Below are 114,921 nucleotides of genomic sequence, written 5' to 3' on the forward strand. Positions count from 1 at the left end.
ACTTTTTTGTAGGTGTAATTTTATAGAATTAAGAGATTCTTCACTTTGCTTCGCGCCGTTCAGAATGACAGAAAATTTTCGAAAAAAAGCATAAAAAAATCCGCGGTTGTAGCCCGCGGATTTAAGAGATAAAAATCGGTTGGTTTGTATCTACTAATAGTAAGTATATCTTCTAACTTTAGCGATATATTTAGCAAGGCGGATAACCTGGTGGCTATAGCCATATTCGTTGTCATACCATACGTAAAGTACTATGTTTCTGCCATCTGCGCTCACAATCGTAGCGTTGCTGTCGTAGATTGAAGGCTGTGCCGTTCCTACGATATCGCTCGATACAAGCTCGTTGTTCATAGAGTATTTAATTTGCTCAACTAGTTCACCCTCAAGGGCGTAGTGCTTCATGATCTCGTTGATTTCCTCTACTGTTGTAGCTCTTTCTACCTCAAGGTTAAGCACTACAAGCGATCCGTTTGGCACCGGTACACGGATAGCGTTAGACGTTAACTTACCTGATAATGAAGGTAATGCCTTAGCTACAGCGCTTCCTGCACCTGTTTCGGTGATAACCATGTTAAGGGCAGCAGCACGTCCGCGGCGGTATTTCTTGTGCATATTGTCAACCAGGTTCTGGTCGTTAGTATAGGCGTGAATGGTCTCCAGGTGGCCTTTTACAACACCTAAAGTGTCCTCAACTGCCTTAAGGATAGGGGTAATAGCGTTAGTAGTACACGACGCAGCAGAGTAGATGTCTACTTCTTCAGGGTTATACTCGTTGTGGTTTACACCGTATACGATGTTTGGAACACCCTTACCAGGAGCCGTAAGTAGCACTTTTTCAACACCTTGTGAGCTCATGTGACGACGTAGCGCCTCTTCTGTAGTGAATGCACCTGTGTTGTCGATAAGCAGGGCATTGTTGATGCCATACTTAGTATAATCGATCTCCTCAGGGTTGCTGGCAGTGATAATATGAACTGTAGTTCCGTTGATTATCAATGCGTTGTTCTCAGGGTCAGCAGTTACCGAGCCTTCAAAATCCCCATGGATCGAATCGTAACGTAGTAACGAAGCACGTTTCTCAAGTAGGGTAGCGTCGGCCTTATCACGAACTACTATCGCTCTAAGCCTTAACTGGTTACCTTTACCAATTTTGTGCATCATCTCACGTGCCAGTAGCCTTCCGATACGTCCGAAACCGTAAAGAACTACGTCTTTAGGCTGGATATTCTTGCTTTCCTTAGCGTCTTTCAGCTTGTCGATAACGAAAGCTGTCGCGTCGTTATATTTGTCATCTTCAAGGTGATACTCATACGTTAGCTTCCCGATGTCTATACGTGAAGGCGGTAAATCAAGGGCCTCGATAGCGCGTGCGATCTCTACAGAATCAAATACGTTGATTGGTTTCTGTACAAACTCACCGGCATACTCGTGCAGGTTGATGATATCGCTTACGTTCCTGTCTATCAGCTGGTTTCTGAAAAGTACAAGCTCGATTGACTTATCGTACCATAGGTCGCTTACGATTTTAATGAATTCTACACCGGCTCTTCGCCTGTCAGCTTGAAAAGAAAGCTCTTTTTCGTATAATACATTGTTGTTCATGAAGATAATGTTTTAAAGGGTGTTGTTTAGTGGTGCAAAAGTATTGATTTCAAACGTTTTCGTAAAAGTTTTTTAGCAAGTTTTTTTCTTTATTTTCAAAATAGCTGTATATCAGTTAAAACAGTGATAATAATAGTACGAGGAAATTAAGATTAGTCGTTTTTATTTATGTTTTTTCTTATTTGATTGGATTATTGAGAGTTATTCAATAAAATGTGGTTTTTATAAGTTTTTAGTTCTAATTTTTTTATTTAATTGATATTCAATTGTTAATATTTCAATAAAAAATAATATCATATTTTTGTCTTTTGTGAAATTTTAAGTCTATTTGTGTGAAAATTTTGTTAAAACAAACAAAAATCAGTGCTTGATATTATTTTTTATGTTAAAAAATCTTTAAGTTTATGACTTGCTAAAACTTAAATCACCTATTACCTATGAAAACACAATTACGCTGTCTTTTAGTGCTGCTCGGCACGTTTTTAATTTCCGTCACGGGGCACGCTCAAATTAATTACACACAAAATTTTAATGTCGATGAAGGAGGGTGGGATGACCTTGACTTCTATGCTGATACCTTTCAGTCATGCGAAGGGCAAAGCTTAGTTGGAGAATTCTTTTATATGGATTTTGGTGATGGTGATCTTTATACCGGAGATGCTGTAACTACTTCACCTTCATTAGGCGTTTCTAATGGTTTACCTGTTACGCTTACTTATAGCTATAAACTTTTTGATTACTGGGACTATATACCGCTTGGTAATTTTGAATGGGGAAGTGTTACTATTGCTTATGCGACTTCATTATCAGGTCCATGGACAACTATTCACACTATTAACTCTGCAAATCATGTTGTATCTGCTGATTGTGCTGTTAAAACGGCAACTTTCACACCTGCAGCGGGTTCTCCGGTATATTTAAAAGTTACGGGTGTTGCTGCTCAAACTTCAGATTTTATTGATGTGCTTTTTTCGATGGACAATGTTAGTCTGGTACAGCAGCTACCTGCATGTACAGGAACACCTGCTGCATCAACTGCAACATTGCTAAATGGCCCTGTTTGTAATCAGCAAAATGCTTCTATTAGTTTATTACCTGCCTATGGTGCTTCGGGACTTACTTATCAATGGCAGGGATCTGCAAACGGAACTACCTATACAAATATTGCTGGCGCTACGAGTGCTACATTAAGTGCGCCCGTTTCGGCCGGACCTTGGTTTAGAGCAGTTGTAACATGTTCAGGAAGCGGACTGTCTACCACCAGTGCCGCTGTTCAGGCTACCAGTAGTGGTACTAACTGTACATCTTGTGCCGTTTCATTTACGAATAATGTTGAGCCTATCACTTCAGTTGTTTTCTCTAACTTAACAAATGTTACCGATGCATCAGCGGTTGGTGCTCCTGCAATGCAGGATTTTACAGCACTTCCACCTGCAAACGTTACAACAGGTCAGGCTTACAGTTTCTCTGCTCAGGGAAATACTGATGGAAGCTTTACAACTTACATTAAGGTATATATTGATTTTAATAAAAACGGTAACCTAAACGACCCAGGTGAATCTTTTAATATTGGAACAGTAACGAATTCAACGGGAACAGATGGTGTAACAGCGACTTCGTCTATCTTTATACCAACCAATGCGGCTACAGGTTTAACCTTAATGAGGGTGTATAAATTGTATGCTGCTTATCCTAGTGGTCCATGCGCAAATGGTGGTTATGGACAGGTTGAAGACTATCTAGTTAATATTACACAATGTACAACAGCGGCTCCTACAGCAGCAGCTACGCAAACTGTTTGCTCTAATGCTACTGTTGCTAATCTTGTTGCTACCGGAACAGCAGTTAAATGGTATAATGTTGCTTCAGGAGGTACTCCACTTGCTTCAACTACTACCTTAACTAACAACACTACTTATTATGCTTCACAAACTAACGTATGTGAAGGTACTGCAAGGGCAGCTGTAATGGTTAACTTTACAGTGGTACCTGTAGATGATCCTGCGGATGTTACTGCATGTGTGTCTTATACACTTCCTGCATTAACAAACGGTGTTTACCGTACAGCTACTGGCGGTGGAGGTACTGTTGTCGCAGCAGGTACTGTAATAAACGCTACAACTACACTATATGTATATAATACCGCAAACGGATGTAGTGCTGAAAACTCATTCCTAATAACTGTGAGTAACCCTGTTGCTGCTGAGCCGGATGATGTAGATGCTTGTGGCTCTTATACGCTTCCTGCGTTACCAAATGGTTCATACCATACAGCTGCCGGTGGAGGGGGTGATACACTTCCTGCAGGTACTGTTATATCGCAGACAACGACTTTATATGCGTTTGTCGGTACTACAACATGTTTTGATGAGAATAGTTTTACAGTTACTATATACAATCCTGTGGCTGATGCTCCGGATGATGTTGTAACATGTACTGATTATGTACTTCCGGCACTTACTAATGGTGCGTATTATACACAACAGGGAGGTCAGGGAGATATGCTTGCTGCAGGTACTTCTGTAAATGCAACTACTACATTATTTGTATATAGTGCAGACGGTGATTGTAGTGCAGAAAATTCATTTACAGTTACTGTTAACCCTTATGAGGTAGATCAGCTTGATGATGTTGTAGTATGTTCTGAATATGCTCTTCCTGCTTTAACAAGTGGTTCTTATTATACTCAGGTTTCGGGAATGGGAGATATGCTTGCTGAGGGAGATGTAATTACAAGTACACAAACAATTTATATTTATGGTGTTTCAGAGGATAATGATGCATGTGTTGCAGAGACATCGTTCACTGTAACAGTACTTAATGCAGTTGCTGATGAATTTGAAGATGTAGTGGTATGTGATTTATATACATTACCTGAACTATCAGCTAATAATACTTATCATACACAAACAGGCGGTGCCGGAACAACGCTACCTGCCGGAAGTGTAATTAACTCATCAATGACAATATATGTATATGCCCAGGATAGTGCCGCTACTGTATCTTGTACAGATGAGACTTCATTTATGGTAACTGTGGAAACTCTTGAAACTCCGGAGGATGTGGTAATAATTCTTGAAAATACTGCAACTTTAGAAGATCTTGAGATCTATACTGATGTTCAGGGAACAGTAACGGTATATGCAACTGAAGATGATGCCGAAGCTGGTACTAATCCGCTTAGCCCATCTACAGAAGTTACTGATGATACTGTTTATTATGCTACTGTAACTGTGGGTGCATGTACATCGGAACCTTTTGAGGTAACAGTTGAAATCATTCTTGACAGAGAGAATTTCAATATGGTTAACTTCAGCTATCATCCAAACCCTGTTAAAGATGTACTTAACTTAAGTTATTCTGAAAACATTACAGGAGTAGAGGTATACAGCCTTGTTGGTCAAAAAGTACTTTCAGGTAATTATAACAGCAATGCAGTGACAGTAAATCTTTCACAATTGGCGTCTGGTACCTACATGGTTAAGGTAAATACTGAAAATGCTTCTAAAACAATAAAAGTAATAAGAGAGTAAATAGTTAATTAATTGATTTGAACAGTAGAGACCCCGGTAGCGCCACTATCGGGGTTTCTCATTTATATATTTAAGTAATAAAGTAAGCACAAAAAAAGAGCGGCATTGCTGCCGCCCTCCATCAATTAATCACCTACAGGATTTTAACAGTCTGTATCCATCACTATGATCTTTGCTGCTAAAACACGAACCCTGTTTGCCTTTATTCTTTAATGAATTTCAGGGTTTTGGTTTTTCCTTCCCTGTTTAGTTTTAAAATATAGATTCCCTGGCTTAATGCTGAAATATCAATATTTAACGCATCTTCAAAAGTTATGTTTTTACTGATAATTGATTGTCCAAGCGTGTTGTAAATCTCATAACTTCCTGTTACGCCTGTTAAATCGGACGTTATGTTAAGAACATCTCTTGCGGGGTTCGGATAGATATTAAGCCCCTGTAATTGGTTGTTGTTCAATCCTGCGGTTGGTGCCTGGCAAGCATCAGATGTTATAAGTGTTCCTCTGCGTTGCGCATTTTGGAGTGTAGCCCACATTCTCTCTTTCTGGTTTTGTGTAAATATGCTTTTACATTCATCTGGCGTATAGTCCATGTAATTCTCAATCATGTCAAAACCGGGATCATCCGGACAGGAATCTACAGGTTCGCAGCTTATATTCATAGCAATAGCAGTAGGGGTGTCTTCACAATAATCAGTGGCTGTACAGTCTTCGCCATCCCCCCAAATATGTCTGAGTCCAAAAAAGTGTCCCATTTCGTGAACTGCTGCACGGCCTTTGTCCATTCCCGGAATGTAAATACCTTCAGGCGCAAGGTCGGATGATCCAAAACACTTGTAGTACATGGTTACACCGTCGTTTTCAGCATACGATTCTGCACCTTCAAGACCTTCAAGACCCGATCCTTCCGGAAAGAATGCATAGCCGCCAACGCCATAAAGATCGCCACCAAAATTACAAACCCATATGTTGATGTATTTTTCAGGGTCCCATTGTGTTTCAGGCTTTAGTTGTGTTTCTATAGCTGTCATTCCCCAGCTGACTTTGTTACGGTATATGCGGTCAATACCATTGGTAGGGTTGCCATCAGGATCGCGTTGGGCGAGGCAGAATTCAATTTCAGTGTCCGTTCCGGCATTGCCTTCTACATATCCCGGGGAGTCTAATAATCTTCTGAAATCGTTGTTGAAAATAGTAATTTGTGATAATACCTGCTCGTCACTGATGTTTTCATTCTCACCAATAGCGTCTCCATCATGAATCACGTGAACTACAATAGGAAGCGTTACTACATTATTGCCTGATTTCTGAAGCGTTTTGTTACGACGCAGGTCTTCAATTTTTGGAGCAAGCCATTGTTCAAATTGGGCTTCGGTTTGTGTTCTTCCTTTAGCTGTTTTTAAATAGCTGTCATACTGTATGGCTGAACATGGATTTTCGATTGTTTTGCCAAAACCTTTAGGTTGCTGTGCATTTGTATAGCCTGTAAGTAGTAAAGCAGTCCCTAAAAGAGTTTGCCTGATAATTGTATTGGTTTTCATTGTCTTATTTTTAAATATTTATAAGACAAATGTATAATAGCCAATCAGCTAAGATGGTTAGCTTATGCTATTGAATGTTATTTTATGTTAACGATCTGATTTATAATTTAAAAACCATGTTTTTTAAGGTCTTTTGGTTTTTTTGAAGATAAAAAGCCAACCATAGGGTAAAGTAGCGCTGCAGTTAAGAAAAGATGGGGTAAAAAAGGCTTGTCTTCAAGATATAGTACATAGGAAGTGATGAGTAGTGCGGGAGCTTCGAGATAATAACATATCTGTCTTGCATTTTTTGGGGAAATATAGAGTGTTTTCCAGAATATGGTAATGATAAGTATGGTAATGGCCAGCCCTAAAATAATGCACCCCGGAAAATACAATCGTCTGCTCATCTCGTCAACGCCTTTGATGATAAGGATGAATACAGTAACAAAGTGTAATACTATTTCCAGTTTTCGGAAAGTCTTTTTCTTCATTTTTAGGGATATTTCTGCAAAAGTAAAGAGCGTACGTTGTTTTACTATTTAATAAAGGTTATGATTAGGTTGTAAAAATAAAACCAAGACCCCTACCCCAAAAAGGGGGAGCCAAGTCGCGATAACCCAAAGATAAATATGTAGAACCATAAAAAAACTCCGAAATATATTCGGAGTTTAGATGTTGTATTCCCCCTTTGGGGGTTAGGGGGCAGTTACATTATAAAACGTACCAACTCGCCATTTTTAGTTATCATCTGTACCCTTACACGGTCGTTAGGGCCTTTGTTGGAAAGCAGCTTAGATACGGTTTCAATGTCTTTAGCTTTTATGTTGCCAATACTCAAAATTACTCCGTCTTTTAACTCGTCGTAGTAAGGCATATATTGCTCATCGGTAATTTCCTTGATCCTGATACCATAAGTAATGTTGAGTTTTTTCTTCTCGGCTGCGCTTAGGTCTTCAAGTTCAAGTCCGCTATAGGTAAAGGTGTTAACCTCATTTTTGGTAAGCTTAACCGGAATGGTAAGCACATCTCCGTCACGGTGTATTTTAACCCTTACCACATCATTAGGACGTTTGGTTATAATGGCAGCATTCAAATCGGCAAAACCATTTACAGGTTTACCATCAATATCTACAATAATATCTCCTTTTTTAATGCCGGCTTTTTTAGCGCCTGAATCGGCAGTTACATCATTTACATAAAAGCCCTGAGTTTCGCTAACACCAAGATCGTTTGCCATAGCGCTGTTAAGTTCACCACCCTGTACACCAAGAATACCTCGTTGTACATTACCATATTCCATAAGATCTTCAATAATCTTGCGTGTAATGTTAGAAGGTACGGCAAAAGAGTAACCTACATACGATCCGGTCATAGATGTAATCATGGTATTGATACCTATTAGTTGACCTTTAGTGTTAACCAATGCACCACCACTATTACCCGGGTTTACTGCTGCATCCGTCTGGATGAACGACTGAATTCCGTCTTTGCTCAGGTTTCTGGCTTTCGCCGAAACGATACCTGCGGTAACAGTACTGGTAAGGTTATAAGGGTTACCTACTGCCAGTACCCATTCGCCTACTTTAATATCGTCTGAGTTGCCAAAAGTGGCAAACGGTAGTTTGTCTTTAGTGTCAACTTTCAGTAGAGCGATATCCATCTTTGAATCGGTTCCAACAAGTTTAGCTTTGTAGGTCTTGTTATTGTTCAGGGTAACTTCAAGCTCCGAAGCATTTTCCACCACGTGGTTGTTGGTAACTATGTAACCGTCTTCGGTAATTATTACTCCCGATCCCGTTCCTACTTGTGGGGTAGGTTCTGCACTACGGTAACCATAAATATATTCCATCATGTTACGGGGCTGGTTCGAATAAGTAACATTCTTCACGTGAACCACCGTGTGCACGGCCTGATCGGCGGCAGCGGTAAAGTCGGCCGGTTCTGCACCGTTAAAACCTACAGTCCTTGAATAATTAGTTGGAGCTATTGATAAGGCAGATGATGGTGTGTCGTTATCAAATACCAGTTTGTAAGCTCCCAGAGTCGTAGCGCCGCTCATTAGCGCCACTAAGAATAAACCAGAAATTCTCTTCATAATTTAAACAGTATTTAATTTTAATTTATCGATTAATGATTTTTATTTTTTGTGCCAAAGCGACCATTTTACGTGTCATTTATATTTGTACTTTTGCGGTAATATAGTAATGATGAAACACACTTTTTACAAATACCAGGGCACAGGAAACGACTTTGTTATGGTAGACAATCGCGATAATTTATTTCCCAAAAATGATACCAAACTTATCGGGCATTTATGCGACCGTAAATTTGGCATCGGTGCAGATGGACTTATATTATTAGAGAACGACAATACTACCGATTTTCGTATGGTCTATTACAATTCTGATGGAAATGAAAGTACCATGTGCGGAAATGGGGGGCGATGCCTTGTGGCATTTGCCAAACAACTTGAAATTATAGACGACGAAACCGAATTTACCGCTATTGACGGACGTCATCATGCTACTGTGGCTCCGGACGGAACCGTATCATTGCACATGAAAGACGTGCATACCGTTTCGGTTTATGAGAACTATGTATTTATGGATACAGGCTCTCCGCACCACGTTGAGATCGTTGAAGACCTTGCAAACTTTGATGTAAAAAATATTGGTGCTAACATCCGTTACAGTGGGCTGTATGGCGATAAGGGTTCTAATGTAAATTTCGTTTCTCAGGTAGGTGCTGACAAATTTTCAGTGCGCACCTACGAACGCGGGGTGGAAGATGAAACTTTATCATGTGGTACAGGTGTAACTGCCGTAGCTATAGCTATGAAAGTGCTTGGCAATACTGATGCCAATGAGGTAAAGCTTGAAACACCGGGCGGCGAACTGAAAGTGTCTTTTAAACAAAATGACAAGCAGTTTACCGAAGTGTATCTTACAGGGCCTGCAAAATATGTTTTCACCGGAGAAATAGAATGGTAACCCTAACCGGAAATACTATTTATTTAAGGGCACTCGAGCCCGACGACCTGGAGTTCATCTACAGGCTGGAAAATAATGAGGCCATCTGGGAGGTAAGCAATACGCAAACCCCTTACAGCCGTTTCCTTATACGCCAGTATTTAGAGAATGCACACCAGGATATCTATGAGGCTAAACAGCTTCGCCTTGCCATCTGTAAAAAGAACTTTTTTGATGCTATTGGCCTTATCGATCTTTTCGATTTTGACCCTGTGAATAACAGGGCAGGTGTGGGCATCATTATACAGGATACTGAAGAAAGAAACAAAGGTATAGGTACAGAAGCTTTGCAGCTTCTTATTGATTACGCTTTCAGTAGGTTACAGCTTCATCAGTTGTATGCGAATATCGATTCGGGTAATGTTGCAAGTGTGAGCCTTTTTACTAATTTTGGCTTTGAATTGATAGGTCAGAAAAAAGACTGGATTAAAAGAAATAATAACTATCACGACGAGGGGCTTTATCAGCTTATCCGTCAGCAATAACAACTAATTACATTGAAACTTAGAAGAATCGTAGGGATAGTTTCCCTTATTGTAGTGATTGGAGGAACTGTTATCGGTTACAGGATGTATCAACAGATATTTTCGCCTAACACAAAGTTTGGAGACGAGAGAGTTGCAGTATTCATTCCAACAGGATCGGATTATGAAGCAGTAAAGAAACTTGTTGCTCCTTATGTTGAGGATATGGACAAGCTTAACTCGGTTGCTGAGAAAAAAGAATACCCTGCCAATGTAAAAGCAGGTAAATTCATTCTGAAAAACGGAATGAACAGCAACGATATCATCAACTCGCTGCGTCAGCCGGTAACGGTTAATGTAGCTTTCAATAATCAGGAAACTATTGAAAGATTAGCTGGACGCCTTTCGCACCAGATTGAGCCGGACAGCCTTTCGCTGCTGGAAGCTTTTACCGATGAGAAATTCCTTGCCGATAACGGTTTTAATAAAGATAACGTACTAAGTATGTTTATCCCGAACAGCTATGAGTTCTTCTGGAACACTACACCTAACAAGGTAAGAGAGAAAATGGCTAAGGAATACAGAAAATTCTGGAATGAGGAAAGGCTGGCAAAAGCCAAAGCGCTTAACCTTACACCGCTACAGGTATCTGCACTGGCTTCTATCGTACACAAAGAGACTGTGAAGACAGATGAGCGTCCGCGCGTGGCAGGTGTATACCTTAACCGCCTTAACAAAGGCATGAAGCTGGAAGCCGATCCAACGGTTATCTATGCCATGAAAAAACAATCGGGTGATTTTGATCAGGTGATTAAACGTGTACTGTTTAAAGACCTGGTAATTGATTCTCCTTATAATATGTATAAATATGAGGGGTTACCCCCAGGACCTATTGCAATGCCTGATATCACGGCTATTGATGCAGTGCTAAACCCTGAAAAACATAACTACATTTACTTCTGCGCAAGCGTAACCAACTTTGGTTACCATGAGTTTGCAGTTACTCCTGCTCAGCACGAGGCGAACCGTCAGAAATATGTGGCGTGGGTAAACAAAATGGGAATAACGAGATAAGACCGTTTCGGGTTCCGGGTTTTGAGTTCCGGGTTACCGTTTAGAATAATATGAAAGCATCCATGAAAGTGGGTGCTTTTTGTTTATAGGAAAGTTTTATCTTAGTCTATTCTTTTATAAGAAACAGTGTAATGAACAGAAACACGAGAGTATATATATTTTTAACTGCAATTGCAATATCTATTCTTGCTGTTGTTGGTTTAGTTATATACATAAATATTAGTTTTGCGCGAGGGTTATTAGGTTTTGGAAAAGCTGTAACTACTGAAGAAAAGCTTCAATTAAAAGATAAGGTTAGAATGCTCAATCGCAATGTAGCTGATTTAAAAGCTTATGTATTGAGATATAAACCTATGGAAATTGATTTCCAAAAATGACAACTAAATACATTTGACTTAAAATATATTTACTCTAAGCATGATAAAGAATCAATTAAGAAGAATGATGAGATTGCAAACATCCTTCTGCTTAAACTTTATTTGTCTCATTTAAAGGATTATAATCAGGGATATGATCTTATATCAATGAGAAGAGGCCAAGTAAAATATATAATTGAGTATTACTTTCAGTCTAATGGAATTGATACAACGGCTGAAATGTATAATACCGGTTCCGTCTATGAAATTGTAAAGGCTAAAAAGAATAGTATTACGGTTAACAAACTGTTGAGAAATATTGAGCGTGAACAAAACAGGATTGAGGCGTATTTTAAAGAGCTTGACAAGGAAAAACTTAATAAACATTAATTCCCTACGGGAAATATGCAACTACCTATAAACGTTGCTACCAACATTAAATCGCTACGCGATACATGACAGAAGTAATTTCCCGTTAGGGAAATAATATTGGTAGCAATGATAAACGTGGGCGGATAAATTTCCTGTAGGGAATCAATACCACATGCATAATTAACCTAAAAGGTTCACACACAATAGCCGGAGGCATCGCCTTCTGGGGAAAGAGTAAATAGTTTCAGTATTTATTTAAAAACAACAGGAATTTTATTTTTTGATCTTATCGTTCCGTTAAATACTTCATAACCATTGTGTTCAATCGTTTTTAGATCTGTCCTGCTGATACATTCTTTATATTTTGCTGAATCACTGTGTACTAAAATTTCTGCATAATATTTTTGTTTAGGATCCAGGTTAACCATATAATTGGCTTCTTCAAGTAAATGGCCAAAAGGTAATACAACAAACCATTCAAAATATAAGGTTTCGTTAGGGTGTATTATAAAGTTTTTGCCATTTTCTAAATATACTCTCATATCATTATAGTCTAGTGATTTCTTGTAGAGTTCTTCAGTTGATAAGCCAATAACTGAGGGTAAGCTAACTCTTGGCTTCTGGTAATTTCCTTTGTTGTCATATATGTCAATATAACCAGAGTTAATCTTTAATATGCTCATATTTGAATGGATCTTTGGATCGGTCAAAATTTAGCTCGGCCAAATTAAAATAATATGTTTTGTCGCTGTTATTCTTTAATTTATAAGTAATGATCGTTCTTGCCGTTTCTATTGGAACACCGTTAGCTTCTATATATTCATTGTGAAATTCTCCTTTCATGTCTTTACACTTTACTTCTTTCGTCAATATTTCAAGTTCGAAAGGACTGTCTTTATCCTGAGAATTGCATCCTGTCAGCAGGATACTAAGAACAATGATTATATTTTTCATATCGGTTTTGAATGATTGTAATCAAATATAATATATTTTTCTTACAAAATATCTCGTTTTATTCTGCATGCATACAAAAATCATCAAAAGTTGACGTTCTAAAAACAAAAATGTATTTATTTTCTTACTTTATTTTGGCGATTTTCTAACGGTTTCGTAAATTTAACATTCGACAAACCGCACATTTTTCCCGTTAAAATACTTCGTAAGGTAATCTTTGTAACTCCCTTTGGTTGCAGTAGTTAGGGGAGATTCTTCTTCTTAAATTGTGACCTTAAGGTTATGTTAAAGTTAGGGGTGTTTATAACTAATTGATTATCAACTATATTTTTTATCGTATATTTGCCTCGGTAATTTCATTAAGGTGACAGCTTATGAGAAAACAAAATACATGATAAAAAAATGGTCATACTTTTTAGGGTTAGCCCTATTCATCACGATTGTAAGCTCGGGCTTTAAAAAGACAGAAGCAAAACAATTTGGAAAGATCGAAGGATTTCACCTTGCTGAAGACGAGATCACGAATTACACAGTACCAACCATCGACGAGACTGCAAAAGTCGATTTTAACTTTCCGTTCACTGGAAAGTCTTACGTAGGATTTAAACAGGCGGTAGCCTTTAAAGAGTCTCAGGGACTCTACAAACTTGTAAACCGTTTCGGTTACATGGGTAAATACCAATTTGGTAAAAGTGCCCTTCGTGCTATAGGCATTAAAGATACCAAGGCTTTTTTAAACAATCCTGCGCTTCAGGAAAAAGCATTTAAAGCCCTTCTTGCTAAAAACAAATGGGAACTTCGTAAAGAGATTCACCGTTTTGATGGTAGGGTTATCAAAGGCGTTAAAATTACTGAATCAGGTTTATTGGCTGCAGCTCACCTTGCAGGAGCAGGTTCGGTTAAAAGTTTTTTGCACAGTAATGGAAACAAAGCTTTTAAAGACGGTTTCGGTACTTCGCTTAAAACATACATCAAAAAATTTGGTGGTTATGATACTTCAAACATAGTAGCGCAACAACAACCAAAGGTGATGTAAAATATAAAGCAACAAACAAACAAATAATGAGAAGGCCGCTTTTATAGCGGCTTTTTTTATGGCTTTTCTTGTACTGAAACCTTTTAATTAGTAAATTGGTAGTATAACCTATTTGTATGACAAAGTTTAGTGAGATCTTTAACCTTCGTGAAGGAGAAGGTAACAGGATAAAGACACTCGAAGAAATAAAAAGCAATATTTCGTTTAAAGGCGCTAATCTCTGGACACTGGCCTGTGCCATTATTATTGCATCGGTTGGTCTTAATGTAAATTCTACCGCGGTAATTATTGGCGCGATGCTTATTTCGCCACTTATGGGGCCTATAGTCGGAGCCGGATTTGCCCTTGGTATCTATGATTTCGATTTGCTGAAAAAATCTCTTAGAAACCTTCTTATTGCTACGGTTGTCAGTCTTGTGGTGTCTTCGCTTTACTTTTACCTTAGTCCGTTTAAAGATGTCCAGTCGGAACTTTTAGCACGTACCTCTCCTAATATTTACGATATACTCATTGCTTTTTTTGGAGGATTGGTTGGTGTTATTGCGGTTACCCGTACTGAAAAAGGAAATCCTATTCCCGGAGTTGCCATAGCAACAGCTTTAATGCCGCCGTTGTGTACTGCAGGCTACGGTATAGCAACAGGGCAGTGGTCGTTTATGCTGGGTGCTTTTTACCTGTATTGCATCAACTGTACCTTTATAGGTATTGCGACTTTTCTGATTGTAAAATACCTAAGGTATCCTGCTAAAGAGCAGGTAGATAAAAGCTGGCAAAAGAGGCTGAGGTTGTCTATTACAACTCTTACGCTTATTATGTTGGTTCCTAGCGCATGGTTAGCTTATTCGCTCTATCGCGAACAACAGTTTAAAAAGAATGCTGAGGCTTTTATAAACAGTGAGTTTACCGAAAAAGGTTATACTGTGGTGTATAAGAAAACAGATTTTAAGTCTGCTCCAAAAAGAATTGAAGTAGCACTTCTTAGTAAACGATTTACAAAAGAAGAGCTCAAATCACTTCAGGCGGATAAGGAAAAGAATAGTTATTTAAAAGGAGTGTATCTTCATATCAGGCAAGATAGCACCGACAGGTTTACAGCTTTGCGCAAGGATATAATGGATCAGATTAAGACAGGCGAGAGCCAGCTTAATGAAAAAGACCTTAAAATCCTGCAGCTTGAAAACAGGTTAAAAGAATACAGGTTGAGCTATGACGGTCTTTTTAAAGAAGCGTCTATCCTGTTTCCGGAAATAACCTCCTTGTCTGTGTCAAGGCAAAGGCTGGAAACCAAAGACAGTATTTTACCTATTAATGTTGCACTGTACAACAGCAATAAGGTGCTGATTCAGGCAGATAACGAACGCCTTAAAAAATGGCTTGAGCAAAGAATAGGCGTAAAGGATGTTAAACTAATAAGAGTAACTGATTAAGCGGCCTGTTTTTTCTTTTTATTGTAGCTGCTTAAAAGTGTATATCCTACAATTCCTGATAGCACTGAAGCGATAAGGATAGCAAACTTTGCTTCCTGCTGTAAAGTAGCATCACTGAAAGATAAAAGAGCTATAAAAATTGACATCGTAAAGCCGATGCCTCCCAATAAACCCAGTCCGGCAATGTGCTTCCAGGTGGTTTCCTCGGGTAATTCCGCAACTTTCAATTTAACGGAAAGCCATGACATGAGGAATATGCCAATTGGTTTTCCTAAGAATAAACCTAGTACTATACCTAATCCAAGATTACTGGTTAAGCCGTTTACCATTCCTTCCTGAAAAGTGATGTTAGTATTTGCTATGGCAAATATGGGCATAATAATATAATTCACTGGATTAGAAAGAGCGTGTTCCAGCTTTTCAAGTGGAGATTCTACATCATCTTCGGTAGTAGGAAGTGTAAGTGCAGTAAGTACACCGGCAATAGTGGCATGTATGCCGGAGTGGTGAATGAAATACCACATAACCATTCCCGGTAGTATATAAAACCAGATGTTTTTAAACCCGAAACGGTTAAAAGCTATTTGTAATGCAAACATTGCTCCGGCGAATGCCAGGTAATTTAAGTGCAATTCGGTAGAGTAGAAGATTGCTATTACAATAATTGCCATGAGGTCATCTACGATGGCTAATGCCGCCAAAAATATTTTTAAGCCTGTTGGAACCCTGCTGCCCAATAAGGATAATATTCCCAGGGCAAAAGCAATATCAGTTGCCATAGGTATGCCCCATCCGTTTGCGGTAGCTGTACCTTCATTGAATAAAGTATAAATTATAGCAGGTACAATAACACCACCTATAGCTGCCAATACCGGCAAAGTAGCATGTTTTATTGAAGAAAGCTCACCTTCAACGATTTCCCTTTTAATTTCAAGCCCTACCAACAGGAAAAATACCGCCATAAGTCCGTCGTTTATCCATGTCAGGATGGAATAATCCAAATGTATGCCTGTAGTAGAGAAGCCAATTTCTGTATTTAGGAAATTTTGAAATCCTGTAGCGAAACTGGTGTTAGCTATTAATAGGGAAATTATAACGCATACTATAAGCAAAATACCTCCAAAAGAAGAAGATTCCGAAAAGCGTTTGAATATTTTAAGGTTGATGAGTTTTGCCATAATTACAAATATACCAAAAATAGGTGTTTCGGCCTAGTTATATTGGTTATAAGTTCTCTATAGCTACCTTGTATGCCGGGTCTTCCGGAGTGTTAATTTCTATAATCGTTTCGGCTGTTTTTAATAGTTGTATACAGTCAGGGCTAAGGTGTTGAAGCCTTAATTTTTTTCCTGCTTTTTGGTACTTGGAAGCCAATGTGTTTAGTGCTTCTATAGCAGACATGTCCGATACACGGCTTTCCTTGAAGTCAATCACCACTTCCTGTGGATCGTTTTCAATGGTAAACTTCTCATTGAATGCCGTAACCGAACCAAAGAACAGCGGGCCGTATATTTCGTAATGTTTTACTCCGTTTTCATCAATATAGTGCCTTGCCCTGATGCGTTTGGCGCTTTCCCAGGCAAATACTAATGCTGATATGATAACGCCAATTAATACCGCCAGTGCAAGATTGTGTAATACGATGGTAATTACAGCTACCAGTATCCCTGTGAAAATATCGGATTTTGGCATTTTGTTGATGATCCTGAAGCTTGCCCACTCAAATGTGCCAAAAGCTACCATGGCCATTACACCAACTAAGGCTGCCATGGGAACCATTCCTATTACCGGAGCACCAACTAGTATGATAAGTAGTATGGTCAGGGCAGCAATTATACCCGAAAGCCTTGCCCTTGACCCCGCCGAAAGGTTAACCAGCGTTTGTGCTATCATAGGGCAGCCACCCATCCCGAAAAAGAATCCATTAGCGATGTTTGCAGTTCCCTGTGCGATGCATTCGCGGTTGCTGTTGCCTCGGGTTCCGGTAATTTCGTCTACAAGGTTAAGGGTAAGCAGCCCTTCGGTTAAACCTACTGCCGCCATAATAAGTGCATAAGGCGCTATAATCTGTAAAGTCTCAAGATTAAACGCAATATCGGGTACATGAAAAGATGGGAAACCTCCCTGTACTGAAGCGATATCAGCAACGGTCTTGGTTTCGATACCAAAGCCAATCACAACCAAAAACACTACTACAATAGCCACCAGCGATGCCGGAACAGCCTTTGTGATTTTAGGGAAACCTACAACAATTGCAATTGTCAGGGCAATGAGGCCGAGCATTATGTATAAAGGTGAACCCGATAACCAACTGCCATCGGCTCCTTTTAACTGCTCTAATTGCGACATGAATATTACAACCGCCAGTCCGTTTACGAAACCATACATTACCGGTTGTGGAACCAGGCGAATGAACTTCCCAAACTTAAATACTCCAACTAATATCTGAATTACTCCTGCTAATGCTACAGCAGCAAAAACATATTCCATGCCGTGCGATTTCATTAGGGCGATAAGAGTAATAACCGTTGCACCGGCACCTCCCGATACGAGTCCCGGTCTTCCACCTAAAACAGCAGTGACCAGTCCCATAATGAAAGCAGCATATAATCCAACTAATGGTGGAAATCCCGCCAGTATCGCAAAAGAAAGCGACTCGGGTATCATTGTCATGGCTACGGTAAGCCCGGCGAGTATTTCGTTTTTATAGTTTACTTTTTGGGAGAAGTCGAATAGTTTCATTTTAGAAGTTGCAAAGTTGCAGAGAAGCTAAGTCTCAAATTTTTTAGAATCGCAAAGTTACAAAGTAGAAGTATGGATATAAAATAAAACCTTGACGTTGTATATATTTGTTACATGCAAATAGTAAATGAAATACTCAGCTTGTTCATTAGACTTGGTTTTACAGCTTTTGGCGGCCCTGCAGCACACATTGCGATGATGCGCCGTGAAGTAGTTGCCAAAAAACAATGGATGGACGATGGCCAGTTCCTGAATCTGGTAGGGCTTACCAATCTGATTCCCGGACCTAACAGTACAGAGCTTGCTATACACATTGGTAAAGAAAAAGGGGGTGCAAAAGGTTTAGTGATTGCGGGTATATGTTTTATATTGCCGGCTGTACTTATTACTATTGCTTTTGCCTGGATGTATAAGGAATATGGGACATTGCCTCAGGCAGAACCTTTTATTTATGGTGTGAGGGCTGTTGTTATTCCTGTGATACTTGTGGCGGTGTATCCATTAGCTAGGGCATCGCTAAAAAGTAACGGACTCATAGTTGTTGGTATTGCAGCTTTAGTACTTGCTTTTATTGGGATTAATGAAGTTTTTGTGATGTTTGGAGTGGGGCTTTTATATCTAATCTACAATTTTATAAAAGCTAAAAAGGCAGTGGTTTCTGTTTTTCCGGTGCTTTTTTTTGCTCCGGTAAAAGCGGCTAGCAATTCAGGACTATTTTGGGTGTTTTTAAAAATAGGAGCGATATTGTATGGTAGCGGCTACGTACTTTTTGCCTTTATAGAAGATGAATTGGTTGCCAAAGGACTTTTGTCACGTGAACAGCTAATGGATGCTATTTCCGTTGGGCAAATTACACCGGGACCTGTATTTTCATCCGTTACCTTTATCGGTTACCAAATAAATGGATTGATGGGGGCAATGTTGTCCACACTTGGTGTATTTATACCTTCCTTTATTTTTGTAAGTCTTATAGGTTACTTCAAAGGTAAGTTGCTGAGATCAATTCTTTTTAAGGCATTTTTAGATGCAATAAATGTGGCATCGGTTGCCATCATAGCTGTAGTTTGTCTTAAAATGGGACAAGAGGCATTAACGGACTGGCGAACAATAGCGATAGCGGTTTTAGGCTTTCTTATTTTGTGGTTTAGGCCATCACTAAACAGTGCTTATATTATATTGTTTGGCAGTATCTTTGGGTATTTATTAATGTATTTTTAGGTACATATAAAACCTTATCACCTTAAAACCTATGCACAATAAAAATACACGGCCTGTTGTGCAGGTCTATCTTTTCCTTTTTCCACTGGGCAATGGTCTTGGTCTTGATGTATTCGGTAGGCAGGGTAATATCTGCAGCAATACACAGGTGGGTGTTCGGCTGAAGCGTGTTCAGTATATCCTCCATCAGCTTGTTGTTGCGGTAAGGTGTTTCAATAAACAATTGCGACTGGCTTTTATCGTGTGAAAGCTTTTCGAAATTCTTCAATGCACTTTTCTTGTCCGACTTATCAATTGGTAGGTAGCCGTTAAAAGCAAAGCTTTGCCCGTTCATTCCGCTGGCCATAATTGCCAATAGGATAGAAGAGGGGCCAACCAGTGGTACCACCTGAATTCCTTTTTCGTGGGCGATCTTAACGATAGCTGCACCGGGATCGGCAACACCGGGACAACCGGCCTCACTCATCAGGCCAACATTCTTTCCTTCTATACAGGGTTGTATGAACGATAAATGGTCTGCGGCATCGGTATGCTTATTAAGGACAGATAATTTTAGATCAGGCTGTTTTTTGGTAGGAAGTATCGCCTTGATGAAACGGCGTGCTGTTTTCTCGTTCTCTACAATATAATGGTCTATGAACTCAATAGATCGTGCTACGGTATCGGGTAAAACCAGTTTCGGGTCGGCATCATCGCCTAGGGGTACGGGTAATAGATATAGCTTGCCTGTTGGGTTCATAATTCTGTAATTTAGCATGAATTAATATGTGTACAAAGGTAGGTTATTCAGTCGGGTTTTTGTCATTCTGAGCGAAGTGCAACGGAGTCGAAGAATCTTAGAGTATGAATGAGATTGCCGCGCTTCATTGCATTGCGCTCGCAATGACAAAAAGTAAGCATTAAGAATACTCCTTCAAAAGTTTACCGGCTACGATCTCACAGGCTTCATCAAGCATATCATATACATTGTCAAAACCTTCAGGGCCACCGTAGTAAGGGTCAGGTACATTAACGTTTTTACCGGGATGCACCTCGTTCATCATCAGTTTTACTTTGGCTTTCGCCGAAGCATTCGGAGCCAGCTTTTGTACATCACTCAGGTTAGAGGTGTCCATTACATAGATATGGTCGAATTCTGTAAAGTCAGAAACTTTTATCTGGCGTGCTTTCTGGCAACTGATGTCGAGTCCGCGGTTCTTTGCGGTAGCAACAGAACGTTTGTCCGGACCTTCCCCGGCGTGCCAGTTGCCTGTTCCGGCAGAATCCACGATAAAATCGCCCGCAGGCAATTTAGACTGCAGGATACCTTCTGCCAATGGAGAACGACAAATGTTTCCCAGGCACACCATTAAAATCTTAACGGGCATTATATCGATAATTTTTTGTTGATGTCGTCAACAAACTTACGGAACTGCTTGTCGGTAGTTACAAGGTTATCAACAGTCTTACAAGCGTGAAGCACGGTGGCGTGGTCACGGTCACCAATTTGCGAACCGATGTTAGCCAATGATGCTTTAGTGAACTTCTTAGCGAAGAACATAGCCAGCTGTCTTGCCTGTACAACGTGGCGCTTTCTTGTTTTGGACTGAAGCGTGTCAACGTCAAGCTGGAAATAATCTGATACTACTTTTTGGATGTAGTCGATAGATATTTCGCGTTTCACATTCTTAACAAATTTCTCTACTACCTGTTTGGCCAGTTCGAGTGTTACCTCACGGTGGTTGAAAGACGACTGTGCGATAAGTGAAATGATAGCACCTTCAAGTTCGCGAACGTTGCTTTTAATATTCTTGGCAACATATTCTACTATTTCATCAGGCATCACTACACCATCACGGTAAAGGATGTTGTTAAGGATAGATATCCTTGTCTCATAGTCCGGTTGGTGAAGCTCGGCAGAAAGACCCCATTTAAAACGGGACAATAGCCTTTGCTCGATATCCTGCATATCTACAGGAGCTTTGTCTGAGGTAAGGATTACCTGCTTGCCATTTTGGTGCAGGTGGTTAAAGATGTGGAAGAACACGTCCTGCGTACCTGTTTTTCCTGATAGGAACTGTACGTCGTCAATGATCAGCACATCGATAAGCTGGTAGAAATGAATAAAGTCATTTCTAGTATTTCTTTTAACCGAGTCGATATACTGCTGCGTGAAAATTTCGGCAGAAATATATAGTACGGTTTTTTCAGGGTATTTGTCTTTAATCTCAACACCAATAGCATGTGCAAGGTGGGTTTTGCCCAAACCTACACCACCGAATATTAATAATGGGTTGAAAGAAGTTCCACCCGGTTTGTTGGCAACAGCCATACCTGCAGAGCGGGCAAGCCTGTTAGAATCACCTTCAAAAAAATTGTCGAAGCTGTAATTTGCATTCAGCTGGGATTCAATTTTAAGGTTACGGATTCCCGGTATAACAAATGGGTTTTTAAGCTCAGGGTTTTTGTTCTGTAGAGGAACGTCAACTTCCTGAGGTTTAACAGGCGCGCGATGGGCACTTGGCAGCTGCTCTGTAAAAGGCTGCTTATTGCCATAAGTGTTTTCCATCTTAATTTTATATAGTAACTTCGCGCTGTTACCAAGTTCTTTTGTAAGAGCAACCTTTAATAATTTTACATAGTGTTCCTCGAGCCATTCGTAAAAGAATTTACTCGGAACCTGTATGTAAAGAGCGTTATCAGTTAACTCAACGGCTCTAATCGGTTCGAACCAGGTTTTGTAAGCCTGATCCTGAATATTGTCTTTTATGAAAACAAGACAGTTCTCCCATACCGATTGCGCAGTTTTAGTCATAAATCCTGAATATTAGATGTTTATTAATTGGTTGTCCAACTATGGAAAGAGTATACAGAATGCTCTTGTTTGGAGGAACAAATATGAACACATTTTTTTGTAAAAAAAAACGGTTTGTATATTGATTTTATAAAAAAAATATTGTAAGCATTAAAGTAAAGATTTAATAAAAAATTAACAAAAATAAAATATGATTTTTCATGAATTTAGAGTAAGAGTTCGATATGCGGAAACCGACCAAATGGGAGTGGTTTATCACGGAAATTACGCACAATACTTCGAAATGGGACGGGTTGAATGGCTTCGTAATCTGGGAGTTAGCTACAAGTCTATGGAAGAAGATGGTGTGATGCTTCCTGTTGTTAGCTTAACAATGAACTACAAAAAACCTGCCCGTTATGATGATTTATTAACAGTAAGGACAATATTCAAAGAACAGCGCTCGGTTAAGATAGAATTTGACTACGAGATATTAAATGAAGCTGGTGAGTTATTAACAACAGGTAACTCAGTTTTAGTATTTGTTGATGGGAAAACCGGTCGTCCAACAGCACCTCCTTCATACATTACAGAACGTTTAAATGCTTTAATTTAGTGTGTTTTTTGTCGTGAAAACTATGCGGATCGTCGTATTTTTCTTTAACAAATTTAGTTGTAAGTTTACTGTTTACAGTTCACTGTAATAGCTTGATTTAAGCTAAAACTGTTAACGGTTAACTGTCAACTTATAACTATTTCATATAAATTAGTAAATGCTTCCAATACCATGGGAGCATTTTTTTTACGCGTTGAAATTACAATCTCGCAATCCATTTCCATTTTTTGAGAAACAATATCAAGATTCTTTTCCTTTATCACGCGCATTACCTTGTTCATATTCTGATACCCAAATTTAAGGGTGTAATGTACGTCGATAGTTTTTTCTACAATTTCCGATGCTTCCAGTGCCATTTGTGCTGAAGTCTTGTAGGCTGTAATGAGTCCGCCAACGCCAAGTTTTACACCGCCAAAATAACGTACCGATACTACTAATACATTGGTTACTCCAAAACTTTGTATCTGACCGTATATGGGCATACCCGCTGAGTTGTTGGGTTCGCCGTCGTCGTTGGCGCGGTAGTATATCTTGTCGGTACCCAATTGAAAAGCGTAACACCAGTGGCGTGCCGAATGATGCTGCTTTCGTAAATCCTCCAGGATAACTTTTACCTCTTCTTCGCTGGTTACCGGATAGGCGTAGCCAAAGAACTTGCTGTTCTTTTCCTTAAAGAGTGTTTCTTCTCCCGGTGCTGCCAGTGTTTTATAAGTGTCGTTTTCCATGAGGGTTGCAAAGGTAAAAAATAGTTTAAAGTTTACAGTTCACGGTTTACAGTTTTATGATGATCTGAAAGGTTCTGATATGGTAGCCGGAGGCATCGCCTTCGGAGGTAAGGGTGAGATTCAAAAAATAAAATCCCCGATAGTAAGATAATTAGTATATTTGAGAGTATATGAAATTAAAAAAAAATCAATCATGAAAAATACAATCATTAAAGGGATGTCGGTTTTAGTGTGCCTTGCATTTATTAGCTGCGGTCAGAATGAGAAAAAGAAAGAGGAGTTTGCTCCTAAAGAGAAATACTGCGGTGTTGAACTTACCGGATTTGAGGTTCTTGATCTTAAGAATGTGATGAAAAACCAGGTACCTGTTTCGGCAGCAGATGAAGCGCTAAACCAAAAACTGGTTAACCATATCGATACGTTGACGGGAGGTACACAGCAGATAGGGATGAGGATTTTTTATAAAGACAAAGATAAAGTAAGCATGTATGTGCAGGGACCGGATGATGCTGCTGTTACCGAAAAAGTGTGCTGCTACTTGTTGGGTTCAGAGCTTGATAGCCAATTGCCTAAACAACGTAATGTTTTATACTATACCGAGAAGAGCGATAACATTGTAGCCGGAATAAAAAGCAAGTAAGTTGTTGGGTTTCCGGTTAAGAGTTTAGGGTTGCCACTCAGCTCTAATAAGAACCTGAAGGGTTGGGATAAATTAGATTGGATACAGCCTTCTGGTGTATGAATGAGAGGGTACAAAGTAGGAGTGTAATCGTAATAAAAAAACAGTATGCTTGTAGTAAGATAATTCTATGAAAACCATTTTTATTTCCATCTTGTTTCTAATTGTATCAATTTCCTCAGCTCAAACAGTATCAGAGATAAATGATTTTATAGGTATTCCCGATTCTTTGGAATATACTAATGAAATACGTATTTATAAAAGATATTCAACTACAAATGGCACTGAAATTTTTAGAATTTACAGTAATGCTGTAGAATTTAAGGCTGAGTTCTATGTGTATTTAGGAGTCATTCCGGGATGTGTGCAAAAGCGCTCTTTTACAAAAACAGATATTAAAGGCAATTTAAGTAATGAAATGGCTTGGATGAAAATTGAGATTTCAGGAATAGAACATTTGCCGGAATGGAAAATGTTTGAATATAAATTTAAAATGCCTGAAATCGTTTTTTCAGAAGGGAGCTATGTTTATCAGACTACTACAATGGCTATTTCTGATGGTGTTGGATATAGTGTGTTTTATAAAAGTGGTAAAATAAAGAATCATATTGAATACGGTAATCCTGAAAGTTATCTAAGAAGATTTCCGGGAGTTGATGAACTAGAGATGTTTTCAAAAATGCTGGACGTTATAAGAAAGGATTTTGGTATATGGATAGAAGAAAACTAATCAAAAAACTAATTATCTATGCGTTAGTACTTGTCCTGCTGGTAATTGGAGTTTTCTTTAGCTACATACGCTATGGAGGGTATTGGTTAACTGATAAAGAAACCCGTAGTGAAATAATTTCAGAAATTAAAGCCGCACCGCAACTACCGGATAACTTCATGAAGGTTTATAATGACCTTTACCCTGAAGTAATGGAAAAGAGCGGATGGCAATATGTTTTTAACAGACTGCCTTTTGGGCAGAGGCATGAATACAGTTCGTCAATGGCTATTGCTTATGAATGTGGAGCGTCAAGATTACATGGCGCCTTCTTTTATATAGAGCAGTTTAATTTTGTTTTAGAGGATAGTTTAACTCCGCAGGAATGTTTGAATAAATATCTACAAATGGTGGATTTTGGGCGTGCAATTGGTGTCGAGGATGCTGCTCAGGTATATTTCAATAAATCATTAAATCAGCTCAATGAAGATCAGATTTTGGAGATATTAGTCAGGCTTAAAAATCCTTCATTATATAATAAAGAAAGAAAAAACAGGCAAAAATTTTTTATGAATAGATTTTATACTCTTAAAGGTAAATTAGAGCAGAATAGGGGTGCTAAATAATCAATTCCCTACGGGAAATGGTGTAAACCAAATTAATTTGCTACCAATATTGTTTCTCTAACGGGAAATTACTCCTGCGATTATCGCGTAGCGATTTAATGTTGGTAGTTAATAAGTATGTGATATGATTTATATTTCCCGTAGGAATTAATATATTTTGAGTTCTGTCAGAAGTAAATGTAATTGTTTAGCTGAAATTATCACAAAGCTGATTCTCTCCATTAGAAAAATAATTATGTAAATTTGGGTCATGAGCAAGCAAACACCTTTTTCGGTATGTGGAGAAACATTAATGTCTCCAATGCATATATGCGGTTTTTTTGATTCGAGAGAACAACAATATGAAGTTATCATTCCTTATATTATGGAGGGTCTGGCAGCCAATGACAAGGTAATTAATATGCTTGAAGGAAACCGCCACGGTGAACATTGCCGTTGCCTGACTGACAATGGGATATCCATAGCCGAAACAATGGCGAGTGGGCAGTTGGAAATATTGGCCTCTGAAGATACCTACATTAAGGGTGGCGAGTTTGCTGCTGACAAAATGTATGACATGCTCGAAAGAACTTTATTATCTGCATCACATGCAGGGTATGAAAGTGTTAGGGCATGCGGAGATATGGTTTGGGCGCTGAAGAATCTTCCCGGTACAGATGAACTTCTGGCTTATGAGGCGAGCTTAAATGTGCTTACGCCGAAACATTCCTGTTCTCTGATCTGTATGTATGATGTCAGTAGTTTTAGCCAGGATACGCTTACTGAAGTATTACTTACCCATCCTTATGTTATCAAAAATGGGAAAATCTCCAAAAATCCACATTATTTAGAGCCATCGGCAGTAATGTCCGGTATTTCAGATTTTGTGTCCAAACCTTTGAAATCGTAAAGCTTCAATTTTATATAATTCATTATAAAACAACAAACCCCATCCGCTATCGAATGGGGTTTATTGTTTTTGAATTAATCCAGAATATCTAAAAATTTAAGTCCGAACATTACACCATCGGTTGCAAAGCCGCTTCCCTGGTAGGCGCGAACGTAGTCTACGCGCAGCATCCTGAAGTTACCCCAACCGATGTTGTCAAATCCGGCTGTGAATTCCTGATACGGTTTGCTATCCGGTGTTGCAGCGGCATGGTAGCCTACTACTAAGTTCCATTGTAGTACATTCAGTAGCGGAATCTTATTCATGATGTAACCTTTAAAGTTATGTTCAATGTGCGATTCAAAATATGCATCATTGGTATACAGGCTGTAGTAGGGCAGCAGGTTAAAGCTGCTTATGTTAGTACCTCCTGAGTTTACGTGAGTCTCATTGGCATTAAAGTGTTTGTAATCGGTAAAGGCAATGCCATCAGCATTAAAGAATTTACCTCCCTTAAGACTAATAGCAAAATCACCCTTATTGCCAAAAGTTGTTCTGTATTGTGCGCCGGCTGCGATAAAATCGTATTCGTATTCTTTTATGCTTCCTGCAAATCCCTTTTCATACTTAATGCCAAGAGTTGGGTACTGGCCGTAATTCATGGCTCTCTTTTCACCTCCCGGATACACCTTGTATTTTAGTCCGAAATTAAAGTTGGCGCCTATACTTGCTTTGTAAAGCGTGTGTTTTTCGAACGGAGCCGATGAATAGTTGTAAGGTTGTAAAGGATCGTTTGATGTATAGCTGTGATTGTCGTCCTTGATGAAAACCCACGGCGCATTATTGTACAATGCCCTGCGGCGTAAATATTCCACACTACCTGTAGCAGTAATACCATCAGCAATCCTGTTGGAATAGGCTATTTTGGCAAAGGTCTTGTCATAAAGTTTCATATAGTTGCGCTCAAAGAAAAGTGTGCTTATCGCATTGACAAAAGGAGAAATGTTAGAAGCGTTGAATTGTTCTACGGTATTACCTCCGCTAAGATAAAAGTTGTAGGCACTTGCAGATCCGCTAAACCTTACCCTGTCTTCAGCGATACCATATTCAGCTTTAACTCCAGTATAAAGTCGCCTCTTTTTAAAATCATACTTTTCTTCAGGATTAAGAGCAAAACTTGCATTCATGCCGGTATTCAGTACCCAGCCCTGTACGGTATTATATGATGGAATATGCAGTATTCCGTCATAATTAAAACGGGTGTCTTTTGAATTTTTATAACTGTAGCCTGTTATAGGATCTTTCCAGTTGAACTTATTATATTTTTTGTTGATGGAATCCTTATAAGCTACCGATTCGTGCAGCGTTTGTATGCTGTCTTTTTTGATATAATCAATAGTTTCTTCTTCGGTAAGCGGAATTGGCCTCATGGTATTCCAGTAAACAGAATCTTTTTTGTTGGCTTCATCTTCGATAATGATCATCTCCTTACCAAAGGTTTTTTTATCAAACTTGTCGTGGAAAACATAATTGGTATATACGTGGGTAAAGGAGCCGCTAAAGGTTATTCCGAAACCTCCTGCGTCAATATCAAATACCTGTGAGTTTTTAGCCCAAATGCCATTCTGGCTGTTGTAAGTGTAGTTTTGTTTCAGGTTCAGGTTATTCAGGAATGGTGTCTGCAATCGGTAGCCTTTCATGTCAAAATCGGTAGCATAGATAGCCCAACTGTTGTCTACAATATAAATGTAGCCCTCAACAACAGCTTCCTTGTCGCGGCGTGGCGTAACCTTTATTTTATTGATCTGGTTGTTGTTCTCATCAAAAAAAGTACCTTCCAGTTTGTATTTATAATAGGTTAAAGCGCCCGAACCGATAGGGGAGATTACCTGAACTTCGCTCATGTCTACATAATTGTCATAAAAGTTATAGTAGGTATTCATGGCGGTATTAAAGCTGAAACCATTGTCGTTTCCGCTTACTTTAGAGGCAATAATGCGTTCTTTCAGATTGTTAGGCTGCTCGAAAGTGATATGCGAAACGGTTTCGGAAAGATAGAGGATGCCGCTTCCTGTTGAATCTACCATGCCATCAGGGACTTCTACGGTTTGTCCCAGGAATTTTTTAGGCAGGTTTTTTATCCTGAATATTCCTTTAGAATAGAAATCCGATTCAAAACGTCCGGTTTTGGCAGAGTTTTCTTTTCGGTGGGCTATCGCCTGTCGGATCACTTCATAGGCAGGATCTTCAGCATTCGATATCACTACTTCATTAAGCTGATAGTTTTCATCGGGCATCATAACGTTAAGTACATGCGGTAGCGATTTTACGTCGACCGATAGTTTTTGGGTCTTAAAGCCTATCGACTGAAAGATAACGGTATATTTTCCCGTTGTTTTTACAGCAAGTTCATACTGGCCCTGCTCATTGGCAGTGGTACCATTATAAGTGTTTTCAATGGTTATGCTCACAAAAGGAATTCCCTGTCCGTCAGCAGAAGTAATTTTTCCTTTTATCTGTGCAAAAGATGCAGCACTAAGCAAAAGGAAACAAGTAGTCAATAATTTGTGCATTGGTTTATGGTTATAGTTAGGCAATCGGGTAATATATAAAGTAAGACGTGTTCCCGGTTATAATGGTTGTATCCCGTGGCTAAATTTTTTTAAAAATATCCTCTTATAACGATTTTGTTTTTATTTTCTTACAATGTTTGATTGAAAAAAACATTAGCAATAAAGATAAGCTTTTGAAAATAACAAATACCGTTTACATTTGTAGTATGAGAGAAAAACGATTCAACCTTGCCAGCAGGCTTCTACATTGGGCTATTGCTTTTACTTTTTTATATATAATGCTAACTGTGCTGCTTCGTATGGGGTGGATGAATAAAGGCAGTATGGGCACAATAATACATGATGGCCTTGCCGAACAAAATGTTGCCATTTCCCAGGATGATGCTATTGGTTTAGCTAAAAAAGTGCGCAGGCCTATGTGGAATACTCATATTATCGCCGGTTATGTTTTGGTTGGGTTATTTGTAGTGCGTATTATCCTTACCTGGGTACAGGGTGCAGGCTTTGTAAGTCCGTTAAAGAAAGGTATTACACAATATGAGAGATTCAAATCATGGGTTTATGTGATTTTCTATATTCTTTTAGGAGCTTCGCTGTTTACAGGGTTGATGATGGAATTTGGTCCCGAAAGCCTTGAGCATACTATGGAAGATATCCATGTACTTTCTCTATATTATTCAGTAACTTTTATAGTGCTTCATACTGCTGGTGTTCTTATTGCTGATGCAGGAAAGGAAAGAGGGATTATCTCTAAAATTATAAGTGGGGATAAGCCATTATAGTTTAAAATTTCAACATGGGACTTGAAGTTATAGTTGAAATTATTGGAGAAACAATTTTTATGCTTGTCGATTTGCCTGGAACATATGTTCATTGGCTTCTGAAAGGAAAGAAAATGCCGTTCAAAGAAATTGAAGAGCGTTATTTTGGTATAAATGTCCTGTTGTCATTGTTGATGTATTTTTTATTAGGATTGATTATTTATATTATTATACAATAAATAACGTCATTCTGTGAGGTTTTGCGCTACCTTTGAGTAAATCTTATCACTTATGAGTAGTACAATACAAGATCTAAGGCTTGCCGTTTTAATTGATGCCGATAATGTTCCCTATGCCAATGTAAAGGAAATGTTTGAGGAAATTGCCAAGTATGGCACACCTACATTCAAACGGATTTATGCCGACTGGACTAAGCCAACTGTATCAGGATGGAAAAAGGTACTGCTCGAAAATGCCATTACGCCCATACAGCAATACAGCTATTCAAGCGGAAAAAATGCTACCGATAGCGCTATGATCATCGATGCGATGGATATACTTTATACGGGTAAGGTTGACGGATTTTGCATTGTTTCTTCCGATAGTGATTTTACACGTCTTGCTACCCGTCTTCGCGAAGCCGGTATGAAGGTAATAGGCATAGGGGAGAAGAAGACGCTTATTCCGTTCATATCAGCCTGTGATAAGTTTATCTATATCGAGATACTTGGGAAAAATGATACTGATGCTGATATTGAAGATGATGCGAAAGAAGAAAAAGCAACTCCTGCAGTTAAACATCCTATAAGTAAGGTAGACAGAGGGCTTATAAAGCTTCTTAGTCAGAGTATAAACGATCTTGCAGATGAAAATGGATGGGCCTTTTTGGGTGATCTGGGTAATTTCATCCTCAAAAAACAGCCTGATTTTGACTCCAGAAATTATGGTTATCCAAAAATGCTGGCGCTTATAAAAAGTATTGATAAATTTGTTGTTGATGAAAGGGATACGGGCAAAAGCAAAATTAAGCACGTATATGTAAGGAATAAATAAAATGAAAGAAATAAAGAAACTTACCGAAGCCATACTGCGAAAAGACAAAAGCGTAAACAAAACGCAGTTTGATAAGGAATGGTTCTATTCAGTAGAAGATCTTGAAGATTACCTGAAAGAAGATCTTACCGGAATAGAGTCGGTTACGCTGCCGTTGGACTTTGATGGTGTAAAATATCCCATTCAGTGTACTACCTGGGAAGACCTTGAACGATTCCTGCACAGAGACCCGGTAGAAAGTTTCAGGGGAAGTGTACTTAAGAACAGAAAAAAAGAATAGGCGGTTTCAGTGTCAATATACTGATGTTATCCGACAACTGACAACTATCAACCGACAACAATTACTCCAATATATCTAAAAAGGTTAGCCCGAAAATTACACCGTCATTTACAAAACCGCTTTCGTATGACCTGATATAGTCTATCCTGAAAAATCGCGCTTTTCCCCATCCTACATTATCAAGCCCAATTGTAAATTCCGAATACGGATTACGTTCCGGTGTAGCAAGTACATGATAACCTGCCACCAAGTGATAATTCAGTTTGTTGAATAACGGAATGGAATTGGTAAGGAATCCCTTGAAATTGTGTTCCAAATGCCCTTCAAAATACTGATCATTTGTACTGTGCGAATAGTATGGAAGGAAGTTAAACACATTAAGATAGCGTTCTGATTTACCTATATGGGTTTCATTACCGTTAAAATGCCTGTAATCAGTAAAGGCTATGTTTTCTGAATTGAAGAATTTCCCAGTTCTGAAGCTAACGCCAAGTTCACCTTTGTTACCAACTGTCAGGTCATAATTCACTTTCGCTGACAGGTGATCAAAATTATAATCGTTAATACTTGAGGCAAACCCTTTCTCATATTTCAGGAAAACGCGTGGGTATTTATCGTTAGCGATGGTTTCCCTGCCGTTAGGTCGCGTCCTGTATTTTTGCCCGAAACTTATACGTGTTGCAAGCGACACCTTATACATATGATGCTTTTCAAAGGCCGGTGTTTCATTATCATAGCGGGTATCATCATCATACAGTAATAATGGATTGTTAGATGTATAAGGCTTGTAAGCATCTTTAAGTGTCGAAAACTTAGTATTGTTGAAAAGCGATTTCTTGCGGGTGTATTCCGCGGTTCCATAAAGATAAAGCCCGTTTATAATCTCTTCCTCATAACTAAGGCGTAAAAAATTATTGTCATACAGTTTCATATAATTGTCCTTGAAGAAAAGTGTGCTGATACTGTTTACAATCCTGTTTATAGGGTTTTCAGGATTAAATTGCTCAATGCTGCTGCCTCCTTTCAGCGTAATTATCCTTTTACTGAAATTATTAAACTTGCGTGAAATCGTACCCGTAGCTCTAAACCGCTGTTCGGCAAAGCCATAGTTCAGGTCGGTGCCTATAGTAGTATATGTTTGTTTGTCGGGATTGTGTTTTGTAAAATAAAATCCGGGTGCAAGGTTATAAGCCTGAACTGTATTAAAACCAAGCCTGCGTACAATTCCGGTATAGCTTATCTGCCAGTTCTTTTCGGTGTTGTAATATACGTAACCTATTGGGGTTGAAAGCCATTTAAAGCGGTTGCGCTGAAGATCAAGAGCATTAATATGCGATTTTCTTCCAGTCGCCTCCTGTAGGCTGTCTTTGCGACGATAATCGGTAATTTCCTCGCTGGTAAGCGGTATCGGGCGGTTTTTATTCCAATAACTATCAGGCAGGTTGTTGGCGCTGTCTTCAAAACGCTGAATTTCCGCAGTGAAAGTTTTGGGTCCGAAAACGGGATTTAAAACATAATTACTATATACTGACGAGAATCTGCCATTAAAGCCCACGCCAAACAATCCTGCATCAAAATCCAGTATTTGTGTGTTTTTAGTCCAAGTTTTTTCTTTGCTGTTATAGCCAAAGTTTTGCTTTATGTTAAGGGTGTTCAGCAGATCCTTTCCAATCTGGCTTCCTTTTATGCTGAGGTCAACGCCATATAACTGCCAGCTGTCTTCTACTATATAGATGTAGCCATTAAAAGCAGGTTCCTTTTCTCTTTTAGAAGTAACTTTTATTTTATTAATGAGATGACGGTCGTTGGTATAAAAAGTACTTTCAAGCTGATATTTGTAGTAATTAAAAGCGTTTTCTGCTATTGGCGAAACCGCATTTACATTAAAGGGCAGGTAGTTGTCATAGAAATCAAATTCGGCAGCCTGAGCATTATTATAGCTCATGCCGTTATCTTCGCCGCTTACTTTTGATGCAATAACGCGTTCATACATCTTTCCCGGCTTTTCATATTTAATATGTGATACCGTTTCAGAAAGGTACAGTATACCATTACCGGATTTGTCGAGCGAGGCCCCCATATCACCAACTTTTTGCCCCAAAATTTTCTCAGGAACATTTTGCAGTCTGAAAATGCCTCGTGAATAAAAGTCAGCTTCAAACGCCTTAGTGCGTTCACTGTTATCTTTTCGGTGCGCAATTGCAAATCGCATTATTTGCTCTCCGGGATTATTTTCATTGGTTATTACAACTTCTTTCAGAATGAATTGCTCTTCTTCAAGAATCACATTCAGGATGACAGGTTGTGATGATGCATCAGTTTCAATTTCCCGCGTCTTATAACCCAATGACTGGAATAAAAGCGTATGATGTCCTTTGGGTATATTAAGCGAATAACTGCCGTCTTCATTGGAAGAAGTGCTGTTGTAAGTTCCTTTTACGGTAATGCCTGCAAAAGAAACAGGCTGACCGTTTTTTTGGGTAATTCGTCCTTTTACCTGGGCAAAAGAAATTGTGCCGTTTAACAGCAATAAAAGTAAAAGGACATTTTTCATAGTGTTTTTTTTTAAGGTAGTAAGGCATGTAAGGCGAGCTCATAGCCTTTAAGTCCAAAGCCTACTATTACTCCTGTTGAAACAGGTGATAAATACGACTGGTGTCTAAATGTCTCACGTGAAAAGGTATTTGATATATGTACCTCTATTACGGGAGATGTAACAGCTTTTACGGCATCAGCAATACCTATTGAAGTATGGGTATAGGCTCCGGCATTTAATATTATTCCATCATGGTTAAATCCTGTTTCCTGTATTTTCGTTATAATTTCGCCTTCAATATTGCTTTGGTAATATTCCAGTTTTATACCCGGAAATTTTTGCTGCAATTCGGCAAGATAATCTTCAAAGGTTCTGCCTCCGTATACCTCAGGTTCGCGTACGCCAAGCAGGTTAAGGTTAGGGCCGTTTATAATAATAATGTTCATCAGTATGTTTTTGTAAATTTAAGTATAAGGCTTGCAGAGTGTATGTGGTTTAATACTATTTTTAACATATTTACTTATAAAAAAGCCGGTCATGTCTAAAAAGACATACCGGCTTTTGAATTATTGTTAATTTTTTTAGAAATAGTAACCTGCAGATAACTGGAATACATTGTTTTTTACTTTTATATCGCTATCGTCATTTACATTGCTAAGACCAATATTATAACGAGCCTGAACAAATACCCCGCCTATAATTTTAAGCTCAGCTCCCAGTGATGCAGCTGTATCGAAAGATTTAGTATCGAAAGCTTCTTTTGCATCATTTACAAGGAATGAAAACTGTGGTCCTGCTGTTAAGCTTAGTTTGCTTGGGATAAGATAAAACTTAGCCAATACCGGAACTGAAATATAGTCAAGGTTAACATCATCTACGCCTTCTACTTTAGCTCCCTGAGAAGAGAATAAACCTTCAACCTGTACTCCAAGGATCGCAAGGTCGAGTTCAAGAGCTGCACCTGCATGCCAGCTTGTTATTCCGTCTGTGTTAACGTCGCCGCTGAAGTTTGAAAAGTTGGCTCCTGCTTTAAAACCAAACTCCAGGCCCTGAGCCTGAACTGTTATACCCGCAGTTAGCATTGCAAATAAAAAAATGATCTTTTTCATGGTTAGTCAATTATAAATCGGTTTATAAAATAGTTATGTAATTGCTCGAAATTGCCAGGCATTTACCCTGCAAAAGTAAGGAAAAGTAGTACTAACAAAACTTTTTTAACCCTATTTTGGCTTTTTTAAAATGTTAAATTTATTTTAATTTATCTGAAAATCAACGTAAAAAATAATAATTATTCAATGGTTTTGTTTTGTTTGTGTTTTTGTATTTAATGTGTTCTTTTACAATATCTTATGGGTTTTGTTTTGGGTATTTTAAACTTTAGCTTAATATTTTCTTGTAAAATTGTTAATAAAATTGCTGATAATACCTATTTATAGGGATTTTTTTTGTTAAAATTTTTAATATTTTTGTCGGACACAATAACTAAAATTTAGACACAAAATGAAAAAACTTTTATTATCAGCTGTAGCTGTTATGGCCTTTGGTTATGCAGCACAAGCGCAAAGCGATGAAATGAAATTTGGTGTTAAAGCGGGTGCTAATTTCACTAATTTTGGTGGAGATGTTGAGGATACCGATGGTAAAACAGGTTTCTATGTTGGAGGTCTTGTAGATTTACCAATATCAGGAAATTTTCATGTTCAACCGGAGTTAATGTATTCTTCTGAAGGTGCAGACGATCTAGGTATCGATTATCTTAGAATTCCTGTTATGGCTAAATATTATGTAATGGAAGGATTAAGCCTTCAGGCAGGTCCGGAAATCGCTTTTAAAGTAAGTGCTGATGATCTTATCGATGAAGGAACAAAATCAATGGATTTTGGTCTTGGAGCAGGAGCTGCTTATGAACTTCCAATGGGTTTGTTTTTTGACGTAAGATATAACCTTGGTCTTTCTGATATAAGCGATGATGGTCCATTCGAAATAAAAAATACAGGTTTCCAGGTTGGAGCCGGATGGAGATTCTAGTAAGAATTTTATTTTATAATATAACCTCTGCACTTGCAGAGGTTTTTTATTTACAAATAATTATAGTTTATTTCTTGTTAATTTTTTTGTATATTGCCTTTTCAAACAGTTACTTAAATTAGGTATGAAAAAACTATTACTATTATTTAGTATCTCTTTAGGCTTTGCTGCCAATGCTCAGTCTGACCGTTTAATAGGGGTGCATTTTGGAGCACCTGTTGGTGATGCGGCTGATATATCTACATTAAATTTTGGTGTTGATTGTGCTGTCTTGTTTTATGTAACGGATGAATTTTATGCTGGTGCTTCCGGAGCATTTACTCGTTTTGTAGGGAAAGAGGTTGCTCATGAATTTGGTTCCTCAAAGATTGAGAGTTTTAATTTTATCTATTTAGCTGGCTCGGCTGAGTATTCTTTTGACAAATTATTTGCTGTTGTTGATTTAGGTTATGCTTTTTGCTCAGGCAATACTGATTTGGGAATGACGGGATTGTATTATCAGCCTAAAATTGGATATCACATTATTGAAGGTTTAGATATACATATTGGTTATAAGAGTTTTTTACTGGGTGGGCAGAATATTGGCGCATTTGGTGGCGGACTTTCTTATAGATACTAGCTTGTTAGTTCGAAATTTAAAGATCGCTGGTGTAAAGAATTCTTTTTTTAATTGTTATTATTTGATAGTGAGGTTACTAAACGGTTAGGAAATAAAAATCCCTATCAAAGGGTATTTTCCTATTAAAAAAAAGGCATAGCTTTGCCGCCAAATAATCAAATCAATTAAAAATGAAAAAATTATTATTATCAGCTGCGGCTGTTATGGCTTTTGCATTTACAAATGCTCAGGAAACTGCAACTACAAAAGGTTTTTCTCAGGGAGATGTATTCATTACAGGTTCTGTAGGATTTGGAAGTGAAAAAACTGGCGATGCTAAAACTAACTCTTTCAACTTTTCTCCAAAAGCAGGTTACTTTGTAACTAGTAATATTGCAGTTGGTCTTCAGGTTGGTCTATCTAGCGAGACTGATAAAGTTGAAACTCCACTTGGAGATGTTGAAGATAAGCAAACTGCTCTTGAAATTGGTGCTTTTGGTAGATACTACTTTACTCCAACAAGAAACTTCTCTTTCTTCGGACAGCTTTCTGCAGGTTATATGTCTAACAAAGTAGAGAATGATGGCGATCCTGAGTACAAAGAGAACGGTGTAAACATCGCTCTTGCTCCTGGTGTTAGCTACTTTGTTTCTGAGCACATCGCTTTTGAAGCTACTTTCGGTATTTTGGGTTACAGAACTCTAAAACCGGATGTTGATGGTGCTGAATCTACAAACACTTTCAACCTTGGCGCTAACTTTAGCGATATCAACTTTGGTATGGTTTACAAATTCTAATATTTGTTCTTAGTTATATTACAAAAGCCTCCGCGTAGCGGAGGCTTTGTTGTTTTAAGCAAAATGGCACGCTTAAAATTTATATCCTACACCTATTTGAAAAACAGAGTTTTTAGCATCACTGTTTTCAAAAATATCGGTTAACCCAAGATTATATCTTCCCGATGCGAATAGTCCCATTTGAGTTTGGAATGTAATACCAGCTGCCAGACCAAATTCAAAGTCTTTCGCTTCGTTTACATCAAAATCTCCAGAATCAGCATCTGCATCCGAATCAAACTCTTCGTTTACTTTAAAGCTGAATTGAGGACCGGCTTCAAGGCTTAATCCTTGAAACACATATGCCTTTACCAATACCGGTACATTAATGTAGTCAAGCTGATATTCTACTTTTTCATCTCCTCCTAAAAGTCCACCCGGAATGTCTGTTTTAAATCCCTGTCCAGAGTACAGTGCTTCTCCCTGAATTGATATCATTTCGTTTAATGGAAGTTCTACCAGAGCACCTACGTGAAAGCTTGTTCTGGAGTCAGGACTGTCAAAATCGTCTCCTGTTACTGTTGCAAAGTTTACACCACCTTTTACACCAAAGCTTGGTGTTGTCCCATTAGGGTTTTGTGCATGCGTTACTGCTCCCGCAAGTAATAGTGCACCTACTGATAACATTTTAAATAGTTTCATCACTTTATAAGTTTTAGTTTTGTATTTCAAAATTATCTCATTAAAATTGGCACTATTCTGAAAGGATTCTTAATTCACATAACTTTAACCGCGTATGAAAAGTTGGATTAAATTTATAAATGACTATAAATCGTACCTGAAAATTGAGCGTGGTTTGGCTGCAAATTCTGTTGAAAATTACGGTTTTGACGTGCAAAAGCTTGTAGATTACCTAATTGCTAACAATATGGATGTATCGCCAATTGCAGTTGATGAAGAAATTATTCAGCAGTTCATTTACCATATTGCAACCGAATTAAATCCTCGTTCTCGTGCAAGGATTATTTCCGGTCTTAAGAGTTTTTTTAACTTTTTGGTGTTTGAAAACTATCGAAAAGAGACTCCAATGGAGTTAATCGAGGTGCCAAAAATTGGCAGGAAACTTCCAGATACACTTTCTGTAGGAGAAATTGATGCTCTGATAGGAGCAATTGAGCTCAATAAAATTGACAGGGAAGGCAAATCACAGGGTGAACGTAACAGGGCTATGCTTGAAACGCTTTACAGTTGCGGATTGAGGGTGTCGGAATTGGTAGAGCTTAAGTTGTCCGACCTTTTTTTTGAGGAAGGATTCATCAAGGTAACCGGTAAAGGTAACAAGCAACGTTTTGTGCCTATTAGTAGTTCTACGCAAAAGTATATTACTATTTATATTGAAACCGACCGGAATAAACTTAATATCCAGAAAGGTTTTGAGGATACGCTTTTTTTAAACAGAAGGGGAAAAGCACTTACCCGTGCCATGGTTTTTACAATTATAAAAGACCTGGCTGTTAAGATAGGCTTACATAAAACAATAAGTCCCCATACTTTTCGTCATTCATTCGCCACACACTTGCTTGAAAACGGTGCCGATTTGCGCTCGATACAGCTAATGTTGGGGCATGAATCTATCACTACAACAGAGATTTACATGCATATTGATAGAAAATTTCTTAATAATATTTTAAATACTTATCATCCACGACGATAAATTAAAGCTGAAAACGCTTTATTAATTGATAAAAGTTACTAATTTTAACACGGAGGCTATAATTTTTAAAGTGAATGAAGATTTTTGATAATCCGGACTTATATGATGGCGAAAGTCCGAATGTTTTTTATAAAAAACTGCTCGATCAGGTGCCGGATCTCATTTTCAAGATAAGATGGGATGTCGAAACCGGGAAGTTCGGTATAATTTTCTTAAGTGAGAGTATTAAAGATCTTTATGAGATTCCACAGGATGTATTTCTGACCGACCCTCATCATTTTTTTTATGACCGGATGTTTCCTGAAGATGCTGCTGCTTTTATAGCCAGCCTGAAAGAATCCAGGGAAAAGCTTGCCAAATGGGATCATATTTATAGATTACAACTGCCTGAAAAAGGCTTGCGCTGGATGCGGGTAACCGCTAATCCTGAACTTACCGCTAAAGGGTCAGTGGTTTTTTACGGCAGGGCTACCGATATTACTGATCATAAAGAAAAGGAAGCAAGGTTGCATATATCCGAGGAACGCTTTAATTATGCACTCAGGGCTGCTTCAGAAGGTATATGGGACTGGGATATGAAAACTAATGTTGTCTATTTTTCTGCCCAGCTCATGAAAATACTGGGTAAGAAAGAAGTTGAGGCTTATTTTCCCAATACTTTTTGGCTGAGCCGCATACATCCTGATGATGCTTACACTTATGATAAGAGTAAAACCGATTATTTTAAAAAGAGAAATGCTTCCTATGAGAGTATTTACCGTATACTTACTGATCAAGGTAAATACCGGTGGGTGCTAAGTCGCGGAAGGGTAGTGAGCTATGATGAGAACGGAAAGCCTGAACGTTCTATAGGGACTTTGAAAGATATCAATCAGCTAAAAGAGAAAGAGGTAGAGCTTGGTAATACGATTAATATTATTGTTAGCCAGAACAACCGACTGAACAACTTTGCACATATTGTATCGCATAACCTGCGATCACACGCAAGCAACCTAAAGATGTTGCTCGATCTTTTTAAAACCGCAGACGAAGCTGAAAGAGAAGAAATGCTTCAGCATCTTGAAGCGATATCAGATGGGCTTAGCATTACTATAAGTCATCTTAAAGAGCTGGTAGAGATACAAACTGAAATTAAAACTGTAAGAGAAAAGCTTAACTTAAGACACTATTTGAAGAACATTCTTAACATTTTACACAACGAAATAAAGAAGCATAATGTTGATATTGAGATAAATATACCTCTTGATGTTACTGTAGATTATAATCCTGCATATCTTGAGAGTATATTGCTTAATTTTACAACAAATGCAATTAAATACTCAAGCCCCGAGAGAAAGCCTATGCTTTCGTATGATTTTGAGATAATTGAAGGGCAAAAGGTACTTTCAATTTCGGATAACGGACTTGGAATTGACCTTAAAAAACATAAGAACTCTCTTTTTGGAATGTATAAAACGTTTCATAAAAACCAGAATGCAAGGGGAATTGGTCTTTTTATTACCAAGAACCAGGTAGAGGCGATGGGAGGAAAGATAGAAGTGAGCAGCGAACTAAATAAAGGAACTACATTTAAAGTGTATTTTGATGAAGAAAATTAGCAACCTTTATGTTATAGATGATGATAAGATATATCATTTTCTTCTGAAAAATCTGTTCAAACAGAATGGAATTGACGTTGCCTCGACATTTTTTGTAAATGGTTCAGATGCGATAGAACATATTAAGAGCAATAATAATGAGGAAACACTTCCTGATTTGATATTACTGGATGTAAATATGCCAATTATGAATGGATGGCAGTTTTTAGAGGAATTTGGTAAAATTTCCTCAGAGCTTATTAAAAAACCTACCATTTATATGATTAGCTCATCGAATAATGAAGTGGATATTAATAAATCTAAAGAGTTTGACGGAGCTGTAAAAGGATATTTTTTAAAGCCTATATGCAAGGAAGACCTTGATTTAATCTTTGTTTAGAAGCAGTATAAGTTTTTATTATGGCTGCTATAAATAAAAATGATAAAGAAAAATTGTAATCGTAAACTATAACATATTACCTTTGCTTAACGCTGTTAAGTAATTTAAAAGCTATAAAATGGGAAGTAAAGAAAGAATATTAAGACAGAAAGAAGAAACCCGTTCGAATATACTTATAGCTGCGAGAGAGATTGTAAAGGAAGAGGGATGGCAAGGCCTTAGTATGCGAAAGATCGCTGATAAGATTGAATATACCGCTCCTATAATTTACGAATATTTTTCTAACAAAGAAGCCATTTTACAGGAGCTTACCTGTAAAGGGTTCGGGATTCTTACCAAAGACCTGGAAGCTGCAAAAGCAGAATCTGATGATCCTGCAGTTCAGTTAGAAGGGATGTGGTTGGCCTACTGGAACTTTGCCTTAAAAAACAAAGAGATGTACCAGCTTATGTATGGGGTAGAAATGACCTGTTGTGCTCAGCGCAACACCGAAACTGATGCTCCCTACACTTTAATTACAAATGTTATTGCAAAACTGATGGATCAGGAAAATCCGAAGCCGGAAGTTATAAAGCAAAAATATTTTACGTTCTTCTCAGTAATCCACGGTCTTATCTCCATCAATATTGTTGGTAATGGGCTTTCTGATGAAATCAACAAGCAAATACTGAAAGACGCGATAAGCGGCATTGTCCGCTATATAAAAGAATAAAAAAATTTAGCATTTCACTTAACATCATTAAATCATTTAATATCTATATATCATGAAAACTCTTTTCTAGCTCAATGGCTTTTTTTTGCGAAACTACTTAACGCTGTTAAATGGTTTAAAAGCATAAAGTAGCATCATCAATCATTATTTTAAATTTTTTTGGACTATCACTTAACATCATTAAATTATTTAACTCTATTATGAAACGTATAATAATAATTGTAGCTATAGTACTTGTTGCCGGTCTTGCCTTTTATGGATTTTCCGGTAGCGGAGAGGGGCAGGCTCCTGCACCTCAGGCTGTTTCGGTTCCGGTTCTTACGATCGGGCAGGGGCAGGCAGTTACCTATCAGGAGTATCCTGTTACTGTTGAAGGAAGGGTAAACGTAGAAATACGCCCTCAGGTTGACGGTTACCTTGATAAGGTATTTGTAGATGAAGGTGCTTTTGTAAAGGCAGGGCAGCCCATCTTCAAAATCAACGAAAACCGATACAGAGAATTACTGAACAATGCTCAGGGTTCGCTAAATGCTGCTGAGGGTGCTCTTATGAACGCTAAACTTGAGGTGGAAAAAATGACGCCGCTTGTTGAAGGCAAAGTAGTATCTGAATACCAGCTAAAAAATGCAAAAGCATCAGTAAAAATAGCTGAGGCTAATAAAAAGCAAGCCGAAGCAGCTGTAGCATCCGCTAAGATAAACCTTGGTTACACGCTTATTACGGCTCCTGTGAACGGATATATTACAAGACTACCTAAAAAACAAGGTAGCCTGGTATCGGCTGCAGACCCTACACCACTTACATTGCTTTCGGATATAGATGAGGTATATGCTTACTTCTCTATAGGAGAGGCTGATTTTATTGCATTCAAAGAGAAGTATGAAGGCAATACACTAAATGATAAGCTTAAAAAACTTCCTCCGGTTACTCTTGTAATGGCTGATAACAGCGAATATGAGCAAAAAGGTAAAATCGATATGGTAGACGGTCAGTTTGACAGGACCACAGGTGCGATTACCCTAAGAGCCAGTTTCCCTAATGCTAAAGGACTTTTACGTTCAGGAAATACAGGAAGGGTTAAGCTGGGTATCAGCCATGCTAATGCTATAGTAGTACCACAGGCAGCTACTGCCGAAATTCAGGATAAAGTATTTGTTTATATTGTTGATAAAGACAACAAAGTAACCAGGACTCCAATAACTATTTCAGGTAAAACAGGTACTGATTATCTTATAAAAGATGGCCTGAAAGCAGGCGACAGAATTGTTTATAAAGGCTTTGAAACACTTGCCGATGGCACAGTTGTAGTTCCTGAGAAAGTACAGGAAGAAGTTGTCTCTAAATAATTACTATATAATCACTTAAGCAAAACGAAACATGTTAAAAAGATTTATAGACCGGCCGGTTTTGGCTACGGTCATATCCATCCTATTGGTAATTTTAGGGGTTCTCGGACTTACAAAATTGCCCCTGCAACAGTTCCCGGACATTGCTCCTCCGGCGGTTCAGGTAACAGCATTATATCCGGGAGCGAATGCCGAAACTGTATTAAGATCAGTAGCGCCATCGCTTGAAGAATCAATAAACGGGGTAGAGAACATGAGCTATATGACTTCTACTGCCAGTAACGACGGTTCGCTTGTAATTACGGTTTACTTTAAATTGGGAACTAATCCCGATCAGGCAGCAGTAAACGTACAAAACAGGGTGTCTCAGGCTACAAGCCAGCTTCCTGCCGAAGTTGTACAGGCCGGGGTAACAACAGCAAAACAGCAAAACAGCCTTATCATGGTGGTATCTATGTATTCGGAGAATCCCGAAGCTTATGATCAGACCTTTTTGGCGAACTACTCACAGATTAACATTATTCCCGATATCAAAAGGATTCCCGGTGTAGGGCAGTCGATGATCTTTGGTGGTAATAAGGATTATTCGATGAGGGTTTGGCTTAAGCCTGCCCAAATGAGTACCTACAACATTTCACCAAGAGAAGTTATGGCGGCTATTCAGGACAAAAACCTTGAAGCAGCTCCCGGTAAATTTGGTGAGAATAGTACCGAATCATTCGAATATGTAATTAAATATAAAGGAAAGCTTAATAAACCTGCCGACTATGAAAACATCATAGTACGCACGAATCCTGATGGTTCTCTTCTTAGACTGAAAGATGTGGCCCGTATAGAGTTTGGTGCTTATACCTACGGAAACTTTACCCGTGTAAATGGTAAACCAGGTGTAAATATCGCGGTTATACAGCTTCCGGGATCTAATGCTAACGATATACAGGTGGAGATAGCGAAGCTAATGGAAAAAGCTTCGAAAAACTTCCCTAAAGATGTAAAATACCTTATCCTTTATAATACGAAGAGAAATCTTGATGCGTCTATCGCACAGGTGGAACACACGCTTTTAGAAGCGTTCATCCTGGTGTTTATTGTAGTTTATCTCTTCCTTCAGGATTTCAGGTCAACACTTATTCCAGCCATTGCGGTTCCGGTGGCCATATTAGGTACATTCTTTTTTATGTCCCTGTTCGGTTTTTCCATCAACCTGCTAACCCTGTTCGCGTTAGTACTGGCTATCGGTATCGTAGTGGATGATGCCATCGTCGTCGTGGAGGCGGTACACGCCAAACTGGAGCGGGGATATCAGCCTAAACAGGCTACAATTTCTGCCATGAGCGAAATTACCGGTGCAATTATTTCCATTACGCTTGTAATGTCGGCGGTATTCCTTCCGGTGGGCTTCATGGAAGGTTCAACAGGAGTATTCTACAGGCAGTTTGCATTAACACTGGCTATCGCGATTGTAATATCGGCTGTAAATGCCTTAACGTTGAGCCCTGCTTTGGCGGCACTATTCCTGAAACCACATGATACACATCACGATCATGGACATGACACCCATGCACCGGTTGAAAAATCTACATTTAAAACGAGATTCTTTAAAGCATTTAACGTAGGTTTTGATAAGGTGACGAACCGTTATATAGGTAGTATCCGATTCCTTATAAAATACAGATGGTGGAGTATGGGAGGTCTGGCAGTTGTTGTACTTGCAACCGCGTGGATGGTAAAAACAACACCTTCAGGATTCATTCCTTCAGAAGACCAGGGCTTTATTGCCATATCGGCATCAATGCCTGCGGGTACATCCCTTGAGCGTACTACGGAAGCATTGGCTGAGGTGGAAAAAGTTCTTGGTGCTGCACCTTACCAGCGTACTATAAATATACTTTCTGGTTTTAATATGCTTACACAATCGTCGAGTCCGTCGTTTGGTGTTGCCTTCATTCTGCTCAAAGAAAACAAGGAGCGTGGTGATGTTAAGAACATCGACGAGATCATGAACGACGTGAGAGGTAGATTGTCTGCCATAAAAGGAGCTAACTTCTTTGTGTTTACCTTCCCAACGGTTCCCGGTTTCAGTAATATCGACGGACTTGACTTTGTATTACAGGATCGTACCGGTGGAAGACTGGATAAATTCAGCGGTATTGGTAACAACTTTATCATGGAATTAATGAAACGCCCTGAAATTGCAGTAGCATTTACACCATTCAGAGCCGATTATCCGCAATATGAAATGGTTGTTGACGATGTTAAGGCCGAACAGCTTGGTGTTAGCGTAAAAGAGTTGCTGGGGACAATACAGGCTTATTATGGTAGTGCCCAAGTGTCTGACTTCAACCGATTTGGTAAATATTACCGTGTAATGGTTCAGGCAGATAAAGATACAAGGGCTAACCCTGAATCGCTTGGAGGAGTATTTGTAAAAAATAAAACCGGCGAAATGGTTCCTGTAAATACACTTGTAAAACTGGAAAGAGTTTACGGTCCTGAAAATGCCTCACGTTATAACCTGTTCAACTCTATGACGGTGAATGCCATTCCTAAACCGGGTTACAGCTCAGGTGCTGCGATTAAAGCAGTAGAAGAAGTTGCTGCCAAACACCTTCCGCCGGGATATTCTTATGAATTCTCAGGTATGACAAGGGAAGAGATTATTTCCGGAGGCCAGTCGGCAGTTGTATTTGTACTGAGCTTATTGTTCGTATACTTCCTGCTTGCGGCACAGTATGAGAGTTATATCCTTCCGATGGCTGTAATCCTTTCAATCCCAACAGGAGTATTTGGAGTATTCGCGGCTATTGGCATGACCAATATATCTAACAATATCTATGTGCAGGTAGCACTTGTAATGCTTATCGGACTTCTTGCCAAGAATGCCATCCTTATCGTTGAGTTTGCCGTACAGCGCAGAAGGGCAGGTAAGTCATTGCTTTCGGCATCGCTCGAGGCTGCCAAGCTAAGGTTAAGGCCTATTATAATGACCTCATTGGCATTCATTGTTGGATTGATTCCAATGATGGGAGCTATAGGACCATCAGCACAAGGTAACCACTCCATCAGTATTGGTGCTGCGGGTGGTATGGTTACCGGTGTTGTACTGGGGTTATTTATTATTCCGGTATTGTTCATACTGTTCCAGTACCTTCATGAAAAAATTAGCGGTGTTCCTGCTAAAGCTCATGGAGCTGAAGCTGTCGAACACCTTAAAGAAGAGTTAGAATTAGCCAAATAAAAAATCAAAAATCCTTTATTGTTTGTTTTATAAAGCTGCCCGCTCCCTCTCACCACTAATGGGAGGGAGCCTGTAGGCAGTGCCAATGAAGGGTAACTTAAAATATACCACCATTTAAAAATGAGAACGTATAATATTTATCTGCTCTTTACAGCATTACTGATACTTACAGGCTGTAAAGTGTCTAAAGATATTGAAACACCGCAGCCTGAGCTTCCGCAGCAATACAGGAATGCGGCGGCAAGTACCGATACTACCAGTATCGCTACGATTGACTGGAAGCAATTCTTTCCTGATGTAACACTTCAGGGACTTATTGACAAAGCCATAAATAACAATTATGATATGCAGAAGGCCCTTAAGAATATTGAGGCAGCCCAACTGCAGTTCAGGCAGACAAAATGGAATAATGTACCACAGCTTAGCCTTGGCGTGACGGCTAATACATCTATTCCGTCACAAAACAGCCTTAACGGTATCAGCCTTAACAACTTTTTGAATACAAGCCATATTGAAGATTATAACGCTGGAGGTAATCTTTCATGGGAAGCTGATATTTGGGGTAAACTAAGGGGCCGTAAAAAAGAAGCACTGAACCAGTACCTGAAATCGGAAGAGGCTAGAAAACTGGTACAGACCAACCTGGTTGCAGGAGTGGCGCAGGGGTATTACAACCTGCTGATGTTAGACCAGCAACTCGCTGTTGCCAAAAAGAACCTTGAATTGAACGAGCATACGCTACGTATCGTAAAAATGCAGTTCGAATCAGGTCAGGTAACATCGCTGGCGGTACAGCAGACAGAAACACAACGCCTGAAAGCAGCACAGATAGTGCCAATGCTTGAAAAAGAGATCATCATTCAGGAAAATGGATTAAGCATACTTACCGGTGCGCTTCCGGCGGAGATTTCGCGAAGCAGCACACTAGATCTTACGCCATTGCTAACAGAACTATCAACAGGAGTTCCATCATCAATCATCAGTCACAGGCCGGATGTGAAAGCATCAGAATATGAACTTGCATCGGCCAACGCAAGAGTAGGTATAACTAAAGCATCAATGTACCCGGCATTGAATATTACAGCTGCGGGTGGGCTAAATTCATTTAAATCAAATAACTGGTTTAATATGCCTGCCTCTTTATTTGGTATGGTGGCCGGTAGCGTTACGCAGCCACTGTTGCAAAGAAAGCAGCTTCGTACACAGTACGAAATAGCCAAAGTAGAGCGTGAAAAAGCCGTGATTGCCTTCAGGCAGTCGGTGCTAAATGCTGTAGGAGAGGTATCTGATGCTTTAGTAAAAGTAGAGAAGCTTAAACAGGAGCAGGAGTTTGCGGCAGATAGAGTGGCCAACCTGCAAAAAGCGACAACAAATGCCGATATGCTGTTTAAAAGCGGCATGGCCAATTATCTGGAAGTGATTACAGCACAGGGAAATGTGCTGCAAAGCGAACTGGATCTGGCAGCATTAAAAAGAGACCAGCTTAACGCTGTGGCCCAGTTATACAGGTCACTTGGCGGAGGCTGGAGATAATGGTGTTATTGTTTTAAGTGGAAGAAACCCTTCTCTGCATTGCAGGGGAGGGTTTTGTTATTTAATTGTCTTTGCGGGTACAGATTGCAAATCCGTGCTATCGGGGTTGCCGGGGTAAAAAACTATTTAGATTTTGTTACTCTGTTAGGTAGTACACTATCAACAAAAAGTTTATATGACTCAATTCTTTTTTCTCTTTTTTTTGTAACTGTCATTAGTTCATTTTCTAAATCAGCCACAGGATCCCAATCGTTATATACTTTCTTTTTAATTTTATATTTTGAAGATAATTTTTCTGCTAATCGATATGCCACTAGCCCAAATTTACAATAATAGAATTTGCGTTCCTCAAACCAGTCTTCAAAATCAGGAGGGATAGATATATTTGATGCAAATTCAATGGCTCTATTTCCAGTTTCAATATCAGAAGGAAAAGAGAGTATTTTATACATCAACTCAGGATTAATACTTTTCCAATCCACGTCCTCTGGGAATATTGGAGGCTCAGGTGTTTTTACTTGCGGCTCTAGAAAACCTTCTTGAGATCTCTGCCCGTAAGATAGACCATCGTCTTTCACTACATTAACGCAATCAATTAAAAACTTATCAAGAATACATACAATACGGATGGCTAAGTATTTAGCATTCCTTTTTTGAGATAACTTATCTGTCCAATAAGTTTGAAACAAAGAAATTATAGAGCCTATGAATACTCCAATAAGACCAAATATTGCTTCTGTCCATTTATGGATTAATTAATGTTTGTAATTGTTTATATATATTGCTGTCTGCCTCCCTAAATAATTAACAGATGTTTTATTCTCTGTTCTTCTTGTTCTTTGGAATGCTTTGTGTTTTCAATTGCTGAGCCTGTTGGCGTGCCATCGCTAAAGTAACAGGCGATTGCTTGGATAGTTGTTCCAAACCTAACTTCGCTCTTTCCTGAAAGGACATTGTTGAGTTCATGTTTCAATTGATTTAGCAATGATAAATATAATGAAAACTTTAAAAGTTAACCACCCCGGCTTTCAGCCACCCCTCCGAAGGAGGGGAAACCTACTCTTGCTAACTTTCCGGCAACAATGATCCACAAAAAAACTCCGAAGTTTCCTCCGGAGTTTTATATTTCTAAAGCATTAGCTTTTTATTTAGCAATATTAACCGCTCTGGTTTCCCTGATAACGGTAATCTTAACCTGACCAGGATACGTCATTTCGGTTTGGATCTTGTGAGAGATCTCGAAAGAAAGATTAGCCGCCATATCGTCGGTTACTTTTTCGCTTTCTACGATCACACGAAGCTCACGTCCTGCCTGGATAGCATAAGCACTCTTAACACCCTGGAATCCGTAAGCGATATCCTCAAGGTCTTTAAGACGCTGTATGTATGAGTCAAGAACCTGTCTTCTTGCACCCGGTCTTGCACCAGAGATGGCATCACACACCTGAACGATAGGCGATAGTAATGATTTCATTTCTATTTCGTCGTGGTGAGCACCAATTGCGTTGCATACCTCTTCTTTCTCACCATATTTCTCAGCCCACTGCATACCAAGTAGTGCGTGTGGAAGGTCACTTTCAGCATCCGGTACTTTACCGATATCGTGTAACAGACCCGCTCTTTTAGCAAGTTTAACGTTAAGTCCAAGTTCAGCAGCCATGATACCACAAAGTTTAGCAACTTCTCTTGAGTGTTGTAGTAAATTTTGTCCGTATGACGAACGGTATTTCATACGGCCAACGATTTTGATAAGCTCAGGGTGTAATCCGTGTATACCAAGATCGATTACGGCACGTTTACCAACTTCGATAATCTCGTCTTCGATCTGTTTTGTAGTTTTAGCAACAACTTCTTCGATACGTGCAGGGTGAATCCTACCGTCTGTTACAAGTTTGTGAAGTGAAAGGCGTGCGATTTCCCTTCTTACAGGGTCAAAGCATGAAAGGATAATTGCCTCCGGAGTATCGTCAACGATGATCTCTACACCTGTAGCAGCTTCAAGCGCACGGATGTTACGTCCTTCACGGCCAATAATACGTCCTTTTACATCATCCGATTCGATGTTGAATACAGATACACAGTTTTCTACTGCTTCTTCAGTACCTACACGCTGAATAGTGCTGATGATGATTTTTTTGGCTTCCTGCTGTGCAGTAAGCTTAGCCTCTTCGATAGTCTCCTGAATGTGAGACATAGCAGCTGTTTTTGCTTCAGCTCTTAAGCTTTCCACAAGTTGGTTTTTAGCTTCGTCAGCAGAAAGGCCAGAGATTACCTCAAGTTGCTCTACCTGGCTTTTATGAAGCTTGTCTATTTCGTGTTGCTTTTTGTCAAGATATTCGATACGCGAGTTATAGTCAGCTATTTTAGCTTCAGCCTCATCGTTTACTTTTTTAGTCTTGGCAAGCTCGTTAGATACCTGCGATTCTTTATCTCTTGTTCTTTTCTCAGCTTCAGCGATTTTTCTGTCTTTGGCTAAGATAACCTGCTCGTGCTCGGCTTTTAGCTCAAGGAATTTTTCCTTAGCCCTAAGCTCTTTGTCTTTTTTTATGTTGTCACCCTCTTTGGTAGCATCTTTTATGATGTTAGAGGCCTCTTTTTTCGCATTTTTTATCAGGGTTGACACATTTTTCTTCTCCAGGAACTTCGCGACCCCAAATCCTGCCGCTACTCCTACAATCCCGATAATTATTATTAAAGCTATATCCATTTAGATTTTGTTTGGTTGTTTTTAAATATAAAAAAAAGCCCACATCAGAAGAATTGTATAAACTCGTATTGACAAGTTTTGGGCTAACAAGCTGTTCTAGGATCTGCTCAAGGCAGCATGCTATAGTAGCGACGATTCACCCATTTTAAAGAATTGGCGTTGAGTTTATCAAATTTGTACTAATGTAGGCAGTATTTTTGACGTATGTAAAGAACGTATTTTATTATTTAGAGAGAAGCTCATCAGCTCTTTCATTCATTTTTTTAAGCCTTTCAAAAGCTTCTTCCAGGTCGGCAGATTTATCGATCTGCTTTTGTTCTGCCTGCGATGCAAATTGTAATGCACACATGGCTAAGACGTCCTGTTTATCGCGAACTGCATAGTTTTCTTCAAACTGCCTGATCATGGCATCAATCTTCTTAGAAGCGCTTCGTAAGCCTTCTTCCTGCGCCGGATCTACATTTAAAGGGTAAACCCTGTCGGCAATTGATATTTTGATCTTCAGCTTATCGTCCATCTTCTGTCTTAATCAGAGAGCTGCGCTATGCAATAATCAATTTCGCGGATCAATGAATTTATTTTGAGTTTTGTTTCTCTTTTATTGTCGTCACTGCCCAGTAATGAGTTGGCCATCCTAAGAGATTCATTTTGCTGTTTAAGCAATGCAATCTCCTCACTTTGCCTGCTTAAGGCCAAAGCTGACCGGGAAACCTCGTTTTCCAACCCCTGATTTTCTGCCTGAAGCTGCTCCAGTTTTTGGGCAAGCTTTTCGAGTTTAACCTCAAGAGCATCAACTATTTCGGATAATCCGTTCATAACAGTCAACTTTCATTACATGATTTTACAAAGTTAATATTACTTTAATTAGAAACAATAGTTTAAGGAAAAATTATGCGAAAAATTTCGTAAAGGTGTAATAAATTGGAGGGGAAAGAGTTATAAGTTTATCTAAAAGCCCGAGGTTATTTTTGTGCTTTTTTATATTTTAGCCCTATGAGATTACTTCTTTTATCCTTACTTATTTCCTTTTCTGTTTGGGCGCAGAACCCTTATCCGCAAGACTATTTCCGTTCGCCAATGGATATACCTATCCATCCGTCGGGAACTTTTGGAGAATTGCGTACGAATCACTTTCATTCCGGACTCGACTTCCGTACCGAACAGCGTGAAGGCCTTTCAGTTTTTGCTGCAGCCGATGGATATGTTTCACGTATAAAAGTTTCCTCTTTTGGCTATGGCACTGTATTGTATATCGATCATCCTAATGGCTACACTACTGTATATGCACATCTTAGTGCTTATGCTGATAAGATAGAGTCTTACGTAAGGGCTAAGCAGTATGAGAAGAAATCTTTTGAAATAGAGTTGTTTCCAAAAAGGGACGAGATTAAGGTGACTAAAGGTGAACTTGTTGGGCTTTCAGGAAATACAGGAGGTTCAGGAGGACCACACCTTCATTTTGAAGTGCGTGATACTAAAACGGAATGGGTTATCAATCCGTTGCTTTTTGGTCTGGATAAAAAAATGGAAGATAAAAAAGCGCCATCTTTTCACGGATTGCTGGCTTATCCTTTGAGCAGCGATGCTGTTGTGGATGAATCGGCAAAGCCGGTAACTGTAAATGTAAAGATGCAGGCCGACGGGACTTATCTTGCCGATAAGATTCTTGCAAAAGGAAAAATTGGAATTGAGATCAGCGCTACAGATAAATCTACAGGTAGCGTTGGGAATAACGGTATTTATAAGATGGAAACATTTTATAACGGCACTCCGGGATTTGGTTATACCTTCAATACTTTTGCTTTTAATGAAGGGCGTTATATTAATAATTTTATCGATTATCCTAAGTACTACTATACGGGTCAGCGTTTCCAGAAATTGTTTTACCGAACGCCTTATCCTTTTTCAATGATAAAAGGTAATACTACCAATGGACAGATTGAAGTTAAACCCGGAGAAACTCAAAATTACAGGATAGTAGTGAGTGATTATCACGGCAATAAGACAACAATAAACGGGAGTATAGAATATTCCGATAAACCTGCAGAGGTAACGGAGGTAAAAAATATTACCCCTTATCTGGTAAAAGCGACTAACGATAATAATTATTCTAAGAACAATATATCGGTATTTGTTCCGGCAAATTCTTTTTATGAGGATTTTTACATGGATCTTGATGTAAAAGATTCTATACTATACATTAACAACGAGTCGGTTCCGGTACATACCCCAATCACGGTTTCGTTTGATGTTAAAGGAATGTCGAAAGAAGTACTCCAAAAAACATTCATTGCCACGTTTAACGAAAAGAAACTGTCGTATAATGCAAGTGTGGTTGAAGACGGCAGAATGTCAGCAAAAGTAAAAACATTAGGTAATTATAAACTGGCGCAGGATTATAATCCTCCAAAAATATACAGTCCGAGTTTTACGCCGGGCAAGTGGCTTACTAAAAATAAGCAATTTAATTTGAAGGTTAGCGACGACCGTTCAGGCATTGCAACAATAGATGCGTGGCTAAATGGTAAATGGATACTTATGCATTATGATTATAAGACCAGGGTTATCTTCCATAATTTCAGTGATGGTGTAGTTGATGAAGGGCGAAATGATTTAAAGGTTACCGTTACTGATAATGTGGGAAATTCTGCTACCTTTGAGACGCATTTTTTCAGAACACAAAACCCAACCTCTGTTGAAAACAATAAATAAACTTTTTGCGCTGTTGTTCTTAGTATTCAGTGCCAATGCTTTTGCACAAAATAAAGCTCTTATATATGGAGTGCTTTTAGATGAAAGCCGTCAGCCTGTGGAAGGTGTTAGTATTTCCTTTGATGACAATGGCGAGAAAGGCCATGCAGTATCGGATAAGACAGGGGCTTATAAGCTTGAGATACCGGCAGGGAGAGAAATCATTATTTCCTATAACCACGTAAGTTTTATACCGGCTTCGGTGCCAATTACATTACCTCCGGGGAAAAAAGGTGAGATTAACGCGATTCTTGAGTCTTCAAGTAAACAACTCCAGGGAGTTACAATTACAGGAGAAACAAGCCGCCAGAGGATCATTGGGCTTACAAGAATATCTCCTGAAGTGATCAGGAATATTCCGGGGGCTAATGCAGGAGTTGAGAATATAGTAAAGTTATTGGGAGGTAACTCAAATAACGAAATGAGTACCCAATATGCTGTTCGTGGGGGTAGTTATGATGAAAACCTTGTATATGTTGAAGATATTGAAATATACCGTCCGTTCCTGATCCGTTCAGGGCAACAGGAAGGGCTTAGTTTTACCAATACATCAATGGTTGAGAATGTAGAGTTTTCAGCAGGAGGTTTTCAGGCGAAGTATGGCGATAAAATGTCATCGGTATTGGATATTAGCTACAGAAGACCAACAAGATTTGGCGTTCAGGCAGAGGCAAGCTTCCTGGGAGGTAGTGTAACAGCTGATGCCATCTCTAAAAACCAAAAATGGAGTGGTATTATTGGTGCCCGTTATCGTGATAACAGTCTGCTGGTTAATAGCCAACAAACAGAATCAAACTACAAGCCAACGTTTACCGATGTGCAGGCTATGGTTAATTTTACACCTTCGTCAAAATGGGAACTTAACTTTTTAGGGAATATCTCCCAAAACAAATACAACTATGAGCCGCTTTATCGCCAAACCAATTTCGGAACTGTAGATGAACCTGTGGCATTGGTTATCTATTATGACGGTAAGGAAAAAGACCAGTATACAACTTACTTTGGAGCATTAAAATCAACTTACACTGTATCTGAAAATTTCCAGTTCAAGGTTATTGGATCCATTTATCATACGATGGAGCAGGAGTATTTCGACATCCTTGCACAGTATAATTTAGGTGAGGTTGATACCAATATTGGTTCAGATACTTTTGGACAAGTAAAAAATGCACGTGGTGTAGGCTCTCAGCTAAACCATGCTCGTAACAATCTTGATGCACTTATAGCTAATGCAGAGATTAAAGGGTACCATGTTATTAATAATAACCGATTGGAGTGGGGTGTAAAATACACTCATGAAGATATCCGTGACAGATTGTTAGAGTGGGAGGTTATTGATTCTGCCGGTTTCTCTATAAGGCCTCCTGTCGCTGATATTAAAAATGATCAGCCTTATGAACCATTCACAGGGCCACTTCTACCTTATCAGGACGTAAGGGCCACTAATTTTACGCAAATAAACCGTTTTTCAGGATTTGCACAATGGAGTCACAGGACGAAAGTAGGTGAGGCCGATCTGTTTATCAATGCGGGAGCAAGAGCGCAATACTGGAAAGTTGGCGGAAATGTAGAAGGTAAAGGCCAGACTACCATCAGTCCAAGAGCGCAGCTAACCTTAAAGCCGGCCTGGGATATGGATATGCTTTTCCGTCTTTCGGGAGGTTTTTACAATCAGCCGCCATTCTATCGCGAATTGCGTGATTCACTGGGTCAGGTAAGACCGGATGTAAAAGCACAGAAATCTATACATATAGTAGCGGGTAATGATTACAGCTTCAGGCTTTGGGAAAGACCATTCAAACTTGTTTCTGAGCTTTGGTATAAAAAAATGGATGATGTAAATACCTATACGCTTGAAAATGTGCGTATGCGTTACCGCGCCAATAATGATGCTGTTGCCTATGCTTACGGACTTGATATGCGAATGAATGGTGAATTCGTTCCCGGTACTGAGTCATGGGTTAGTGTAGGATACATGAAAACGGAAGAAAATCTGAATGACAGAGGGTATATAGCCCGTCCAACGGATCAGAGGCTTAAGTTTGCCATCCTTTTCCAGGATTATGTGCCGAACATACCAAGCCTTAAGGTGTATCTTAATATGGTTTACAATACAGGTCTTCCGGGCGGTTCGCCTTCTTATGCCGATCCTTATCTGTATCAGTCACGCCTTAACGATTACCGTAGGGTAGATGCCGGTTTTGCATATGTTTTTGTTGATTCTAAATCAGATTATCCTAAAGGGCACTGGCTTTCTGTTTTCAGGGATTTGTCACTGGGATTAGAGATATTTAACCTGTTCAATAATCAGAATGCTATTACAAATACATGGGTGCGTGATGTGTATACCAAAAATCAGTATGGAGTGCCTAACTATCTTACGAGTCGTGTATTTAGCCTTAAGCTGAATGTAAGCATTTAATTTATTGAAACATTTTGCTTATTTTTGATATATATCCTTTTAAAATGAGAAAAGTCCTTATAGCAATTATCACCTTATCATCAATGTTTTTTGTTGCCTGTAAAGAGGAACAGCAAAAGCCTAAAGTAATTTATGATGAAGCCGGAGCTAAAGGCCAGGTAAAGAAAATTGACTCAACAGAGATTAAGGTTGCCGATCTTCCGGTACACATGGAAGGAACCAAATATCTTATCCATCCGATAGGAGACATAAGAGTGTATGATGACAGTAACAGGAGTTATGGCTCTAGCCGAACTAACGGTGTTAGTTATGCGATCTCTAATTATAATCGTTTTGAAATAACCGGTTATTTTGAGAATCTTAAATTTCAGCACGTCGATTCAACGGCTTTAAGACCGCTTACCGATAAAAAAATTCAAATTCAGACAGCCACATACCTTAACACGCTAACTGCGCGATATAAAAAGAATGTATTACTGTATACACTTGTGGATGCCGACACCAATCAGGATGGAAAGGTAGATGTGAATGATATTAAATCGCTTTACATTAGTGATGCTTCAGGGAGAGAATTCAAAAAATTATCTCAGGACTCTCAGGAACTGATCGACTGGAACCTGATCGAAGCGCAGGGAAGGATTTATTTCCGAACTATTGAGGATATCAATAAAAATGGTGCCTTCGATAAAAATGATAAGGTACACTATCATTATGTAGATCTTCTTAAGGATAACTGGGAACCGGTGACTTATGAGCCTGTAAATTAGTTTACTTTTTAGAGGCTTTTGCAAAAGGATTAAAATCAAGGCATAACTGTAACCAGTACGCAAGGTCTCTTGCAGTAGTGAATCCTCCTTCATACACATATATGTAACCAATCATAGGTTTGCCAGTAAATTCCATGGGTACTACATAATCTTTTTCAAGAGCTGTTTCATAAGTGTCCGGGCCGATTCTGCACATAAGCATGTCCTCTCCTGTTTTTTTATTAATATGTGTTCCGCAGCACATTTTATCATTTACCATAAAACATACGCCGCTGAACATTTTCTTTTCATAGAAATTGGCTCCTTTATCGAGAAAAAATTCCCTTATCCTAAATACGGTTTCATCATTAAATGGCATGGTGTTTTGTTCATGTTTAAAGAAAAATATCGCTTTCCAGATCTGATTTTTCGATAGTGAAATCAAATCCAAGTTGTTGCATTAGCTGAATTACCAGGTTTTTATACCAGTTCTCAGATTTAGGGTGAATATAAATCTTGTCGATAAGCTTATTAATGTCTACATTGGCCTTTATACCTTCGTTAATGTAAATATTCTGCGAAGACAGATCAGAAATTATCCTTACTTCGCGTTCATACTGAAAACTTTTTCTCTTAAACAAAAACGGGAAAAAGGCATTATCAAGAGGTACATACTCTTTTTTGTAATCAATATAGTTTACAGCCCCTATATACATATCATAACGATTTTCAGGGGCTAATGCCTCCTGCATACGTCCTATTGTTGATTGTATTGCGAGCCCTTCGTTGTTTTTGGTAAATATCTGCCACATGGCAAACGATTCATATTCGTTAATGTGCCAGCTGCTTATTACTACATTTTTGCGATGCGTTTTATGGTAATCAAGGAATTCAGGATTATTTTCTGATAACTTTTTAAGTTCCTCATAGGTTGGCTCACTAAATGTACCTTCATATTGGTCTTCAAACTTATCCGATCTTGACATGAACATTTGCCTACACAACAGCATATCCAAAAATTTGGAAAGATCCATGTATTTCCAGACTATGGTGTCATTATCAGGAAGGCTTATCTGTTCATTGGGTACATACATACGAGGATGGTTTTACTGCAAGGTAATTTAAAATTACGGGTAATCTTCGGGATTTGATTTATGTTTTTGTTATAAATTGTTTTTTGATTTAACAATTTCAGCAAGCTCAGCGAAATGTTTTATTTTGTAATCGGCCTCTTTGGCTTCAAATGCATTTGTTTTATCATATAATACTGTTGGGATACCTAAAGCTTTGGCTGCAGCTATCTCACTTTCAGGGTCGTCGCCAATGACAACAACCTGTTCAGGGAGATAATCAAAACGTCTTAGTATGTCAGCAAAAACCTCTTTTTTGGAAGTTACAACAGGGTTCACAACATGAATTTCTTTAAAGTCTTCCGTAATTCCCAGTTGTCTTATTTTGCTTAACTGCATCGTTCTGAAACCTGTGGTTACCAGAAAACGTTCTGCGCTTATATTTCTTATTTCTGCATAATCTTCAAAAGGGATTATTTCACCCTGATAATCGATGGTATCCTGAATCTCGATGCCTTTTTGGGTAAGTTCATAGCTAAAGCCATTACGTTGGGCAACGATCCTGAAAGGCGTACGCATAATGGCTTTTTTGATGTTTTCAAGATTATCATTGTGCTGACCGCTTTCGGCAATGAGGTCGAATACAGGTTTGAATAGTTTGTCGCCAATAGAACTTACGGGAAAAATAGTATTGTCCAGATCGTAGATAATTGCTTTTATAGGCATATAAGGTTTTTTTTGGAAGTCTAAAGTTACGGCATAAAAAAATAGCTGCAAAACTGCAGCTATTAATGATGTATTGTTTAATGATGTGTAACAATAGAATAATCTATTCAAACGACTGCATCATTACTAATTTCTTGTAGGTGCCGTCAAGAGTGATAAGCTCATCATGTGTACCTTGCTCTACGATGCGGCCTTTTTTCATTACAACGATCCTATCGGCTTTCTGGATGGTAGACAGTCTATGGGCAATAACTACCGACGTCCTGTTCTGCATCATGTTCTCTAATGCTTCCTGTACCAGTCTTTCACTTTCTGTGTCAAGTGCAGAAGTGGCCTCATCAAGAATCATGATAGGAGGGTTTTTAAGCACTGCACGGGCAATGCTAAGGCGTTGTTTTTGTCCGCCTGAAAGCTTGTTTCCGCTATCACCAATGTTGGTGTCAAGCCCATCAGGAAGCCCGATTACAAACTCATAGGCATTGGCAACTTTTAGCGCTGCAATAATCTCATCATCAGAAGCTCCCGGTTTACCCAGAGAAACGTTACTTCTTACAGTATCATTAAACAGGATGCTGTCCTGAGTTACAAGTCCCATAAGTCCACGTAACGATTCCAGTTTCAGGTCGCGAACATCGTTGCTGTCAATTTTAATAGCACCTTCCTGTACATCATAAAAACGTGTAAGCAGGTTGGCGATGGTACTCTTGCCGCTTCCGGATTGTCCTACAAGGGCAACGGTTTTTCCTTTTGGAACAACTAAGGAGAAATCTTTCAATACGTTTTCTTTTTCGTAACGGAAATTGATGTTTTCGAGTGTTATGTTGCTGTCAAAAGTTGTTTTTTCAATTGCATCAGCCTTACTTGTAATTGGGTTTTCCTGTTCCAATACTTCCATAAGTCTGTCTGCGGCTGCATTACCTTTTTTAATGTCATACGATGCTTTAGATATTGCTTTTGCCGGGGTAAGGATTTGATATGCTAATCCCATGTATCCAATAAAAGAAGCACCATTTAAAGTATGCTCAACCAAAACCATGTGCCCGCCATACCATAATAAGATGGCGATAACAGTAATTCCCATGAACTCACTTAAAGGGGAAGCAAGGTTTTGTCTGTTAAGGATTTTATTTGATAAATTGTAGTGCCTGTTAGTTGAGTCGTAGAATTTTTTTGAAAAAAAACCTTCTGCGGTAAAGCTTTTAATAACTTTTAATCCTCCCAGTGTTTCCTCAATGATAGAAAGGAACATACCTTGCTCTGTCTGCGCCCTGCCGGACTTTTTCTTTAATGATTTACCTATTTTAGAAATGATGAATCCTGATACGGGAATAAAGATAAAAACAAACAAAGTCAGTTTCAGACTTATCATTGCCATAACAACGATGGCAAAAATAATACTGAGCGGTTCTTTTACGATCAATTCAAGGATTGACAGATAAGATTGTTGTACTTCATTTACATCCGAAGACATACGCGCTATTACATCTCCTTTGCGCTTTTCGGAATAAAAAGATAAAGGCAACTCGATAACCTTTTTATACATGGCATTACGCAAATCCCTTAATACACCGTTTCGAAGGTAGGTTGCAAAGAACAAAGCCAGATAATTAAAAAGGTTCTTTAAAAGGAATATGCTTATTATTATTGCAACCATAGTGGCCAATGTAAACTCAACACCTTTGGTTTCATTGGTAATAGTCACATAGTAGTTAAGATAATTGCCTAAGTAGTCTTTTAAATCTCCTATTCCGGTATAAACCGGTTCTGTGTATACTTTTTTCGTGTCGTCAAATATTACCGAAATCATCGGTATCAACGCCATAAAAGAAAGTGTACTAAAAACGGCATATAAAACATTAAAAAGAATGTTTAGGTAAGCGTATTTTTTATACGGTAAGGCAAAACGAAAAATTTTCTTGAAATTACTCATTAAATAAGGTTCATCTCCTCGATGATGTTTTTAATCTTGGCATCTAATGATGCTTCAACTTCTTTAAAGTTATTAATGCTATCCAGCGGTTCATTTACGCTGAAGTAAAATTTGATTTTCGGTTCTGTACCACTAGGGCGGGCACATATTTTAGTTCCGTCGGCAAGGTAGTAGATAAGTACATCAGATTTTGGCAGTGTAAGTTCTTCAACCTCGTTGGTAAACATGTTCAACGCAGTAGAGGCTTTGTAGTCCTCAACCATAACAACGCTTTCACCGTTTATTTCTTTAAGCGGATTGTTACGCAGGTCAAGCATCATCTGTTGGATCTCGGCAGCACCATCAATACCTTTTTTAGTTAATGAGATAAGGTATTCTTTGTAGAAACCATATTGCTCATACAGCTTAAGTATTTCCTGGTATAGTGAACTGCCCTTGGCTTTTGCCTGAGCTGCCATTTCGCAAAGCAGCAGGGTAGAGGTAACAGCGTCTTTATCGCGCACTTCGTCGCCTACCATATAGCCAAAACTTTCTTCTCCACCTCCAATGAACTTCTCGTTAGGGAAATCCTTGATCATTTTTGCAATCCATTTAAAGCCGGTAAGTCCTACTTTAAAGCCTACATTGTAAGCTGATGCCAGCTCCATGATCATAGGGGTAGAAACAATTGTTGAGGCAATAAATTCATTCCCTTTAAACAATCCTTTCTGTTTCCATTGCTCTAAAAGGAAATGCGTCATAAGTACCATTGTCTGGTTTCCGTTCAATAGTGTCATTATGCCGTTTCCGTTGCGAACTGCTACACCAAGGCGATCACTATCTGGGTCAGTACCTACAACTATATCAGCACCAATCTCATCGGCAAGCGCAATAGCCATGGCTAGGGCTTCAGGCTCTTCCGGGTTTGGTGATTTAACCGTAGGGAAGTTACCGTCAGGTTTCGCCTGATCGGAGACAATATGTATATTACTATATCCTGCATCTTCAAGAAGGTCAGGGATAAGTGTAACAGATGTTCCGTGAAGCGGTGTGAATACTACTTTCAGCTCATCTTTGGCTTCCTGCGCTGTGTTAAACGTGGCAGCCTGTAGTGATGAACGTATAAAGGCTGTGTCAATATCGTTACTAATGTATTCGATCAGATTTTCATTCGGCTGGAAATTGATCTGATTGTAATCAATGGCTTCAATTACATCAATAAGCTCTTTGTCCTGAGGGGGTACAAGTTGTCCGCCATCCTGCCAGTACACTTTATATCCGTTATATTCCGGTGGATTGTGTGATGCGGTAAGTACAATACCAGCATGGCAATTCAGATGCCTTACGGCAAATGATAATTCCGGGGTAGGGCGAAGCTCTGAGAAAAGATATACTTTAATGCCATTAGCCGAAAATACGTCGGCAACTACTTTTGCCAGCGTGTCGCTATTATGACGGCAGTCATAAGCAATAGCGACTTTAAGCTCTTCACCCGGGAATGATGTTTTCAGGTAATCTGAAAGTCCTTGGGTTGCTTTTCCCAGCGTATATTTATTAATTCGGTTAGTGCCGGGTCCCATTATACCACGCATACCGCCTGTCCCGAATTCCAGATTTTTGTAAAAACACTCTTCAAGTTCTTTTGGAGAAGAGGTCATTATTTCTTTTACTGCATCTTGCGTTGCAGTGTCAAATGCAGGAGTTAACCATATATTTACTTTATCGAGAATGTCTTGTTTGATATCCATTTTATATTAAAAATTAGTTGGTCTAAAGGATTTCAAGTTACAAAATAGAAATTATAAGGTTTTGCTAATTTTATAACGCTCCTCGTTATTTTTTGTGCGAAGGATTATTTCGCCCAAAAATCCGGCTAAAAACAATTGTGTTCCTATAATCATGGTTGCCAAAGCAATATAAAACCACGGATTGTCGGTAATCAGTATGGCTTTTTCGTTTTTAGCAAGATGAATAAGTTTTGCGATACCTATATATAGTGCAGAGCCAAATCCAATCATGAACATCACAGCTCCAAGTGCACCAAACAGGTGCATTGGTCTTTTGCCGAAGCGGGAAAGAAACCAAATGGTGATCAGGTCAAGGAAACCGTTTACAAAACGGCTCATCCCGAATTTTGATGTGCCGTATTTTCTCGCCTGATGGATTACTACCTTCTCGCCAATTTTAGCAAAACCGGCATTCTTGGCCAATACAGGGATATAACGGTGCATTTCGCCCGAAACTTCGATGTTCTTTACAACGATGTTTTTGTAAGCTTTAAGTCCGCAGTTAAAGTCATTAAGGGTAACGCCTGATGTTTTTCGTGCGGCCCAGTTGAAAAGCTTAGATGGAAGGTTTTTTGCCACAACAGAATCATAGCGTTTTTTCTTCCAGCCCGAAACCAGGTCAAAACCACCGCTTGTAACCATGTTGTATAGTTCCGGAATTTCGTCGGGGCTGTCCTGCAGGTCGGCATCCATGGTAATGATAACATCACCCTGTGCTTTAGCAAAGCCTGCGTGTAACGCCTGCGACTTTCCGTAGTTCTTCTGGAAACGGATGCCTTTTATATTTGGGTTTTGAGCAGCCAGCTGCTCTATGATATTCCAGGAATTATCTGTGCTGCCGTCATCAATAAAGATTACCTCATAGCTGAAATTGTTTTCGGCCATGACCTTTACGATCCATTGGTGCAGTTCCTGTAATGATTCCTCCTCATTAAGAAGAGGTATAACTATAGATATATTCATTGATTATTATTCGTTCCCTTCTGAGTTTTCATTAGGTGTATAGTCACCATAAGGGTTTTCTTTTTTAACTATAGCGCCAACTATTAGCGATATGATAAGGCCTACAAAGGCAAATATTAAAACTGTAACAGGGATTGCTATATAAGGAGCCATAAATACTTCAGTCATTTTTATAGCGGCATTAACAGCTTCAGATGTCATTCCGGGTTGAGATGCTAATGAGATTTTTGTCTGTTCAAGTATTTGCGCTTTTGCATCAGGTACAGCCACATAGAAAATTGAAGTTATAACTGATGAAACTAAAGCGGCTACCACCGATACAGCAACACCTGCTTTAATGCTTTGGCTAAAACTGATATATCCTTTGTTTAATTTATTTTTAAAATTGTTGCATGCAAGTAGTATGAAAACAAAAGGTAAAACAAGATAATTCATAAGGCTCATAAGAACACCGATCATCTTATTTTCTGCGGCATTAAGTTGTAATGTGTATGAAACAACGAATTCAAGAACCAGTATAGTTCCAAAAATGATACCGTATGGTAAAGTCGACTTTGCTAATGTAGGTTTCTGAACAACGTTTTTGTTTTCCATGATTTATTGTTTTTAATTGATTGGTTAAAATAATCTACAAATATACTAATTCTACGATAATGAGTCGCTACATTTGCATTTGAGTTACAGCGAAAAAAAATATAATTCTTGTTTGATATTTAAAATATAATTGTAATTTTGCACACTCAAATAAAAAGTTTAAAAAACAAAAAGCTGTAAATCATTTACACCTTTCGTAAAGAAAGCTTCAAAGTGAGGTATAGCCAAAACAATAAAAATTTATCAAGATGAAAAAAGGTATTCACCCGGAAAATTACAGATTAGTTGCTTTTAAAGACATGTCTAACGACGAAGTTTTTATCACTAAATCTACTGCTGACACAAAAGAAACAATCATTCACGAAGGTGTTGAGTACCCTGTAGTGAAAATGGAGATCTCTAGAACTTCTCACCCTTTTTACACTGGTAAATCTAAACTTATCGATACTGCTGGTCGTATCGACAAATTCAAAAACAAATACGCTAAATTCCAAAAGTAATATTTGGATTTCAGATATACAGAAGCCTTCCCGAAACGGAAGGCTTTTTTATTTTCTGCAGTACTTTGTTTTGCGTCGAAACTTTGTAACTTTGAGACTTTGTAAACCGACAATCTATCACGATGAATTATATCCTTTTTGACGGAACCGTGCGCAATGCCCTGCTTCCATTTACCTATACACGTCCTGTAGCTGATATCCGCGTAGGTATTCTTACCATCCGCGAGAAATGGGAAAAATACCTTGGTTACACCACTACAACTCTTACTGAGGAGTATCTGATGGAGAAATTTCCGATGGTAGAAATGGAAGAAAACGTGATGATAAACGCTTCTTTTTTACCTAATGAGGTATTAGCCGAGATGGTTATGGCACTTGAGCCTAATCAGGCAATCTTTAAAGGGGAAGATGTTATCGCTTTTTATTCGCAGGATACACAGGAAGAGGTTGACTTTGATACATATGAGATCATCGATTGTACAGAAGATTGTCTTACAATAGAGAATCCCTGGGATATCTTTAAAAAGAATGATGCTGCAATCCGTGAAGATTTTGAATTGCTGACGGAAGGCCGTGTTTCTCAGCCTATACCGTCAAGTGTTAATGTGATCGCTGCCGAAAATATCTTTATTGAAGAAGGTGCCAAACTTGAATTCGTTACACTGAACGCTTCAACAGGGCCTATCTATATTGGTAAGAATTCAGAGATAATGGAAAATTCGGTTATCCGTGGGCCATTCGCGCTTTGCGAAGAAGCTCAGGTAAAACTGGCAACCAAAGTGTACGGTGCTACTACCGTGGGTCCTCATAGCAGGATTGGGGGAGAGGTAAGCAATTCGGTACTGTTTGGCTATTCTAATAAAGGGCATGATGGTTTCCTTGGAAATTCTGTGCTTGGCGAATGGTGTAACCTTGGTGCCGATACTAATAATTCTAACCTGAAAAATAACTATGAAGAGGTTAAGCTTTGGAGTTATGAAAAAGAAGGTTTCGTTAAAACCGGACTACAATTCTGTGGACTGATGATGGGTGACCATAGTAAATCAGGTATCAATACCATGTTCAATACCGGTACTGTAGTAGGGGTAAGTGCCAATATCTTTGGTAGTGGTTTCCCGCGTAATTTTGTGCCAAGTTTCTCATGGGGTGGAGCTTCAGGCTTCACTACTTATGTTACGAAAAAAGCTTTTGAAACCGCTAAAATTGTAATGTCACGCCGTAATGTTGAATTTACTGAGCAGGATGCTGCTATTATGGAGCATATTTTTGAGGAAAGCAAAAAATGGAGAAAAGAAGATTAATGCATCAATTGTTTAATTTTTTAATGTAGCAATTTCGCAATTGAGAAGACATAGATCAAAATCAAAATATACTATAGGAAGCCTGCTGTTATTGCTGGCTTTCTCTTTTTATATGGCCTGCAATCCTGATAGAAAGCAGGACGGAGAAAGGACAAAAAGGCATAAGGTTGAAAGCCATAAGGCTACCGATTCGCTGACTTCTTTTGAAGGTAAAGTGACCGGAATTAAAGATGGCGATACTTTTGAGGTGTTGCGTAATGGTGAGCCGGAAAGGGTTCGCCTTGTGGATATCGATTCCCCTGAAAGTCAACAAGCCTTTGGGAAGGCTGCCAAGAAATATGCCTCTGATTTATGCTTTGGTAAAACAGTAAGGGTTGAACCGAAGAAAAAGAGGGATCAGTATGGGCGTATATTAGCGACTATTTATGTGGATGATTCGGTTAATATAAATGCCGAGATGATAAAAGCGGGTTATGCTTGGAGATATAAATATTCTAAAAATAAGGAATATGGAGCATGGCAACAGGAAGCGCGTCAACGACATATTGGATTATGGGCCGATGAGAATCCTGTAAACCCGTGGCAATGGAGAAAAGAACAAAAGCAACGACATACAAATTATTAATAAACAAAAGAGGAGCATTTGCTCCTCTTTGTGTTAATCGTCTATTCTTAAAAATTTACCTGCTGTGTCGAATTCAAGTTCGGTTCCGTTTGAAAGTTCAATATCATAACCGGCAATCTTTTTATCTATCTGAACAATATTCTGTCCTTTAAAATTAGCAGCTACATAACTGCTGATTGCTTTTGGTATTACCGATGACGGTAACCCGTTACGGCTTTCAATCTCATCCCAGTTGCCCTTTGAATCAAAATTGATTCGTACTCCATTGGAAAGTGTTGCATCATAATCTGTATCGAACATTTCCTTGTCCAGTTTGGCTGAGGTAACCGTTGCGCCTTTAAAATTTTGCTTAATAAAGTTTTGGGCTGTAGAGGGTAACTGTGCAGTATTTATCTTTTTCTCCTGTGCAAATGATAATAATGTTATGTTTACTGTTATCAGGGTTAGTAGCAGTGTTAATTGTTTTTTCATAATGGATAGTTCCTGGTTAGAACATAAAATTAATCAATTATTCTGTTAAGTATTTCAAAACAAAAACCTTGCCTTTAGTCGTCTACTCTTAAAAATTTACCATTGTTGTCAAATTCCAGTTCAAGGTCATTCATAAACTCTAGTTTGTAGCCCCAACGTTCTTTTTCAAATTTTTCTACCTGTTGTCCTTTGTAGTTTGCTGCAATGTAAGAAGCTATTGGTGCAGGCAGTATGCTAACCGGTAATGCTGTCTTATTACTGTCGGCTTCATAAAAATTTCCTTTTCCGTCAAATTCTATTTCTGCACCACCTGTTAGCACTACTTTATAGTCGGTTTTCATAAGGTCTTTATCTTCTATGATGTAGGATGGTGCCTGATTTGGAAAATGTTTTGCCAGATACGTTTGTGCCGGAGCGGGTAGCTGTTTAATTGTAATGTTACGCTTTTGTGCACATGCCGAAATAGTAAATAATAGGGTAATTGCAATTGTAGGTAATAAGCTGAATTTCGTTTTCATGATAGGTATATTTTAAATTTCTTATACAAACCTATTATCTGAATCTGGAAACAATTGGGAAAATTAAAAATTAACTTTCTTTTACAGGAAATGTTATGGTAAATGTATGAAGTCCATTAAAACTGTAATCGGCTTTAAGTTTATAATTGACAAGAATCGAGTTTACAATGGAAAGTCCCAGGCCGGTTGATTGTTCATTTGTAATATCCCTGTAAAACCTTCTGAAAATGGCATCTTTATCAAGAGCGGTTTCACGACCTGTATTACTTATAATAAGGCTGTCGGGACTTATTATGATATTAACTTTTCCGCCTGTATGATTGTGTACTATAGCATTTTTAAGCAGGTTACCTACTAATGTTGATGCAAGTCCTTTGTTCATGTTAAAGGTAAGCGGTTGTTTTGTATCAATGCTAAGCGTAATGTTTTTATAGTCGGCGAGATCCTGAAAATCTTCAACGAGTTGTTCGGTAAGCTGATTAAAGTTTACAGTTTCTTCGTCGGCATACTGCCTGTTTTCTATTTTGGAGAGCATCAGTAATGATTTGTTCAGGCGAACCAGCCTGTTGAGCGTGTCACTAACACGTCCGATTTCCATCATTTGTTCTTCTGAAAGTTCATTCTTTTCTACGAACAGTTCAAGTTTATTAAGGCTTATCGCTAATGGGGTCTGCAATTCGTGCGATGCATTTTCGATAAAATGTTTCTGGCTTGCATAAATCGCTTCGTTGCGCTTAAGCAGGTCTTCCAGTTCGACTCCCAGGGTTTTGAATTCTGCGATAGGTGAGTGCCGTGCTGTAAACGAATTTCCTGTACCTAACCTAAAATTTTTAAGTCCGTTGAGCATTTCATAAAATGATTTCCATGCCTTTCTTAATATAATTTGGTTTATTAGGGCAATACTAACAACCAGCATGATATATAAGGCAACAAGTGCTGTAAGCAAATCTTCGAGTAGTTCGTCTTCTTCCACCATTGATGCCCGGATAGTAAGTTTGTATGGATTTCCGTTCTTGTCGTTAAAAACGGTTTCCAACAGGCGTACAGGTTCGTTGTCGTCATCGTATTCCATAAACTCAAAGGTGCTGATGAACTTGTCTGAGAAATCATAAAGCTTACCTTTAGCTAGTGGTGCTACCTTGTATTGATTGATGCCAAATTCCCTTACTTCAAGTACTTTTTCATTCGCGTATGCCTCACGGATTATCAGTATTTTGGAGTTCTTTAGTCCGTCGTCAATATTATCATATACCTCTTCCAGAATCACGGCATAGAACAAGCCTGCCCATAATGCTATCACAAACAATAGGGCAATAATAAGATAACGGAGTGTGTAATTACGTAATTTCATCAGCTCATTTTATACCCCATACCATAAACTGCCTGTATGTCGGCTTCAGCCCGGGCATCTTTAAGTTTTTTGCGGAGGTTTTTTATCTGAGAATATACAAAGTCGAGATTATCTGCCTGATCGATATAATCGCCCCAAACGGCTTCAGCTAATGATGTTTTGTTGATTAACCTGTTTGGGTTAATCATGAAATAATACAAAAGGTCGAATTCTTTTCGATTAAGCATCAGCTCATTTCCATTAATACTGACGGTACGCTGTTCAGGGGAAAGCTTCAGGTTATTCCACTTAACAGATGTATCACCATCGTGGTTTTTTCTACGGATAGCAGATTTAATGCGTGCATGAAGCTCGGCCAGGTGAAAAGGTTTGGCAAGATAGTCATCGGCACCAAGATCCAGTCCGGCAACTTTATCGCCTACAGCATCTTTTGCAGAAATAATAATTACCGCTTCCTTTTTTTTAAGTTTCTTGAGCTCCTGAAGTAAGTCGAGACCACTACCATTCGGTAGCATAATGTCTATTAGTATGCAATCATAATCGTATGCGCCTATTTTATCCATTCCGGATAAATAGTCGTTCGCGGTTTCGATAATGTATTTTTCTTTTTCGAGAGATTCCTTAATTACTTCCCTAAGGCCTTGTTCATCTTCAATAATTAAGATTTTCATGCACAAATCGCTTTTGGTATATCAAATATACTGATTAGGCAGCCAAGGTAAAATGTGATTTTGGAAACATTTGGGAATTTTAATTGAGTATTGCACTGCCTTTGGCATCAAGAGCAAAGCTAAATGCGCTTCCGTTACTAAGCATTACTTTGCAGCGCGACTCGGATCGTTCTATGCGGTTAACGATGGTGTTGGCAAAGTTGGTTTTAAAATATTCGGTAAATGTTTTGCCTAAAAATTTATACTGAACCGGTTTTCCTTTGCCATCTATTATAGTCCAGAATCCTTTGTCTGAAAATTGAATCTCCGTATTATCATTCAGCACGATACCATATGTTGTTTTGGTTTCATCATATATTCTCATTGCATGATGTAGCGGACTTTTAAAATGAGTCAGGAATGAACGTACCGATGATGGTAGCTCCGATCTGTAAACTGTTTCCTTTTCCTGTCCTTTGGCAGACAACAATATGAATAACGCGGCGGCAGATAATAATAATTTCATATTTCAGCGTTTTTTGGTATTCCTAAGTTAAATAAAAAAAACGCTACTGTTAACTCTTTATGATTTTTTTTGCGCAAAAAAAGCGTTAATTTTTTTCACCCTCTTTAAAACAAGCAAATTCAGTGGGTTTATACCAAGTCCGGATACATTGCTACGCGTAAAACGCGATACCTTATCATAGAATAGGGGGACTACGGGGGCTTCTTCCATCATTAGGGCGTCCATTTGTTTATAAAGTTCATGCCTTTTTAAGTCGTCAGTTTCCAGGAAGGCAGCTTCGTACAGCCTGTCAAATTTATCATTTTTAAAATGAGTATAATTAGGTCCGCCTGGAGAGAAATTTTTGCTGTAAAACAATGAAAGGTAATTCTCGGCATCAGGATAATCAGCGATCCAGCTGGCCTTAAAGAAAGAAACCTTTCCTGTAGATATGGACTGCGTAAGGGTAGAAGGAGGGTTTACATCTACCTGAACATCCAGTCCTATTTTTTGCCATTCACGCTGTAGGTATTCAGCAATGTCAAGATAAGAAGCAGTGGTACTCATTAGTATCTTAGGCTTGCTGTCGCCGGTTAGTTTTTTATATTCTTCAACGAGCTGTTTTGCCTTGGTAATATCAAAATCATAACCTTTTGCACCAAAACCACCAAGTCCGCTCGGAATCATACCACTTGTCGCGGCTGTTCCCATACCGTTACGAAGGAATAGTATCATCTTGGCACGGTCAAATCCATAGTTAAGTGCCTGACGGATACGCTTGTCTTTTGCGGCATTGTCGGTTCCATCAAGTCGGAAGCCCATATATTCGGTGTTCAGGTAAGGACCGGTAATCATTTTTACATCCTTACTGTATTTAGGCTGAAGCTGTCCTTTTGGAGTCAGTATCTCATCCTTATATGAAGGATCAAGACCTGAAACAAAATCAAGCTTACCCTGTACAAATTGGAGGAAGCCACTTTGTTTATCAGGAAGGAAAGTAATTGATACGGCTTCCATGTATGGAAGTTGCATTCCTTGGTCATCTTTTTCATAATATAATGTGTTTTTGCGAAGTACCATTTTCACATTCTCTTCCCATATTTTTAGTTGGAACGGTCCTGTACCAATTGGCTTTGACCTAAAGTCATAACCATTTGTACTAAAGGCTTCAATAGGCACAACCGATGCATATTTCATGGTAAGTAAACCAAGGAAAGCCGGGAAGGTTTTGGTGAGTTTTATTTCAAAGATGGTATCGTTAACCGCTTTGAAGTTATCTACATTCTGAAGTATCCATCCTCCGGGAGCTGCTACCTTTTCACTGCGAAGGCGGTTAAGGCTATAGGCAAAATCGGCTGCTTTTACAGTACGGGTACTGTCTGCGCCAAAAAGGATATTTTTATGAAAATACACATCGTTACGAAGTGTAAATGTATAGGTTTTGCCATCCGGCGATATTGTCCATGATTTTGCGATATCAGGTCTTATGTTCAGGCTGTCGTCAAGCTGTACAAGTCCGTTAAACAGCTGATTACAAACCCAGATGGAAGGGCGTATTTTGGCAAATGCCGGGTCTAAAGAGTTAACGGCGGCATTTTCGTTGTAGCGAAAAACAAGGCTATCCTGCTTTTCAGAATTGGTTTTAGCGCAAGAAGAGAAAAATAATATTAAGCAACAAATTGATATATAGTATATTATTGATTTCATCAAGTCGATTTTTGTGTGTAAATTTGCAAACTCTTTTTAAAGAGGGTAAATATAATTAAAGTTACTACTTTACAAGTAGCTTCGAGAATGGAAAACAGGAAAAAAGTCGCTTTTTATACATTAGGATGCAAACTGAACTTTTCAGAGACATCTACAATTGCCCGCAGTTTTCAGGATGACGGTTTTGACCGTGTTGATTTTGAAGATGTAGCGGATATCTATGTTATTAATACCTGTTCGGTTACCGAAAATGCCGATAAGCAGTTTAAACAGATAGTAAAAAAAGCGCTTAAGAATAATGATAAGGCTTTTGTGGCCGCGGTTGGCTGTTATGCTCAGCTTAAGCCCGAAGAGCTTGCTGCTGTAGATGGCGTTGACCTGGTATTGGGAGCTACCGAAAAATTCAAGATTACCGATTATATCAACGACCTGTCTAAAAATGATATGGGCGAGGTGCATTCTTGCGAAATATCAGAGGCTGATTTTTATGTAGGGAGCTATTCAATAGGCGATCGTACACGTGCTTTTCTCAAGGTTCAGGACGGCTGCGACTATAAATGTACCTATTGTACTATTCCTTTGGCTCGAGGAATCTCTCGTAGTGATACTCTTGAGAATGTACTTAAGAATGCCAAAGAGATATCTCAGCAAAACATTAAAGAGATTGTGCTTACCGGTGTGAATATAGGTGACTATGGTAAAGGAGAATTCGGGAACAAAAAACACGAACATACTTTTTATGAGTTGGTTCAGGAATTGGACAAAGTTGAAGGAATAGAGCGTTTACGTATCTCTTCTATTGAGCCGAACCTCCTTAAGAACGAGACCATACAATTTGTTTCACAAAGCCGCACTTTTGTGCCGCATTTCCATATTCCCTTACAGTCAGGGAGCAATGACATACTGAAGCTGATGCGTCGTCGTTACCTTCGTGAAGTATATACCGAACGTGTTGCAAAAATAAGGGAGGTTATGCCGCATGCCTGTATTGGAGTTGATGTTATTGTAGGTTTTCCGGGGGAGACCGACGAGCATTTTCTTGAAACTTACAACTATCTTAACGAACTTGAAATATCATACCTGCACGTGTTTACCTATTCGGAAAGGGATAATACACCTGCAGCGACTATGGAGGGCGAAGTGCCGAACAATGTTCGTGCTAAACGCAGCAAAATGCTAAGGGGACTTTCGGTTAAAAAGCGTCGTGCTTTTTATGAAAGCCAGTTAGGTACTACAAGAACGGTATTGTTTGAAGGTGAAAACAAAGAAGGCTACATTCACGGATTTACGGAGAACTACGTAAAAGTAAAAACACCATGGAATCCTGAGTTAGTAAATACGCTTCACGAAATTAAACTTACTACTATTGATGAAGATGGTATTGTAAGAATGGAGTTTGTAAATCCTCAGGAGGGAGAAATTACTACAAGCGTGTTTAAAGATATATCGGCTTAAAAATGATAAAAAATGGACTCATATGAGTCCATTTTAAATTATAAAGAATACAATTATTTTTTAATAATTTTCTGAATTAGTTTTCCGTCGGCCATGAGCATATATATGCCAGATTCCAGATTTGAAAGATTAACACTGGTTTGATCTTTCTCAGCATTAACCCTCATTACTTCTTTGCCGGTTATATCAGTAAGTATATATGCCTTAACCTGAGTTTGAGACGCTACATATACTATTTCATCAGTTGGATTAGGGTATACTTTAAATCCATTATCTGGTTGTTCAGATTGGGTAACCGACACAATATTTGGTTCACCCGTTCTCGATGTATTAGCAACGGTTGTAAATACAGTCTGTGGAATACACTCTTCAATCCTTGCAGTAAACACAGAAGTTTTAGCTGCACTAAAATAGCGTGATAATAGTACATAATTACCTGCCTGGTAAGTTACGCGCGCATTGTTGTTTATCGTGTTAAATGCCTCAATGTAATCCTCCCGTTGTTCATACTGTGAGCCGTTTGCCACAACCGGATCGCCCTCTTCTAAGAATGATTCGCATAGATCAATGGTTGCATCATAACAGGCGGGTTCGTATACGTTACCCCAATATGCTTGTGGAGGAAAATCATTACCTTGTGAGGTTGTGATACAACACCATTCTGACCATCCGCAACTTGTTTTTACCCTCCACCTAAAACATTCAAACTGAATATGGTTTGTAACGTTATAGATATTAATATGGTTTTCAGTCACGGTTGTAGCATAGTAAGCAGGTATTGGATCGATGACTTCATTGTCAGGACAGCATACTGAATCTACCATAAACTCAAGGTCATAGCTTTCTTCGGTTCCATCCCAATACAGTTCATTTCGTACGACATACGAATTTAGGACGGTTCCATTACTGTTGAAGCTCAAATCAACATTTCCTGTTGCGCCAAAATCGGAAACAGTATGTGTGCCAAAATCTGCAATTACTACAAATGTATAATCTTCATGAGTATAAAGTGAGGGGTCAATTGTAAAACAAAATCTCCTTTCAAATAATGACCCTGTTGGGTTTGTAATGACTACGTTATTGTACGTATGAACAATACTTCCGTCACTATTTTCTACTCTTAATTCTACTGTATTAGGATTACCATTATTATCGACAGGCATAGTTATAGTCCCACAGATATCGATTGTGTCTGTTGGGCAATTAAATCCGGCATCATCCATCTCAATCGAACCAAATGTAGGACGTTCACAAGCATCACATATATCGTCGATATACACAGTTCCAAAGTGTGCGGTTTGTCCGCAATCAGTAATAATAAATTCCATAGTTAAATCAGTATCAACCAGGTTATCGGGTATTTTTATTCTGTCACATACCCAGCCGGTATATAAGATTCCATTAGCTGTGGCAGGATTATTGTCAGGATCAATGATATTAAAAATATTATTGTTAGTATCGGCAGTAATACAAATGTTATTTGTGCTCACGATTTCATTACCACGATATACCCTTACTGTAAAAAAAGGCTGATCCCTCGCATCAGGAACTCCCGGCCCTGGGGGGTGCGGATTTTGCACTATCAGTGAAAAATGAAAACCAATATCATTAGTACTCGGATGAACACTTCTTGTCATAGCAGTTATATCAGTTCCTCCCGCACTTCTGTTCAGTTTCATTGAAGCATTACCTCCGTGTATCATGTTGACATTAACGCCAGAAGGAAAAGGAGCGAAAGGGGCTAGAGTTGCGTCTACCCCTTGCACAGTTACTAATGTTCCTCCTTCTGAGTTGAATGTATTTGTTGGAGGTGTAAAACCCATAAATCCAGGATCAAGGTCAGTTGCAGGATCTGTAGATATCTCACAATTTAATATATCAAAACCTGTATCATTGGGATTAGTAGTAGGTGTGCTAAGATCTTGAGGTCTATTTCTTCTAAATGTATACCCTGCTAAGCCCTGCTCAAAATCACCATTAAAGCAATCTGCTGGAACGGTTAATGCTACAGCGCCGCTTTTTGCCGCTTTAGTAGTACCATCTTTTGTGATTCTTGGTGTTGCCTTCATTACGGATGCTTTATCAGGATTGTTTTTAAAATATAGCATTCTTAATTCATACGCTTTGGCACCGGATATTGCTTCCTGAATTTCCTTTTCCGTTATTTTCTCTCCATGATGTTCGCTTTCTTCAAGAAGTGCTTCTCTTATTGCTGTTTCCGTTTCTGGTTTAAGGGCGTAATTTTTTACGTTTTGAGATATAAATTTTTCAATATCCTTTTCAACCTTCCTGGCTTTTAATATCCTTTCGTTTTCGAGTTTTAGGTACTCATCGTTTTGCGAATACCCTGTAGCACAACACATGAGTATTGCAAATACAGCTAAATATAAGTTCTTCATAAATTGTTTGGTTTAGAATTAAACTTATATTATTTTTTTTGCTCTTTTAGCGAACTGATTTCAGCTTTAAGTACGTCTATTTGTTTGTTTTGCTCAATTAAATATAGTGTAAGCTCTTCGATTTTTTCCAATAGCTTGGCGTCCATTTTTGCAACATCGAGTCCGTTGTTTACCATTTCTGATGCAGATGGTACATTAGGGAGGTGGTTGTTCTCTTTAGTGAATTGCTCAACTTCTTCAAGTGGCATAAGCTTATAGTCAGGCGCGAAAACATAATCAGCCCAATCGACTTGACCTGCTACAGCCACTTTTACTTTTTCAGTAAGTATACCCTGTTCAACGAAAAGTTTGTAGCCATCCGGAGTTTTTAGATCATTTGCTCCCAAACCGATACGTACTTTACCATTTTCGTTGATACGCATAAATTCAACAAAATTGTTGCCAAAAGAAACTGCTGATTTGGTTGTGTTTGAAGTTGCCGGAGTACCAAATTCTATAAAACCTGCATTAGCAGAATTATCAACTGAAAGGATTCGATTACCATAGCCGGTCATTACATTAAACGGATCTGAACCTGGAATAGCATAAGTAAGATTTTGAATGAAAAGACCTTGATTATTAGTACTTCTTCTATATCCAAAATACGCCATATTGTTAGTTGAAGCACCAAGAGTACTTAATGTTCTGATTACATCAAGTCTTACTGTAGGTGTTGAAGTCCCTATGCCTACTGACCCTGTAGTAGGCCAAGGGTTACTATTTTGAGAATACCCGAAAGCTGCACATAGTGCAAAAGACAATGTGAAAAGTTGTTTTTTCATAATTAAATAGTTGGATGATTAATAATATCCAAACTTAACTAATCAGATGTTATATTTTTTTATGTGCTTTTTTTCTTACCATTTATCTTTTAACTAAAAATTTAATTAGTCAATATCTAAGTTTTAATGAATACTTGAATTTTGTAAGGCTTAACATATTTTAACAAATTCAAAAAATGGCTATCACAAAAACACTGTATTTTGTGATAATGAAAATTTGTGCATAGAGACGTATTTTAAATAAAAAAAAGCCAAGAAAATTGAATTTCTTGGCCTTAAGTTTTCTCTTCAATAGAGGATTTATCGCTCTAGTTTTTTTCCGGTAAACTTTTCAAGTTCGGTATACATATCATCTATAGATAGCACTTTAAGATCGGGGTGATTCCTTAGAAAATCAGCATTTAGTTTTACCAAAGCTTCAGGTATTTCAAAATAAGTATCATCATCTATTCTTTCTTTTACAGGACTTTTACCGAATTCCTGCTCCATAAAGCCATCAAACTCTTTGCGGGTAAGTGCATCGATCTTTTCAGTCTGGGCGAGGAAATAATCAAGATGTTCCTGAGAGCCTACTTTTTCGAAAGCCTTTTCCAGCAGCGTGTTAAGCTCATCAGTCCATCCTGAAGCATGAACGAACTTGGCGAACCCATCGCTGTTAACATGGGTAGTGTAATAATCCAGGTAATAACTGGTAAGGGCATCTTCGTGGATGTTTTCGTCTTTTACGCCTTCTTCACGCAAAAGATTTATTACCGCAATATTTGAGTTGATTATATCCTGAGTTTCCGGACTCTTAAATGAGTTTTCCGAAACGATTATTTTGTCAAGTTTCATGGTGTTGTTTTATATTGTGGTTACAAAATTACAAATAATATTATGCCTGTAAGGTTATAACACGCCCATTGATATGTACGTTTTTAAAATCGAAAGCTAATGCAATCCATTCAAATGCCTTAGGGTGATACAGGAATACATGTGTAGGATCTGTTTTATAGAACCATGATGCAAAATCCCTGTTCTCATCGAACATATCAGTCATAATATATAATTTTCCGCCAGGCAAAAGCATATCTCTTAACTTGGTAAATTCTTTATGGGGTTCTTTAAAATGTTCTGCTACTTCGGTACAGGCTATATAGTCATATTGCCGATTTAACTTTTCGGGATCATTAAAAAAGAAAAGGTCATACTGATTTATATCATAACCATTATCAGTAAGTACTTTTACAATGGGCGATCCGGTACCGGCTCCAAAGTCAAGGCCCTTGTGGTTTTTATTGAAATCATCCAGTATAAGATTGGTAACCGGGCTAAGAAAGTTTTGGTAACGAACATCTTCCGGATCATTGTTATGACACAGGTAATGTGCTTTTTCTTCTTCGGGAGTAAGAAAACAATCAGGATGTGTAAAAACAGAAAGACAAAGGGAGCATTGTAAAAACTCTCTTTGCCCTTTAGTATGGTAATGTTTTGATGTTCCGTTGCATAACGGACAGTCAACTGATTTCATTTTTTATGGATTTGTAGACCAGATGCCACTTTCTTTGATAAATACCCTTTTATTCAGTTTCAGTTGGGCAATAATAAGTTCGGCAACATCTTCAGCCTGCATTACCTTTTCAGGATTTCCATCGGTAAGGTTCAGGTCCAAAGCCATATCGGTAGCGACAGTGCTTGGTGTTAGTGCCGTAACCCTGATATTATGTTTGCGAACCTCCTGCATTAGTGATTCGGTAAGACCCAAAACAGCAAATTTAGAAGCACTGTAAGCGCTTGTCAATGCAGCACCTCTCAATCCGGCAGTAGAAGATATATTAATGATATCTCCGCTTTGTTGCTCAATCATGCCCGGTAATACTGCTCTGGTAGCATAATAAATACCGAACAGGTTTACTTTGATAATGTTTTCAAATTCTTCAGGAGTAAGATCAAGGAACTTGCCAAATTTGCCCACACCGGCATTATTGATCAGGATGTCAATGGTTTTAAATTCAGCTATAGCTTTCTCTACGGCCTGATTAACCGAGTTGATGTCGGCGATATCTGCAGTAAGCACCAGCGTTTTTACACCAAACGCCTGAGCCTGGGCTGCTGTTTGTTCAAGGTCGGCAGTAGTTCGTGCTAAAAGTATTACGTTAGTGCCTTCTTCGGCAAGAGCAAGGGCTATTGCTTTACCAATACCTTTCCCGGCGCCCGTAATAAGCGCATTTTTGTTTTTTAAACTTTGCATTATAGATGTTTATTGGAATTAATTACAGTCGGATGCCCGGAGGGAGCATCTCTTTGTATTTTGGGTTTTTCCTGAAAAAAGCTGCAACTTTAGGGTGTGTAGGTACTACACGTAGCCTTTTTTCTTCAGCTGTATCAAGAATGGTTTTTATGAATTCAGATAAAAGCTCTTCATTATCAAAACCTTCAGGAAGGTTTACTTTGGTAAGGAAAAGTTTGCGTTCCTGTACAGAGTACTCTATTGTAAGCAGCTTTCCATCCGCTGTTGTTTCAAACTGTCTTGAAAATTCGTTGTCTTTTATTTCCATAGCTAATCGTTAAACTTCATTGGTACTTCTATAATCAGAATTTTAGAAGCACTTTTGGTTTTTATTTCTATACTGTCAAACTCTATTGCACCATAAGCGTCACGCTCTTTTACAGTTTGCCCGTTAATCTCAAGTTCGCCCTCGATCAGGAAAAGATAAATTCCGTTATCAGGAATCTTTATGTCATAGGCAAAGGTTTTATCTGTGTCAAATACTCCAAGATGTAAAAATGCCTGTTGATGTATCCAAAGAGCATTGCCATCATTTTTATCTTCAGGAGAAACAATGTTTACAAGGCTGTTGCGATTATTCTCAAGATCAAATCCTTTCTGGTCATATCGAGGCACTACATTCTGTCTGTCAGGGAATATCCACAGCTGTAGTGTTTTTGCCTGTTCGGTTTGGCTGGCGTTCATTTCGCTGTGCTGAATTCCTGTTCCCGCACTCATAACCTGTACTTCACCAAAACGTACTGTTTCCTGATTCCCCATGCTGTCACGGTGCGTCAATCCGCCTTCAAGAGGTATGGTAATAATTTCCATATTATCGTGAGGATGGGTACCAAAGCCCATACCGGCAGCAATAGTATCGTCATTAAGCACGCGAAGCATACCAAACTGTACCATGTCGGGATTATAATAATTGGCAAATGAAAAAGAAAAATTAGCCTGAAGCCAACCGTGATTTGCAGTGCCTCTTTCGTTTTTAGGGAATAGCCTTGTCCTCATAATTTATTTGTAAATTAAAATCCCGTCTTGTTTCTTTTTGTGCGGAAAGTTTTAATTTTATACAAATTTCGTAATAAAAATCGATTATTCCGCTTTCAAAGCGTTAAAACACAGCGAATGGACAGGATTCCCGTTTATTTTATGCCCGGACTGGCTGCAAGTCCAAAGATATTTGAGAACATAAAGTTACCCGAAGATAAGTTTGAAATGTTTTATCTTGAATGGTGCCTGCCGGAGAATAATGAGTCTATAGTCGATTATGCTGCCCGCATCGTTAAGAATATTAAACACGAAAATCCGGTACTTATCGGAGTTTCTTTTGGCGGGGTGCTCGTTCAGGAAATGGCAAAACTGATAAAAACGCGTAAGGTGATAATCATATCCAGTGTGAAATGTAACACGGAGTTTCCCAGGAGAATGAAGTTTGCCAAAATGACCAGAGCGTACAGGTTTTTTCCTACCGGGCTTATGGTTAAGGTAGATTGGCTGGGCAAGGTGGCTGTAGGTAATAATATGATCTCCAAAAGGCTGAACCTTTATGAAAAATTTCTTTCTGTTCGCGATAAGAAATATCTTGACTGGGCGTTTAAAACTATAATAAACTGGGACAGATGCGAGCCTGATACCTCTGTTGTACACATTCATGGTGATGCTGATGAGGTTTTTCCTCCGAAGTATGTAAAAGATTATATTCCGGTAAAGGGAGGAACACACATTATGATAATCAATAAGTATAAGTGGCTGAATGAGAATTTGCCACAGATCATATTACAAGAGAACACTAAACTATAGAAATACAATGGAACTAATCAAGAAAACAGGAGTTATTGCTTCGGCAATACTGATGAGTGGAGTGCTGATACATTCGGCTTATGACAAACCGACAGATGAAACGGCCAAAAAGGAGCATTATGTTCCATCAGAAATAGATTTTGCAGGTGAAAAGACACCTCTTACTATATCAGATGTTGCGGAGCGTTTTGATCGTGAGCTATTGGTTAATGCTAACCTTGACGCTACTACGAAAATTATTATAAAACGTGCTAACCGTGCATTTCCGGTTATTGAGCCCATATTAAAGAAAAATGGGGTGCCGGACGATTTTAAATATCTTGCGGTTATTGAAAGCGGTTTGGTAAACGTAACTTCTCCGGCAGGAGCAAAGGGTGTGTGGCAGTTTATGCCCGATACAGCCCGTGAACGTGGCCTTGAAGTTAATGACATTGTAGATGAACGCTATGATCTTAAAAAATCTACTGAGGCAGCATGTACTTATTTGCTGAATGCATATAAAAAATTCGGTTCGTGGACTTTGGCTGCAGCTTCATATAATGGAGGGGTAACAGGGGTTAATAAACAGATCACTTTTCAGGGGGTAAGTAATTATTATGACTTACTACTGACGGATGAAACAGCTCGTTATGTATTCAGGATATTAGCGCTTAAAGAAATTATGCAGCACCCTGAACGATATAATTTTGTAGTGCCGCAAAGCGAAATGTATCAGCTTTTACCTGTAAAAACAGTTGATGTTACAAGTTCAATTCCGGATCTGGCTGTGTTTGCTAAGGAGCAGGGGATTAATTATAAGATACTGAAGATACATAACCCATGGTTGAGAGACAGGAAACTTGATGTTGCCAGCGGAAAAGGATATATAATAGAGATTCCTTTAAAGGGGTATTAATAGATATGAGTATTGAGATATGAGTATTGAGATGCTAGATTATCAATCAGGCTGGCTACGATAATAAAAATCCGCTTCGACAAATGTAAAAGCGGATTTTTATTTTCTAGAATCTCAATTCTCAATACTAAAATCTAAACTAATCGCTATCAGCTATATGTTCTTTAGAAATGTCTTTATTTACAGTTATGGTCAAAAGTCCATCAAGGAACGATTTATAATTAGCTGCCAGTGCCTGTTGCGACTGTTCTTTTGATAAGCCTGTGTATACGCCACAGCGGCGAATGTTTACAATCTTACGTTCGGCATCCAGAAAATAGGAGGTAGGAAAGCCTAATGTATGTTTTAGTGCTGCTACGGTTCGGGTATCGGTTTTATAATATTCATGTGCATAACAAACCGTTATTCTGCTACTGAACTTACGTGCCAGCTTTTTCATTTTATCCTTTCGATCCCAAAACAGTACAATTATTTTAACGTCTTTACCATACTTACGTGCCAGCTTGTTTAAAGCCGGAATCTCTCCCTGATTAGGCACGCACCACGATGCATAGGTTAACAGGAATAGAGGTTGTTTTACTGAACTTAGCTTTAGTCGTGCACCTGACGATTTTTTTAGTGTGATATTATCAAAGGTGGTTCCTATAAGTCTGTGTTGTACCAGTGAGTCAAAAAGAAATTGTCCGCGTTCTAGATCACCGGTAACAAAAGCGAGGGTACTCTCTTTCTTGTATTGGGCAAAATTGATTTTTATAGCATTGGAAAAATAAAGACTATCCGGTATTTGGGAAAATACCGTTGATGAAAACAAGAACATTATTATGAGGGCTAATAAATTTCTCATCATATTGGTTAAATAGATGAGTAAATTTAGTTAAAATTTCTGTAAATCGTATAATATTTCTTATTAAAGAACGTTGTTTGTGACCTGCTATCAGTGTATTTTATCGATTTGATTACTCAAGGGATAAATAAAAAGCCATCTTTTAGATGGCTTATATAAAAAATGATTCTTTTTGAAGTAATCAGCAGTGATGTATTAACTTACGGAAAGAAAAATATCCACTTCGGCATTGTTCCAGTCGGCAGCCTTTTCAGAATAGATTTCAAAATCATAACCATAAGCACGGTTTCGGTTTTCCTCTTTCCATATTTCGTGCCATGTATCGCCGATACATTTAGGCATTTGTCCTTTTGCGGTAACAACTTCATAATTTTGTTCGGGAATGGTAATGGTTTCCATTCCGGTAGGAACTTCAGCATCGTCGGCTACGGGACATCCTATAAAGTATGCATAGGGTTTGGTATAGTCACCGTCGTAATCGTAATATACAGCATAGGTATCTTTATTCAGTTTACCTTTAATGCGTGGTGCCATGAAGCCACCGCTGAAGGTTTGCCAAAGTGAATCGCAGTCTTCGGCTGCTTTTCCGTTTTCGTTAGTGGTTTTAAAGCCAAGTGATACACCTATAAGTTTAACGGCAGGTCTTGTGATTGTCATAATTATATTGATTGATGATTTATTATATGTATTGTGCAGCAGATAATTCGAGCTCTTCTATTAATTCTTTATCCATGTATTTGTAAACGTCCGGTATATCAAGAATGACAATGTCTTTACCTTTCATTTCCTCGGGAAATTTATATAGGAGTTTTTCTTTATGGTGTTTTTCCATCACAAAGATCATATCAGCCCAAAGAATCAGTTTGCTCTTTATTTTTATTCTTGCAGCATCCTCTGTCCCTGCAGATTTTACATTGATTCCGGGAGTATTCCTGTAAATGGTTTCAGCTGTAAAGCTTCTCCATTTATTCCGGCTGCATACAAACAGGATTTTTTTTGGTTCCATAAGCCTTACATTAAGTAATAGCAGACCAAATATAACAAAAAACCGCCCTTATGGGGCGGCTTGTTTTAATATCTTCTCTGTTGAACCTGTGGACCTTTTTTAAGCTGAGCCTTCATCATCGTGATCTGGTCTTTCAGCATTCCCTGTTTGTCAAGTTTCTTGGCTTCTGCCAAAAGCTTCTCGGCTTCCATCTTTTTATTTTTTGTCATTGCAATACCGGCAAGGTTTAGTTTTGCCATTGCAAGATCCTGATCCATGTTTAGGCCAAGCTCTACCGCTTTCTTAAGGTATTTTTCTGCTGCATTCAGGTTAGTCTGCGAAAGCATAAGTCCGTTAAGGTAGTTGTAGTATCCCTGTTGTTTGCGTACAAGAGCAGTTTCAGGGTTCTTAATCTTATTAAGTATCTGGGTAGCTCCTTCAAAATCCTGTTTCCTTAATTTAAGGAAGGCAAGAAGGATGTATTCGTTTTTAAAGTACAGCAATACTACTAATGCAGTAATAAGGAGTAAGAATATACCGTTACCGATGTTTCCTTCGGTAAACTGCCAAACGGCTGTTATAACTAATAAAGCTGCAATTACAAGCTTGATATTTTTATTGAACATAGTATTGTTTTATTTTTGCGAATGCAAAGGTATGAAAACGTAATAAAAGGAGTTGAACGACTTTTGAAAAATATTTTTTAAAAACTTCTTGCAGACAAAAAAAACCTTTGTATATTTGCACTCGGTTTTGGAAAGACGGTTTTCTAATGCCTACGTAAAGATATTCAAATAAGATTTAAAGATACAAAGCAATGAGCAAGAGAACATTTCAACCATCGAAAAGAAAAAGAAGAAACAAACACGGTTTTATGGAAAGAATGGCATCTGCCAACGGAAGAAAAGTGCTTGCTCGCAGAAGAGCTAAAGGAAGGCACAAACTAACGGTTTCTAGTGAGCCAAGACATAAAAAATAATGTTTGAAAAAACATACATAAAGGTGTTACTATTTGTAGGTAACGCCTTTTTTTATACCTAATCGAAAAATAGCCCCGCTTTTACAGGGGCCTTTTTTTGAAAATAAAACACTAAATTTGCAAACGCTCGCAAGAGCAATTTTTTACAACTTCAGAAAAGATACAATGCCTAAAGACACTTCAATTAAATCGGTTCTTATCATCGGCTCAGGTCCAATCGTTATTGGGCAGGCTTGTGAATTTGACTACGCCGGATCTCAGTCCGCACGTTCAATCAGGGAAGAAGGTATAGAGGTTATCCTGATAAACTCTAACCCGGCTACCATTATGACAGACCCTTCTATGGCTGATCATGTGTACCTGAAACCGCTTACCACAAAATCTATTGTGGAGATTTTGAAGGCTCACCCAAATATCGATGCTGTACTTCCTACAATGGGAGGGCAGACTGCGCTTAACCTTTGTCTTGAGGCTGAGGAAAAAGGTATCTGGGCAGACTTTAATGTAAGACTTATCGGTGTTGATGTTAACGCAATCAACATTACTGAAGACAGGGAGCAGTTTAAACAGCTTCTTGAAAGGATAGATATTCCTGCTGCACCGGCTAAAACGGCCAACTCTTTCCTTAAAGGAAAAGAAATCGCTCAGGAGTTTGGCTTCCCGCTTGTAATCAGACCTTCGTTTACGCTGGGTGGTACAGGGGCAGCTTTTGTACACAAAGCAGAAGATTTTGATGAGCTTCTTACCAGAGGTCTTGAAGCATCACCTATACATGAAGTGCTTATCGATAAGGCTCTTTTCGGATGGAAAGAGTATGAGCTTGAGCTACTCCGTGATAAAAATGATAACGTGGTTATCATCTGTTCTATCGAGAACATGGACCCAATGGGTATCCACACGGGAGACAGTATCACGGTTGCGCCGGCAATGACGCTTTCGGATAAGACTTTCCAGAAGATGAGGGATATGGCAATAAAGATGATGCGCAGCATCGGAAACTTTGCAGGAGGATGTAACGTACAGTTTGCCGTAAGCCCGGATGAAAAAGAAGACATTGTAGCTATCGAGATCAATCCAAGGGTATCGCGCTCTTCGGCTCTTGCTTCTAAAGCTACAGGTTACCCAATCGCAAAGATCGCTTCTAAGCTGGCACTGGGTTACAACCTTGACGAACTACAAAACCAGATTACCAAGTCAACATCAGCTCTATTTGAGCCTACGCTTGACTACGTAATCGTGAAAATACCACGCTGGAACTTTGATAAATTTGAAGGTGCTGACAGAACCCTTGGACTACAGATGAAATCGGTAGGTGAGGTAATGGGTATCGGACGTTCATTCCAGGAAGCGCTTCACAAAGCGACTCAATCTCTAGAGATAAAACGTAACGGACTTGGTGCTGACGGAAAAGGTTACACTAATTACGAGCAGATCATTGATAAGCTTACCAATGCAAGCTGGGACAGGGTATTCGTAATTTACGATGCAATTGCAATGGGAATCCCGTTAAGCCGTATCCACGAGATTACAAGAATTGATATGTGGTTCCTTAAGCAATATGAAGATCTTTATATCCTTGAGAAAGAAATCTCTACTTACAAAGTGGATGATCTTCCTAAAGAATTACTTCTTGAGGCTAAACAGAAAGGTTTTGCCGACAGGCAGATTGCTCACATGATGGGATGCCTTGAAAGCCAGGTGTACAACAAGCGTGAGGAGATGGGTGTTAAGCGTGTTTACAAACTGGTTGATACCTGTGCGGCTGAATTCCAGGCGAAAACACCTTACTACTACTCAACATTTGAAGCTGAGATTGAGAAAGCTGACGGTACAAGATATGTAAGCAACGAAAGTATTGTGTCTGACAGGAAAAAAGTAGTGGTACTTGGTTCAGGTCCTAACAGGATCGGACAGGGTATCGAGTTTGACTACTCTTGTGTACACGGTGTACTTGCTGCTGCTGAGTGTGGTTACGAAACCATCATGATCAACTGTAACCCTGAAACAGTATCAACTGACTTTGATACGGCAGATAAGCTTTACTTTGAGCCTGTATTCTGGGAACATATATACGACATTATCCGCCATGAGAAGCCTGAGGGTGTTATCGTGCAACTTGGAGGGCAGACTGCTCTTAAGCTTGCTGAAAAACTTGACAGGTATGGCATAAAAATATTAGGAACAAGCTTTGATGCGCTTGACCTTGCAGAAGACAGAGGTCGTTTCTCTGACCTCCTAACAGAGCTTAACATTCCTTTCCCTAAATTTGGTATCGCCGAAAGTGCTGACGAAGCCTCTAAACTTGCTGACTCACTTGACTTCCCGCTACTGGTTAGGCCATCATACGTACTTGGTGGACAGGGTATGAAGATTGTTATCAACAAACAGGAACTTGAAGAGCATGTTATCGACCTGCTTAAAAGTATCCCGGGTAACAAACTGCTTCTTGACCACTATCTTGATGGTGCTATCGAAGCTGAAGCTGATGCGATCTGTGACGGAGAGAATGTTTACATCATCGGTATCATGGAACACATCGAGCCATGTGGTGTACACTCTGGTGACAGTAACGCTACGCTACCTCCATTCAACCTTGGGGAGTTTGTAATGCAGCAAATAAAAGATCACACTAAGAAAATCGCAATTGCGCTTAAAACGGTAGGTCTTATCAACATACAGTTTGCGGTTAAAGATGATATTGTATACATCATCGAAGCAAACCCAAGAGCATCACGTACGGTTCCTTTTATCGCAAAAGCATACGGAGAGCCTTATGTAAACTATGCTACTAAAGTAATGCTTGGACACAACAAAGTGACTGACTTTAAATTTAACCCACAGCTTAAAGGTTTTGCTATCAAACAACCGGTATTCTCTTTCAGCAAGTTCCACGGTGTAAACAAGAAACTTGGACCTGAAATGAAATCTACAGGTGAGAGCATCCTGTTCATAGACGATCTTAAAGATGATCAGTTCTACGAACTGTACTCAAGAAGAAAAATGTACCTGAGTAAGTAATATTTCTGATATATTAAAAAAGCCCTGTAATGATTATTACAGGGCTTTTTTTGTTTTATTTGGTGTAAATCAATGTTTTAGTGTGTTTAAGGCTACTGTAAAACGTTTTCGTGTTTTGTTTTTCGTAAAAATGCTAAATTGATTTCAATGTTTTGACAATGTTATATTTATGTAAATAAAATACTATTATATTTGTTAAAAACATCTTAAAACTACTATGAAAAACATTTTACTTATCGTACGCAAAAGTCTGCTTTCCATTACATTGTTTTTGGGAGCTGTTTCTTATGGACAGGTGAACTTTACAGATAGTAACCTTCCAATTTTTATTATTACCACTGATGAAGATCCTGATACAGGACAGCCTGCTGTAATTCCGGATGATCCAAAAGTTTGGGCAAGTCTTAAGATTATTTATCATGCAGATGGATCTCAAAACTACCTAACAGATCAGGATACACCGGAATACTTAAATTATAACGGACGTATAAAGATCGAAACCCGTGGTTCCTCTTCTCAAATGCTGGAGAAGAAACAATATGGATGGACGACCTATGATGCTGGTGGAGCAAAACAAAATGTAAGCCTTTTAGATATGCCTAGTGAAAATGACTGGATACTTAATGGCCTTGCTTTTGATCCTTCATTAATGAGGGATTATATCAACTATAATCTTGCCAGGGCTATTGGCCAGTATGCTTCAAGAACCCAATATTGTGAAGTGATAATTAATGGGGATTATCGGGGACTTTACATCCTTCAGGAAAAGATTAAGGATGACTCTAACCGCGTTAATATAGAAGAAATTACGGAGGATGATAATTCAGGAGTAAATCTTACGGGAGGATATATCACCAAAGCGGACAAAACTACCGGGGGTGATCCTGTTGCTTGGACTATGGATTCGTATAACGGCTGGACTGATTTTATTCATGAAATGCCTAAACCTGAAGATGTAACCACAGAGCAGAACGACTATATTCATTCACAATTTACCTCTCTTGAAACACTTGCCGGGGCTGATAATGATAATATAGGAAACGGTTATCCCTCGCTTATTGATGTGCCTACTTTTATAGATTTTATGGTAATCAATGAGCTTTCATCTAACGTTGATGCCTATCAGGTGAGCACATTTTTTCATAAAGATCGTGGAGGGAAACTTAGAGCAGGACCGGTTTGGGATTTTAATCTTAGCCTTGGCCACGATGAATTTGGGTATGACAGAAGTCATCCTGATGTATGGCAATTTGATAATGGAGACAATACAGGAGCCAAGTTCTGGAAAGATCTTTTTGACAACAGTACTTATAAATGCTACTTCGCGAAACGTTGGAATCAGGTTACTTCATTGGGGCAGCCATTGAATTATGATAGTATCGAAGATTTTATTGATGCAACCGCTTTACTTATTGCTGATGCTGCAGCAAGGGAAAACCTGCGTTGGGGTACTGTACCCAATCTGCAAAATGAACTTGATGATGTAAAAGATTTTATAGCTGAACGTATAGAATGGATAAATAACAATATAGGTACGTTTGCGGCCTGTAGTAATGTAGACGTGCCTTCGCTTGTAATAAGCGGGATCAACTATAATCCGGGAGAGGATGCTGAATTTCCTGAATCTGATGACCAGGAGTTTATTGAAATCACAAATACGGGATCTGAAAATGTTGATCTAACAGGTATTTACCTGAGTGAACTTGGTTTGTCATATCAGTTTCCTGTGGCGTCAACCATTTCTGCCGGAGAAAAAATATACATAGTTAGCAATGCCGATGTGTTTGAGCAAAAGCATGATATCACGGCTTTTGGAGAATATGTACGCCATATGTCTAATAAAAGTCAGAAGCTGGTACTTTCGGATGCTTTTGGAAATAAGATTGATGAGGTTCAGTATACTGATTCTTCTCCGTGGCCTGATGCCGATGGCAACGGCAAATATCTTCACCTGACAGATAACGGACTTGATAACAATCTTGCGTCAAGCTGGTCAGCAAATGAGGATGCTACGCTTTCAGTAAAAAGGTTTACGACTGGCAGTGTGAAAATATATCCTAACCCGGTAAAAGATTTGTTTACAATAGATTCTGTAAATCTTATCAGGAATATAGAGGTGTATGACATTACTGGCAAACAGCTTACTGCTTTAACTCCAGATTCAAACACAATTGTTATTAACTTTGCAAAATACTCATCAGGTATCTATCTTGTCAAAATTACGGGAGAGACAGGTATCCTGACACAGAAAATTGTAAAGCAATAACTAATTTATGAACCTGTTAAGGAAGATAAACGAAAAAGCAAAATCAAGTGATAATACCGGCTTTGGCAGTAATCCATCGGGTTACGGAGGCCGGTTTATAAATAAAGACGGCTCCGCTAATGTAGAAAAGCGTGGGCTGTCTTTTTTTACAAGAACCAGTTGGTATCATACTATGATAACTATGTCGGGCTGGAAATTTATGGGGGTTTTGTTGGCTTTTTATGGTATAGCAAATCTGTTTTTTGCTGTTTTATACTATTTAATAGGTATTGAATATCTAAGCGGGATTGATGCAACAGGATCTGAATTGCTAAAGTTTGGGAAGGCTTATTTTTTTAGTGCCCAAACGTTTACAACAGTTGGTTATGGCCACATTAGCCCAAATGGATTTATGACTAGTGCCCTTGCGGCCACAGAAGCGCTAACGGGATTATTGAGTTTTGCAATCGCTACAGGTCTTTTTTACGGAAGGTTCAGCAGGCCGGTAGCTTATATTAAATTTTCGCACAACGCGCTTATATCTCCTTATAAAGAAGGAAGAGGACTTATGCTCCGTATGGCTCCCTACAAGAATACTAATATTATCGATGCTCATGCCAGGATAACTGTGGGTATGAGTGTTGAGGAGAACGGGCAGCTCATTAATAAGTTTTACACTCTCGATTTGGAGATTGTCAATATTAGTGCATTAACACTAAGCTGGACACTTGTTCATAAAATAGATGAGAGTAGTCCTTTTTATGGATTTACAGAGGAAGATTTTGCTAATGGAGATGGCGAAATCATTGTATATGTAAAAGCTTTTGATGATCTGTTTAGTGCTACGGTAACTTCAAGTACTTCTTATACTTTCAGTGAAATTATTTACGGAGCTAAATTTAACCTAATGTATTCTGAGAATGATGATGACACAAAGACAATTCTTCATCTTGAAAGGCTCAATTCCTTCGATAAGGTTAAATTAGATTAATTCTCTTCAGCAAATACTAAATGGTATATGCTAAATACTAATTCGGAGCCACTCATTGCTAATCCGTAACATTTTGTTGTGCTTTTAGGATTAACCTTTGCATAAAATCAAATCAAACATTATGAAAGGAAAATTACTATTAGCAATGCTGTTTGCTACATTGGGAGTAACAGCACAGGAAACTCACCATATCAATTGGTTTATGGGAGTATCATCAGCACAGGCAAGTCTTACAATTAATCAGGGAGACACCGTTGAGTGGACCTGGACAGATGCATTACCACACACAGTAACCAGTAATGCCGGGGGTGCAGAAAGTTTCAATAGTGGAAACATCACAGGAAACGGGCAAACTTTTTCCCATACGTTTGTGAATGAAGGTTCAACAACTTATAAGTGTAATGTTCACTCTATGATGACGGGTACAATTACAGTTAGTGCTGTAGCGGGGATAGGTGAGATTAGTAAAAAAGGATTAGAATTTTATCCCAACCCTGCTACTGATGTGCTGACAATAAATTCTGAAGAAGTTATTGACAGCATACAGATTTATGATATGAATGGTAAAGAGATTATGAATTCTAAATCAGGTAATACTACAAGTAAGATCTATATGGATAATTATCCTGCCGGTATTTATTATGTAAAGGTTTTTGCAGGAGAAAATACAAAAGGCATTAAAGTGATTAAAAACTAATTGAGTTGTTAACAATTGATAGTGTTGTTAAACAAAAGACTCCGGCTTTATGCCGGAGTCTCATTATATAGTTATTAGCTTTTCTTTATAAGTATTTTTTCCTGTGTGAACTGGTATGCCGCATCCAGGAAAGAAACCATATCTTTCCAGTTAGCATTAGGCTCGTAGTAGTTTGTATAATATTTAAAAGTTTTAATAACCAGTTTATTGCCTTCGGTTTTAGCTGAACTTTCAAAACCGCCGGTTGTGTTTTTTATGTTTTTGTTCAGTTTATCAAGACCTGTAACGGTATAACCTTCGGGGATATCAAATATTATCTCCTCTTTGTATGAACGTGGATAAGGCATGTAAATATTATCCGTTCTTTTGTTTTCTTTCTCTTCAATTTCAGCCTGTTGGCTTATCAGTTTTCCAACTTCAAACACATAGTTTGCACCTGCTTTTTTTAAAAGGCTGTTTTTTACGGTAAAGTTTTCAGTAAAGGTAAACGGATCACTTTTTCCAAAACGTCCTGTATTGGTAATGTTTAGTGAATGGTCATCAATAGTAAAACCAAATTCTGATTCAGCCGAGGTTTTGAATTCTTCTTTTTGTTTGTCTTTTAGCTTGTTTTTAAGAGCATCAAATTCTTTCGTGTATTGTTCCTGTCTCTTTTTGTTTTTTACAAGAGAAAGCAATGGGCTCGTTCCATATTTGGTATAGTCTTCATCTACATAGTCAAAAAAGTACATTTTATCCGGTTGTTCGCCGTCTTTGTTATGCCCAAAAAGAGAAGACTCTCTCTGAATTTTAACATCTGTCATTTCAGGATTAAGGCTAACATTTATTTTATGAACGGTTTGATTGTCTTCATAAGATGAAGATGGCAATTTGGTAGTCTCTATTTTGGTTATTTTCTTCTGCTTTGTCACCTCAATCACATAAGCATCACTATTTTCGATAGTAAAAGGAATCTGATCCGCATTTTTGAAAGGAGTGAAAAACTGCAGATATACCGGATTTTCAGTATTTATTTTTAGTAATACCAAAGCGTTATTCTCTATCAGTAAATCTTTGATAGGGCCGTTTACTCTAGGTGTGGCAACAATAATATCATAATCAATTTTATTGTCTTTTAAGAAAGCCATAAAGTGATTGATAAATTGGTATTCCGTACTAAAGAAAGTGGGATAGTAGCCATACAGTGCGAATGGCTCCATGATTTTTGCTTCATTGGCAACAAAAGCTTCTACATAGCGTGTATAGTACTGGTGTCTTGTATAGTAGTATACCTCTTTTACTTTTTCTTCATTGTTTTTAAATGTCTTTCCTTTTAAAAAGCGTTCTATTTCTCCCAGATCTCCAAATGGCCTGAATTTATTTTGGTAGTAGGTAAGCACTTCATCAGGAGAAACAGTTTTCTTGATTATGCTTTCTTTCTCAGGAAGAAAAGCATTAGCTCTTTCCTCGAAAGCACCGCTACGTGCAAAGTATACCTGAAATTTATAACAAGGCAATTCCACTAACGGATAATACCATCTTGGGAAATCATTCTTTTCTATGTTCTCGGCAGTAAGTTCATACTGGCGATCGCTTCCCTTAGTGGTTAGTTGTTTTAGTTCAGGAGCACCGTTATAAGTATTAAAGTTTACAAAAAAGTCATTTTCAGTATTAAATTTAAGTTTTAGGTTCATGATAGGATATTCGTCACCTAAAGTATTTTCAACAGGTTCAAATCCGTATTCCAGGGATGTTTTGAAAGGTTCTACAGAGTAGAAATAATAATCGATAATATCACCTGTTTCAAGTCCTGAGATGGCAATTTTTTTTCTGTCATCAGCGGTTACTGCCTCTTCATCTACATTTATTATCTTTTCAGAACCATCTGGTTTTACAACTTTAATACCCACAAAGTTGGTTCCTTTTTTTACAGCAAAACCTTTTGTAGAATAGAAACGGTCTTTAAATGAGAATTCAGAAAATTCTTTGATTGCTGCCTGATCCAGAAGTTTAACCCTTTTTCGGGTTGATGAGGTGTAAGTTACATTTACTCCAAACTTATGAAAATCGTAGTTTTCATTTTTATAGATAACGACAGCCGATTCGTTTTTCCATTTTTCAGGAATTTCGACTACTGATTTATAAGGATCATTAGCGCCCCAGAATAAATCTCTTATTTCTTCTTTTTTTTGTGCAAAAGTAAAAGATGCCCAGAGGGATACGAATGCAATTAAAATACGGGTTTTCATTTAGTTTTTGGTTAGGGTGATTTGGTCGTTGTATATTTTCTTAAGAGAAGCGATAGACTGGTTCCAGCTCTGGAAGGCGTCTTTTTTTATTGTACAGTCATTAACAACAAAATGCTTCTTGTAGATAACGGTGTTTCCTTTCTGCTCATACGAAATACTCATGGTGTATGTGTCATTAGCTACTTTAAATGATTCAGGTAGCCTTGATACTTTGTATCCTTCAGGTATTTCTAATGTTATTAAAGACTCGTAATCTCTTTTATGAGCAAATTCATAGTCAGATTTACGTTCTTTAAAATCAAGGCTGGCAAACTCTTCCATATAATCAAGGTTAACATACATCTCATTATCAAAAGATGATACCCTGTTCTTTAGGTTTGCGTTATATTCCATCGTAAGGGTTTTATCCCTGTTTGTAAGGTCAGATGTTACAATGTTTGAGACTGAAAAATTTTTATTGCCTCCTGAAATATAATACTGAAGAGCATTTTCTTTCTTGTCCTTTCTAATAGTGTTATAGCCATATAAAAATCCTGAACGGCTTTCACCTTTCATTGTTCCCTGAATTTTACCAACAAGGGTTTCATTTTCAATACGGAAGTTTGAGGTATAAACTTCTTTATTTGCCGAAGCAGTCATTAACGGTACTTTTTCAATTATGAACTTGTCTCCGTCTTCAATCATTACTTCTTTGCCCTGAATCCTTTCTGCATATTCTCCAAACGAGTTGTACTTTTCAGTTCCGTCAAGAAAGTATTTCTTACCATCTTTAAAAAGAGTACATATCATGTGATTGTCTACCACAAGCGAAGGAATACTATAATTATAGGCGATATGTTTTGTTCCGATCCATGTAAGCCTTGCATCAAATCCGGCTTCTTTTAGCATTTGTCTTGTAAGGTTAGCCATACCCTTACAATCGCCATAACGTTTTTGGAAAACATTTTGAGAAGCGTCAGGTTTAAATCCAGCAATACCATCTTCAAAAGCAATGTAACGGATGTTATCCTGTACCCAGTAATAAATATTCTTTATTTTTTCCTCATCGGTTTTAGCATTTGCGGTAAGTTCATCAACCTTCGCTTTAAGGGTTGAAGGTTTTTCATCCATACTATCAACAAGCGATTTATACCATTTGTATAAATCGGCGGTGCTGTTAAATAGTGTTGTTTGCTTACCATCTTTAGTAAACGATTTGGCAATAATAAGGATGTGAGGATAATTGTAGCTCATTCCCGGAGCATTATCATCTTTAGCAATACCGTCTAAATTTTCAATGGAATAGGTGTAAATGGTGCTTTTAGTTTTTGGATCCGGTTTCTTATCTTTTTTAATGGTATAGCCCGCAAAGTTGAACTCTCTTATATCTATTTCAAGCCAGCTGGGAACAGTTATGGTAAATTGTTTTTTTAGCGTAGGATAGGTATCATGAAAATACAAAGTGGTAAAATACTTTACATCTTTATATTTTTTTTTAAGCTCGTAATTATAAGTGTAGCCCTGTACAGGAAAATCTACATTCATGTACTTCACCCTGTAATCGTTAAAAAATAAGTCTTCACTTTTATAAAACTCATCTTTTACAGGAAAGTTTGCAGTTTTATCGTTCCTAAACTTCATGGAAAAACCTTCAAGCTCGGATTCACTATCGTAGAATTCATATTTTTGAATATCAGCCCTGTGGTTGATATTCATCATTTTTTCTTCAATAGTGTGCTGAACCGTAACAGTATTAGAAAGTCCAAACGTTACTTTTTCATCACCCGAAAGTATGACTATATCATCTTTGCTGTATTTTTCCCTTAAATTTTTTGCATGGGTAATGTCTTCGGGAGTTGGATCAACACCTTTTTGTGCGGTAGCATAATGAAAAGTTGCCATCAACACCAATAAATGGATTAGGATGCGTTTCATGGTTGGTTTTTAAAACCGCAAGGTATAAAATTTACACTTTTTTTAACACCTTTTTACGCTAATAATACTTGTTAATTAATAATTGGTGTTTTGTGTTAAATAGTTAAGGACAAGGTGTTTCCATAGTGTCTATCCATTCAGCTATAAGTCCCGAACCTTCTCTGTCAACTATAGTCCTTCCTATAGTAGGCATCATTTCTTCTTTTTTTATAGATATCATTTTAGTATACATAAGCGAATTATTGCTGTTTTGACCTTCAATAATATATTTTTCGCCATTTGGCACGAAGTCATGTGGTTCAACGCATATTCCAAGAGCAGTAGGATTTGCTATCGCTGTGAACGAAAAGTTTTCAGGCATAATATCACAGGCTCCTCCCGGCTTATGACAATGGGCGCAATTAATATCAAGATAGGAGCGTGCCCTTAAATCAAGTGATTTGGTAGTATCACGCCAGTCTACTGTTGCCAGCGTGTTTTGCGAATAAGTATCCAGATAGCCTTCCTGTTTCCATTTTTCAAGCTGATTTTCTGCGCCGCCAGTATAACTAAAATCCTTAAAAAGATTTTGTGGTTTAGTACCAATTGGGGTATAAACAGTATGACTTGAATGGCAGGTTACACAATCCAGATTACCGGGTATTTTATAAGCAATCGATTTTTCTTTACCATTGTGCATCCAGCTAACGTTAACTGTGCTTGCGTTCATGTCAAGGAAAGCTTCAGTTTGTTCATCATTCCATTTATAATTAGCAAATATCCAGCCACTTGCTTTTTTAATAAGTATACGTGTTTCTATAATCTTGGTGATATTATCAGGGAGCACATTTTCATAGTAAAAGTTTTTAATGAGGGCTGCACCAACTGGGAAATTAAGTATCTCACCGTCTGAAGTATAGGTCGCTTTTGTACCTTCAGGCATCCAGACAAAACGCTTTTTAAGCGCATAGTCCGTAAAAAGGGAACTGTTCAGGTCGTAGGGCAACACTTTATAAGCAGGTTCAAGATTTTTTAGTTCGCCAACAAAGAACTTATAGTCAGAAAGTTTAGGATAGGGTACGGTAGTAAGATCCATTACTACAGGAGATACCTCCTTATATTCAGCTGAATCATACGAGTCGCATGATAAAAAGATTGTAAATACAGATAAAACCAATAAGGCAGCAGCTAAGTAATGTTTTTTCATGCGGTTGGTAAGTAGTTTTTGTTTAACCGCAAATATATAGTAATTAACGAAGTATCAAAAAAAAGACCGGATTATTTAAAATCCAGTCTGATGTTATAATTCTTAAGTTCTTCCAAAGCCTGAGAAGAGGTATAATCGAATGTTTTAGAATGCTTGTCATGCTCTTTTTTCTGGTTGATAAGTATTACCGCCTTGCAAAAACGTCGAATCTCATCTTCATTACCCAGTATCAGGTGTGGCACTTTTACATTTTTGCCTTCCGAATCTTTGGCAACCATAGTAAAGTAAGATGAATTGCAGTGCTTTACTTTACCTGTCTGTATATTTTCAGACTCTACACGTATACCAACGATCATAGAACTGTTACCCACATAGTTTACCGATGCTTTCATTGTAACCAATTCGCCTACTTCAATAGGGTTCAGAAAGTCTACAGTGTCTACGGAAGCAGTTACGCAATAAGTTCCAGAATATTTTGATGCTGCCGCAAAAGCAATCTGGTCCATTAGCATAAGGATATAACCGCCATGTATCTTACCGCTGAAGTTTTGATGCGATGGCAGCATAAGCTCGGAGATGGTAACTTTAGAGGTGCTTACCTTTCTGTATTTGATTTCAGACATTGCTTACGGATTTAATAGGTTAGTATCATTTTCGGCAGCCTCTTCCTCCTGTTGCAGGGCACGGTTAATGATATTTTCCGGAAGTGATTTCTTGGCTTTAGCCCCCATTTTCTTTAGTTTCTCAATACTTGTTATGATATTGCCACGACCGTCTACCAGTTTGCCCATGGCGTTTTGATATTCGCTTTGTGCATCCTTCATTTTGTTGCCTACTTTAGTCAGGTCGCTCACAAAACCTTCAAATTTATCATAAAGAGCACCTGCCTGACGGGCAATCTCATAGGCATTCTCCTGTTGTTTCTGGTTAGTCCACATACTGTCAATAGTACGTAATGTAGCTAATAGGGTAGTAGGGGTAACAATAACAATATTACGTTCAAAGGCTTTGCTGTACAATGTAGCATCGTCATTAAGTGCAATGGCAAATGCCGGCTCCATAGGGATGAAAAGCAATACAAAGTCAGGGCTTTCTATTTTGTAAAGATCATGATAGTTTTTATCACTAAGCTGGTCTACGTGTCTTTTTATAGAGTTGATATGTTCTTTCAGGTGTGCTGTTTTCAGCAGTTCGTCTTCTTCGTTCACATAGCGCTCATAAGCCACAAGCGACACTTTTGAATCGACGATCATTTTTTTACCATCCGGCAGATTGATAACGACATCGGGCTGTATACGGCTACCTTCGTCGTTTACATGGCTTTGCTGTACATAGTACTCGCGGTCTTTTTCAAGACCTGATTTTTGAAGTACGCGCTCCAGTATAAGCTCGCCCCAGTTACCCTGCATTTTGGTATCGCCTTTAAGCGCACGGGTAAGGTTCAGGGTTTCTTTGCTCATCTGCTCGTTCATATCACGCAGGCCAAGAATCTGTTGACGCAATGCAGCATGGTAGTCAATACTTTCTTTGTGTGTGTCTTCTACTTTCTTTTCGAAAAGATGTATCTTTTCCTGAAGCGGAGAAAGTATATTCTTAAGGTTCTCTTTATTCTGTTCGGTAAACTTGACTGATTTCTCTTCTAATATTTTGTTCGCCAGGTTCTCAAACTCTTTGGTGAATTTCTCACGAAGCTCGTCGGTTTCCTGACGCTGTTCGCGCATACGCTCAAGCAGGTTATCAAAGTCGGTTTCCTTTTTGGTAAGCTGTATGGCAAGGGCATCTTTAGCCTGACGCAGACTATCGCGCTCGGCGTGCGCCTGAACGAGTTGTTTCTCGATACCTAAAAGCTCGTTTTGCGATTGTTGTTTTAGCTGTTCAATTTGTTGCTGAAGGCTGTTAGTGCGTTCTTCAGACACTTTTTTATCGGCAGCGGCTTTGGATGAAAATACGATTTTGCCAACGTAAGTACCTATGGCAAGGGCAATAATAAAGGCAAGTAAAATTGAAATAGTATCGGGCATTGAAGTAAGTTTTGTAAGAGGTAAAAATACGTAAAATATTTGTTGGTAGAAAAGCAGGTAGATGAATATAAGTTGTCAGTAAAACTTTATATTTGATATTCTAAAAGATGTCGTTATGGGAGAATATGTAATTAAAAAAGCATTTAATTTTTCAGTCTGGTTAATCAGTAAGTGCAGTAATATGAAGCCTTTGCTTGAAAAAGCTGACGAGTTGAGGAGTATGAAAGAGGGTACTTTAGGAAAAGAAATAGCCAATTCTCTGGATCAAAATAATCTGAATCTTGTAGCAGGTTTTGAAAGCCATGACCTTAAGCATGTACTACTGGAATATAAAATGACACCGATAGATGAAATAAGGATGCAGGCTTTTATGCTGGGGAATCGTAACTATACCTTACCATGTTTCGCTATACTTATTTTTGGGATGATACTGCTTCCGCAGAAATGGGGCGTCTTTTATCAGGATTTTAAGGAGGGAAGGATAACAATCCCTGTATCCGGCTGGAAAATTGAAGATTATGCTGATAAGGACACACGAGGTTTAAGACAATTATTGTCTCATAAAAGAGAAAAAGAAATGATATCATTACAATCAATAACAAGAATTGGAGCTTTCACAGCTATATTTGCGGGTGTATTTGGTATGGTGTTTTGTCTGCCATTCCTTTTTTCATCTTCAGTAGCTGATTTAGTGGGTGCAGGCTTTCCGTTTGTTGGAGGTGCAATACTTGCTGTAGGGGGGCTTATAGCGTTATCAAATATGGCTAAAACTCCAAACCCAAAACTCCAAACCCAAAACATATAACCATGTCGCAAAACTACGTATCCTTTAAAAAATACCCTGATGCCAAAGAGGCTCGTGCCATACAGCAATTACTTATTGATAACGGTATAGAATGCACTTTTATAGATGGCGGATCGGCAATAGGAAGCGCTATGACTGGCGAATTATCTAAGGAATATGAATTGCAGTTGCACCCTGATAATTTTGAACAGGCACAAACACTGCTTGAAAAGGAAGCCGAAGGGATGATAGCTAACCTGCCGGAAGATTATTATTTGCTTTCTTTTACCAATGAAGAATTGCATGATGTTGTCGTAAAGCATTATGAATGGAGCGAATTTGATTATATGCTTGCCCTTAAGCTTCTGGCTGAAAGAGGCCACGGAATTGATCAGGGTCATATTAATAATATGAGAATAGAAGAACTCAATCAATTGGCTAAACCTGAAAAAAGCCAAAAAGGATGGGTTGCAGCAGGTTATATTTTTGCCATTTTAGGAGGCTTCTTTGGTATTGTAACGGGATATGTTTTATGGACTTCCCAAAAGACACTTCCTAATGGAGATATGGTTTATACATATAATAATAATGATCGTAAGAATGGTAAAAACATACTTATTCTTTCTATTATAACGACTTTGGTTTATCTTACTATTTGGTTCTGGCCCAAGAACTAAAGCATTATTAAGAAAATCTTTCGTAAAAAAATATTTAACATGCCCTGCCAATAAAGTGATGCACTTTTTGGCAGGGCAGTTGCGTTAAATATATGTGAATGTGGTTCTTGTAACTTTAAAAATTTCGCCGAATCTATATGAAAAGCATCAGGATCTTTTTGGTTCTTGCAGCATGCGGCTGCACACTGCCTGCTTTGGCACAAAAAACATTTGGGTTGGATAAATACACAGCAATGTGCAACTACTATGGTGGAGCTTCGACCAAAGCCATATACATGAAACCGGCAAGTCCGGTAGCGGAGAAAGTAGTACAGGATATTATGTCGGTTATTGGTTTGCGTGCCAATTTTGAGTTACGTGCTTCGTCTGATATACCTACAGCTGCTGCGATTATTAAAAAGGGAAGCCGATATATATTGTATAATCCGAAGTTTATGGGAAATATCGTTTCATCAACGGGAAACCAATGGACGGCAGTAAGTATCATGGCACACGAGATAGGGCATCACCTGAACGGACATACACTGGATAATGAAACGAGTAAACCTGCCACCGAATTGGAAGCTGATGAATTTTCGGGATTTGTGCTTCAAAAAATGGGTGCCTCACTTACCGATGCACAGGCCGCTATGGCTGCCATCGCTTCGATTAAGGGTTCACATACGCATCCGCCCAAACAACAACGCCTGACAGCCATTGCTACAGGATGGAGCAGGGCAGGAGGAAAAATTACTACTACGGCAGTTGCGGCCAGTAAGCCTGCAACTCCTAAAACTATCGCTGAGGTACCAGTATCGCAGCCGCAAAGAACAGAAACAAAAAGTTTAACCCGCGCTGAAAAAATTGCCCAAAGCGCACAGTATGACAAAAATGTGGTATCGGAAGCTTATTTTGCTTCAGATCCCAACGGAAAGTACTATGTTACCTCAAAAGGAAACCTGGTACAGGTAGACAGGGATAAGGTATATCTTATTGGCAGCCTCACGCAGTCAAACAGGCCCGGTTACAAAATGATGTGGACGGATACCGATTTAAATACAATTTATATCGGTTCAGCTGGAATGTTGGTAAACAACTACGGGAAGAAAATAGGTTACCTTAAAGCAAGAAAATAAAATGCTTATTGTTTTGACACTACTGCTCATTAAACGACTGAGCCGTAAAAGATTTGCCTCGCTGTAGCGGGGCTTTTTTTATAACTTCTCTTTAACATATAAGAGCCGTTAGCAATCTGATTTTTAAGTAAATTGCAGTAAAAATCAGTCATGCAAAAGAGTATTCTTTGGAGTGGGATAGAAAACGATACCGATGAGCATTGCGCCATTAATTTTTTGAGTGATGCCATTATGGTGCGCTCTGAAATTGAAGGCTGGGCGCATAGTATTCCTGTGTATGCTGATTACACTCTGAAACTTGATTTGCAATGGAATGTACAGGAGTTCGACATCCGTTTTCACGACAGGGATACTCAGCATCACTATCATTTTTTGCGTGACGAAGAAAGTAACTGGACGGATGTTTCAGGGAAGGACTATCCTGAATTTAAAGGATGCAGTTATATAGATATCTCGCTTTCACCTTTTACCAATTCACTACCCATAAACGGGCTGTTTTTACCCCATGGCGAAAGTGCGCTGATAGATGTTGTTTACATAGACATACTTGCCAATGTAATACGAAAAGACCAACAGAAGTATACAAAATCCGGACATCACCATTACACATTTGAGAATGGTGAAGGCAATTTCTCTGCTGATATTCAGGTGGATGATGATGGCTTTGTAACACACTACCCCGGATTGTTCAATATGATTCAAACCAAATAACTTTTTATGGATATCCAACAGATACAATCGTTAGAAAACAGGCTTATTGAAGCTATGAAAACAAGCAATGTTAATGAACTTGAGGTTCTGATTGCCGATGATCTTATGTTTACTTCACATACCGGACAGCTCTTTACCAAACAGGATGATCTTGATGCCCATGCTTCAGGGAATATTGAAATCTTTGACATTATTCCGTCAGAACAAAAAATAAGGATCGAGGGCGACGTTGCCATTGTTTCGGTTCTTCTTGAAATCAGCGGCTCATTTTTTGGCAGTACCGAAGTAGGTTTCTTTAGATTCACCCGTATCTGGAAAGAGCATGGCGATAAATGGCAAATTATCGCAGCGCATTCTACACAGGCGGTAAGAGAACAGGTGCAATTAGATTAAGTAATTACTAATGCTTAAATTTGAAGAAAATTGCCTCCCATGAACATTAAAGTAATCGCTTTTGATGCCGATGATACCCTTTGGGTAAACGAACCCTTCTTTCAGGAAACCGAACATAAATTCTACGAACTGATGGCGGATTACCTTCCGCAGCACAGCATTGCCAAAGAGCTTTTTAAGATTGAGATCGATAACCTCGATGTATATGGTTATGGCATTAAGGCTTACATATTGAGCATGATTGAGGCTGCAATAAAGATTTCTGAAAATACTATCAGTATTGAAGCCATTGCTAAAATTATTGAATACGGTAAAGAGATGCTTGAAAAGCCTGTGGAATTAATAGAAGGTGTTGATGAAGCGTTGAAAGTCTTACACGGAAAATATAAACTGGTTGTGGCTACCAAAGGCGATCTTAAAGATCAGCACAGAAAGTTACACGATTCAGGACTTGGACATTATTTTCACCATATTGAGGTAATGTCTGACAAGCAGAAGATAGATTATGAAAAGATGCTAAAACGACTTGAGGTAGAACCTTCAGAGTTTTTGATGATAGGGAACTCCCTTAAATCTGATGTGTTACCAGTGCTCCAAATAGGCGGTTATGCCTGTCATATTCCTTTTCACACTACCTGGCTGCATGAACAGATAGACCATACTATCGAACATCCTAATTTTAAGGAGGCAGAGAATATCGCAGAGTTATTACCGCTTTTACTGAAATAGATGGAACCTCATTTTTTTGCAACAGCGGAAGATTTCCGCAACTGGCTCGATAAGAACTCAGAAAAAGAGACCGAACTGCTTGTTGGTTTTTATAAAACCAAGAGTGGCAAGCCGAGTATTACCTGGTCCGAATCGGTAGATCAGGCCTTATGTTATGGCTGGATAGACGGGGTTCGAAAATCGTTAGGGGAGGAGAGCTATACCATTCGTTTTACGCCAAGAAAGCCTACCAGCATTTGGAGTGCGATTAATATTGATAAGATGGAAAGCCTTTTAAAACAGGGCCTGGTAAAACCTGCCGGACTTGCAGCTTATGAAAAGCGTAAGGAACATAAATCAAGAGTATATTCGCACGAACGGACAGAAGATGCTGTATTGCCCACTGAAATGGAAAAACAGTTTAAAGCCAACAAAACTGCATGGGACTTTTTTATGGCACAGCCACCTGGTTACCGCAAGGTAATGCTGCATCTTATTGTATCTGCAAACAGGAAAAAACAAAGCAGTCACGTTTTGAAAAACTGCTGAATGCGAGTATGGAAGGGAAACGTCTTACCTGATTTATAGGTATAGGATTACACTTTTTTGATTATATTTGAGTTTATCTATATAAATATTAAATCAACCGGACATGAAAAAAACGTTTCAAATTTTAGCGATTTTAGCATTGGGAGTATGTTTTGCATTTTCATTGCCAAATAAAGAAGGGCCTAAACGTGTTATTAATGTAGTTATTGATGCGGGGCACGGTGGCAAAGACCACGGAGCGACATATAATGAATTTACTGAAAAGCAAATTACCGATGCAATTACTTCAAAAATTAAGGCATTAAATAATGATAAAGAAGTTGCATTGTATTTTACACGTGAAGGAGACGAATTTACAGATATTAATAAACGTGTAACTACTGTAAATACCATAAAACCAGATTTGATGCTGTCATTGCATGTGAACTACAATAAACTTGATGAGGCTTCAGGGATGGAATTTTTTATAAACAAGAATGGAGTAAATGGAGAGCAGTCTGATATGTATGCTGCCCGATTATCGGATAAATTTAAAGATAAAGGATTTAAGATAAGAGGAGTAAAAACGGCACCTTTTTGGACGTTAACAAAGTCAGAAGTACCGGCTGTACATATAGAGTTAGGTTTCCTTTCTAATGAAATTGACAGAGGGTATCTTACCAGTGATGCATCACAAAATGAAATAGCAGGAATTGTGACCGAATTTCTTAATGAAATAAAATAATTATCTAAAAAATGGCAGAGCAAAACTATAAGAACCATATTCGCTGGTATGTTCCTCATCACTTTGTATTTTATCCTTTAATGCTTGCTTTGTTTTCGGTTGCAGTTACGCAGGTAATATTACAGGAACACGGAAAATTGATATGGATATTTTTAAGTGTTCTTGTTGCAATAATTACATGGGTAGCTTTTATGCTTCGTCAACATTATGCGCTTACACTACAAAACAGGATAGTATTGCTGGAATTGCGATATCGCTTTTTTGCAACTACCGGCGAGCGACTTGAAATGTACGAAGGTATGCTGAGCGAAGGGCAGCTGTTTGCTTTGAGATTTGCACAGGACGATGAATTGCTTGACCTTATAAGGAAAGCAATTAACGAAGAGCTTTCTCCCGATGCCATAAAACGTTCAATACAAAACTGGAAAGCCGATAATAATAGAGTATAAATATAAAAGCGGGACAAATTTAATTTGTCCCGCTTTTTTTGGATTAGGTTGGGAAAATTTCTACATTATTCTTACCTCTAATCCCGTATTTAAAAGTCATTGCTGTGAGGGTTTCGTCCGTCATTATAGTCACTTCGCTCTTCATCTCGACCTTTGTAGTAATCGCTGGATGAAGCATCTCTTTCTTCTTCACTATGGTATCTTCCGGGGCTGCGCTGCATCTGGTCGTTTTGGTTCCAGTCATTGTTTTCAGTGCCACGGTTGGACTGTGTGCCACCCATTCTTCTTTCTTCTTCCCAGTTTTCTTCATTTGGGTTGTGGGGCTTTGAGTCACTGTTGCGGGTACTTTGGTCAGAAGCATCCATTTTTTCTCTCTCCCTTGTTTCTCTTGGATCAAGGTCGCTTTCATTCCATTCATTACTGCGACGATCCATTCGTTGGTCTTCATTTTGACGATCGCGATTATTCCAGTCGCGGTTGTCGTTGTTGTTTGTTTGCATAATTATAGATTTGGTATTAATATTCCCGTTTGTTTGTTGCTGTTTTTCCGGTAGCTATTTTTTGAGGCGTTTTAGTTGCGGATGTCATTTTAGCAGCTCCTTTTTCTGCCTCTGCCATTTTTTTCTTCAGGACAGAATCTTTTGGATCTACATCATGGTCTTCAGGCTTGCTTGATACTTTTGGTGCCGGTGTCTGATTTTTATCTTTCATAGTTTTAGTTGTTTGAGGTTGTATTACAAAGTTCGGCACGACAAAACAGTGAAGGATATTAATTAACGTTACATTTTATGCAAAACGTTACAAAAAGCTTTAACAATCTGTTGGTTATGCAGTGAATAGGGGAAATTCTCAAAAAGCATTTTGCTTTTTTATTGGTAAAGTTTAACAAAGCATTCACGGGTGTTTAGCACAAAAGATATGGTGTAATCTTTAAATTAGAATGTGATTAACAGGTGATTACTGGTAAAAGTTTTTTCAAAACGACTTTTATTCGTACTTTAGGTAGTAACTAAACCAATATTAAAACTATGGCAACAAACAAATGGGTGCTGGATCTGGCACATTCTGAAGTTCATTTCAAGATAAAGCATCTTGTAATTTCTACGATTACTGGTGCTTTTAATATCTTTTCCGGCACATTAACAACAAAAGAGCACGACAATTTTGATAATGCCGATATTAAATTTTCGATAGATGTGTACAGTATCGACACAAACAATACAACAAGGGATGAGCATCTTAAGTCGGATGACTTTTTTAATGCTGATATCTATCCGCAAATCGATTTTAAATCTACTTCGTTTAAGCACCTGATGGGAGATAAATATGTACTTAATGGAGACCTGACGATAAAAGGAATTACCAAAAATGTAAGGCTTGATGTTCTTTTTGGAGGTGAAGCTAAAGACGGATTTGGAATAAACAGAGCCGGTTTTGAAGTTAACGGCTTAATAAACAGGAATGACTTTGATATCCATGCGCCTGATGTTACAGAAGCCGGTGGGCTGGTACTTGGCGAAGATATTAAGCTACATGCCAATATACAGTTTACTAACGAGACAGAGTAAAAAACTAAGAGCCACAATTTTTTTTAAATCTTGTGGCTCTTTATCTATTTCCTTTTAGGCTTATGCGTGTCTGAATTAAAATCACGGTTTTCAGCCGTTTCCATGTCTTCTTTCTCATTAGCTGTACCGCGGCTTTTGCTCACAACTTTACCATCATCTCGGGTGGTTTTGTTGTTTTGGCTTACCGGAGCTGCTTTCTTTTCATCCACATCACGGGCACGCTTTACAACTTCTGTATCGCCATCTGTGTCCTTTTCGACTTCAGGTGTAAGCTTTCCTTTAGAAGGATTGTAATCCTTAGGCAGGTTTTCGCCACTAAAGCCTTCATTTCGTTCACTTTTCTTTTCCTGATTGTTCATTTTTTTAGAACCCAGGTCTTTCGGTTCGTCGGTTCCTGATATCATAGCAATTGATTTTAGGTTTTATCTGTAATTCACAAGGAAGTTATGATACGATCTAACAATCTCATTTACAGAGCGTTCTAACGACGGTTTCAGCGTATCATAACCATCTTTAAGGTCACCATCATTATCAAAGTAGTCCGGTAACTTATATTTTACAATTACATCATTAGCAGTGTAAATATCGTTCACAACAAAATGGAGTGAATAATAATTGCCATGAAAACTCAATTTCATAGAATATGCAATGTTGTAATTAAAAGTCTCTCCTTTATTTCTAAGAAAAAAAGCATTTTTTTTAAACGCGCTAATAACCATACTGTTTGAGGTAACATTACTGGCATCATACCCTTTAATCCTCAAATTAGTTTCGGCTGCCCACATCTTAGAAAGTTCAATTAATTTCTCATTTGCAGTAGTAGGTATTGTGCCTTCAACTGCATCAAAACCTTTTGGGGTGAGCTCAAGTACCGGAGCCTGGGCATGACCGGTAAATATTATAAAAAAACATAATAAAGAGAATACCTTTTGCATGATTAAGCCTTTTTAAGTGCTTTTTCGAATTCATCTTTAATCATTCCATGAGATAAAAGAAAAGGCTTCTTGTCTATGGTTATATTAATAGTATCACCCTGGATAGAATATGATCCAGCAAATTTTCCAAGCGGAGTGTCTCCTTCAAAACTGCCCTGTGATTCATTGCCGGCAAACTGTCCTTTACTTCCTGCAGCATTTTTTATTTTTTCCAGAAGCTGTTTTTTATCTCCCGGATAATTTAGTGAAAACTGATTAGCCATTATAATAGGTTTTATGTTGTATGTAAATTTAAACATTACAAATCCTACTTTGTGTTTAGCTTTTGTTAAAGCCTGTAAAACAGTAAAAAAATACCAATTTTTAGGGATTTTATATGTTTAGACGGTGCAGTAACTTTGATAAATCCTAAAAACCAAAAATCATGAAAAAATTTAATTATGGCATTATCAGATTCTTTTTGTTTCTTTTTGCTTTAACAGTGGTAAGTTGTGTTGAAGAAGAGCCTGAAGATTTTGTAAACGATGAAAACACAAATTATTATGGTAACTGGAAAAGAGATGGGTATGAAACATGGGTTAATTTTTCAGGAACAACAGCAACCACCTGCAACAATGGACAACAAACCGTAGGAACTTTCAATCCTTCTGAACCCTCAATGACTTTTGTAATCCAGGGTGAAACAATCAAATTCCCATTAGAGTTCAATGGAAATACTTTATGGATGGGAGTGCCTGATCAGGCTATAGATACTAATGTAGCCGCAAGATATTCCCGAACAAATACTTTTTGCGACGGAAGCGGCGGAGGCGGTACCAGTGATGAAAATGGTAATATAGTATTCTGGATTCAGTCTGATCTGGGGTGTGGTAATATTTCGGTAACCTTGCAAGGACAGGGAAGCGGTATGATAACTTCCTACTACAATTCCAGTCCTTCTTGTGGTGCTTCGGGTTGCGCTAATTTTACCGTTGCTCCTGGAACATATTCTTTCACGGCAAGTTGTCAGAATCGTACATGGGAAAGTTCAATAACTGTGACTGCAGGACAGTGTTTTAAAATGCAGCTTTATCAATAGTTTTTTCAGAAATTAATTTACGTTTATTTTCTTTTAAAAGCTGCATGTAAGGTTGCAGCTTTTTTGTTTTAATTAACGGATTACAAAACCTCCTTTGTGTGAATTAAAACGAATGCTTTTATCATTGAATAATTTGTCAAAAGCATGATGCTCCATAAGGTATTCAGGAGTTCCCTGAACCACATCATTACTTGTCATAACAACAATCTGGTCACTTAGCTGTAATGCAAGATCAAGGTCGTGGGTAGAATAAAGAATACATTTAGCGGTTTCTGAAGCCAGTTTTTTCAGTAGCCTGATTAGGTTTACCTTATGTTGAAGGTCGAGATGGGTTGTAGGCTCGTCAAGTACAATAAGAGGAGTGTCTTGTGCCAGTGCGCGTGCAATAAGGACCTTTTGTAACTGGCCATCACTAATTTCAAAGTGTTTTTTATGAGCAATGCCATCAATCTGTGTAAGTGATATAGCTTTGTTTACGCTGTCAAGATCTTCGGGGCTCAGTTTGCCCAACCAATTGGTGTAAGGCTGTCTTCCTAATGCGACCAATTCAAAAACGGTGAGGTTGCTTGGCGGAAGGCTTTCTGTAAGTACGACAGCAAGATTTTGTGCCAGTTCTGAAGAACTATAACTGTTTATATTCTTATGGTTAAGCTGTACTTCTCCCAGGAGTGGTTTTTGTATGCCTGTAAGCGTTCGCAATAGTGTCGATTTACCAATACCATTGGCTCCAATCAGTGCTATCAGGTTTGATTCCTCAAATGCCAGATTTATAGCCTGTGCAATAGTTTCATTTTGTTTTTTATGCTGATAGCCAATGCTGAGGTCTTGTGCCGATAATACGATTTTCTTTTCCATACTTATACCGGTTTGTGTTTTCGCATCAGCAGCCATATTACGATTGGCGCACCAATAATTGATGTTATGGCATTGATAGGTAATACATATTCACTGCCGGGCATTTGTGTAAAGGTATCACATACAAGTAATATGATGGCGCCTGACAGTATGGTTCCTACATACAAAATCAGATGACTACTTGTTTTAAATACAAGTTTTGCAATGTGCGGAACCACAAGCCCCACAAAGGCAATAGGCCCGGTGAACGCTGTAATTGTTCCTGTTAGCAGGCTGGCTGCGAGTATGATGATGAATCGTGTTTTTTTAAAATTGATGCCCATACTTTTAGCGTAACGTTCGCCTAGTAGTAATGCATCCAGTGGTTTAATACAGATTGCTGAAAGAAGTAATCCTGCGATACACACCACAGCGAGTATAATAATATGTTCCCAAGGGAGGTTTCCAAGGCTTCCTAACGACCAGAACGTAAATTTCTGCAATTGCTCTGAAGTGCTAAAAAAGGTAAGTACGCCTACTATGGCTCCTGTAAAACTTGAGAACATAAGCCCAATAATAAGTATGGCCATAGTATCTCTAAGACGCTGTGAAACTACCAGTATGGCAAGTAATACCATAAAGCTTCCGGCAGTAGAGGCTAATACAATTCCGTAAGGCGAGAGAAAGAAGCCGGAAAGTATACCCGGTAAAAACCCTGCTCCTAATATTACAAAAGCAACACCCAGACTTGCGCCTGAGCTTAATCCTAACACGTCGGGGCCGGCAAGAGGATTACGGAAAAGCGTCTGCATTAATAATCCACTGACGGACAGTCCCATTCCTGCCAGCAATGCTGTTAAGGCTTTAGGTAACCGATAATGCAGTATAATGTATTCCCAGGTAGATTTTGAAGCTTCACCACCTGTAAGGCTATGCACAACATCGATAAATGGAATCTTTACAGAACCCAGGCTTAGGTTGAGTAAAAATGCCATAACAAGGGCAATGCCCAGTATAATGAAAATTGGTATGTTCCTCTTTTGACTGTACAAGGGTATTATTTTAATTTTTCAAAAAAGTAAGTCTGATATCCGGGTAACAAATCAGGATGAAATATAGCTATCAGGTCTTTCAGCACAAGATCAGGGCGGTTAGGAGCAAGTTCATAATAAATAAGTCCGCCTTTAGCGCCTTTTTTGCTGCTGTACGAATATACGTTTTTTGTCTTGAAAGCTTTAAATTGGGCATAATGCGGATTGGCATCTGTCATTTCCTTAAAAGTAGTAAATTGGCTTGGGCCAATCCAATAGTCGGCGTTTTCAGCTTTATCCAATACGGTTTCGAAAGCAAGATTAAGGCTTCCTATTCCTTCAGAGTCAGCCCAAAGATAGTCTGATTTGGCATCTTTCAGGAAAAGTGCGGCCCAGCTTCCGCCTTGGGGCAAATACCAATGATCCTGAAACATGGCACCGCTCAATACGGTTGGTCTTGATGTAGCTTTTTGAGCTAAAACAAGAGCTTCGTTATAACCTTTTTCAATGTCTGCGAAGAGTTTATCTGCCTTGTCTTCCTGATCATACAGTGCCCCAAAGAATTTTATCCATTCGGCTTTACCCAGAGGAGTTTGCTCGGTCCAGTCGCCATTATACAGCACTTTAAGGCCACTTTTCTCAAGCGTTGTAAGCGATTTGTTATTACTGCTTATACTAAAGCCAACTATAGCATCGGGGGCAAGATCGATCATTACTTCGGTATTCAGGCTTTCATTGGCTCCGGCTTCTTTTACTTTTCCGGCATCAATGCGCGCCCTTACTTTTTCAGATGAGATAAAGTCAGTGCTTGGGAAGCCTACAAGGGTGTTTTCTACACCAAGGGCTTCCAAAGATGGTATGTGGGTTGTTGAGGTTACCACCACTGTTTTAAGCGGAACCTGAACGGTAGTATACTGTTTAAGGCTATCAGGAACTATACCTCCTTTTTTTAACATTACATAGGTAAAAACATCTTTAGCTTCCGGCCACGGATTGGTTACTTTAACCACAGTATAGCCATCATAGCGATAAAGCTGTAGTCCTTGCGCATGCTTAACAGAATTTACGGTAGCAGCATTTTTTGTGACACTTTTTTGAGTATCACTTTTACAGCCGGCTATTGCCAATACTACAAAAAGAAAGAGGTAATATGCGTTTCTCATAAAAAATATTCAGTGAATGCAAATGTATAAATTAAATATTTCAACAATAATACTATATTTGCACGACTTAAGGTTGTGGTGTTTTTTGTTGAGCATCACATTAAAAGGGAATCAGGTTTGATGCCTGAGCTGTTCCCGCAACTGTAAGCTTATCCGCCGCGGCGGAGGCTGTTATTAACTGCAAACCACTGCGCGCTGCGGCGTGACGGGAAGGTAAATAACAGTACGCAAGCCAGGAGACCTGCCTTAGGAATAACTAATATCGGGCCTTCGGGAAAAAAGGCTTACGGATTATGATACTGAAAAGATCCACATTACTCATTTTACTTTTCCTGTGCCAGTATTTAACGGCGCAAAATGATACTATTATCCTAAAAGGAATTATAATATCTGATACCCAATTAAACAATTTCTCAGATTCTCAATCGGTACAAAAGCTAAATGATTCGGTTATTGGCAGGAATGCTGCTTCGCTTACTTCACTTTTAAATTACAATACCAATATCTATTTTAAGGAAAATGGTTTAGGAATGGTTTCGTCACCATCGTTCCGTGGTACTACAGCTTCTCAGACTGCCGTGGTATGGAATGGTATAAATATTAATTCGCAGCTTAATGGCCAAACCGATTTTAATGTTCTTAATACCCGTGATTTTAATAACATCAGTGTAAGGGCAGGAGGAGGAAGTGTTGCTTATGGCAGCAGCGCAATAGGAGGGAGCATTCACCTGAATAATGACCTTTCTTTTGGTAATCGCTTTAATAACAGTTTGCGTACGGATTATGGTAGTTTCAATACCGTAGGGGTAAATTATCACGTAGTTGCCGCAACGGAAGATTTTACTGCTAATGCCGGTATCAGCCATAACAGTTCAGATAATGATTATGATTATCAGGGGACAAATAAAACAAACGAGAACGGACAGTACTATAATACCAGCCTGAATATCGGTATTGCCTACAGGCTGAATCAAAAGAATATATTACGCTTTTATGGATACTTGTTTGATGGTGAAAGGCATTTTTCAGGAACGCTTGCGGCACCTTCACGCAGCAAATATCAATCAACTGACTCCAGAAACCTTGTGGAGTGGAGCGGTTATTATGGCAAATTTACTTCCAGATTGAAAGGGGCATATCTTTATGAAAAATATAAGTATTACGAAAATTACAAGAATGATCTTTATACGAACGGTAACGTAAAAACTTATATCGCCCGATATGATCTTACTTATGATGTATCTGAAACTATAAAGCTGAATACCATATTGGATTACACCCATAACAATGGTGAAGGCTCTGATATTATCCATAAAAAAAGGGATATAGGGTCTGCCAGCCTGTTGATGAAACATGAACTGACAAAGAGGTTTAAATATGAACTGGGTGTTCGTAAGGAAATAACCGATAGTTACGAAAGTCCGGTGCTGTTTTCTTTAGGTATCAATACGCTGATAAATCGTTTTTATACTATAAAACTAAATGCTTCCCGTAACTTCAGAATACCGACTTACAATGACCTGTACTGGGCGGGTAGTGGTAATCCTGAGCTGAAACCTGAAAGTTCCTATCAGGCTGAGCTTGGGAACGAATTCAGATTTAAAGGACTAACCTTAAGTGTTACCGGATATTACATAAAAATGCGTGATATGCTGCAATGGACACCGGGAACTAACGGTATCTGGTCACCAGGAAATGTTGGCAAGTCTAAAAGCTATGGCGTTGAATCGATACTTAACTGGAATAAAAAGCTTGGTACCGGGAATGTTGCTGTAACCGGAACGTATGCCTATACCATTTCCCGTAAGGATGAATCCGATAAACAGCTTATTTATGTGCCATTGCATAAAACCACTGCCTCAGTAGCTTATAGCTATAAAAATGCCTCGGTGTATTACCGTCATTTATTTAATGGAGAAGTGTTCACGTCTTCGGATAATAAATATAGCCTTGATCCTTATAATGTAGGAAGTGCAGGTACAGAATATACCATAAAAGCACTGAAAGGCATTGATGTGGGGGTTCAGGTTAATAATGTATGGGATGAGAAATATCTCGCCTATGAAGTAAGACCTATGCCCGGACGCAACTATACTATGTATCTTAATTTTAAATTTTAAATAACATGAAACTACACAAACTAATCTTAACAGCTGTAGCGGGTTCGCTATTGTTCGTGTCATGTAGCGATGATGATAATAAAGATGTACCATCTGGAGCTTATGACAATGGAGTGCTTATCCTTAATGAGGGCGGATTCCTTAAAGGTAACGCATCGGTATCTTTCCTTTCTGAAGCAGCAGGTGCTGAGGTTGAGAATGACATCTTCTCATTGGTAAATGGAGGTGGTCTTCTTGGTGATACAGCACAGGATATGGGCTTTAACGGTGATCTTGCTTACATAGTTCTTAACGGATCTAATAAAATTGAAGTTGTAAACCGTTACACTTTTACAGGAGAAACAACTATTTCAACAGGACTTGTAAACCCAAGATATATTGCTTTTGCTAACGGTAAAGCATATGTTACCTGTTGGGGTGATGCTACTGTAGCTACTGATGATTATGTGGCGGTTATAAACCTTGCTTTAAATACTGTGGGTGCTACAATTCCTGTAGCTGAAGGTCCTGAAAGCATTGTAGAAGAGAATGGTAAACTTTATGTTGCTCACTCAGGTGGATACAACTACGGTAATACTGTTAGCGTAATCGATGCTTCAAGCAATACGGTTACAAAATCGATCACTGTTGGTGACGTGCCAAATTCACTAGAGTTAGAAAATGGTAATCTTTATGTATTATGTGGAGGTGTTCCTTCATGGGGTGGGACTGAAACAGCAGGAGAGCTTAATGTTATCAGTCTTAACAACAATACAGTAACCAAAACTCTTGATTTTGCAGCGGCTACACACCCGTCTAACCTTGTTATAGAAGATAATAACATTTTCTATACTATTGATAACGGTGTATATTCAACTCCAATAGCTTCAGGTTCACTTCCGGCTTCTCCATTATTCACAACTGCTGATCAGGGTGTTTATGGAATTTATGGATTTGCTGTAGAAGATGGGCTTATTTACGTTGCTGATGCAGGTGATTATAATGCTGCCGGTAAAATTTATATCTACTCTGCAGCAGGAGTACTTCAAAATGACTATGTAGTTGGAGTTATCCCTTCAGGGTTCTATTTTAACGACTAAGATGTTCTGATTTTTCTGTTTAGTTAAATGAGCCGGCAGAGGGTTTAGCTGCCGGTTCGAAACAGAAAACTTCATAATAATTGCTGTCAGAAAGATTTACAATTCTGTCTGAAACAAAAAAGGCTTTCACATTGTGAAAGCCTTTTTCAATTATACTCTATTTATTGTAGTTGTTTCATAAGACCTAAAGAGCTTTCCGGCATTTCTTCAAGGTACATTTCGGTGCCAAAGCGGCGCAATTCTTTTGTGCCTTTAAAGCTTTTGAATTCTTTAGAAGGTCTTCTGCGGTCAGGGCTTCCTGTTCCAGTTATAAGGCCGATAGCTTCTGCGAATAATGGTTCAGCAGGATCACCAATAACACCAAGGTTGCCATAGCTTTCTTTGTGCTGAATGTCTGGTACTATACCTGAACTGTATTCACCAAAACCGGCTTTGTTTACAGTTCTTAACACAATAGGCTGCATTGCATAGCGGTGGCTTCCATCTACATCCTTCTTAGTGAAGTCCGGCGAGTCATACAAGGTGACAGAGCCTACATTTTTTCCTATTGTAGTATCACCTATCTGTGTAACGGATATATACGGTTTTAAACAGTTTACAACAAGTTCACTTGCCGATGCTGTTGATGCTGTAGTAATAATGTATACCCTGTTAAGATTAAGGCTGTTGATAACTGTTCCGTTACTAAGTTTATCAGTAAAGTTATTTACTAATGCCTGGGGATTGTTACTTTCATAATACGCCTGAAGTTTACTGTTCCATTGTTGTTTAGCAAACATTTCTCCATTAAACTGGCCTGTTATCATACTCGCAAGATAAGTCGCAGTTCGGATAGAACCACCTCCGTTATAACGAAGATCCAGAACAAGGTCGGTTACACCGGCAGCTTTTAGCTCTCCGAAAGCATTATTTAAGGTAGTATCATAATTAGCATAAAACCCATTATACATAAGGTAGCCTATTTTGTTAGCGCCATTTTCAACAACTTTAACACTATACACCGGATCTTCAGCATACTCAGTTTTAGAAAGACTCACAGTTTCGCCGTTTGGAACGATGTTTCCGTCTACATAATCAGCAAGATAAAGTGTATAGGCTTGCTGGGCTAAAAGGTCACTGTAATTATTTACAGTTAATTGTTCGCCATTTACGGCATAAAAGATATCGCCACGCTGTATGTTTTTATTGCTTGCATCTGTACCCGGAAGGATATAGCGTACGTAACCAAAGATATTAGTCATGCCTTCATCTGCATAAACAAGGCCAAATTCAACACCGTTGCTGGTAGATACTCCCTGTAGTGTATTTTCCAGAACCCTGAAATCAGAAAAGATTACGCTAAAACGATCGGCTTTAGATCCATCAGGATAATGCCTGTATAATAGGCTTTCAAAAAGGCTTTCCGGTGAACCATAGCCTTCTAAGAAATTATTAAGCTGCTCCTGGTTGGCAAAACGGTCATCGGCCAGGTTAGGTACATTAGCCTGCCATAAATAATAAAGGTTAAGTCCTTTC

At 38.6% G+C, this 114,921-nt stretch carries 115 protein-coding genes, 1 other RNA gene and 1 riboswitch (1 of these 117 cut by a window edge); of the genes, 55 read left to right on the plus strand and 61 right to left on the minus strand.

The window, feature by feature from the left end:
• Positions 1-153: 153 nt before the first annotated feature.
• A complete protein-coding gene (locus tag DEU42_RS10570) occupies positions 154-1,602 on the minus strand; it encodes a glyceraldehyde-3-phosphate dehydrogenase (protein ID WP_114758272.1) in 1,449 nt (482 codons plus the stop codon).
• Between the two features lie 437 nt (positions 1,603-2,039).
• Between DEU42_RS10570 and DEU42_RS10575 the strand changes: the two genes are divergently transcribed.
• The gene (locus DEU42_RS10575) at positions 2,040-5,135 is read left to right on the plus strand and encodes a GEVED domain-containing protein (protein WP_114758273.1); all 3,096 of its coding nucleotides are present in this window, start codon (positions 2,040-2,042) and stop codon (positions 5,133-5,135) included.
• A gap of 202 nt (positions 5,136-5,337) precedes the next feature.
• Here the strand turns inward: DEU42_RS10575 and DEU42_RS10580 are convergent, their stop codons facing one another.
• The 3 genes from DEU42_RS10580 to DEU42_RS10590 form a co-directional block, all read right to left on the minus strand.
• Positions 5,338-6,675, minus strand: a complete 1,338-nt coding sequence (locus DEU42_RS10580; protein WP_114758274.1) for a T9SS type A sorting domain-containing protein — start codon at positions 6,673-6,675, stop codon at positions 5,338-5,340.
• A 107-nt stretch (positions 6,676-6,782) separates the two neighbouring features.
• Complete coding sequence (locus DEU42_RS10585; protein WP_114758275.1) at positions 6,783-7,148, minus strand: hypothetical protein; 366 nt, start codon at positions 7,146-7,148, stop codon at positions 6,783-6,785.
• A gap of 215 nt (positions 7,149-7,363) precedes the next feature.
• Entirely contained in the window at positions 7,364-8,752 is a 1,389-nt protein-coding gene (locus DEU42_RS10590) for a S1C family serine protease (protein ID WP_114758276.1), read from the minus strand.
• 112 nt (positions 8,753-8,864) lie between these two features.
• On the opposite strand from DEU42_RS10590, the gene dapF reads away from it, so the two are divergent.
• From dapF to DEU42_RS10615, 5 genes are all read left to right on the plus strand, one after another.
• Complete coding sequence (dapF, locus tag DEU42_RS10595) at positions 8,865-9,647, plus strand: diaminopimelate epimerase (RefSeq protein ID WP_114758277.1); 783 nt, start codon at positions 8,865-8,867, stop codon at positions 9,645-9,647.
• The gene (locus DEU42_RS10600; protein ID WP_114758278.1) at positions 9,641-10,171 is read left to right on the plus strand and encodes a GNAT family N-acetyltransferase; all 531 of its coding nucleotides are present in this window, start codon (positions 9,641-9,643) and stop codon (positions 10,169-10,171) included. The genes dapF and DEU42_RS10600 overlap by 7 nt, the downstream gene beginning before the upstream one ends.
• Before the next feature lie 12 nt (positions 10,172-10,183).
• Entirely contained in the window at positions 10,184-11,224 is a 1,041-nt protein-coding gene (gene mltG, locus DEU42_RS10605) for an endolytic transglycosylase MltG (RefSeq protein WP_114758279.1), read from the plus strand.
• 131 nt (positions 11,225-11,355) lie between these two features.
• Positions 11,356-11,601: a hypothetical protein gene (locus tag DEU42_RS10610; RefSeq protein ID WP_114758280.1), complete on the plus strand. Its 246-nt coding sequence runs from the start codon at positions 11,356-11,358 to the stop codon at positions 11,599-11,601.
• Between the two features lie 147 nt (positions 11,602-11,748).
• Entirely contained in the window at positions 11,749-11,970 is a 222-nt protein-coding gene (locus DEU42_RS10615; protein WP_114758281.1) for a hypothetical protein, read from the plus strand.
• A gap of 233 nt (positions 11,971-12,203) precedes the next feature.
• Here DEU42_RS10615 and DEU42_RS10620 read toward each other — a convergent pair whose 3' ends face one another.
• Positions 12,204-12,635, minus strand: coding sequence for a hypothetical protein (locus tag DEU42_RS10620; RefSeq protein ID WP_114758282.1), 432 nt, complete (start codon positions 12,633-12,635; stop codon positions 12,204-12,206).
• A complete protein-coding gene (locus tag DEU42_RS10625) occupies positions 12,616-12,906 on the minus strand; it encodes a hypothetical protein (protein WP_114758283.1) in 291 nt (96 codons plus the stop codon). The genes DEU42_RS10620 and DEU42_RS10625 overlap by 20 nt, the downstream gene beginning before the upstream one ends.
• A gap of 391 nt (positions 12,907-13,297) precedes the next feature.
• Here DEU42_RS10625 and DEU42_RS10630 point away from each other — a divergent pair, with 391 nt between their 5' ends.
• Together DEU42_RS10630 and DEU42_RS10635 are read left to right on the plus strand one after the other, a co-directional pair.
• A complete protein-coding gene (locus tag DEU42_RS10630; protein ID WP_114758392.1) occupies positions 13,298-13,942 on the plus strand; it encodes a peptidoglycan-binding protein LysM in 645 nt (214 codons plus the stop codon).
• Positions 13,943-14,058: 116 nt separating this feature from the next.
• Positions 14,059-15,369 (plus strand): DUF389 domain-containing protein, encoded by a 1,311-nt coding sequence (locus DEU42_RS10635; protein WP_114758284.1) that lies wholly within the window; start codon positions 14,059-14,061, stop codon positions 15,367-15,369.
• Here DEU42_RS10635 and nhaA read toward each other — a convergent pair.
• Both nhaA and DEU42_RS10645 read right to left on the minus strand, forming a co-directional pair.
• Positions 15,366-16,547 (minus strand): Na+/H+ antiporter NhaA, encoded by a 1,182-nt coding sequence (gene nhaA / locus DEU42_RS10640; RefSeq protein ID WP_114758285.1) that lies wholly within the window; start codon positions 16,545-16,547, stop codon positions 15,366-15,368. The two genes, DEU42_RS10635 and nhaA, sit on opposite strands and share 4 nt — an antisense overlap.
• A gap of 46 nt (positions 16,548-16,593) precedes the next feature.
• Complete coding sequence (locus DEU42_RS10645) at positions 16,594-18,111, minus strand: SulP family inorganic anion transporter (protein ID WP_114758286.1); 1,518 nt, start codon at positions 18,109-18,111, stop codon at positions 16,594-16,596.
• Between the two features lie 114 nt (positions 18,112-18,225).
• On the opposite strand from DEU42_RS10645, the gene chrA reads away from it, so the two are divergent.
• Positions 18,226-19,329: a chromate efflux transporter gene (gene chrA, locus DEU42_RS10650; protein WP_114758287.1), complete on the plus strand. Its 1,104-nt coding sequence runs from the start codon at positions 18,226-18,228 to the stop codon at positions 19,327-19,329.
• Between the two features lie 22 nt (positions 19,330-19,351).
• Here the strand turns inward: chrA and DEU42_RS10655 are convergent, their stop codons facing one another.
• The 3 genes from DEU42_RS10655 to dnaA all read right to left on the minus strand — a co-directional run bounded on the left by DEU42_RS10655 (position 19,352) and on the right by dnaA (position 22,123).
• Positions 19,352-20,068 carry an SAM-dependent methyltransferase gene (locus DEU42_RS10655; RefSeq protein WP_114758288.1) on the minus strand — a complete coding sequence of 239 codons (717 nt, stop codon included), beginning with the start codon at positions 20,066-20,068 and terminating at the stop codon, positions 19,352-19,354.
• Between the two features lie 160 nt (positions 20,069-20,228).
• The gene (locus tag DEU42_RS10660; protein WP_114758289.1) at positions 20,229-20,696 is read right to left on the minus strand and encodes a low molecular weight protein-tyrosine-phosphatase; all 468 of its coding nucleotides are present in this window, start codon (positions 20,694-20,696) and stop codon (positions 20,229-20,231) included.
• On the minus strand, positions 20,696-22,123 hold the full coding sequence (gene dnaA, locus DEU42_RS10665; RefSeq protein ID WP_114758290.1) for a chromosomal replication initiator protein DnaA: 1,428 nt from the start codon (positions 22,121-22,123) through the stop codon (positions 20,696-20,698). The genes DEU42_RS10660 and dnaA overlap by 1 nt, the downstream gene beginning before the upstream one ends.
• Positions 22,124-22,313: 190 nt before the next feature.
• Here dnaA and DEU42_RS10670 point away from each other — a divergent pair, with 190 nt between their 5' ends.
• Positions 22,314-22,718 carry an acyl-CoA thioesterase gene (locus DEU42_RS10670; protein ID WP_114758291.1) on the plus strand — a complete coding sequence of 135 codons (405 nt, stop codon included), beginning with the start codon at positions 22,314-22,316 and terminating at the stop codon, positions 22,716-22,718.
• Positions 22,719-22,843: 125 nt separating this feature from the next.
• Here DEU42_RS10670 and DEU42_RS10675 read toward each other — a convergent pair whose 3' ends face one another.
• A complete protein-coding gene (locus DEU42_RS10675; RefSeq protein ID WP_114758292.1) occupies positions 22,844-23,443 on the minus strand; it encodes an IMPACT family protein in 600 nt (199 codons plus the stop codon).
• A gap of 193 nt (positions 23,444-23,636) precedes the next feature.
• On the opposite strand from DEU42_RS10675, the gene DEU42_RS10680 reads away from it, so the two are divergent.
• From DEU42_RS10680 to DEU42_RS10695, 4 genes are all read left to right on the plus strand, one after another.
• Complete coding sequence (locus DEU42_RS10680) at positions 23,637-24,083, plus strand: hypothetical protein (RefSeq protein ID WP_114758293.1); 447 nt, start codon at positions 23,637-23,639, stop codon at positions 24,081-24,083.
• Positions 24,084-24,252: 169 nt separating this feature from the next.
• Positions 24,253-24,852 carry a hypothetical protein gene (locus tag DEU42_RS10685; RefSeq protein WP_114758294.1) on the plus strand — a complete coding sequence of 200 codons (600 nt, stop codon included), beginning with the start codon at positions 24,253-24,255 and terminating at the stop codon, positions 24,850-24,852.
• Positions 24,834-25,457 (plus strand): transglycosylase domain-containing protein, encoded by a 624-nt coding sequence (locus DEU42_RS10690; protein WP_114758295.1) that lies wholly within the window; start codon positions 24,834-24,836, stop codon positions 25,455-25,457. The genes DEU42_RS10685 and DEU42_RS10690 overlap by 19 nt, the downstream gene beginning before the upstream one ends.
• A 250-nt stretch (positions 25,458-25,707) precedes the next feature.
• Positions 25,708-26,346 carry an MEDS domain-containing protein gene (locus DEU42_RS10695; RefSeq protein WP_114758296.1) on the plus strand — a complete coding sequence of 213 codons (639 nt, stop codon included), beginning with the start codon at positions 25,708-25,710 and terminating at the stop codon, positions 26,344-26,346.
• Positions 26,347-26,420: 74 nt separating this feature from the next.
• On the opposite strand, the gene DEU42_RS10700 is transcribed toward DEU42_RS10695, so the two are convergent.
• The gene (locus DEU42_RS10700; RefSeq protein WP_114758297.1) at positions 26,421-28,898 is read right to left on the minus strand and encodes a DUF5686 and carboxypeptidase regulatory-like domain-containing protein; all 2,478 of its coding nucleotides are present in this window, start codon (positions 28,896-28,898) and stop codon (positions 26,421-26,423) included.
• A 206-nt stretch (positions 28,899-29,104) separates the two neighbouring features.
• On the opposite strand from DEU42_RS10700, the gene DEU42_RS10705 reads away from it, so the two are divergent.
• From DEU42_RS10705 to DEU42_RS10720, 4 genes are read left to right on the plus strand one after another with little or no spacing between them, the layout of a single operon-like run.
• Positions 29,105-29,680: a cytochrome b/b6 domain-containing protein gene (locus tag DEU42_RS10705; protein ID WP_114758298.1), complete on the plus strand. Its 576-nt coding sequence runs from the start codon at positions 29,105-29,107 to the stop codon at positions 29,678-29,680.
• 14 nt (positions 29,681-29,694) lie between these two features.
• Complete coding sequence (locus tag DEU42_RS10710; protein WP_114758299.1) at positions 29,695-29,898, plus strand: hypothetical protein; 204 nt, start codon at positions 29,695-29,697, stop codon at positions 29,896-29,898.
• Between the two features lie 52 nt (positions 29,899-29,950).
• On the plus strand, positions 29,951-30,712 hold the full coding sequence (locus DEU42_RS10715) for an NYN domain-containing protein (RefSeq protein ID WP_114758300.1): 762 nt from the start codon (positions 29,951-29,953) through the stop codon (positions 30,710-30,712).
• Between the two features lies 1 nt (position 30,713).
• Positions 30,714-30,992, plus strand: coding sequence for a hypothetical protein (locus DEU42_RS10720; RefSeq protein WP_114758301.1), 279 nt, complete (start codon positions 30,714-30,716; stop codon positions 30,990-30,992).
• Between the two features lie 61 nt (positions 30,993-31,053).
• Here the strand turns inward: DEU42_RS10720 and DEU42_RS10725 are convergent, their stop codons facing one another.
• From DEU42_RS10725 to DEU42_RS10735, 3 genes are all read right to left on the minus strand, one after another.
• Positions 31,054-33,546 carry a DUF5686 and carboxypeptidase regulatory-like domain-containing protein gene (locus tag DEU42_RS10725; protein WP_114758302.1) on the minus strand — a complete coding sequence of 831 codons (2,493 nt, stop codon included), beginning with the start codon at positions 33,544-33,546 and terminating at the stop codon, positions 31,054-31,056.
• An 11-nt stretch (positions 33,547-33,557) separates the two neighbouring features.
• Positions 33,558-33,974, minus strand: coding sequence for a type II 3-dehydroquinate dehydratase (gene aroQ / locus DEU42_RS10730; protein ID WP_114758303.1), 417 nt, complete (start codon positions 33,972-33,974; stop codon positions 33,558-33,560).
• A 135-nt stretch (positions 33,975-34,109) separates the two neighbouring features.
• Positions 34,110-34,637, minus strand: coding sequence for a porin family protein (locus DEU42_RS10735; protein ID WP_114758304.1), 528 nt, complete (start codon positions 34,635-34,637; stop codon positions 34,110-34,112).
• Positions 34,638-35,028: 391 nt separating this feature from the next.
• Between DEU42_RS10735 and DEU42_RS10740 the strand changes: the two genes are divergently transcribed.
• The 3 genes from DEU42_RS10740 (at position 35,029) to DEU42_RS10750 (ending at position 36,951) form a co-directional block, all read left to right on the plus strand.
• Positions 35,029-35,556, plus strand: a complete 528-nt coding sequence (locus DEU42_RS10740) for a porin family protein (RefSeq protein WP_114758305.1) — start codon at positions 35,029-35,031, stop codon at positions 35,554-35,556.
• A 124-nt stretch (positions 35,557-35,680) separates the two neighbouring features.
• The gene (locus DEU42_RS10745; RefSeq protein WP_114758306.1) at positions 35,681-36,175 is read left to right on the plus strand and encodes a hypothetical protein; all 495 of its coding nucleotides are present in this window, start codon (positions 35,681-35,683) and stop codon (positions 36,173-36,175) included.
• Between the two features lie 170 nt (positions 36,176-36,345).
• Entirely contained in the window at positions 36,346-36,951 is a 606-nt protein-coding gene (locus DEU42_RS10750; RefSeq protein WP_114758307.1) for a porin family protein, read from the plus strand.
• 72 nt (positions 36,952-37,023) lie between these two features.
• Here DEU42_RS10750 and DEU42_RS10755 read toward each other — a convergent pair whose 3' ends face one another.
• Positions 37,024-37,632 (minus strand): porin family protein, encoded by a 609-nt coding sequence (locus tag DEU42_RS10755; protein WP_114758308.1) that lies wholly within the window; start codon positions 37,630-37,632, stop codon positions 37,024-37,026.
• Between the two features lie 94 nt (positions 37,633-37,726).
• Between DEU42_RS10755 and DEU42_RS10760 the strand changes: the two genes are divergently transcribed.
• From DEU42_RS10760 to DEU42_RS10790, 7 genes are all read left to right on the plus strand, one after another.
• The gene (locus tag DEU42_RS10760) at positions 37,727-38,644 is read left to right on the plus strand and encodes a site-specific tyrosine recombinase (protein WP_114758309.1); all 918 of its coding nucleotides are present in this window, start codon (positions 37,727-37,729) and stop codon (positions 38,642-38,644) included.
• A 74-nt stretch (positions 38,645-38,718) separates the two neighbouring features.
• Positions 38,719-40,242 (plus strand): sensor histidine kinase, encoded by a 1,524-nt coding sequence (locus tag DEU42_RS10765; protein WP_114758310.1) that lies wholly within the window; start codon positions 38,719-38,721, stop codon positions 40,240-40,242.
• Entirely contained in the window at positions 40,229-40,621 is a 393-nt protein-coding gene (locus tag DEU42_RS10770; RefSeq protein WP_114758311.1) for a two-component system response regulator, read from the plus strand. The genes DEU42_RS10765 and DEU42_RS10770 overlap by 14 nt, the downstream gene beginning before the upstream one ends.
• 118 nt (positions 40,622-40,739) lie before the next feature.
• A complete protein-coding gene (locus DEU42_RS10775; RefSeq protein ID WP_114758312.1) occupies positions 40,740-41,333 on the plus strand; it encodes a TetR/AcrR family transcriptional regulator in 594 nt (197 codons plus the stop codon).
• Between the two features lie 200 nt (positions 41,334-41,533).
• Complete coding sequence (locus DEU42_RS10780) at positions 41,534-42,679, plus strand: efflux RND transporter periplasmic adaptor subunit (protein ID WP_114758313.1); 1,146 nt, start codon at positions 41,534-41,536, stop codon at positions 42,677-42,679.
• A gap of 31 nt (positions 42,680-42,710) precedes the next feature.
• Positions 42,711-45,917: an efflux RND transporter permease subunit gene (locus DEU42_RS10785; RefSeq protein WP_114758314.1), complete on the plus strand. Its 3,207-nt coding sequence runs from the start codon at positions 42,711-42,713 to the stop codon at positions 45,915-45,917.
• 120 nt (positions 45,918-46,037) lie between these two features.
• Entirely contained in the window at positions 46,038-47,450 is a 1,413-nt protein-coding gene (locus DEU42_RS10790) for a TolC family protein (protein WP_114758315.1), read from the plus strand.
• A gap of 122 nt (positions 47,451-47,572) precedes the next feature.
• On the opposite strand, the gene DEU42_RS10795 is transcribed toward DEU42_RS10790, so the two are convergent.
• From DEU42_RS10795 to DEU42_RS10815, 6 genes are all read right to left on the minus strand, one after another.
• Positions 47,573-48,139: a hypothetical protein gene (locus tag DEU42_RS10795; RefSeq protein WP_114758316.1), complete on the minus strand. Its 567-nt coding sequence runs from the start codon at positions 48,137-48,139 to the stop codon at positions 47,573-47,575.
• Between the two features lie 127 nt (positions 48,140-48,266).
• Positions 48,267-48,416, minus strand: a complete 150-nt coding sequence (locus DEU42_RS17555) for a hypothetical protein (RefSeq protein WP_199509084.1) — start codon at positions 48,414-48,416, stop codon at positions 48,267-48,269.
• Positions 48,417-48,594: 178 nt separating this feature from the next.
• Complete coding sequence (rny, locus tag DEU42_RS10800) at positions 48,595-50,157, minus strand: ribonuclease Y (protein ID WP_114758317.1); 1,563 nt, start codon at positions 50,155-50,157, stop codon at positions 48,595-48,597.
• A gap of 59 nt (positions 50,158-50,216) precedes the next feature.
• Positions 50,217-50,322: non-coding RNA, 6S RNA (gene ssrS / locus DEU42_RS10805), on the minus strand.
• 58 nt (positions 50,323-50,380) lie between these two features.
• Complete coding sequence (locus DEU42_RS10810) at positions 50,381-50,674, minus strand: cell division protein ZapA (protein ID WP_114758318.1); 294 nt, start codon at positions 50,672-50,674, stop codon at positions 50,381-50,383.
• An 8-nt stretch (positions 50,675-50,682) separates the two neighbouring features.
• Positions 50,683-50,973: a hypothetical protein gene (locus DEU42_RS10815; RefSeq protein ID WP_114758319.1), complete on the minus strand. Its 291-nt coding sequence runs from the start codon at positions 50,971-50,973 to the stop codon at positions 50,683-50,685.
• Positions 50,974-51,150: 177 nt separating this feature from the next.
• Between DEU42_RS10815 and DEU42_RS10820 the strand changes: the two genes are divergently transcribed.
• From DEU42_RS10820 to DEU42_RS10830, 3 genes are read left to right on the plus strand one after another with little or no spacing between them, the layout of a single operon-like run.
• Complete coding sequence (locus DEU42_RS10820; protein ID WP_114758320.1) at positions 51,151-52,869, plus strand: M23 family metallopeptidase; 1,719 nt, start codon at positions 51,151-51,153, stop codon at positions 52,867-52,869.
• Positions 52,853-55,330 carry a carboxypeptidase-like regulatory domain-containing protein gene (locus DEU42_RS10825; RefSeq protein ID WP_410501019.1) on the plus strand — a complete coding sequence of 826 codons (2,478 nt, stop codon included), beginning with the start codon at positions 52,853-52,855 and terminating at the stop codon, positions 55,328-55,330. The genes DEU42_RS10820 and DEU42_RS10825 overlap by 17 nt, the downstream gene beginning before the upstream one ends.
• Positions 55,331-55,374: 44 nt before the next feature.
• Complete coding sequence (locus DEU42_RS10830; RefSeq protein WP_114758322.1) at positions 55,375-56,097, plus strand: hypothetical protein; 723 nt, start codon at positions 55,375-55,377, stop codon at positions 56,095-56,097.
• A gap of 1 nt (position 56,098) precedes the next feature.
• Here the strand turns inward: DEU42_RS10830 and DEU42_RS10835 are convergent, their stop codons facing one another.
• The 7 genes from DEU42_RS10835 to DEU42_RS10865 all read right to left on the minus strand — a co-directional run bounded on the left by DEU42_RS10835 (position 56,099) and on the right by DEU42_RS10865 (position 63,125).
• On the minus strand, positions 56,099-56,455 hold the full coding sequence (locus tag DEU42_RS10835) for a TfoX/Sxy family protein (RefSeq protein WP_114758323.1): 357 nt from the start codon (positions 56,453-56,455) through the stop codon (positions 56,099-56,101).
• 16 nt (positions 56,456-56,471) lie between these two features.
• A complete protein-coding gene (locus DEU42_RS10840; RefSeq protein ID WP_114758324.1) occupies positions 56,472-57,170 on the minus strand; it encodes a hypothetical protein in 699 nt (232 codons plus the stop codon).
• A gap of 69 nt (positions 57,171-57,239) precedes the next feature.
• A complete protein-coding gene (locus tag DEU42_RS10845) occupies positions 57,240-57,872 on the minus strand; it encodes an HAD family hydrolase (protein ID WP_114758325.1) in 633 nt (210 codons plus the stop codon).
• A gap of 103 nt (positions 57,873-57,975) precedes the next feature.
• Positions 57,976-59,802 (minus strand): ABC transporter ATP-binding protein, encoded by a 1,827-nt coding sequence (locus tag DEU42_RS10850; protein ID WP_114758326.1) that lies wholly within the window; start codon positions 59,800-59,802, stop codon positions 57,976-57,978.
• Positions 59,802-61,529 (minus strand): phospho-sugar mutase, encoded by a 1,728-nt coding sequence (locus tag DEU42_RS10855; protein WP_114758327.1) that lies wholly within the window; start codon positions 61,527-61,529, stop codon positions 59,802-59,804. The genes DEU42_RS10850 and DEU42_RS10855 overlap by 1 nt, the downstream gene beginning before the upstream one ends.
• Before the next feature lie 51 nt (positions 61,530-61,580).
• The gene (locus DEU42_RS10860; RefSeq protein WP_114758328.1) at positions 61,581-62,531 is read right to left on the minus strand and encodes a glycosyltransferase family 2 protein; all 951 of its coding nucleotides are present in this window, start codon (positions 62,529-62,531) and stop codon (positions 61,581-61,583) included.
• A gap of 6 nt (positions 62,532-62,537) precedes the next feature.
• Complete coding sequence (locus tag DEU42_RS10865) at positions 62,538-63,125, minus strand: DUF4199 domain-containing protein (protein ID WP_114758329.1); 588 nt, start codon at positions 63,123-63,125, stop codon at positions 62,538-62,540.
• A 248-nt stretch (positions 63,126-63,373) separates the two neighbouring features.
• Here DEU42_RS10865 and DEU42_RS10870 point away from each other — a divergent pair, with 248 nt between their 5' ends.
• From DEU42_RS10870 to DEU42_RS10880, 3 genes are all read left to right on the plus strand, one after another.
• Complete coding sequence (locus tag DEU42_RS10870) at positions 63,374-63,625, plus strand: type B 50S ribosomal protein L31 (RefSeq protein WP_108778043.1); 252 nt, start codon at positions 63,374-63,376, stop codon at positions 63,623-63,625.
• Between the two features lie 122 nt (positions 63,626-63,747).
• Positions 63,748-64,926 carry a GlmU family protein gene (locus DEU42_RS10875; RefSeq protein ID WP_114758330.1) on the plus strand — a complete coding sequence of 393 codons (1,179 nt, stop codon included), beginning with the start codon at positions 63,748-63,750 and terminating at the stop codon, positions 64,924-64,926.
• Between the two features lie 40 nt (positions 64,927-64,966).
• Positions 64,967-65,551 (plus strand): thermonuclease family protein, encoded by a 585-nt coding sequence (locus DEU42_RS10880; protein ID WP_147278105.1) that lies wholly within the window; start codon positions 64,967-64,969, stop codon positions 65,549-65,551.
• A 33-nt stretch (positions 65,552-65,584) separates the two neighbouring features.
• Here DEU42_RS10880 and DEU42_RS10885 read toward each other — a convergent pair whose 3' ends face one another.
• The 6 genes from DEU42_RS10885 to DEU42_RS10910 all read right to left on the minus strand — a co-directional run bounded on the left by DEU42_RS10885 (position 65,585) and on the right by DEU42_RS10910 (position 70,753).
• On the minus strand, positions 65,585-66,022 hold the full coding sequence (locus tag DEU42_RS10885) for a PepSY-like domain-containing protein (RefSeq protein ID WP_114758332.1): 438 nt from the start codon (positions 66,020-66,022) through the stop codon (positions 65,585-65,587).
• A gap of 74 nt (positions 66,023-66,096) precedes the next feature.
• Positions 66,097-66,540 carry a PepSY-like domain-containing protein gene (locus DEU42_RS10890; protein ID WP_114758333.1) on the minus strand — a complete coding sequence of 148 codons (444 nt, stop codon included), beginning with the start codon at positions 66,538-66,540 and terminating at the stop codon, positions 66,097-66,099.
• A 70-nt stretch (positions 66,541-66,610) separates the two neighbouring features.
• On the minus strand, positions 66,611-67,891 hold the full coding sequence (locus tag DEU42_RS10895) for a sensor histidine kinase (protein ID WP_114758334.1): 1,281 nt from the start codon (positions 67,889-67,891) through the stop codon (positions 66,611-66,613).
• Positions 67,891-68,562, minus strand: a complete 672-nt coding sequence (locus tag DEU42_RS10900) for a response regulator transcription factor (RefSeq protein ID WP_114758335.1) — start codon at positions 68,560-68,562, stop codon at positions 67,891-67,893. The genes DEU42_RS10895 and DEU42_RS10900 overlap by 1 nt, the downstream gene beginning before the upstream one ends.
• A gap of 79 nt (positions 68,563-68,641) precedes the next feature.
• Entirely contained in the window at positions 68,642-69,067 is a 426-nt protein-coding gene (locus tag DEU42_RS10905) for a PepSY-like domain-containing protein (RefSeq protein ID WP_114758336.1), read from the minus strand.
• Positions 69,068-69,124: 57 nt separating this feature from the next.
• Positions 69,125-70,753, minus strand: coding sequence for an ABC transporter substrate-binding protein (locus tag DEU42_RS10910; protein ID WP_114758337.1), 1,629 nt, complete (start codon positions 70,751-70,753; stop codon positions 69,125-69,127).
• Between the two features lie 87 nt (positions 70,754-70,840).
• Here DEU42_RS10910 and mtaB point away from each other — a divergent pair, with 87 nt between their 5' ends.
• On the plus strand, positions 70,841-72,208 hold the full coding sequence (gene mtaB, locus DEU42_RS10915; RefSeq protein WP_114758338.1) for a tRNA (N(6)-L-threonylcarbamoyladenosine(37)-C(2))-methylthiotransferase MtaB: 1,368 nt from the start codon (positions 70,841-70,843) through the stop codon (positions 72,206-72,208).
• Between the two features lie 53 nt (positions 72,209-72,261).
• Here mtaB and DEU42_RS10920 read toward each other — a convergent pair whose 3' ends face one another.
• The 7 genes from DEU42_RS10920 to DEU42_RS10950 form a co-directional block, all read right to left on the minus strand.
• Complete coding sequence (locus DEU42_RS10920; RefSeq protein WP_114758339.1) at positions 72,262-74,607, minus strand: T9SS type A sorting domain-containing protein; 2,346 nt, start codon at positions 74,605-74,607, stop codon at positions 72,262-72,264.
• 29 nt (positions 74,608-74,636) lie between these two features.
• The gene (locus DEU42_RS10925; RefSeq protein ID WP_114758340.1) at positions 74,637-75,428 is read right to left on the minus strand and encodes a hypothetical protein; all 792 of its coding nucleotides are present in this window, start codon (positions 75,426-75,428) and stop codon (positions 74,637-74,639) included.
• A gap of 300 nt (positions 75,429-75,728) precedes the next feature.
• Positions 75,729-76,262, minus strand: coding sequence for a hypothetical protein (locus DEU42_RS10930; protein WP_114758341.1), 534 nt, complete (start codon positions 76,260-76,262; stop codon positions 75,729-75,731).
• Positions 76,263-76,302: 40 nt separating this feature from the next.
• Positions 76,303-76,938: a class I SAM-dependent methyltransferase gene (locus DEU42_RS10935; protein ID WP_114758342.1), complete on the minus strand. Its 636-nt coding sequence runs from the start codon at positions 76,936-76,938 to the stop codon at positions 76,303-76,305.
• 3 nt (positions 76,939-76,941) lie between these two features.
• Positions 76,942-77,658: a 3-ketoacyl-ACP reductase gene (locus DEU42_RS10940; protein ID WP_114758343.1), complete on the minus strand. Its 717-nt coding sequence runs from the start codon at positions 77,656-77,658 to the stop codon at positions 76,942-76,944.
• Between the two features lie 22 nt (positions 77,659-77,680).
• Positions 77,681-77,965, minus strand: a complete 285-nt coding sequence (locus DEU42_RS10945; RefSeq protein WP_114758344.1) for a GNAT family N-acetyltransferase — start codon at positions 77,963-77,965, stop codon at positions 77,681-77,683.
• Positions 77,966-77,967: 2 nt separating this feature from the next.
• The gene (locus tag DEU42_RS10950; protein ID WP_114758345.1) at positions 77,968-78,693 is read right to left on the minus strand and encodes a pirin family protein; all 726 of its coding nucleotides are present in this window, start codon (positions 78,691-78,693) and stop codon (positions 77,968-77,970) included.
• Between the two features lie 117 nt (positions 78,694-78,810).
• Here DEU42_RS10950 and DEU42_RS10955 point away from each other — a divergent pair, with 117 nt between their 5' ends.
• The gene (locus DEU42_RS10955) at positions 78,811-79,485 is read left to right on the plus strand and encodes an alpha/beta fold hydrolase (RefSeq protein WP_114758346.1); all 675 of its coding nucleotides are present in this window, start codon (positions 78,811-78,813) and stop codon (positions 79,483-79,485) included.
• A gap of 7 nt (positions 79,486-79,492) precedes the next feature.
• The gene (locus DEU42_RS10960) at positions 79,493-80,380 is read left to right on the plus strand and encodes a lytic transglycosylase domain-containing protein (protein ID WP_114758347.1); all 888 of its coding nucleotides are present in this window, start codon (positions 79,493-79,495) and stop codon (positions 80,378-80,380) included.
• A 139-nt stretch (positions 80,381-80,519) separates the two neighbouring features.
• On the opposite strand, the gene DEU42_RS10965 is transcribed toward DEU42_RS10960, so the two are convergent.
• From DEU42_RS10965 to DEU42_RS10980, 4 genes are all read right to left on the minus strand, one after another.
• The gene (locus DEU42_RS10965; protein WP_233506657.1) at positions 80,520-81,224 is read right to left on the minus strand and encodes a TlpA family protein disulfide reductase; all 705 of its coding nucleotides are present in this window, start codon (positions 81,222-81,224) and stop codon (positions 80,520-80,522) included.
• A gap of 195 nt (positions 81,225-81,419) precedes the next feature.
• Positions 81,420-81,881, minus strand: coding sequence for a GyrI-like domain-containing protein (locus DEU42_RS10970; protein ID WP_114758349.1), 462 nt, complete (start codon positions 81,879-81,881; stop codon positions 81,420-81,422).
• Between the two features lie 22 nt (positions 81,882-81,903).
• On the minus strand, positions 81,904-82,230 hold the full coding sequence (locus DEU42_RS10975) for a low molecular weight protein tyrosine phosphatase family protein (protein WP_114758350.1): 327 nt from the start codon (positions 82,228-82,230) through the stop codon (positions 81,904-81,906).
• 65 nt (positions 82,231-82,295) lie between these two features.
• Entirely contained in the window at positions 82,296-82,835 is a 540-nt protein-coding gene (locus tag DEU42_RS10980) for a DUF2892 domain-containing protein (RefSeq protein ID WP_114758351.1), read from the minus strand.
• A 191-nt stretch (positions 82,836-83,026) separates the two neighbouring features.
• Between DEU42_RS10980 and rpmH the strand changes: the two genes are divergently transcribed.
• From rpmH to DEU42_RS11005, 5 genes are all read left to right on the plus strand, one after another.
• Positions 83,027-83,188: a 50S ribosomal protein L34 gene (rpmH, locus tag DEU42_RS10985; protein ID WP_026979292.1), complete on the plus strand. Its 162-nt coding sequence runs from the start codon at positions 83,027-83,029 to the stop codon at positions 83,186-83,188.
• A gap of 165 nt (positions 83,189-83,353) precedes the next feature.
• Entirely contained in the window at positions 83,354-86,206 is a 2,853-nt protein-coding gene (gene carB / locus DEU42_RS10990; RefSeq protein ID WP_114758352.1) for a carbamoyl-phosphate synthase large subunit, read from the plus strand.
• Between the two features lie 217 nt (positions 86,207-86,423).
• Positions 86,424-88,472, plus strand: coding sequence for a CotH kinase family protein (locus DEU42_RS10995; protein ID WP_114758353.1), 2,049 nt, complete (start codon positions 86,424-86,426; stop codon positions 88,470-88,472).
• A 7-nt stretch (positions 88,473-88,479) separates the two neighbouring features.
• Positions 88,480-89,442 carry an ion channel gene (locus tag DEU42_RS11000; RefSeq protein ID WP_114758354.1) on the plus strand — a complete coding sequence of 321 codons (963 nt, stop codon included), beginning with the start codon at positions 88,480-88,482 and terminating at the stop codon, positions 89,440-89,442.
• 121 nt (positions 89,443-89,563) lie between these two features.
• Positions 89,564-90,139 (plus strand): T9SS type A sorting domain-containing protein, encoded by a 576-nt coding sequence (locus tag DEU42_RS11005; RefSeq protein WP_114758355.1) that lies wholly within the window; start codon positions 89,564-89,566, stop codon positions 90,137-90,139.
• A 74-nt stretch (positions 90,140-90,213) separates the two neighbouring features.
• Here DEU42_RS11005 and DEU42_RS11010 read toward each other — a convergent pair whose 3' ends face one another.
• The 5 genes from DEU42_RS11010 to DEU42_RS11030 all read right to left on the minus strand — a co-directional run bounded on the left by DEU42_RS11010 (position 90,214) and on the right by DEU42_RS11030 (position 97,488).
• On the minus strand, positions 90,214-92,367 hold the full coding sequence (locus DEU42_RS11010; RefSeq protein WP_114758356.1) for a hypothetical protein: 2,154 nt from the start codon (positions 92,365-92,367) through the stop codon (positions 90,214-90,216).
• Positions 92,368-94,281, minus strand: a complete 1,914-nt coding sequence (locus DEU42_RS11015) for a transglutaminase-like domain-containing protein (protein ID WP_114758357.1) — start codon at positions 94,279-94,281, stop codon at positions 92,368-92,370. It abuts the gene before it with no gap.
• A 103-nt stretch (positions 94,282-94,384) separates the two neighbouring features.
• Positions 94,385-95,467: a hypothetical protein gene (locus DEU42_RS11020; RefSeq protein ID WP_114758358.1), complete on the minus strand. Its 1,083-nt coding sequence runs from the start codon at positions 95,465-95,467 to the stop codon at positions 94,385-94,387.
• 71 nt (positions 95,468-95,538) lie between these two features.
• Positions 95,539-96,090, minus strand: coding sequence for an acyl-CoA thioesterase (locus DEU42_RS11025; protein ID WP_114758359.1), 552 nt, complete (start codon positions 96,088-96,090; stop codon positions 95,539-95,541).
• 3 nt (positions 96,091-96,093) lie between these two features.
• The gene (locus DEU42_RS11030) at positions 96,094-97,488 is read right to left on the minus strand and encodes a DNA recombination protein RmuC (protein ID WP_114758360.1); all 1,395 of its coding nucleotides are present in this window, start codon (positions 97,486-97,488) and stop codon (positions 96,094-96,096) included.
• 181 nt (positions 97,489-97,669) lie between these two features.
• On the opposite strand from DEU42_RS11030, the gene DEU42_RS11035 reads away from it, so the two are divergent.
• The 9 genes from DEU42_RS11035 (at position 97,670) to DEU42_RS11075 (ending at position 103,598) form a co-directional block, all read left to right on the plus strand.
• On the plus strand, positions 97,670-98,293 hold the full coding sequence (locus tag DEU42_RS11035) for a hypothetical protein (RefSeq protein WP_147278106.1): 624 nt from the start codon (positions 97,670-97,672) through the stop codon (positions 98,291-98,293).
• A gap of 2 nt (positions 98,294-98,295) precedes the next feature.
• On the plus strand, positions 98,296-98,949 hold the full coding sequence (locus tag DEU42_RS11040; RefSeq protein ID WP_114758362.1) for a hypothetical protein: 654 nt from the start codon (positions 98,296-98,298) through the stop codon (positions 98,947-98,949).
• Positions 98,950-99,086: 137 nt separating this feature from the next.
• Complete coding sequence (locus DEU42_RS11045; protein ID WP_114758363.1) at positions 99,087-100,064, plus strand: hypothetical protein; 978 nt, start codon at positions 99,087-99,089, stop codon at positions 100,062-100,064.
• A gap of 150 nt (positions 100,065-100,214) precedes the next feature.
• Positions 100,215-100,775, plus strand: a complete 561-nt coding sequence (locus tag DEU42_RS11050; protein ID WP_114758364.1) for a putative glycolipid-binding domain-containing protein — start codon at positions 100,215-100,217, stop codon at positions 100,773-100,775.
• A 6-nt stretch (positions 100,776-100,781) separates the two neighbouring features.
• The gene (locus tag DEU42_RS11055) at positions 100,782-101,168 is read left to right on the plus strand and encodes a nuclear transport factor 2 family protein (RefSeq protein WP_114758365.1); all 387 of its coding nucleotides are present in this window, start codon (positions 100,782-100,784) and stop codon (positions 101,166-101,168) included.
• A 39-nt stretch (positions 101,169-101,207) separates the two neighbouring features.
• Positions 101,208-101,897, plus strand: a complete 690-nt coding sequence (locus tag DEU42_RS11060; protein ID WP_114758366.1) for an HAD family hydrolase — start codon at positions 101,208-101,210, stop codon at positions 101,895-101,897.
• The gene (locus tag DEU42_RS11065) at positions 101,898-102,425 is read left to right on the plus strand and encodes a YdeI/OmpD-associated family protein (RefSeq protein ID WP_317047651.1); all 528 of its coding nucleotides are present in this window, start codon (positions 101,898-101,900) and stop codon (positions 102,423-102,425) included.
• A gap of 103 nt (positions 102,426-102,528) precedes the next feature.
• Positions 102,529-103,149, plus strand: coding sequence for an N-acetylmuramoyl-L-alanine amidase (locus DEU42_RS11070; RefSeq protein ID WP_114758367.1), 621 nt, complete (start codon positions 102,529-102,531; stop codon positions 103,147-103,149).
• An 11-nt stretch (positions 103,150-103,160) separates the two neighbouring features.
• Positions 103,161-103,598, plus strand: coding sequence for a DUF6526 family protein (locus DEU42_RS11075; protein WP_114758368.1), 438 nt, complete (start codon positions 103,161-103,163; stop codon positions 103,596-103,598).
• 89 nt (positions 103,599-103,687) lie between these two features.
• Here DEU42_RS11075 and DEU42_RS11080 read toward each other — a convergent pair whose 3' ends face one another.
• Both DEU42_RS11080 and DEU42_RS11085 read right to left on the minus strand, forming a co-directional pair.
• Positions 103,688-104,098: a hypothetical protein gene (locus DEU42_RS11080; protein WP_114758369.1), complete on the minus strand. Its 411-nt coding sequence runs from the start codon at positions 104,096-104,098 to the stop codon at positions 103,688-103,690.
• Between the two features lie 16 nt (positions 104,099-104,114).
• A complete protein-coding gene (locus DEU42_RS11085) occupies positions 104,115-104,309 on the minus strand; it encodes a hypothetical protein (protein ID WP_114758370.1) in 195 nt (64 codons plus the stop codon).
• 317 nt (positions 104,310-104,626) lie between these two features.
• Here DEU42_RS11085 and DEU42_RS11090 point away from each other — a divergent pair, with 317 nt between their 5' ends.
• Entirely contained in the window at positions 104,627-105,166 is a 540-nt protein-coding gene (locus DEU42_RS11090) for a YceI family protein (protein ID WP_114758371.1), read from the plus strand.
• Between the two features lie 44 nt (positions 105,167-105,210).
• On the opposite strand, the gene DEU42_RS11095 is transcribed toward DEU42_RS11090, so the two are convergent.
• The 3 genes from DEU42_RS11095 to DEU42_RS11105 are packed head-to-tail and all read right to left on the minus strand — an operon-like array spanning position 105,211 to position 106,364.
• A complete protein-coding gene (locus DEU42_RS11095) occupies positions 105,211-105,570 on the minus strand; it encodes a hypothetical protein (RefSeq protein ID WP_114758372.1) in 360 nt (119 codons plus the stop codon).
• Between the two features lie 18 nt (positions 105,571-105,588).
• On the minus strand, positions 105,589-106,101 hold the full coding sequence (locus DEU42_RS11100; protein WP_114758373.1) for a hypothetical protein: 513 nt from the start codon (positions 106,099-106,101) through the stop codon (positions 105,589-105,591).
• Between the two features lie 2 nt (positions 106,102-106,103).
• Positions 106,104-106,364 carry a hypothetical protein gene (locus tag DEU42_RS11105; protein ID WP_147278107.1) on the minus strand — a complete coding sequence of 87 codons (261 nt, stop codon included), beginning with the start codon at positions 106,362-106,364 and terminating at the stop codon, positions 106,104-106,106.
• A gap of 161 nt (positions 106,365-106,525) precedes the next feature.
• On the opposite strand from DEU42_RS11105, the gene DEU42_RS11110 reads away from it, so the two are divergent.
• Positions 106,526-107,179: a hypothetical protein gene (locus DEU42_RS11110; RefSeq protein WP_114758375.1), complete on the plus strand. Its 654-nt coding sequence runs from the start codon at positions 106,526-106,528 to the stop codon at positions 107,177-107,179.
• A 72-nt stretch (positions 107,180-107,251) separates the two neighbouring features.
• Here the strand turns inward: DEU42_RS11110 and DEU42_RS11115 are convergent, their stop codons facing one another.
• The 3 genes from DEU42_RS11115 to DEU42_RS11125 all read right to left on the minus strand — a co-directional run bounded on the left by DEU42_RS11115 (position 107,252) and on the right by DEU42_RS11125 (position 110,207).
• Positions 107,252-108,034: an ABC transporter ATP-binding protein gene (locus DEU42_RS11115; RefSeq protein WP_114758393.1), complete on the minus strand. Its 783-nt coding sequence runs from the start codon at positions 108,032-108,034 to the stop codon at positions 107,252-107,254.
• A 2-nt stretch (positions 108,035-108,036) separates the two neighbouring features.
• On the minus strand, positions 108,037-109,008 hold the full coding sequence (locus DEU42_RS11120; protein WP_199509085.1) for an iron ABC transporter permease: 972 nt from the start codon (positions 109,006-109,008) through the stop codon (positions 108,037-108,039).
• A gap of 62 nt (positions 109,009-109,070) precedes the next feature.
• Positions 109,071-110,207: an ABC transporter substrate-binding protein gene (locus DEU42_RS11125; RefSeq protein ID WP_114758377.1), complete on the minus strand. Its 1,137-nt coding sequence runs from the start codon at positions 110,205-110,207 to the stop codon at positions 109,071-109,073.
• Between the two features lie 53 nt (positions 110,208-110,260).
• Positions 110,261-110,471: riboswitch (cobalamin riboswitch) on the plus strand.
• A 29-nt stretch (positions 110,472-110,500) separates the two neighbouring features.
• Here DEU42_RS11125 and DEU42_RS11130 point away from each other — a divergent pair.
• Positions 110,501-112,327: a TonB-dependent receptor plug domain-containing protein gene (locus tag DEU42_RS11130; protein WP_114758378.1), complete on the plus strand. Its 1,827-nt coding sequence runs from the start codon at positions 110,501-110,503 to the stop codon at positions 112,325-112,327.
• Between the two features lie 5 nt (positions 112,328-112,332).
• Positions 112,333-113,406 (plus strand): YncE family protein, encoded by a 1,074-nt coding sequence (locus DEU42_RS11135; RefSeq protein WP_114758379.1) that lies wholly within the window; start codon positions 112,333-112,335, stop codon positions 113,404-113,406.
• A gap of 161 nt (positions 113,407-113,567) precedes the next feature.
• Here DEU42_RS11135 and DEU42_RS11140 read toward each other — a convergent pair whose 3' ends face one another.
• Positions 113,568-114,921 carry the 3' portion of a S41 family peptidase gene (locus DEU42_RS11140; protein WP_114758380.1) on the minus strand. Its footprint extends 107 nt past the window's final position, so only the last 1,354 of its 1,461 coding nucleotides appear in the window; its start codon lies beyond the right edge, outside the window — the gene reads right to left on this strand; the stop codon is at positions 113,568-113,570.

This window comes from Flavobacterium sp. AG291, assembly GCF_003350375.1.
Taxonomy (GTDB): Bacteria; Bacteroidota; Bacteroidia; order Flavobacteriales; family Flavobacteriaceae; genus Flavobacterium; species Flavobacterium suzhouense.

Excerpts from the sequence above, each read along its gene's own strand:
- DEU42_RS10870 (WP_108778043.1), top strand. The coding sequence starts at position 63,374 with ATGAAAAAAGGTATTCACCCGGAAAATTACAGATTAGTTGCTTTTAAA.
- DEU42_RS10715 (WP_114758300.1), top strand. The coding sequence starts at position 29,951 with ATGAGTAGTACAATACAAGATCTAAGGCTTGCCGTTTTAATTGATGCC.
- DEU42_RS11085 (WP_114758370.1), bottom strand. The coding sequence starts at position 104,309 with ATGAAAGATAAAAATCAGACACCGGCACCAAAAGTATCAAGCAAGCCT.
- DEU42_RS10885 (WP_114758332.1), bottom strand. The coding sequence starts at position 66,022 with ATGAAAAAACAATTAACACTGCTACTAACCCTGATAACAGTAAACATA.
- DEU42_RS10625 (WP_114758283.1), bottom strand. The coding sequence starts at position 12,906 with ATGAAAAATATAATCATTGTTCTTAGTATCCTGCTGACAGGATGCAAT.
- DEU42_RS11000 (WP_114758354.1), top strand. The coding sequence starts at position 88,480 with ATGAACCTGTTAAGGAAGATAAACGAAAAAGCAAAATCAAGTGATAAT.
- nhaA (WP_114758285.1), bottom strand. The coding sequence starts at position 16,547 with ATGGCAAAACTCATCAACCTTAAAATATTCAAACGCTTTTCGGAATCT.
- DEU42_RS10575 (WP_114758273.1), top strand. The coding sequence starts at position 2,040 with ATGAAAACACAATTACGCTGTCTTTTAGTGCTGCTCGGCACGTTTTTA.
- dapF (WP_114758277.1), top strand. The coding sequence starts at position 8,865 with ATGAAACACACTTTTTACAAATACCAGGGCACAGGAAACGACTTTGTT.
- DEU42_RS11005 (WP_114758355.1), top strand. The coding sequence starts at position 89,564 with ATGAAAGGAAAATTACTATTAGCAATGCTGTTTGCTACATTGGGAGTA.
- rpmH (WP_026979292.1), top strand. The coding sequence starts at position 83,027 with ATGAGCAAGAGAACATTTCAACCATCGAAAAGAAAAAGAAGAAACAAA.
- DEU42_RS11130 (WP_114758378.1), top strand. The coding sequence starts at position 110,501 with ATGATACTGAAAAGATCCACATTACTCATTTTACTTTTCCTGTGCCAG.
- DEU42_RS10950 (WP_114758345.1), bottom strand. The coding sequence starts at position 78,693 with ATGAGGACAAGGCTATTCCCTAAAAACGAAAGAGGCACTGCAAATCAC.
- DEU42_RS10850 (WP_114758326.1), bottom strand. The coding sequence starts at position 59,802 with ATGAGTAATTTCAAGAAAATTTTTCGTTTTGCCTTACCGTATAAAAAA.
- DEU42_RS10940 (WP_114758343.1), bottom strand. The coding sequence starts at position 77,658 with ATGCAAAGTTTAAAAAACAAAAATGCGCTTATTACGGGCGCCGGGAAA.
- DEU42_RS10610 (WP_114758280.1), top strand. The coding sequence starts at position 11,356 with ATGAACAGAAACACGAGAGTATATATATTTTTAACTGCAATTGCAATA.
- DEU42_RS10900 (WP_114758335.1), bottom strand. The coding sequence starts at position 68,562 with ATGAAAATCTTAATTATTGAAGATGAACAAGGCCTTAGGGAAGTAATT.
- DEU42_RS10700 (WP_114758297.1), bottom strand. The coding sequence starts at position 28,898 with ATGCACAAATTATTGACTACTTGTTTCCTTTTGCTTAGTGCTGCATCT.
- DEU42_RS11090 (WP_114758371.1), top strand. The coding sequence starts at position 104,627 with ATGGCAACAAACAAATGGGTGCTGGATCTGGCACATTCTGAAGTTCAT.
- DEU42_RS10725 (WP_114758302.1), bottom strand. The coding sequence starts at position 33,546 with ATGAAAAATGTCCTTTTACTTTTATTGCTGTTAAACGGCACAATTTCT.
- DEU42_RS10590 (WP_114758276.1), bottom strand. The coding sequence starts at position 8,752 with ATGAAGAGAATTTCTGGTTTATTCTTAGTGGCGCTAATGAGCGGCGCT.
- DEU42_RS10980 (WP_114758351.1), bottom strand. The coding sequence starts at position 82,835 with ATGTTCAATAAAAATATCAAGCTTGTAATTGCAGCTTTATTAGTTATA.
- DEU42_RS10835 (WP_114758323.1), bottom strand. The coding sequence starts at position 56,455 with ATGCCATTTAATGATGAAACCGTATTTAGGATAAGGGAATTTTTTCTC.
- DEU42_RS10925 (WP_114758340.1), bottom strand. The coding sequence starts at position 75,428 with ATGAAAAAACAACTTTTCACATTGTCTTTTGCACTATGTGCAGCTTTC.
- DEU42_RS10675 (WP_114758292.1), bottom strand. The coding sequence starts at position 23,443 with ATGGAAAACGACACTTATAAAACACTGGCAGCACCGGGAGAAGAAACA.
- DEU42_RS10630 (WP_114758392.1), top strand. The coding sequence starts at position 13,298 with ATGATAAAAAAATGGTCATACTTTTTAGGGTTAGCCCTATTCATCACG.
- DEU42_RS10720 (WP_114758301.1), top strand. The coding sequence starts at position 30,714 with ATGAAAGAAATAAAGAAACTTACCGAAGCCATACTGCGAAAAGACAAA.
- DEU42_RS10970 (WP_114758349.1), bottom strand. The coding sequence starts at position 81,881 with ATGACAATCACAAGACCTGCCGTTAAACTTATAGGTGTATCACTTGGC.
- mtaB (WP_114758338.1), top strand. The coding sequence starts at position 70,841 with ATGGAAAACAGGAAAAAAGTCGCTTTTTATACATTAGGATGCAAACTG.
- DEU42_RS10945 (WP_114758344.1), bottom strand. The coding sequence starts at position 77,965 with ATGGAAATAAAAGACAACGAATTTTCAAGACAGTTTGAAACAACAGCG.
- chrA (WP_114758287.1), top strand. The coding sequence starts at position 18,226 with ATGCAAATAGTAAATGAAATACTCAGCTTGTTCATTAGACTTGGTTTT.
- DEU42_RS11025 (WP_114758359.1), bottom strand. The coding sequence starts at position 96,090 with ATGTCTGAAATCAAATACAGAAAGGTAAGCACCTCTAAAGTTACCATC.
- DEU42_RS10750 (WP_114758307.1), top strand. The coding sequence starts at position 36,346 with ATGAAAAAATTATTATTATCAGCTGCGGCTGTTATGGCTTTTGCATTT.
- DEU42_RS11045 (WP_114758363.1), top strand. The coding sequence starts at position 99,087 with ATGAAAAGCATCAGGATCTTTTTGGTTCTTGCAGCATGCGGCTGCACA.
- DEU42_RS10810 (WP_114758318.1), bottom strand. The coding sequence starts at position 50,674 with ATGGACGATAAGCTGAAGATCAAAATATCAATTGCCGACAGGGTTTAC.
- DEU42_RS10790 (WP_114758315.1), top strand. The coding sequence starts at position 46,038 with ATGAGAACGTATAATATTTATCTGCTCTTTACAGCATTACTGATACTT.
- DEU42_RS10830 (WP_114758322.1), top strand. The coding sequence starts at position 55,375 with ATGAGAAAAGTCCTTATAGCAATTATCACCTTATCATCAATGTTTTTT.
- DEU42_RS10710 (WP_114758299.1), top strand. The coding sequence starts at position 29,695 with ATGGGACTTGAAGTTATAGTTGAAATTATTGGAGAAACAATTTTTATG.
- DEU42_RS11010 (WP_114758356.1), bottom strand. The coding sequence starts at position 92,367 with ATGAAAACCCGTATTTTAATTGCATTCGTATCCCTCTGGGCATCTTTT.
- DEU42_RS17555 (WP_199509084.1), bottom strand. The coding sequence starts at position 48,416 with ATGAACTCAACAATGTCCTTTCAGGAAAGAGCGAAGTTAGGTTTGGAA.
- DEU42_RS10645 (WP_114758286.1), bottom strand. The coding sequence starts at position 18,111 with ATGAAACTATTCGACTTCTCCCAAAAAGTAAACTATAAAAACGAAATA.
- DEU42_RS10895 (WP_114758334.1), bottom strand. The coding sequence starts at position 67,891 with ATGAAATTACGTAATTACACACTCCGTTATCTTATTATTGCCCTATTG.
- DEU42_RS11030 (WP_114758360.1), bottom strand. The coding sequence starts at position 97,488 with ATGCCCGATACTATTTCAATTTTACTTGCCTTTATTATTGCCCTTGCC.
- DEU42_RS10840 (WP_114758324.1), bottom strand. The coding sequence starts at position 57,170 with ATGTATGTACCCAATGAACAGATAAGCCTTCCTGATAATGACACCATA.
- DEU42_RS11095 (WP_114758372.1), bottom strand. The coding sequence starts at position 105,570 with ATGATATCAGGAACCGACGAACCGAAAGACCTGGGTTCTAAAAAAATG.
- DEU42_RS11120 (WP_199509085.1), bottom strand. The coding sequence starts at position 109,008 with ATGGCATTTTTACTCAACCTAAGCCTGGGTTCTGTAAAGATTCCATTT.
- DEU42_RS10775 (WP_114758312.1), top strand. The coding sequence starts at position 40,740 with ATGGGAAGTAAAGAAAGAATATTAAGACAGAAAGAAGAAACCCGTTCG.
- DEU42_RS10705 (WP_114758298.1), top strand. The coding sequence starts at position 29,105 with ATGAGAGAAAAACGATTCAACCTTGCCAGCAGGCTTCTACATTGGGCT.
- DEU42_RS10910 (WP_114758337.1), bottom strand. The coding sequence starts at position 70,753 with ATGAAATCAATAATATACTATATATCAATTTGTTGCTTAATATTATTT.
- DEU42_RS10735 (WP_114758304.1), bottom strand. The coding sequence starts at position 34,637 with ATGAAAAAGATCATTTTTTTATTTGCAATGCTAACTGCGGGTATAACA.
- DEU42_RS11070 (WP_114758367.1), top strand. The coding sequence starts at position 102,529 with ATGAAAAAAACGTTTCAAATTTTAGCGATTTTAGCATTGGGAGTATGT.
- DEU42_RS11065 (WP_317047651.1), top strand. The coding sequence starts at position 101,898 with ATGGAACCTCATTTTTTTGCAACAGCGGAAGATTTCCGCAACTGGCTC.
- DEU42_RS10765 (WP_114758310.1), top strand. The coding sequence starts at position 38,719 with ATGAAGATTTTTGATAATCCGGACTTATATGATGGCGAAAGTCCGAAT.
- dnaA (WP_114758290.1), bottom strand. The coding sequence starts at position 22,123 with ATGACTAAAACTGCGCAATCGGTATGGGAGAACTGTCTTGTTTTCATA.
- DEU42_RS10935 (WP_114758342.1), bottom strand. The coding sequence starts at position 76,938 with ATGAAATCAGTTGACTGTCCGTTATGCAACGGAACATCAAAACATTAC.
- DEU42_RS11040 (WP_114758362.1), top strand. The coding sequence starts at position 98,296 with ATGTCGCAAAACTACGTATCCTTTAAAAAATACCCTGATGCCAAAGAG.
- DEU42_RS10740 (WP_114758305.1), top strand. The coding sequence starts at position 35,029 with ATGAAAAAACTTTTATTATCAGCTGTAGCTGTTATGGCCTTTGGTTAT.
- carB (WP_114758352.1), top strand. The coding sequence starts at position 83,354 with ATGCCTAAAGACACTTCAATTAAATCGGTTCTTATCATCGGCTCAGGT.
- DEU42_RS10965 (WP_233506657.1), bottom strand. The coding sequence starts at position 81,224 with ATGAGAAATTTATTAGCCCTCATAATAATGTTCTTGTTTTCATCAACG.
- DEU42_RS10955 (WP_114758346.1), top strand. The coding sequence starts at position 78,811 with ATGGACAGGATTCCCGTTTATTTTATGCCCGGACTGGCTGCAAGTCCA.
- DEU42_RS10635 (WP_114758284.1), top strand. The coding sequence starts at position 14,059 with ATGACAAAGTTTAGTGAGATCTTTAACCTTCGTGAAGGAGAAGGTAAC.
- DEU42_RS10600 (WP_114758278.1), top strand. The coding sequence starts at position 9,641 with ATGGTAACCCTAACCGGAAATACTATTTATTTAAGGGCACTCGAGCCC.
- DEU42_RS10815 (WP_114758319.1), bottom strand. The coding sequence starts at position 50,973 with ATGAACGGATTATCCGAAATAGTTGATGCTCTTGAGGTTAAACTCGAA.
- DEU42_RS10920 (WP_114758339.1), bottom strand. The coding sequence starts at position 74,607 with ATGAAGAACTTATATTTAGCTGTATTTGCAATACTCATGTGTTGTGCT.
- DEU42_RS10570 (WP_114758272.1), bottom strand. The coding sequence starts at position 1,602 with ATGAACAACAATGTATTATACGAAAAAGAGCTTTCTTTTCAAGCTGAC.
- DEU42_RS10660 (WP_114758289.1), bottom strand. The coding sequence starts at position 20,696 with ATGCCCGTTAAGATTTTAATGGTGTGCCTGGGAAACATTTGTCGTTCT.
- DEU42_RS10845 (WP_114758325.1), bottom strand. The coding sequence starts at position 57,872 with ATGCCTATAAAAGCAATTATCTACGATCTGGACAATACTATTTTTCCC.
- DEU42_RS10670 (WP_114758291.1), top strand. The coding sequence starts at position 22,314 with ATGATTTTTCATGAATTTAGAGTAAGAGTTCGATATGCGGAAACCGAC.
- DEU42_RS10685 (WP_114758294.1), top strand. The coding sequence starts at position 24,253 with ATGAAAACCATTTTTATTTCCATCTTGTTTCTAATTGTATCAATTTCC.
- DEU42_RS11080 (WP_114758369.1), bottom strand. The coding sequence starts at position 104,098 with ATGCAAACAAACAACAACGACAACCGCGACTGGAATAATCGCGATCGT.
- DEU42_RS10995 (WP_114758353.1), top strand. The coding sequence starts at position 86,424 with ATGAAAAACATTTTACTTATCGTACGCAAAAGTCTGCTTTCCATTACA.
- DEU42_RS10585 (WP_114758275.1), bottom strand. The coding sequence starts at position 7,148 with ATGAAGAAAAAGACTTTCCGAAAACTGGAAATAGTATTACACTTTGTT.
- DEU42_RS11105 (WP_147278107.1), bottom strand. The coding sequence starts at position 106,364 with ATGGCTAATCAGTTTTCACTAAATTATCCGGGAGATAAAAAACAGCTT.
- DEU42_RS10860 (WP_114758328.1), bottom strand. The coding sequence starts at position 62,531 with ATGAATATATCTATAGTTATACCTCTTCTTAATGAGGAGGAATCATTA.
- DEU42_RS11100 (WP_114758373.1), bottom strand. The coding sequence starts at position 106,101 with ATGCAAAAGGTATTCTCTTTATTATGTTTTTTTATAATATTTACCGGT.
- DEU42_RS10855 (WP_114758327.1), bottom strand. The coding sequence starts at position 61,529 with ATGGATATCAAACAAGACATTCTCGATAAAGTAAATATATGGTTAACT.
- rny (WP_114758317.1), bottom strand. The coding sequence starts at position 50,157 with ATGGATATAGCTTTAATAATAATTATCGGGATTGTAGGAGTAGCGGCA.
- DEU42_RS10745 (WP_114758306.1), top strand. The coding sequence starts at position 35,681 with ATGAAAAAACTATTACTATTATTTAGTATCTCTTTAGGCTTTGCTGCC.
- DEU42_RS10580 (WP_114758274.1), bottom strand. The coding sequence starts at position 6,675 with ATGAAAACCAATACAATTATCAGGCAAACTCTTTTAGGGACTGCTTTA.
- DEU42_RS10930 (WP_114758341.1), bottom strand. The coding sequence starts at position 76,262 with ATGAAACTTGACAAAATAATCGTTTCGGAAAACTCATTTAAGAGTCCG.
- DEU42_RS10615 (WP_114758281.1), top strand. The coding sequence starts at position 11,749 with ATGAGAAGAGGCCAAGTAAAATATATAATTGAGTATTACTTTCAGTCT.
- DEU42_RS10785 (WP_114758314.1), top strand. The coding sequence starts at position 42,711 with ATGTTAAAAAGATTTATAGACCGGCCGGTTTTGGCTACGGTCATATCC.
- DEU42_RS10620 (WP_114758282.1), bottom strand. The coding sequence starts at position 12,635 with ATGAGCATATTAAAGATTAACTCTGGTTATATTGACATATATGACAAC.
- DEU42_RS11055 (WP_114758365.1), top strand. The coding sequence starts at position 100,782 with ATGGATATCCAACAGATACAATCGTTAGAAAACAGGCTTATTGAAGCT.
- DEU42_RS10905 (WP_114758336.1), bottom strand. The coding sequence starts at position 69,067 with ATGAAATTATTATTATCTGCCGCCGCGTTATTCATATTGTTGTCTGCC.
- DEU42_RS10680 (WP_114758293.1), top strand. The coding sequence starts at position 23,637 with ATGAAAAATACAATCATTAAAGGGATGTCGGTTTTAGTGTGCCTTGCA.
- DEU42_RS10890 (WP_114758333.1), bottom strand. The coding sequence starts at position 66,540 with ATGAAAACGAAATTCAGCTTATTACCTACAATTGCAATTACCCTATTA.
- DEU42_RS10655 (WP_114758288.1), bottom strand. The coding sequence starts at position 20,068 with ATGAACCCAACAGGCAAGCTATATCTATTACCCGTACCCCTAGGCGAT.
- DEU42_RS11035 (WP_147278106.1), top strand. The coding sequence starts at position 97,670 with ATGAAGCCTTTGCTTGAAAAAGCTGACGAGTTGAGGAGTATGAAAGAG.
- aroQ (WP_114758303.1), bottom strand. The coding sequence starts at position 33,974 with ATGAACATTATTATTATAAACGGCCCTAACCTTAACCTGCTTGGCGTA.
- DEU42_RS11110 (WP_114758375.1), top strand. The coding sequence starts at position 106,526 with ATGAAAAAATTTAATTATGGCATTATCAGATTCTTTTTGTTTCTTTTT.
- DEU42_RS10695 (WP_114758296.1), top strand. The coding sequence starts at position 25,708 with ATGAGCAAGCAAACACCTTTTTCGGTATGTGGAGAAACATTAATGTCT.
- DEU42_RS11125 (WP_114758377.1), bottom strand. The coding sequence starts at position 110,207 with ATGAGAAACGCATATTACCTCTTTCTTTTTGTAGTATTGGCAATAGCC.
- DEU42_RS11060 (WP_114758366.1), top strand. The coding sequence starts at position 101,208 with ATGAACATTAAAGTAATCGCTTTTGATGCCGATGATACCCTTTGGGTA.
- DEU42_RS10875 (WP_114758330.1), top strand. The coding sequence starts at position 63,748 with ATGAATTATATCCTTTTTGACGGAACCGTGCGCAATGCCCTGCTTCCA.
- DEU42_RS11135 (WP_114758379.1), top strand. The coding sequence starts at position 112,333 with ATGAAACTACACAAACTAATCTTAACAGCTGTAGCGGGTTCGCTATTG.
- DEU42_RS10770 (WP_114758311.1), top strand. The coding sequence starts at position 40,229 with ATGAAGAAAATTAGCAACCTTTATGTTATAGATGATGATAAGATATAT.
- DEU42_RS10755 (WP_114758308.1), bottom strand. The coding sequence starts at position 37,632 with ATGAAACTATTTAAAATGTTATCAGTAGGTGCACTATTACTTGCGGGA.
- DEU42_RS10975 (WP_114758350.1), bottom strand. The coding sequence starts at position 82,230 with ATGGAACCAAAAAAAATCCTGTTTGTATGCAGCCGGAATAAATGGAGA.
- DEU42_RS10690 (WP_114758295.1), top strand. The coding sequence starts at position 24,834 with ATGGATAGAAGAAAACTAATCAAAAAACTAATTATCTATGCGTTAGTA.
- DEU42_RS11020 (WP_114758358.1), bottom strand. The coding sequence starts at position 95,467 with ATGAAAAAACATTACTTAGCTGCTGCCTTATTGGTTTTATCTGTATTT.
- DEU42_RS10820 (WP_114758320.1), top strand. The coding sequence starts at position 51,151 with ATGAGATTACTTCTTTTATCCTTACTTATTTCCTTTTCTGTTTGGGCG.
- DEU42_RS11075 (WP_114758368.1), top strand. The coding sequence starts at position 103,161 with ATGGCAGAGCAAAACTATAAGAACCATATTCGCTGGTATGTTCCTCAT.
- DEU42_RS10760 (WP_114758309.1), top strand. The coding sequence starts at position 37,727 with ATGAAAAGTTGGATTAAATTTATAAATGACTATAAATCGTACCTGAAA.
- DEU42_RS11050 (WP_114758364.1), top strand. The coding sequence starts at position 100,215 with ATGCAAAAGAGTATTCTTTGGAGTGGGATAGAAAACGATACCGATGAG.
- DEU42_RS10865 (WP_114758329.1), bottom strand. The coding sequence starts at position 63,125 with ATGGAAAACAAAAACGTTGTTCAGAAACCTACATTAGCAAAGTCGACT.
- DEU42_RS10780 (WP_114758313.1), top strand. The coding sequence starts at position 41,534 with ATGAAACGTATAATAATAATTGTAGCTATAGTACTTGTTGCCGGTCTT.
- DEU42_RS11115 (WP_114758393.1), bottom strand. The coding sequence starts at position 108,034 with ATGGAAAAGAAAATCGTATTATCGGCACAAGACCTCAGCATTGGCTAT.
- DEU42_RS10960 (WP_114758347.1), top strand. The coding sequence starts at position 79,493 with ATGGAACTAATCAAGAAAACAGGAGTTATTGCTTCGGCAATACTGATG.
- DEU42_RS11015 (WP_114758357.1), bottom strand. The coding sequence starts at position 94,281 with ATGAAACGCATCCTAATCCATTTATTGGTGTTGATGGCAACTTTTCAT.